The organism is Corynebacterium sp. ACRPH (genome assembly GCF_022347285.1).
GTDB lineage: Bacteria > Actinomycetota > Actinomycetes > Mycobacteriales > Mycobacteriaceae > Corynebacterium.
The window spans coordinates 1-108342 of sequence record NZ_JAKRND010000009.1; the positions used below are offsets into that span (position 1 = coordinate 1).

At 62.2% G+C, this 108342-nt stretch carries 91 protein-coding genes, 1 tRNA gene, 1 other RNA gene, 1 pseudogene and 1 CRISPR repeat array; of the genes and pseudogenes, 53 read left to right on the plus strand and 41 right to left on the minus strand.

Annotation, left to right across the window (positions count from 1 at the left end; genetic code table 11):
- Nucleotides 1-32: 32 nt before the first annotated feature.
- Nucleotides 33-487: a CRISPR direct-repeat array (repeat unit 28 nt; unit sequence GGCTCATCCCCGCTGGCGCGGGGAGCAC).
- Between the two features lie 95 nt (nucleotides 488-582).
- The 9 genes from cas2e to MHX66_RS06135 all read right to left on the minus strand — a co-directional run bounded on the left by cas2e (nucleotide 583) and on the right by MHX66_RS06135 (nucleotide 10112).
- Nucleotides 583-906: a type I-E CRISPR-associated endoribonuclease Cas2e gene (gene cas2e, locus MHX66_RS06095; RefSeq protein WP_239201211.1), complete on the minus strand. Its 324-nt coding sequence runs from the start codon at nucleotides 904-906 to the stop codon at nucleotides 583-585.
- Nucleotides 903-1844, minus strand: coding sequence for a type I-E CRISPR-associated endonuclease Cas1e (gene cas1e / locus MHX66_RS06100; RefSeq protein WP_239201213.1), 942 nt, complete (start codon nucleotides 1842-1844; stop codon nucleotides 903-905). Before cas1e ends, cas2e begins: the two co-directional genes overlap by 4 nt.
- A 10-nt stretch (nucleotides 1845-1854) precedes the next feature.
- The gene (gene cas6e, locus MHX66_RS06105; protein WP_239201215.1) at nucleotides 1855-2529 is read right to left on the minus strand and encodes a type I-E CRISPR-associated protein Cas6/Cse3/CasE; all 675 of its coding nucleotides are present in this window, start codon (nucleotides 2527-2529) and stop codon (nucleotides 1855-1857) included.
- On the minus strand, nucleotides 2526-3233 hold the full coding sequence (gene cas5e, locus MHX66_RS06110; protein ID WP_239201217.1) for a type I-E CRISPR-associated protein Cas5/CasD: 708 nt from the start codon (nucleotides 3231-3233) through the stop codon (nucleotides 2526-2528). The genes cas6e and cas5e overlap by 4 nt, the downstream gene beginning before the upstream one ends.
- Nucleotides 3233-4363, minus strand: a complete 1131-nt coding sequence (gene cas7e, locus MHX66_RS06115) for a type I-E CRISPR-associated protein Cas7/Cse4/CasC (protein ID WP_239201219.1) — start codon at nucleotides 4361-4363, stop codon at nucleotides 3233-3235. The genes cas5e and cas7e overlap by 1 nt, the downstream gene beginning before the upstream one ends.
- A gap of 27 nt (nucleotides 4364-4390) precedes the next feature.
- Nucleotides 4391-5026: a type I-E CRISPR-associated protein Cse2/CasB gene (gene casB / locus MHX66_RS06120; protein WP_239201221.1), complete on the minus strand. Its 636-nt coding sequence runs from the start codon at nucleotides 5024-5026 to the stop codon at nucleotides 4391-4393.
- Nucleotides 5027-5071: 45 nt separating this feature from the next.
- A complete protein-coding gene (gene casA, locus MHX66_RS06125; RefSeq protein WP_239201223.1) occupies nucleotides 5072-6706 on the minus strand; it encodes a type I-E CRISPR-associated protein Cse1/CasA in 1635 nt (544 codons plus the stop codon).
- Between the two features lie 117 nt (nucleotides 6707-6823).
- Nucleotides 6824-9685, minus strand: a complete 2862-nt coding sequence (gene cas3 / locus MHX66_RS06130; RefSeq protein WP_239201225.1) for a CRISPR-associated helicase Cas3' — start codon at nucleotides 9683-9685, stop codon at nucleotides 6824-6826.
- Nucleotides 9686-9953: 268 nt separating this feature from the next.
- Nucleotides 9954-10112, minus strand: a complete 159-nt coding sequence (locus MHX66_RS06135) for a hypothetical protein (protein WP_239201227.1) — start codon at nucleotides 10110-10112, stop codon at nucleotides 9954-9956.
- 301 nt (nucleotides 10113-10413) lie between these two features.
- Between MHX66_RS06135 and MHX66_RS06140 the strand changes: the two genes are divergently transcribed.
- Genes MHX66_RS06140 through MHX66_RS06155 form a run of 4 tightly spaced genes read left to right on the plus strand, consistent with a single transcriptional unit; the run spans nucleotide 10414 to nucleotide 13699 of the window.
- The gene (locus MHX66_RS06140; RefSeq protein ID WP_239201365.1) at nucleotides 10414-11142 is read left to right on the plus strand and encodes an amino acid ABC transporter ATP-binding protein; all 729 of its coding nucleotides are present in this window, start codon (nucleotides 10414-10416) and stop codon (nucleotides 11140-11142) included.
- Nucleotides 11143-11161: 19 nt separating this feature from the next.
- On the plus strand, nucleotides 11162-12058 hold the full coding sequence (locus MHX66_RS06145) for a glutamate ABC transporter substrate-binding protein (protein WP_239201228.1): 897 nt from the start codon (nucleotides 11162-11164) through the stop codon (nucleotides 12056-12058).
- Nucleotides 12059-12074: 16 nt separating this feature from the next.
- Nucleotides 12075-12761, plus strand: a complete 687-nt coding sequence (locus MHX66_RS06150) for an amino acid ABC transporter permease (RefSeq protein ID WP_239201229.1) — start codon at nucleotides 12075-12077, stop codon at nucleotides 12759-12761.
- The gene (locus MHX66_RS06155) at nucleotides 12761-13699 is read left to right on the plus strand and encodes an amino acid ABC transporter permease (protein ID WP_239201231.1); all 939 of its coding nucleotides are present in this window, start codon (nucleotides 12761-12763) and stop codon (nucleotides 13697-13699) included. The genes MHX66_RS06150 and MHX66_RS06155 overlap by 1 nt, the downstream gene beginning before the upstream one ends.
- Nucleotides 13700-13749: 50 nt before the next feature.
- On the opposite strand, the gene MHX66_RS06160 is transcribed toward MHX66_RS06155, so the two are convergent.
- Both MHX66_RS06160 and MHX66_RS06165 read right to left on the minus strand, forming a co-directional pair.
- Nucleotides 13750-14661: a serine hydrolase domain-containing protein gene (locus tag MHX66_RS06160; RefSeq protein WP_239201233.1), complete on the minus strand. Its 912-nt coding sequence runs from the start codon at nucleotides 14659-14661 to the stop codon at nucleotides 13750-13752.
- Complete coding sequence (locus MHX66_RS06165) at nucleotides 14658-14999, minus strand: acyl carrier protein (RefSeq protein ID WP_005296186.1); 342 nt, start codon at nucleotides 14997-14999, stop codon at nucleotides 14658-14660. The genes MHX66_RS06160 and MHX66_RS06165 overlap by 4 nt, the downstream gene beginning before the upstream one ends.
- A gap of 141 nt (nucleotides 15000-15140) precedes the next feature.
- Between MHX66_RS06165 and MHX66_RS06170 the strand changes: the two genes are divergently transcribed.
- The gene (locus MHX66_RS06170) at nucleotides 15141-16127 is read left to right on the plus strand and encodes an alpha/beta fold hydrolase (protein ID WP_239201235.1); all 987 of its coding nucleotides are present in this window, start codon (nucleotides 15141-15143) and stop codon (nucleotides 16125-16127) included.
- An 18-nt stretch (nucleotides 16128-16145) separates the two neighbouring features.
- On the opposite strand, the gene aceE is transcribed toward MHX66_RS06170, so the two are convergent.
- Complete coding sequence (gene aceE / locus MHX66_RS06175; RefSeq protein ID WP_239201237.1) at nucleotides 16146-18902, minus strand: pyruvate dehydrogenase (acetyl-transferring), homodimeric type; 2757 nt, start codon at nucleotides 18900-18902, stop codon at nucleotides 16146-16148.
- A gap of 248 nt (nucleotides 18903-19150) precedes the next feature.
- Between aceE and MHX66_RS06180 the strand changes: the two genes are divergently transcribed.
- From MHX66_RS06180 to MHX66_RS06195, 4 genes are all read left to right on the plus strand, one after another.
- Entirely contained in the window at nucleotides 19151-19645 is a 495-nt protein-coding gene (locus MHX66_RS06180; RefSeq protein WP_239201239.1) for a DUF3052 domain-containing protein, read from the plus strand.
- 202 nt (nucleotides 19646-19847) lie between these two features.
- Nucleotides 19848-19923, plus strand: a tRNA-Val gene (locus MHX66_RS06185).
- A 161-nt stretch (nucleotides 19924-20084) separates the two neighbouring features.
- Nucleotides 20085-21386: an SURF1 family protein gene (locus tag MHX66_RS06190; protein ID WP_239201241.1), complete on the plus strand. Its 1302-nt coding sequence runs from the start codon at nucleotides 20085-20087 to the stop codon at nucleotides 21384-21386.
- Between the two features lie 276 nt (nucleotides 21387-21662).
- Nucleotides 21663-21929, plus strand: a complete 267-nt coding sequence (locus MHX66_RS06195) for a hypothetical protein (protein WP_239201243.1) — start codon at nucleotides 21663-21665, stop codon at nucleotides 21927-21929.
- A gap of 256 nt (nucleotides 21930-22185) precedes the next feature.
- Here the strand turns inward: MHX66_RS06195 and MHX66_RS06200 are convergent, their stop codons facing one another.
- Both MHX66_RS06200 and MHX66_RS06205 read right to left on the minus strand, forming a co-directional pair.
- Nucleotides 22186-22695: a low molecular weight protein-tyrosine-phosphatase gene (locus MHX66_RS06200; RefSeq protein ID WP_239201245.1), complete on the minus strand. Its 510-nt coding sequence runs from the start codon at nucleotides 22693-22695 to the stop codon at nucleotides 22186-22188.
- A 111-nt stretch (nucleotides 22696-22806) separates the two neighbouring features.
- Entirely contained in the window at nucleotides 22807-23523 is a 717-nt protein-coding gene (locus MHX66_RS06205) for an HAD hydrolase-like protein (protein ID WP_239201251.1), read from the minus strand.
- Nucleotides 23524-23634: 111 nt separating this feature from the next.
- Between MHX66_RS06205 and MHX66_RS06210 the strand changes: the two genes are divergently transcribed.
- The 9 genes from MHX66_RS06210 (at nucleotide 23635) to MHX66_RS06250 (ending at nucleotide 30880) form a co-directional block, all read left to right on the plus strand.
- Nucleotides 23635-24822: a Nif3-like dinuclear metal center hexameric protein gene (locus MHX66_RS06210; protein WP_239201252.1), complete on the plus strand. Its 1188-nt coding sequence runs from the start codon at nucleotides 23635-23637 to the stop codon at nucleotides 24820-24822.
- A 13-nt stretch (nucleotides 24823-24835) separates the two neighbouring features.
- On the plus strand, nucleotides 24836-25582 hold the full coding sequence (locus MHX66_RS06215) for a C4-type zinc ribbon domain-containing protein (protein ID WP_239201253.1): 747 nt from the start codon (nucleotides 24836-24838) through the stop codon (nucleotides 25580-25582).
- A gap of 45 nt (nucleotides 25583-25627) precedes the next feature.
- On the plus strand, nucleotides 25628-27076 hold the full coding sequence (locus MHX66_RS06220; protein ID WP_370646281.1) for a bifunctional RNase H/acid phosphatase: 1449 nt from the start codon (nucleotides 25628-25630) through the stop codon (nucleotides 27074-27076).
- 13 nt (nucleotides 27077-27089) lie between these two features.
- Nucleotides 27090-27555: RNase P RNA component class A (gene rnpB, locus MHX66_RS06225), an RNA gene on the plus strand.
- Nucleotides 27556-27642: 87 nt separating this feature from the next.
- Nucleotides 27643-29106: an RNB domain-containing ribonuclease gene (locus MHX66_RS06230; RefSeq protein WP_239201259.1), complete on the plus strand. Its 1464-nt coding sequence runs from the start codon at nucleotides 27643-27645 to the stop codon at nucleotides 29104-29106.
- A 38-nt stretch (nucleotides 29107-29144) separates the two neighbouring features.
- Nucleotides 29145-29333 carry an SPOR domain-containing protein gene (locus MHX66_RS06235; RefSeq protein ID WP_239201260.1) on the plus strand — a complete coding sequence of 63 codons (189 nt, stop codon included), beginning with the start codon at nucleotides 29145-29147 and terminating at the stop codon, nucleotides 29331-29333.
- Nucleotides 29323-29721: a YidH family protein gene (locus MHX66_RS06240; protein WP_070488843.1), complete on the plus strand. Its 399-nt coding sequence runs from the start codon at nucleotides 29323-29325 to the stop codon at nucleotides 29719-29721. The genes MHX66_RS06235 and MHX66_RS06240 overlap by 11 nt, the downstream gene beginning before the upstream one ends.
- Nucleotides 29722-30087, plus strand: a complete 366-nt coding sequence (locus tag MHX66_RS06245) for a DUF202 domain-containing protein (RefSeq protein WP_239201261.1) — start codon at nucleotides 29722-29724, stop codon at nucleotides 30085-30087.
- A gap of 100 nt (nucleotides 30088-30187) precedes the next feature.
- Nucleotides 30188-30880, plus strand: coding sequence for a hypothetical protein (locus MHX66_RS06250; RefSeq protein WP_239201262.1), 693 nt, complete (start codon nucleotides 30188-30190; stop codon nucleotides 30878-30880).
- A gap of 347 nt (nucleotides 30881-31227) precedes the next feature.
- Here MHX66_RS06250 and panB read toward each other — a convergent pair whose 3' ends face one another.
- Entirely contained in the window at nucleotides 31228-32088 is an 861-nt protein-coding gene (gene panB, locus MHX66_RS06255; RefSeq protein WP_239201263.1) for a 3-methyl-2-oxobutanoate hydroxymethyltransferase, read from the minus strand.
- A gap of 133 nt (nucleotides 32089-32221) precedes the next feature.
- Here panB and MHX66_RS06260 point away from each other — a divergent pair, with 133 nt between their 5' ends.
- Together MHX66_RS06260 and MHX66_RS06265 are read left to right on the plus strand one after the other, a co-directional pair.
- Nucleotides 32222-33559 (plus strand): glutamine synthetase family protein, encoded by a 1338-nt coding sequence (locus tag MHX66_RS06260; RefSeq protein WP_034965301.1) that lies wholly within the window; start codon nucleotides 32222-32224, stop codon nucleotides 33557-33559.
- An 87-nt stretch (nucleotides 33560-33646) separates the two neighbouring features.
- Nucleotides 33647-36784: a bifunctional [glutamine synthetase] adenylyltransferase/[glutamine synthetase]-adenylyl-L-tyrosine phosphorylase gene (locus tag MHX66_RS06265; RefSeq protein ID WP_239201264.1), complete on the plus strand. Its 3138-nt coding sequence runs from the start codon at nucleotides 33647-33649 to the stop codon at nucleotides 36782-36784.
- On the opposite strand, the gene MHX66_RS06270 is transcribed toward MHX66_RS06265, so the two are convergent.
- The gene (locus MHX66_RS06270; RefSeq protein ID WP_239201265.1) at nucleotides 36781-37569 is read right to left on the minus strand and encodes a sortase; all 789 of its coding nucleotides are present in this window, start codon (nucleotides 37567-37569) and stop codon (nucleotides 36781-36783) included. The two genes, MHX66_RS06265 and MHX66_RS06270, sit on opposite strands and share 4 nt — an antisense overlap.
- Nucleotides 37570-37612: 43 nt before the next feature.
- On the opposite strand from MHX66_RS06270, the gene MHX66_RS06275 reads away from it, so the two are divergent.
- Entirely contained in the window at nucleotides 37613-38932 is a 1320-nt protein-coding gene (locus MHX66_RS06275; RefSeq protein ID WP_239201266.1) for an MFS transporter, read from the plus strand.
- Nucleotides 38933-38942: 10 nt separating this feature from the next.
- Here the strand turns inward: MHX66_RS06275 and MHX66_RS06280 are convergent, their stop codons facing one another.
- The 5 genes from MHX66_RS06280 to MHX66_RS06300 form a co-directional block, all read right to left on the minus strand.
- Complete coding sequence (locus tag MHX66_RS06280) at nucleotides 38943-40286, minus strand: hypothetical protein (RefSeq protein ID WP_239201267.1); 1344 nt, start codon at nucleotides 40284-40286, stop codon at nucleotides 38943-38945.
- A gap of 15 nt (nucleotides 40287-40301) precedes the next feature.
- A complete protein-coding gene (locus MHX66_RS06285; RefSeq protein ID WP_239201268.1) occupies nucleotides 40302-40868 on the minus strand; it encodes an SRPBCC family protein in 567 nt (188 codons plus the stop codon).
- An 88-nt stretch (nucleotides 40869-40956) separates the two neighbouring features.
- The gene (locus MHX66_RS06290) at nucleotides 40957-41232 is read right to left on the minus strand and encodes a hypothetical protein (protein WP_081345078.1); all 276 of its coding nucleotides are present in this window, start codon (nucleotides 41230-41232) and stop codon (nucleotides 40957-40959) included.
- Nucleotides 41233-41251: 19 nt separating this feature from the next.
- The gene (gene bioB / locus MHX66_RS06295; RefSeq protein WP_239201269.1) at nucleotides 41252-42316 is read right to left on the minus strand and encodes a biotin synthase BioB; all 1065 of its coding nucleotides are present in this window, start codon (nucleotides 42314-42316) and stop codon (nucleotides 41252-41254) included.
- Between the two features lie 631 nt (nucleotides 42317-42947).
- Complete coding sequence (locus MHX66_RS06300; protein WP_011273306.1) at nucleotides 42948-43424, minus strand: cupin domain-containing protein; 477 nt, start codon at nucleotides 43422-43424, stop codon at nucleotides 42948-42950.
- 116 nt (nucleotides 43425-43540) lie between these two features.
- Here MHX66_RS06300 and MHX66_RS06305 point away from each other — a divergent pair, with 116 nt between their 5' ends.
- The 3 genes from MHX66_RS06305 to MHX66_RS06315 all read left to right on the plus strand — a co-directional run bounded on the left by MHX66_RS06305 (nucleotide 43541) and on the right by MHX66_RS06315 (nucleotide 46466).
- A complete protein-coding gene (locus MHX66_RS06305; protein ID WP_239201271.1) occupies nucleotides 43541-44428 on the plus strand; it encodes a fructosamine kinase family protein in 888 nt (295 codons plus the stop codon).
- 141 nt (nucleotides 44429-44569) lie between these two features.
- Complete coding sequence (locus MHX66_RS06310) at nucleotides 44570-45814, plus strand: hypothetical protein (RefSeq protein ID WP_239201273.1); 1245 nt, start codon at nucleotides 44570-44572, stop codon at nucleotides 45812-45814.
- 40 nt (nucleotides 45815-45854) lie between these two features.
- Nucleotides 45855-46466, plus strand: a complete 612-nt coding sequence (locus tag MHX66_RS06315; protein WP_239201275.1) for a DUF421 domain-containing protein — start codon at nucleotides 45855-45857, stop codon at nucleotides 46464-46466.
- 22 nt (nucleotides 46467-46488) lie between these two features.
- On the opposite strand, the gene MHX66_RS06320 is transcribed toward MHX66_RS06315, so the two are convergent.
- The 3 genes from MHX66_RS06320 to MHX66_RS06330 form a co-directional block, all read right to left on the minus strand.
- Nucleotides 46489-48621: a YhgE/Pip domain-containing protein gene (locus MHX66_RS06320; RefSeq protein WP_239201277.1), complete on the minus strand. Its 2133-nt coding sequence runs from the start codon at nucleotides 48619-48621 to the stop codon at nucleotides 46489-46491.
- Nucleotides 48621-49490 carry an ATP-binding cassette domain-containing protein gene (locus tag MHX66_RS06325; RefSeq protein WP_239201278.1) on the minus strand — a complete coding sequence of 290 codons (870 nt, stop codon included), beginning with the start codon at nucleotides 49488-49490 and terminating at the stop codon, nucleotides 48621-48623. Before MHX66_RS06325 ends, MHX66_RS06320 begins: the two co-directional genes overlap by 1 nt.
- Nucleotides 49491-49633: 143 nt before the next feature.
- On the minus strand, nucleotides 49634-51241 hold the full coding sequence (locus MHX66_RS06330) for an MFS transporter (RefSeq protein WP_239201280.1): 1608 nt from the start codon (nucleotides 51239-51241) through the stop codon (nucleotides 49634-49636).
- A gap of 176 nt (nucleotides 51242-51417) precedes the next feature.
- Between MHX66_RS06330 and MHX66_RS06335 the strand changes: the two genes are divergently transcribed.
- Nucleotides 51418-53331, plus strand: coding sequence for a hypothetical protein (locus MHX66_RS06335; RefSeq protein WP_239201282.1), 1914 nt, complete (start codon nucleotides 51418-51420; stop codon nucleotides 53329-53331).
- 48 nt (nucleotides 53332-53379) lie between these two features.
- On the opposite strand, the gene MHX66_RS06340 is transcribed toward MHX66_RS06335, so the two are convergent.
- Nucleotides 53380-53751 (minus strand): carboxymuconolactone decarboxylase family protein, encoded by a 372-nt coding sequence (locus tag MHX66_RS06340; protein WP_239201286.1) that lies wholly within the window; start codon nucleotides 53749-53751, stop codon nucleotides 53380-53382.
- A 279-nt stretch (nucleotides 53752-54030) separates the two neighbouring features.
- Here MHX66_RS06340 and MHX66_RS06345 point away from each other — a divergent pair, with 279 nt between their 5' ends.
- The 5 genes and pseudogenes from MHX66_RS06345 (at nucleotide 54031) to MHX66_RS06365 (ending at nucleotide 61319) form a co-directional block, all read left to right on the plus strand.
- Nucleotides 54031-55503 (plus strand): DUF3375 domain-containing protein, encoded by a 1473-nt coding sequence (locus MHX66_RS06345; RefSeq protein WP_237744776.1) that lies wholly within the window; start codon nucleotides 54031-54033, stop codon nucleotides 55501-55503.
- The gene (locus MHX66_RS06350) at nucleotides 55504-56091 is read left to right on the plus strand and encodes a DUF4194 domain-containing protein (protein WP_034978096.1); all 588 of its coding nucleotides are present in this window, start codon (nucleotides 55504-55506) and stop codon (nucleotides 56089-56091) included.
- Nucleotides 56088-59438, plus strand: coding sequence for an ATP-binding protein (locus tag MHX66_RS06355; protein WP_239201288.1), 3351 nt, complete (start codon nucleotides 56088-56090; stop codon nucleotides 59436-59438). The genes MHX66_RS06350 and MHX66_RS06355 overlap by 4 nt, the downstream gene beginning before the upstream one ends.
- Entirely contained in the window at nucleotides 59425-60540 is a 1116-nt protein-coding gene (locus tag MHX66_RS06360) for a DUF3322 domain-containing protein (protein ID WP_239201290.1), read from the plus strand. Before MHX66_RS06355 ends, MHX66_RS06360 begins: the two co-directional genes overlap by 14 nt.
- 123 nt (nucleotides 60541-60663) lie before the next feature.
- Nucleotides 60664-61319: pseudogene (locus MHX66_RS06365) on the plus strand (VIT1/CCC1 transporter family protein).
- Between the two features lie 961 nt (nucleotides 61320-62280).
- On the opposite strand, the gene glnA reads toward MHX66_RS06365, so the two are convergent.
- Nucleotides 62281-63717 (minus strand): type I glutamate--ammonia ligase, encoded by a 1437-nt coding sequence (gene glnA / locus MHX66_RS06370; RefSeq protein WP_239201293.1) that lies wholly within the window; start codon nucleotides 63715-63717, stop codon nucleotides 62281-62283.
- Between the two features lie 153 nt (nucleotides 63718-63870).
- Here glnA and MHX66_RS06375 point away from each other — a divergent pair, with 153 nt between their 5' ends.
- Nucleotides 63871-64347 carry an RDD family protein gene (locus MHX66_RS06375; protein ID WP_239201294.1) on the plus strand — a complete coding sequence of 159 codons (477 nt, stop codon included), beginning with the start codon at nucleotides 63871-63873 and terminating at the stop codon, nucleotides 64345-64347.
- Nucleotides 64348-64350: 3 nt separating this feature from the next.
- Here the strand turns inward: MHX66_RS06375 and MHX66_RS06380 are convergent, their stop codons facing one another.
- The 4 genes from MHX66_RS06380 to sucB form a co-directional block, all read right to left on the minus strand.
- Nucleotides 64351-65130 (minus strand): DUF4191 domain-containing protein, encoded by a 780-nt coding sequence (locus tag MHX66_RS06380; RefSeq protein WP_239201298.1) that lies wholly within the window; start codon nucleotides 65128-65130, stop codon nucleotides 64351-64353.
- A 108-nt stretch (nucleotides 65131-65238) separates the two neighbouring features.
- Nucleotides 65239-66288, minus strand: a complete 1050-nt coding sequence (gene lipA, locus MHX66_RS06385; protein WP_011273327.1) for a lipoyl synthase — start codon at nucleotides 66286-66288, stop codon at nucleotides 65239-65241.
- Nucleotides 66289-66396: 108 nt separating this feature from the next.
- A complete protein-coding gene (gene lipB / locus MHX66_RS06390) occupies nucleotides 66397-67095 on the minus strand; it encodes a lipoyl(octanoyl) transferase LipB (RefSeq protein ID WP_239201300.1) in 699 nt (232 codons plus the stop codon).
- A 707-nt stretch (nucleotides 67096-67802) separates the two neighbouring features.
- Nucleotides 67803-70037, minus strand: a complete 2235-nt coding sequence (gene sucB, locus MHX66_RS06395) for a 2-oxoglutarate dehydrogenase, E2 component, dihydrolipoamide succinyltransferase (protein ID WP_239201302.1) — start codon at nucleotides 70035-70037, stop codon at nucleotides 67803-67805.
- A gap of 185 nt (nucleotides 70038-70222) precedes the next feature.
- Here sucB and MHX66_RS06400 point away from each other — a divergent pair, with 185 nt between their 5' ends.
- On the plus strand, nucleotides 70223-70618 hold the full coding sequence (locus MHX66_RS06400) for an oxidoreductase (RefSeq protein WP_239201304.1): 396 nt from the start codon (nucleotides 70223-70225) through the stop codon (nucleotides 70616-70618).
- A 59-nt stretch (nucleotides 70619-70677) separates the two neighbouring features.
- On the opposite strand, the gene MHX66_RS06405 is transcribed toward MHX66_RS06400, so the two are convergent.
- Nucleotides 70678-72381, minus strand: a complete 1704-nt coding sequence (locus tag MHX66_RS06405; protein ID WP_239201308.1) for a leucyl aminopeptidase — start codon at nucleotides 72379-72381, stop codon at nucleotides 70678-70680.
- Nucleotides 72382-72557: 176 nt separating this feature from the next.
- Here MHX66_RS06405 and MHX66_RS06410 point away from each other — a divergent pair, with 176 nt between their 5' ends.
- Nucleotides 72558-73757, plus strand: coding sequence for a branched-chain amino acid aminotransferase (locus MHX66_RS06410; protein WP_239201309.1), 1200 nt, complete (start codon nucleotides 72558-72560; stop codon nucleotides 73755-73757).
- Here the strand turns inward: MHX66_RS06410 and MHX66_RS06415 are convergent.
- Nucleotides 73724-74743 (minus strand): nicotinate-nucleotide--dimethylbenzimidazole phosphoribosyltransferase, encoded by a 1020-nt coding sequence (locus MHX66_RS06415; protein ID WP_239201310.1) that lies wholly within the window; start codon nucleotides 74741-74743, stop codon nucleotides 73724-73726. The two genes, MHX66_RS06410 and MHX66_RS06415, sit on opposite strands and share 34 nt — an antisense overlap.
- A 27-nt stretch (nucleotides 74744-74770) precedes the next feature.
- A complete protein-coding gene (locus MHX66_RS06420; RefSeq protein WP_239201312.1) occupies nucleotides 74771-75499 on the minus strand; it encodes a DUF3043 domain-containing protein in 729 nt (242 codons plus the stop codon).
- 185 nt (nucleotides 75500-75684) lie between these two features.
- Here MHX66_RS06420 and MHX66_RS06425 point away from each other — a divergent pair, with 185 nt between their 5' ends.
- Complete coding sequence (locus MHX66_RS06425) at nucleotides 75685-76029, plus strand: iron-sulfur cluster assembly accessory protein (RefSeq protein WP_239201315.1); 345 nt, start codon at nucleotides 75685-75687, stop codon at nucleotides 76027-76029.
- Between the two features lie 121 nt (nucleotides 76030-76150).
- Here MHX66_RS06425 and asnB read toward each other — a convergent pair whose 3' ends face one another.
- Nucleotides 76151-78088: an asparagine synthase (glutamine-hydrolyzing) gene (gene asnB, locus MHX66_RS06430; protein WP_239201316.1), complete on the minus strand. Its 1938-nt coding sequence runs from the start codon at nucleotides 78086-78088 to the stop codon at nucleotides 76151-76153.
- Between the two features lie 207 nt (nucleotides 78089-78295).
- Here asnB and MHX66_RS06435 point away from each other — a divergent pair, with 207 nt between their 5' ends.
- The 3 genes from MHX66_RS06435 (at nucleotide 78296) to MHX66_RS06445 (ending at nucleotide 81923) form a co-directional block, all read left to right on the plus strand.
- The gene (locus tag MHX66_RS06435) at nucleotides 78296-80056 is read left to right on the plus strand and encodes a pyruvate dehydrogenase (protein ID WP_239201318.1); all 1761 of its coding nucleotides are present in this window, start codon (nucleotides 78296-78298) and stop codon (nucleotides 80054-80056) included.
- A 283-nt stretch (nucleotides 80057-80339) separates the two neighbouring features.
- Entirely contained in the window at nucleotides 80340-81449 is a 1110-nt protein-coding gene (locus MHX66_RS06440; RefSeq protein ID WP_239201319.1) for a cytochrome c oxidase subunit II, read from the plus strand.
- A 42-nt stretch (nucleotides 81450-81491) separates the two neighbouring features.
- Entirely contained in the window at nucleotides 81492-81923 is a 432-nt protein-coding gene (locus MHX66_RS06445; RefSeq protein ID WP_239201323.1) for a cytochrome c oxidase subunit 4, read from the plus strand.
- Between the two features lie 98 nt (nucleotides 81924-82021).
- Here the strand turns inward: MHX66_RS06445 and trpD are convergent, their stop codons facing one another.
- Entirely contained in the window at nucleotides 82022-83125 is a 1104-nt protein-coding gene (gene trpD, locus MHX66_RS06450; protein ID WP_239201329.1) for an anthranilate phosphoribosyltransferase, read from the minus strand.
- 409 nt (nucleotides 83126-83534) lie between these two features.
- Here trpD and MHX66_RS06455 point away from each other — a divergent pair, with 409 nt between their 5' ends.
- The 4 genes from MHX66_RS06455 (at nucleotide 83535) to MHX66_RS06470 (ending at nucleotide 87964) form a co-directional block, all read left to right on the plus strand.
- Complete coding sequence (locus MHX66_RS06455; protein ID WP_239201330.1) at nucleotides 83535-84146, plus strand: heme-copper oxidase subunit III; 612 nt, start codon at nucleotides 83535-83537, stop codon at nucleotides 84144-84146.
- An 85-nt stretch (nucleotides 84147-84231) separates the two neighbouring features.
- Nucleotides 84232-85131: a c-type cytochrome gene (locus tag MHX66_RS06460; RefSeq protein WP_239201332.1), complete on the plus strand. Its 900-nt coding sequence runs from the start codon at nucleotides 84232-84234 to the stop codon at nucleotides 85129-85131.
- Entirely contained in the window at nucleotides 85128-86333 is a 1206-nt protein-coding gene (locus MHX66_RS06465; RefSeq protein ID WP_239201334.1) for a ubiquinol-cytochrome c reductase iron-sulfur subunit, read from the plus strand. The genes MHX66_RS06460 and MHX66_RS06465 overlap by 4 nt, the downstream gene beginning before the upstream one ends.
- Nucleotides 86330-87964: a cytochrome bc complex cytochrome b subunit gene (locus MHX66_RS06470; protein WP_239201335.1), complete on the plus strand. Its 1635-nt coding sequence runs from the start codon at nucleotides 86330-86332 to the stop codon at nucleotides 87962-87964. The genes MHX66_RS06465 and MHX66_RS06470 overlap by 4 nt, the downstream gene beginning before the upstream one ends.
- Nucleotides 87965-88084: 120 nt before the next feature.
- Here the strand turns inward: MHX66_RS06470 and MHX66_RS06475 are convergent, their stop codons facing one another.
- Complete coding sequence (locus MHX66_RS06475) at nucleotides 88085-88759, minus strand: 3'-5' exonuclease (RefSeq protein WP_239201336.1); 675 nt, start codon at nucleotides 88757-88759, stop codon at nucleotides 88085-88087.
- A 468-nt stretch (nucleotides 88760-89227) separates the two neighbouring features.
- Between MHX66_RS06475 and MHX66_RS06480 the strand changes: the two genes are divergently transcribed.
- From MHX66_RS06480 to MHX66_RS06515, 8 genes are all read left to right on the plus strand, one after another.
- Entirely contained in the window at nucleotides 89228-89836 is a 609-nt protein-coding gene (locus MHX66_RS06480) for a C40 family peptidase (RefSeq protein ID WP_239201337.1), read from the plus strand.
- 224 nt (nucleotides 89837-90060) lie between these two features.
- Complete coding sequence (locus tag MHX66_RS06485) at nucleotides 90061-91263, plus strand: NlpC/P60 family protein (RefSeq protein WP_239201338.1); 1203 nt, start codon at nucleotides 90061-90063, stop codon at nucleotides 91261-91263.
- A gap of 41 nt (nucleotides 91264-91304) precedes the next feature.
- On the plus strand, nucleotides 91305-92507 hold the full coding sequence (locus tag MHX66_RS06490) for a glycosyltransferase family 4 protein (RefSeq protein WP_239201340.1): 1203 nt from the start codon (nucleotides 91305-91307) through the stop codon (nucleotides 92505-92507).
- A gap of 128 nt (nucleotides 92508-92635) precedes the next feature.
- Complete coding sequence (locus tag MHX66_RS06495) at nucleotides 92636-93604, plus strand: ROK family protein (RefSeq protein ID WP_239201342.1); 969 nt, start codon at nucleotides 92636-92638, stop codon at nucleotides 93602-93604.
- Between the two features lie 32 nt (nucleotides 93605-93636).
- Nucleotides 93637-94365: a 1-acyl-sn-glycerol-3-phosphate acyltransferase gene (locus tag MHX66_RS06500; protein ID WP_239201345.1), complete on the plus strand. Its 729-nt coding sequence runs from the start codon at nucleotides 93637-93639 to the stop codon at nucleotides 94363-94365.
- A gap of 118 nt (nucleotides 94366-94483) precedes the next feature.
- A complete protein-coding gene (locus MHX66_RS06505) occupies nucleotides 94484-95578 on the plus strand; it encodes an acyltransferase family protein (RefSeq protein ID WP_239201347.1) in 1095 nt (364 codons plus the stop codon).
- 31 nt (nucleotides 95579-95609) lie between these two features.
- The gene (locus MHX66_RS06510; protein ID WP_239201349.1) at nucleotides 95610-96122 is read left to right on the plus strand and encodes a polyadenylate-specific 3'-exoribonuclease AS; all 513 of its coding nucleotides are present in this window, start codon (nucleotides 95610-95612) and stop codon (nucleotides 96120-96122) included.
- Nucleotides 96123-96227: 105 nt separating this feature from the next.
- Nucleotides 96228-97616: a class II 3-deoxy-7-phosphoheptulonate synthase gene (locus MHX66_RS06515; protein ID WP_035005483.1), complete on the plus strand. Its 1389-nt coding sequence runs from the start codon at nucleotides 96228-96230 to the stop codon at nucleotides 97614-97616.
- A gap of 89 nt (nucleotides 97617-97705) precedes the next feature.
- On the opposite strand, the gene MHX66_RS06520 is transcribed toward MHX66_RS06515, so the two are convergent.
- Nucleotides 97706-100048, minus strand: a complete 2343-nt coding sequence (locus MHX66_RS06520; RefSeq protein ID WP_239201351.1) for a PASTA domain-containing protein — start codon at nucleotides 100046-100048, stop codon at nucleotides 97706-97708.
- A 294-nt stretch (nucleotides 100049-100342) separates the two neighbouring features.
- Here MHX66_RS06520 and MHX66_RS06525 point away from each other — a divergent pair, with 294 nt between their 5' ends.
- Nucleotides 100343-100693 carry an Rv2175c family DNA-binding protein gene (locus MHX66_RS06525; protein WP_239201369.1) on the plus strand — a complete coding sequence of 117 codons (351 nt, stop codon included), beginning with the start codon at nucleotides 100343-100345 and terminating at the stop codon, nucleotides 100691-100693.
- On the opposite strand, the gene MHX66_RS06530 is transcribed toward MHX66_RS06525, so the two are convergent.
- The 3 genes from MHX66_RS06530 to MHX66_RS06540 are packed head-to-tail and all read right to left on the minus strand — an operon-like array spanning nucleotide 100593 to nucleotide 105157.
- Entirely contained in the window at nucleotides 100593-102263 is a 1671-nt protein-coding gene (locus MHX66_RS06530) for an alpha-(1->6)-mannopyranosyltransferase A (protein ID WP_239201353.1), read from the minus strand. The genes MHX66_RS06525 and MHX66_RS06530 overlap by 101 nt on opposite strands.
- Nucleotides 102260-104026, minus strand: coding sequence for a phytoene desaturase family protein (gene crtI / locus MHX66_RS06535; protein WP_239201354.1), 1767 nt, complete (start codon nucleotides 104024-104026; stop codon nucleotides 102260-102262). Before crtI ends, MHX66_RS06530 begins: the two co-directional genes overlap by 4 nt.
- Nucleotides 104027-105157 (minus strand): polyprenyl synthetase family protein, encoded by a 1131-nt coding sequence (locus tag MHX66_RS06540; protein WP_239201355.1) that lies wholly within the window; start codon nucleotides 105155-105157, stop codon nucleotides 104027-104029.
- Nucleotides 105158-105343: 186 nt separating this feature from the next.
- Here MHX66_RS06540 and metF point away from each other — a divergent pair, with 186 nt between their 5' ends.
- Complete coding sequence (gene metF, locus MHX66_RS06545; protein ID WP_239201356.1) at nucleotides 105344-106312, plus strand: methylenetetrahydrofolate reductase [NAD(P)H]; 969 nt, start codon at nucleotides 105344-105346, stop codon at nucleotides 106310-106312.
- A gap of 32 nt (nucleotides 106313-106344) precedes the next feature.
- On the opposite strand, the gene MHX66_RS06550 is transcribed toward metF, so the two are convergent.
- On the minus strand, nucleotides 106345-106977 hold the full coding sequence (locus MHX66_RS06550) for an N-acetyltransferase (protein ID WP_239201359.1): 633 nt from the start codon (nucleotides 106975-106977) through the stop codon (nucleotides 106345-106347).
- A 189-nt stretch (nucleotides 106978-107166) separates the two neighbouring features.
- On the opposite strand from MHX66_RS06550, the gene MHX66_RS06555 reads away from it, so the two are divergent.
- Entirely contained in the window at nucleotides 107167-107601 is a 435-nt protein-coding gene (locus MHX66_RS06555) for an SAV_6107 family HEPN domain-containing protein (protein ID WP_239201362.1), read from the plus strand.
- A gap of 140 nt (nucleotides 107602-107741) precedes the next feature.
- Nucleotides 107742-108152: a DUF3040 domain-containing protein gene (locus tag MHX66_RS06560; protein WP_239201363.1), complete on the plus strand. Its 411-nt coding sequence runs from the start codon at nucleotides 107742-107744 to the stop codon at nucleotides 108150-108152.
- Nucleotides 108153-108342: the final 190 nt, after the last annotated feature.

Consider the following 108342-nt stretch of genomic DNA (forward strand, 5'->3'; position numbering starts at 1 on the left):
CGTCTTTAGAGTCCACGTAGCTCTTATCGGCCGGCTCATCCCCGCTGGCGCGGGGAGTACCGCTTCTTCCGGTTTCCCGTCTTCGTCGCCAAGGGCTCATCCCCGCTGGCGCGGGGAGCACCTCCGCGAGTTCTTTAGCCTGTCGTTGCAGTTCGGCTCATCCCCGCTGGCGCGGGGAGCACGCATTAAGCCTGGCCAAGAACTAGAGACCGTACGGCTCATCCCCGCTGGCGCGGGGAGCACAGACCCTTCCAGGCCTCCTTCGCCTTCTTGCGGGGCTCATCCCCGCTGGCGCGGGGAGCACCGGTGGTTCAACTCGCTAACGCCTGGGTGACGAGGCTCATCCCCGCTGGCGCGGGGAGCACCGGGACGCAAACGCGGGTAACTCCGGCGTCGCCGGCTCATCCCCGCTGGCGCGGGGAGCACGACGGGTTGCGCCCGTATGCCGCGACCCAGAACGGCTCATCCCCGCTGGCGCGGGGAGCACACTCTCTGAGCTGTGGTTCTTTGAGCCGTTAGGCCAATTCTACTTCAACTTGTTTTCCCCACCGCCTACCGGACTAGCGAACGATCGCCAACGCTTTACCTCCTCCTCGCCTTACTCCATCCGCGCCGCCTCGTCGAAGGTGCACGGTTGTTGGGGCGCGTAATCAGACTCACCCCATCGAAGTCTGTTGGAACCCAGTTATGTCGGTGGGTCTTGAAGTCGAAGCCTTGCTCGTTCGCAGCCTGAAAAACCATGATTGCGCGTCCATCCTTCACCAGGTCGCATGTTCGCTCCCAAACCTGGTCGCGCACTCTGGCACTGGGGCGCCCTACAAATACGCCGGGGGAAATCTCCAACAGCCACCTTGTGAGGTCACCACGAAGACCCGCCGGGCAGGCAGAAACTACCAGAACCATCATCCGATAGGTCCCTCATCTGCCCAGTTGTGCCCTGACGAAACAACTTCCAGGTCAGACCACAGCACCAATTCGGCGTCAATGTTCTGAGCTTCGGAGCTCATCTCCATAAGGAACATGACATCCCGAACCATGGTTGGAATGAGGTTTTTCTTCACCACGTAGTCCCGGATCACACGCCGAATATTCACGTCGGCGGTTAGCTCATTTTCTGCCACCGCGTCGAAAGCTGCCGGAATCGACACTTCGGCCTTGTACAGATCTGCAATGTCGTAAACGAAAGCGCGTTCCGTGCCTTGGTGAATTACGCCTAAAGAGGGAATGAACCCCAACGACGCGATGACCGCATGAGCCACCCCGTATAGGGCTGCATTCGCCGCCGTCAGGGTTCGGTTAATCGGGTCGCCACTGGAAAAATTCTGCGGATCATACATCCGCTTCTTCCATGGCACCCCCGTGCGCTCGGCCTCCGCTAGGTAGACCTTCTTCATCCGGGATCCCTCGCGACCACGTAGCTGCGCCATCGTCGCACGTGAAATATCTTCGCCAGGGAAGCGCATGGCGTACATCTGTCTCGCACAGAAAAGCCTGCGGCGCTGGTTGCTTACTATTGACGCCTGCGCCTCCGCCGCTGCCGAAGAATTCGATAGCGAACGACCGGATGCGTAGTAGCGCACACCCTTTTCTCCAACCCATACGACAGAAACCCCGGAGTCTCCCAGAAGAGCCATCGCCGCATAAGTCACCTTAGTTCCGGGGCCAAGCAGTAAGGCCGCAATACCTGCCGCAGGTACATGGGTGATGCCGCGTTCATCCGCGAAGGTGACGGCGTTATTGTCGCGATTGACTACGCATCGCTCGGCATACAGAAAGGAAATCCGATCCTGCACGCGCGGAAGGATCGGGCGATCCATGGGCGACTTTGAGGGGTGCGGCGCCATAGCTCAAGCCTTACCCTGTCTTGCTCGGGGTGGGCTTTGCCAGAGTCAATAGGCCACAGCCATAGGCTTTGCCCCGGCCAATGCCCTCGACAAGTGATTTTCTGAAGGCTTCAACGTCGTCGATCTGCAGAGTGCCACGGTATCGCACTGTGCCGATCACAACCTGGCGGCCTTTCGGATTCTTCGCCAGCTTCGAAAAGCGCAGTGTCTTCCGCTCCACGATCAGGGTCTCCAGTGGGGTGAATCCACAGCTTTTAGCCTTGGTGTTAAACCATTCCAACTGTGCAGCCTCGCCCACCAGCGCGGTGAGTTTGCCTCGAGTTCCCCGTGGGGAGCCGGGAGCCTTCTTGGCTGCCACAGGGTTCAGCACAACTTCGTAATGCCACTGTTGGCCATCCGCGAGAGCTTCTAACAGGCGGTTGTAACTTGCTTTCTGTGGATCGTGTTCGGAACCGGTTTGCTCTGTGATCTTGGTCGGATCGCAGCTATCCGGTCCGACGATGTACACAGAATGCTCGTCGGCTCCCCGAACTTTGCCGTCTTGGCGCCAGAGGATTCGTTCTTTATCGCCTACTTCCTTAGGGAAGCAGCTCAGAACTGCCGCATGCATAGCCTGCGGATTTCCCAGTAACTTTCGTGCTTGCCGGCTGCTGGGGTTGAGGTGAAGTCGAGTGAAGGTCGTCATGCCTGCATCACCGCCTCCATAAATGGGTCGTTGGTCGAACCGAGGTCATTTTCGACGGGCACCCCAGTCTTGTCTTGGACGACGTCTCGCCAGCCGTATTCCCGGTGCTCTTGAGAAAAGGAGATCGGCACGTCCCGTTTGGCTATGCCGGTTTCACCCGGGGTGGCGTCACGAAAAATAGGCAGCGAGAGCTTCGGTGCCCGAGTTTTCCTGTGCGCGCGGGTAGCCTGCCAGTCGGTTGCACGAAGTGCGTCGACGGCTGAGCCGCGGAACGTACCGAGGTAGAGATTCGGGGGAGCGGGGCACGAACGGCGCCCAAGGAACAACGGGAAACGTGGTCGTTGGACGGCGCTGGCGAGTTCGTCGATGAAGGAATCATTGTCCGATTCGACTGCCGCGACGAACACAGCATCCTCAAGGTAGTACCGCGTGACCAGGCTCGCGTTGTCCTTTGGTCTTTTCTGCCACGGCTGGGCGGTCTGGTAATCCCGCAGTAGGGAACCAGGCTGATCTATGCGAACGGCGAACGTTAGAGCTGCAAGGTCTTGCAGGTCGTCAGTGCGCTGGCGCCCTTGTGCAGCGGCTAGAAGCCCCAGCACGCCGGACTTTGTGGGCACTTGTTCGGTTGCGCGTTGCTTGAATCGGCTACTGACACCCCACGATTGCATGGGGCCAGAGAGCCTGAGTAGGAGGGTGGAAGGCATTAGCGCTCCTGAATAGCAGCTTCTGCGACAGCTTCGACGAGCTCGGGCAGGGTGGTCTTCTTGGCCAGATCCATCTCGATGAAAGTGTCCGCTAGATCGCCCAAGGACATCACGAAGGCGGCTTGCGGGACGAACCCGTAGGTGTTTTGGATCTGCTCGGCTTCGCGAGCCAGACGATCAGCAGCGGACTTGCGGCGGCCCTGGTTGTTCTCGGAGACTACCGGTTCCTCGAAGGCGTTGACTAGGGAGATGGAGCGGTCATTCCGGACGGTGACGTACACGAGCTCCGGCACACTGTTGTGTGCGAAGGTGTTCTGCTTACCAGTCGGCAGTGAGGTGATGAAGCTGCTGGTGAAGGACTTGATGGCTTCAGCGGTGGCATCCTGGTTGCCGAGGTTTTCGGCAAGCGAATCAACGTCAATCGTGGCAAATCGGTAGAGCGTCGAAGACATTATCTGAACAGTGCCCATCATGGCTGCACCGACTTCTTCGTCGGCTTCCACCATGTCGTCGACCGCGGTATAGAAATCGAACTCCGGCTCGGATTCATGCACGCCAATAGCGTGTGCGACCTGGACGGATGCATCTACGTTGAAATCCGGAGCATCGGCGACCATACGGCCGAACATACTGATGTCGACCCCGTGCTCCTGGTCGAACAGTACGCTGGCTTCTTTCTTAGTGAACTTCTTGTCTTCGCGATGCTCAATTGCGTATTCGGCGAGGTTGGTCACTTGGCGCCCACTGAGGAAGAGGAGGTAGCCCAGTTCAGACTTCTGCTCGGCTTCGTCGGAATCTGCATTTGCCGGCTTCCGCTTTGTCAGCTTGAATCCGGCCGTGGTGAAGATCTTCTCCGCGAGGGCAGTTGCTTCGGCTTCTTCGATGGCGCTATCCAGTTCCTGAATGCGGTCAGCAACCAGTTCGATTACACGGCGGGTACGGTAGCCGACGAAACCGGTTGGGAACTTCTCCCCGAAATCTTTGCGAATGGCTCGCTTCCAGGCCTGGGAGGAGACACGCTGGCGAGGAGCTCCGCCAAAAATGGCCGTCTTGGGTGCACCAGTGTCGTCGCGATTGATCAGGCTCGGCGGGAGAGTCTGCAGGGCGTGGAAGTCGATGGTGATAGACATGGAAGAATCCTTTCGAGATAGGGAAGTTTAGTTTTCTTGGGCGGAAAGGGAGTTGTTGATGTCGCGCGGGTACCGGGCAAAAGCGAAATCGCGACCCCAGTGCAACAAAACGCCGTTACGGGTGCGAGGGTTCGATAGTTTGCGTAGGTCTGCGGCGAACCAGCCATAGTTGAAGCGGAGGTCTTTGGAACGCAACAGCGAGATGAGGGAGCGGGTTTGAACAAGCCGGGACTGGGCAGTGCGTGCCAAAACCAGAGCATCGAAACGTCCCTTAATTGATTTCGATTCGCTAGTGTGAGCCAAACGGCCGCAGGCAGCAGCGAAGGAGCGGGAACTATCGTGAACTTCGTGCGTTGCGCCCTGCATGTGGAGAGCGAAGAAAGTCAGCGCATGGAATGCGGCCTCCTCGGAAGGGGACGGTGCATCGCCGCGTCCGATCTCTTTCTCGGACAAGGGAACTACTAAGGAAGACAAAACACTCTCGAAAATGAGAGGGCTTTTTAGTACGGGCTGGCCGGCCGATTTGCGGAGTTCCGCAAGAGTTCCTCGCGCCTGAGCCTGATTAGGGTAGCCAGTGCGGCCAAGATAGTCGGCTTGTAGTTGGCTACACGTTGCGGCGATCGCTGAGCTCAGCCGTGGCTGATCATCAGTTAGTTGATCCATCGTTGTTTCCTATTCTTGGTGGGCAGTGTTGTTGAATGGTGGCCTTTATCGCGGGACTGTGCGTGGAAGAATCTCGCGGAGCTTCTTCCGCAGCCAGCTCATGACTGTTCCGGCAGATACGAAGCGTTCGTCACCATTGTTTTCGATGATTCTGCCTATAAGTGCCTTGGGGCCGGCCCCTACGAGAAGCACGTCCGCGTGTTGGAGTACAGCGTTGTGAACAGTCAGTTCCCATTCTTTGAGCCGAGGCTCCAGATCTGCATCATGGAGAGTCTTCATCCATTCGCTAAATTTCGGCTCCAGCTCGGCCAGTAGGTTATCGGTTGCGGCAGGTTGGAACTCGTATTCTCCACCTGCCGCTTGGAAGAGTTGACCTGCGAAGCTGCCCAGCATAGTGCCAGCTTGGCTCGTTGCAGCTGCCAAGTTGAGCACAGCCTGGCGCTGGTCGACGGCTGACTGGGGCAACAACTCGAGAGGCAGTTCGATCCGAGTGCTAATGCTGATGTCTACCACGGAGCTATTTGAGCCGTATTGCATGGAGGCCATGGAGACATTCAATGTCTTCGGTAGTTCAACTCCGTTTTCTTCCAGATATGCAAGCTGGTCGATAGTCTTGGGGCGCTCAGGAGCCCGGTTCTTTTTGTCGTAAATCGGGTCAGTCTTGAGCGCGATCAAGGGTTCCAGGCTCCGCCACATCGTCCGCTGAGCTTCGAGAGGCTTTGGGTAATAGACGTCTAGGTCCCGAGTGGACTTGTTCTTGCTGAATCGATAGGGCGTCATCGGATCGTCCTTGACATTCGCATTCGCTTTGGGAATACGATCGCCGTTCGAAACCAGAACCTGGGTGATCACACCATCTTCTGGGAAGAGACGGACTCGCCTGGATTGCCAAGTCAGAATCTCAGCAGGTCCCTTGGGATAGATGCCGTCCTTGTTAGCGGGGTCAATTCGTTGAGCGGAGGTATCTGGCTCGCGTTCCCAAACCGGGTGATCATCCTCAGCCTGTAGCGCCTTGTCCGTGGTGTTTAATACCAAGGTTTCCTGGAGGTTGGACCCGAGGATGATCGTTGCGGTAATGGCTCCGGTCCAGCCCGTGCCGATCGGATAGCCCCTTCCGCCTTTGACCCTGGGGTCGCCAACAGCACCGGATTTGATTCCGGAGTAGTCGTAAGCCTGGATGTAGACCAGCCAGCGGGCGGCCTCGGCGTAGGCAAGCGAGAGTGCACCATTTCCGGCGCGAAGCGTGAAGTAATCATCTTCAAATTCCGGAACGATCCGGCGCACATCGGCAGTTGCATTTTTACTTGTATGCAGGTCAGCTACCTGCATGAATGGCTTTTTGGAATCCAGTAGGTCGAAGCGATCAGCGTGGCGATCCAGGTAGTCGAGAACAGTGTCGTCAGCCTGGTTTTCTGCGGCAGATTCCAGTCTTTCGGGTATCCAATCGACCATATCTAGTTCTTCGCCAGGATCCAGATCGAGATTTTCCCGGTGAGCGCACCAGTAGATGGCCAGAAGTAGGCGGTAGATGGCGGCATCCTGCAGAGGACTATCACCGCGGATGGAAGCAACCGAATGGGAACCGTCGAAGATTTCGCGCAGGCTGAGCTCTGAAGTGGAGCCGTCGGTCAGCATCGTGAGAATCCACGGCCGATCGAGGAGACTAAAGCTCTCCGTCACGATAACCCTTCCTTTCGTGTGTAGGTTCTATGGTTCATGTGCAAGGGTGGTCGGGTTGTATCACTTTCCTAAGGCGGTAGAAACGAACTAATCGCTTCCTCTAAAGCTATCTGCGGGCTAAACACTTCTGGTCCCATTCTGGAAAACCGGGAAACCAGCTGTTTGTAAACCCAAAAGATCCGAGTATCTGATCTTTACGCCCAAGAGTGTGGTCTCGAGCTTTTCGTCCAGCCGAAGTGCGACCTGCCCCTTGAGCAAATAATGCTCCATCCAACCCTCAGGAGTTTGGTCTTCGAGCTCGTCTACCGTTCGGTCCCAGACAGCGTCGAATCGCGTAAACATAGCAGGCAGGCGCACTGTAGACGCAGCGAGGCGGAAGGCCGTGTCAAAGTCCGGAACAGTCGTGTTCTCCAGAATCCTGGTTGAATGATCGTCACTTCTATCCTCGAGGGGTATGTAACCGTAGTCATCGTTGATGATGGGAATGACTTCGATACTGCTCTCGGCATCTCGAACTGAAGCAGTAGCCTTAACCTCTTCCTGTGAGCGATCGCGGACTAGCTGCTCGTAAAGGGTATCGAGCCTATTTCCAGTCTTCCCGGGGCTTGGGATCCTAAAGACTCTTGACTTCGATTTATCCGCGGAACTGCTGGCAAGGAACCTTGTCCGAGAACTTTCCCAGCGTTCTGCCCATGCCGTAGGAAAGTCGTGTTCCGCGTCGAAGTCGTAAGCCTTCTGAACCAAATCTGGTACGTCAGAGGGTCGTCGGAAGCCTTCGTTTGCCACCGTAGAAGTGATCAGCTGGTAAGTCGTAAGTAGAAGCGCATCGTCGTAGATATACGCCGTACCCGGATCCCATTCAGGCATCGGCGAGGTGTTTGCGATTCCTCGAATGTAGATGCGGGCAATGCGGAGCTTCTCCGGCCGGTCGCTGTCTGGCCGTTCGTGGCGATGCAATCGCCCCGCCCGCTGAATTATCAGGTCCATTGGTGCGATGTCGGTGATTAGAACGTCGGCGTCAATATCAAGGCTCTGCTCTAAAGTCTGCGTGCCACATACGATGCGTAGGGTAGGGCGCCCTTGTTCTCTATGTGACGCCGGCCCCAGCTCGCTAAGGAGTTCCTCTTCGTGGCGAGTGCGGTCGAGCCCGGTGAATGCGGAGTGATGAAGGCGAACGTCACCGGGAAACGCCTCTTCCAAGGCCGCGAATGCTTCCTGAGCTCGCTTGATGGTGTTGCAAATAATGAGAGCGACGCCGCCGTCGGAGCAAAGTCCAGAAACCAGATCCGTCAACTGCTCGACGGAATCGTCGATGATCTCCATCTTCGCGTGCATGTCGTCAGGCCGAGGAGGGACAGCTTTTTCGCTGGTCCCCTCAGAGTCCACCAAGGTGAGAAGAGGATAACCTTGGCCAGCCAGGGCTAGGTCCTTCTTTGTGATTTGGCCACCATAAGCGGTAACAAGTTCATTCTTGCGGTTAGTTGGCAGAGTCGCCGATAACAAGATGACCGGTACGCCATATGCCGCTAGCCAGCGCAGAGTTTCAGCAAGGTATTCGTTGGTGTAGGTCGAGTAGGCGTGAACCTCGTCGAAAATTACGACTTTGCCTGCGAGTGCCAGGTGGCGAAGCATGGAGTGCCGAATCTGTAACGCCATCATCAGCACTTGATCGATGGTTCCGACCACGAAGTTGGATAGCAGTCCGTTCTTGCGCCCGGATAGCCAGTCGGTGGCAGTAACCGTTCCATGGTCGGTGCAATCCTCGCCGATATCACGGTAGCGGAGCTTGCGATAGTCCTTGTTGAGGCGGTTTTTACCGTGAGCTAGATAAAGAGAAGATACGGCAGAGCTTTCGGTGATATTTCCAACCCAACGAGAGAATCTTTTGAAAAGGCCGTTGGCAGTTGCCATGGTGGGGGCTGCAAGTACAGCGCCGCTGGCATGATTCTGTTGTGCAAGCAGTTGGGCAGCATAGAGAGCTGCTTCGGTTTTCCCTTCACCCGTAGGGGCTTCAATGATCAGTAGTGAGGGACCGGGGGTGTTCCCATTGAGTAGTTCTGCGGTTGCCAGTTGTACAGGGCGCGGGGTGGCACTTTCTGGCCAGGTAAAGCTTGATCTGTAGTTTGGGGCGATTTGGGAGGGATCGCCATCAAGTTTCTTGAACTCGGTGTGGAGATCAAACTCGGCCAGAGACATCCCCTTATTAATGCGGTCGGATTGAGAGCCCTCAAAGCGAAGCGGGAAGAAGTTAGTGTTTGACGCTAGCCAATCGCACATCACCATAAACCCCGTCATGATTTGAATGGCCGCTGTCGGGGTTCTTCTTTTGATGGCCTCGAGGGCAGGTTGGACGTGACTCGTAGCGGCGAGAGCATCCAGAATTTCATCGACGGCGATTTGCCACTCGGTAGGGTAGCTATCAACGAATGACGCGACAGCTTTTCGTCCGCTGGCGTCAAGCCAGCCATGGTGAGCTTCGACGGTTTGGGCGAGAGACAATGCTGCTGGTGGTTTGAGACCTCTGCCCTTGAGCCATCTCGCCAGAAGTTCGCGCGAATAGAGCGGGTGGGCAAGGCTGGCGATCTCTTCGTCCGCGCTCAGGTCAGGTATTGGGACGCCAGCTCTTTCCAGCGGGTAAAGCAGTGGGGTGTTGGTCTCTGGGGAGCGGAGTTTTCGGATGAATGGTGCTGACAGTTTTCCGCAATCATGTGCGGAAATGAGGAAAACTGTGAGTGAGCGAATCTGTTCGGGGGAGAGCTTCGTGCTGCGACTGAGGAAGTCCTTGATTTGTGGGGAGAGCCAGGAATCCCAAAGATAGGTTGCCACCGCGCCGGAATCTACCAGGTGTTGGACGAGCGACATCGGGCCGGTCTCATCGCCCGATTTGGCTAGGAATGCACTGGCCGTGGGGGAGAAGCTGTCGACCACGTCATTCCAGGAATTTAAATCGAACAGTGGTGTGTTGTGGGGGTCTGTCATGTCCGTTGGCTTTCGTAGTGTTGTGTTCTACAGACAAAATTAGCAGAGTAGCGTAAACCTTGCAATACCAAGTTCAAAAAACTTTAAAGCGTGCCGCGAGCTGGGTGGAGTCTTCAGTTTTGTAGGGTGGGGAGCTGGTGATGCCCATGTCTCCCAGCGACAGCTGGGATGAGCCGTTGGCTTTGCACGGTTCGGTGCATGGGGTCGCATGCTCCCCGCGCCAGCGGGGCATTCTTAGATCCAGGCTCCCAACCCCGGCTTAACGCCCTTAAAGCCCCAACCCCTCAATCCCGTGCACCGTCACCGTCTCGGAGAGTGCAACGCGGCCCGGGGCGGTCTTGTACACCGGGCTGGATTCATCCGCCCGGCCGTAGGTCAGCGCAGTTACCAGCTTGTACTCCTCATCCACGCCCAGGAACTCGCGCACCTGCCGGGATCTCGTCCGGCAGGAACGCGCGAGGGGAGTGGCGGTTGCGTATAAACTCAGAAAAATTCATGCTCGCCACCGTACGCTCTTTTCCGCCTTCAACACCGGTCACCGATGTCTGCTCCCGGCGATCGCGTGGATGGTCAACCATCCCCTTTAACGAGCTCAACCTTAGGGCGTCAATAAGCCGTCAATAAGACAACAACAAGCAGTCACAGTGAATCATCTTGCTTTCATTTCATAAAAGTGACCTCCGTTACTTATTATTTGGAACATGTCTGAACCCACTGTTTCCAAACCAATGATTGAACTCAAGGGAGTGAACAAGCACTTCGGCGAGTACCACGCTCTTCGGGATATCAACCTCGAAGTACCGGCGGGCCAGGTTGTTGTGATCCTCGGGCCTTCCGGATCCGGCAAGTCCACGCTGTGCCGCACCATCAACCGCCTAGAGACCATCGACGATGGCGAAATCCGCATCGACGGTGAACTGCTGCCAGAAGAAGGCAAGGAACTCGCCAAGCTCCGCGCAGAGGTGGGCATGGTGTTCCAGCAGTTCAACCTGTTCAGCCACATGACCATTCGCGATAACGTCACGCTGGCACCCACCAAGGTCCGCAAGGTCAGCAAGGAAGAGGCACGCAAGACCGCCGAGAAGCTGCTGGACCGCGTAGGCATCGCCGCCCAAGCCGACAAGTACCCAGCTCAGCTATCCGGCGGCCAGCAGCAGCGCGTAGCCATCGCCCGCGCACTGGCTATGGACCCGAAGGTGATGCTCTTCGACGAGCCGACCTCTGCCCTCGACCCAGAGATGATCAACGAGGTCCTGGACGTCATGACTGACCTCGCCAAGGGCGGCATGACCATGGTGGTTGTCACCCACGAGATGAGCTTTGCTCGCCGCGTCGCGGATCGAATCCTGTTCATGGCCGACGGCGCCATTGTTGAGGACGCCGACCCGGAGACCTTCTTCACGAACCCGCAATCCGATCGCGCCAAGGACTTCCTGGCGAAGATCGTGAACCACTAGTTCGGGAAGCGAGTTACACATGTCTACCTTCAAAAGCGCACTCAAGCGCCTCACCGCTGCAGTGGTTGCCACCGCAAGCGTGGTGGCGCTGACCGCGTGCGGCTCTGGCGGTGCCCGCGACCTGCTGGCGGATATCGAATCCGGCCACGTCGTCATGGGCACCAAATACGACCAACCGAACCTGGGTGAGCGCACCCCGGACAAGCAGTTCGCCGGCCTGGATACCGACGTTTCCCGCTACGTGGTGGAATACATCGCAAAGAAGCACGGCTGGGCCACGCCAGAAATCGAGTGGCGCGAAACCCCCTCCGCGCAGCGCGAGACCCTCATCAACAACGGTGAGGTCAACATGATCGCCGCCACGTACTCCATCAACAAAGGCCGCCTGAAGGCCGTGGACTTCGCGGGCCCGTACGTGGTCACCCACCAGGCGCTGCTGGTCCGCAAGGATTCCGGCATCGAGGGTCTGAACGATATCGCACCGGGCACCCGCCTATGCTCCGTATCCGGCTCCACCCCGGCACAGAAGGTGAAGGACGCGTTGCCAGAAGTGCAGCTGCAGGAGTTCGACACCTACGCCGCGTGCGCGGAAGGCCTGAAGCAGGGCGTGGTGGATGCAACCACTACGGATGCGACCATTCTGGCTGGCTTCGCGCAGCGCTACAAGGAGCGATTCGGCGAGGAGTACAGCGTTATCCAGCTAAAGAACGATGACGGCAGCTTCTGGACCAACGAAAACTACGGCATCGGCCTGCCCAAGGGTGACGACAAAGCCAAGGCGGAGGTCAACGAAGCGCTGAACGAAATGCACGATTCCGGCGAGTTCCAGAAGATCGTCGCCAAGAACCTGGGCGACAACGTGGATCTCGGCGAGAAGCCAAAGATCGGCGACCTGTCGTTCGTCGACAAGAAGTAGGAAGGAGGAACGCACTATGAACCCCGAACTATGGTCCGAGATGAAGCCCGAACTGCTTCCAGCATTCTGGGTGACCATCAAGTTGACGTTCTTCTCCGCGGTCGGGTCGCTGATCTTCGGCATTATCCTGACCGCCATGCGCGTGAGCCCCGTGGGCATCCTGCGTAACCTGTCCGCGTGGTACATCAGCATTGTTCGTAACACCCCGCTGACGTTGATCATTCTGCTGGCCTCCATGGGCCTGTACTACAACCTGGGCCTGCTGCTGGCGGTGGAGAACGATTCCTTCATCGAAAAGCAGAACTTCCGCCTGGCAGTCCTAGCCTTCGTGTCCTACACCTCCTGCTTCGTGGCAGAATCCCTGCGCTCCGGTATCAATACGGTGCCCTTCGGCCAGGCCGAGGCCGCCCGCTCCTTGGGGCTTAGCTTCGGCCAGAACTTCCGGCACGTGATCTTCCCGCAGGCCCTGCGCGGTGCGATCGTGCCGCTGGGCAACACCCTGATCGCGTTGACGAAGAACACCACCATCGCCTCGGTGATCGGTGTAGCTGAAGCGTCCCTGCTGATGAAGACCCTGACGGAGGACTACGCCAGCGACATTCTGGTGATCTTCGGCGTAATCGCAATCGGATTTATCATTTTGACTCTGCCTACCGGATTGTTCTTCGGCTGGGCAGGTAAGCGATGGGCGGTGAAGCGCTAATGACTACACGTGCAACAGTTCTTTATGACGCCCCAGGCCCCAAGGGACGCAGGCTCAACTCGATCCTCACGGCGATCACCGTCGTAGTGGTCGCTGTGATCCTCGTCCTGGTGGCAATGAAGCTCAACGACAAGGGGCAGTTTGAGCCCGAGAAGTGGTCCTTCTTCCTGGAGAGCACCACGTGGACGACCTACATCATCCCGGGCCTGGTCTCTACGATCGGCGCGGCTGTAGTCTCCATCGTCTTGGCGATGGCCATCGGTGCGCTGCTGGGCGTGGGCCGACTGTCGCTCTCCGCACCCGTGCGCTGGATCTGCGGCATCATCGTGGAGTTCTTCCGCTCCATCCCAGTGCTGGTACTGATGCTGTTCGCCTACGCGGTGTTCTCCCTTCTGCAGCTGGTGCCTTCCAACTGGCTGGGCTTTTCCGCAGTGGTCTTCGGCCTGACGATGTACAACGGCTCCGTGATCGCAGAGACCCTGCGCTCCGGCATTCAGTCTCTGCCGCGCGGCCAGCGTGAGGCAGCGATTGCACTGGGTCTGAGCCACCGCCAGTCCATCAACCTAATCCTGCTGCCGCAGGCCGTGGCGGCCATGCTGCCGGCCATCATCTCTCAAATGATCATTGCCCTGAAGGATTCCGCGCTTGGTTACATGATCGGCTTCGTGGAAGTCGTCCGCTCCGGTCGCCAGCTGGGCGAGTACTACGGCGCGATGATCCCAGCCCTGCTGCTGATCGCAGTAATCATGATTGTGATCAACATGATCCTGGCGAAGCTGGCCGAGCGCATCGAGATCCAGCTGCGTTCCGGCCGTGCCCGCCGCAATATTGTGGCCAAGGTTCCGCACCAGAGGGAGCAGGGTATAGATACCAAGGACAACGCCTACGTTGATTGGCGCGCAGAGGGCCACGAGGACCTCCGCACCACCTACGAGTAGCAGCGCTGCGCCAGGCTAGCCCCGCGCTGCCGGGGCGGGGCTGGGGCCAGCTAGCCCAGTGCCTCCCATAGGCGCTGGTTGAAGCCATCCCAGCGCTGCTTCGCCCAGTCGCCGAAGTTCTCATCCGTGAGGACGACGGCGGCTTTTTTCTTGCTCCCACTCCGGTCGATCCACAGGAAAGTGCCCGACTGGCCAAAGTGCCCCGCCACCGTGTCAGGCATGCCCTCGCCCAACCAGTGCGGCGACTTCTCACCGTGCAGCTCAAAGCCCAGACCCCACGGGCAAGGTTTCTGCATCCCGTAGCCCGGCACCACCCCGGAAAGCTCCGGCCATTGAGGCTCCAGCGCCTCGTTGAGGGTGGAAGGGGCAATGACTGTGGGCGTCAAAAACTCAGAACACAACACCGCAAGAGCATCGACCGAGGCAGAAAAACCATGCCCCGCGCTGCCCTCGACCTTCACCTCGATGCCCAGCGGCGCGCACACGCCCTCGGCGACGTAATCCGCGAAGGGCATGTCGGCCTCCGCGGCGATGAAATCCGCCAGCACCTCGTAGCCCGCCGAGGAGTAAATACGCCGGGCGCCGCGCGGCTTCTCCGGGGTGCGGCCGCGGAAACCAATGCCGCTGGTGTGAGCCAGCAGCTCGCGGACGGTCGGCAGGTCGTCGAACTCGGGCAGCAACTCGGCGGGGACTTGCTGGTCCAGCTCGAAGGCGCCCTCCTCGACTGCCAGCAGCGTGGCATATGCCGTAATCAGCTTGCTCACGCTGGCCAGGGGGAACTGCGCGGACGTGTCGCCGAAGGTTGCGGTTTGGGCGCTCGCCCCGCCGTTGCTGCCGTCGTCGTTGCCGGCATCCCACAGCGCCGCCGCGGCCATGTTATCGACGGGCCAGTCCTGCAGCTCGGCGAGTACGTCCTCTACAGCCCTGCCCGTGCCCGTTGCGCCAGCCTGCGCGCCGCTCACTTGTCCACCAGGCCAACCAGCTCGTCGATGGTCTTCACCCGGTTGATGTCCTCGTCCGGCACCTCCACGCCGAACTCTTCCTCCAGGCGCACGGCGATGTCCATCAGGGACAGGGAGTCGATGTTTAGGTCGTCACCCAGTCGCTTGGAGCCCTCTAGCTCCTCGCGTTCGATGCCCGTCGCGTCCTCCACGACATCCAGCACGATGCTGCGCTTGTCCTTCTCGTCTGCGCCCGCCGAGCCGTCCTTGCCAGCCTTGCTCGTACCGCTCTTGTCAGCGCCGTCCTTCTTCAGCTTCTTCGACAGCGCCGCAGCCAGCTGGTTGTTTTGTTCAGCCATGATCGTTCCTTCTCCTGCCACTCCATATTCGCCTGCACGCGGGGCGCTAAGCTAGATGCCTTGCGGCTAAAGCTCCAGCGCACTCCCGCATCGCGCGGCCGTTTGTACACTCATCCTAACAATCTTGCGAAGGTCATTCCTATGCGTCCCGTCACCGCCGTCCGCAACCTCGCCAGCATCGTGTTGCGCGACCCTCCCGCCGTACCGGGCTTGCCGCGCGCACGCTGGATCCATCGCCTGACCATGGACGACGGCGCTAAGGTCGCCGTCCACGAGGTGCGTTCTTACTCTTTCTCTTATGAGGACGCCCCCTCGTCCGCCCCTACAACCCTGATCCTCGTGCACGGCTTCAACCTGACGGCAGCCTCCTGGTTCTTCCAATTGGCCGCACTGCGTGAGCAGCCGAACCTGCGCATCCTGCTGCCAGATTTGCGCGGTCACGGCGCCAGCGAGGATGCCCCAGGGCTGGACATTGAACGCACTGCCATCGATCTGGCGGCGACCATCCGCGAGCTCGCGCCGACGGGCAGGCTGATCCTGGCGGGCCACTCGATGGGCGCTATGACCGTCCTGGGCGGCCTGCGCCACCTGGACAAGGCCGACCTGCAGCGGGTGGGCGGTGTCGCGCTGATCAACGGCGCGATCGATACCTTCGCCTCCGCAGGCGTATCCCAGATCCTGCATTCCCACCTGGTGCGTGCGACCCGCTGGCTGGGCGTCAAGAGCCCCAGTCACCTGGAATGGGCAAGGTCGCTGGTGGAGTGGGCCATCAAGCCCGTCATCGCGGCCTTCATCTACCACGGCTCGCTGGACGAGGGGGAATCCGATAACTTCGACGTCCTGACTTTCCACGCCAACGAGATCGCCGGGACGTCCATGCGCACGCTACTGGGCTACCTGGACGACCTGACGGAGCACGACGAGCTTGCCGCCGCCGAGCTATTGGCGGACACTCCCGGCGAGATCCTGGTCGGAGCGATGGATGACGTCACCCCGCCCAGCCAGAGCGAACGCATCCACGAGCTCTGGCCGCGTGCCGCTTTCCACGAGTACCCGGAATCCGGGCACATGCTGCCCGTCGAGCGCCCGGAGGACGTCACCCGAGCGCTGCTGAACCTGCTGAGCTAGTTAGAGGCTAGCCAGCCGCTAGTTGGTTGCAGTCGGATCGTCGATCTTGAAGCGCTCGGCGGCCTCCGCCGCCACGGAACGCTCGATCTTGCCCTCGCGCGCCAGTCCCAGCAGCACGCCCACCACGATGGACTCCGCGTCCACGTTGAAGTACCGGCGCGCTGCCTGGCGAGTATCCGCAAAGCCGAAGCCATCGGCACCCAACACCACGTACTCGCCCGGTACCCACTTGCGTACCTGCTCGGCCACGGTGGTGGCGTAGTCGCTCACCGCCACGAACGGACCCTCCGCTGCCTCCAGCTGCTGGGTAATAAACGCCGTGCGGGGCTCCGCAGCCGGGTCGCGCAGCTGCTCCAGCTCCACGGCCTGGCCATCGCGGGCCAGCTCGTTCCAGCTGGTCACCGAGAACACGTTCGCATCTACGTCGAACTCCTTCAGCAGCTCCTTCGCCTTCAAAGCTGCCGTCATGGCCACGCCAGAGGCCAGAATATTGGCCTGCAACTCTGCTGAGCCCGAGGCGGCGTCATAAAGGTAAATACCCTTGTGCAGCCCCTCCACGTCGAGGTTCTCCGGTTCCGCCGGCTGGTGGATCGGCTCGTTGTATGCGGTGAGGTAGTAGATCACGTCCTCGCCGCGGCCATCGTTGCTGTTCTCGCCGTACATGCGCTCGATGCCACGGTGCACGATGTGGGCGATCTCGTAGGCAAACGCCGGGTCGTAGGTCACCACTGCAGGGTTTGTGGACGCCAACACGGGGGAGTTGCCGTCCATATGCTGCAAGCCCTCGCCTGTCAGCGTGGTACGGCCCGCGGTGGCTCCGATCAGGAATCCGCGAGACATCTGGTCTGCGGCCGCCCAGATCTCGTCGCCGACGCGCTGGAAGCCGAACATCGAGTAGAAGATGTACAGCGGGATCATGACCTCGCCATGGGTGGCGTAGCTGGTGCCGGCGGCGATGAAGGAAGCCATAGAGCCGGCCTCCGAGATGCCCTCGTGCAGAATGTGGCCGTCGGTGGCCTCGCGGTAGGAGAGCATCAGGTCGTGGTCCACCGGCGTGTAGTTCTGGCCGTGCGGGTTGTAGATCTTCAGCGTCGGGAACCAGGAATCCATGCCGAAAGTACGCGCCTCATCCGGCACGATCGGCACGATGCGCTTCTTCAGCTCGTCGTCGCGCATGAGGTCCTTGAACACGCGGACCAGCGCCATCGTGGTGGCGACCTCCTGCTTGCCGGAGCCCTTGCGGGCCAGCTTCGCGATGGAGAGGTCGGGCATCTTCAGCGGCGTGAACTTCTCGCGGCGCTCCGGCAGGAAGCCGCCGAGCTCCTTGCGGCGGTTCAGCATGTACTGGATTTCTTCTGCATCCTCGCCGGGGTGGAAGTACGGCGGCAGGTGCGGGTCCTTCTCCAGTTCCTCGTCGGAGAATGGGATGTCCTGCTTGTCGCGGAGAAGCTTCAGATCCTCCAGGGCGAGCTTCTTCATCTGGTGGGTCGCGTTGCGGCCCTCGAAGTTGTGGCCCAGGCCGTAGCCCTTAATGGTGTGGGCGAGGATGACGGTCGGCTGGTCCTTGGTCTCCAGGGCGCGCTTGTAGGCGGCGTAGATCTTGCGATAGTCGTGGCCGCCGCGGCGCAGGTGCCAGATCTCGTCGTCGGTCATGTCCTCGACCAGCTTGGCGGTGCGCGGATCCTTGTTGAAGAAGTACTCGCGGACGTAGGCGCCGTCGTTGGCCTTGAATGTCTGGAAGTCGCCGTCCGGAGTGGTGTTCATCGCGTGGACCAGGGCGCCCTCTTCGTCGCGGGCGAACAGCTCGTCCCACTCGCGGCCCCAGACGACCTTGATTACGTTCCAGCCGGCGCCGCGGAAGAAGCTCTCCAGCTCCTGGATGATCTTCGTGTTACCGCGCACCGGGCCGTCCAGGCGCTGCAGGTTGCAGTTGATGACGAAGGTCAGGTTATCCAGGTTGTTCAGCGCAGCGGTTTGGATCAGGCCGCGGGATTCCGGCTCGTCCATCTCGCCATCGCCGAGGAACGCCCAGACGTGCTGCTGGGAAGTGTCCTTGATGCCACGGTCGTGCAGGTAGCGATTGAAGCGCGCCTGGTAGATGGCATCCATGGGGCCCAAGCCCATGGAGACGGTCGGGAACTCCCAGAACTCCGGCATGCCGTGCGGGTGCGGGTAGGAAGGCAGGCCGTGGTCCGGCTTGGAGGCCTCCTGGCGGAAGGCATCCAGGTCTTCTTCGGAAAGGCGGCCTTCCAGGAAAGCGCGGGCGTACATGCCGGGGGAGGCATGGCCCTGGAAGAAGATCTGGTCGCCGCCGCCCGGGTGGTCCTTGCCGCGGAAGAAGTGGTTCAGGCCGACCTCGTAGAGCGGGGCCGCGGAGGCGTAGGTGGAGATGTGGCCACCCACCCCGATTCCCGGGCGCTGGGCGCGGTGGACCATGATGGCCGCGTTCCAGCGGATCCAGCGGCGGTAGCGCTTCTCGATCTCCTCGTCACCCGGGAAGTCGGGTTCCTGGGTGGTGGGGATGGTGTTGACGTAATCGGTGGACAGCAGGGGAGGCAGGGGGACGCGCTTGGCGGTGGCGCGCTCCAGCAGGCGCAGCATCAGGTAGCGGCCGCGATCCGGGCCGGCGGATTCCAGCAGCCCGTCGAGGGAATCCATCCATTCCTGGGTTTCCTCCGGGTCGGAATCGGCCAAGTAGGAGGCCACTCCGTCTCGGATCAAAGCAAAATTGCTGGCATCGTATGCGCTGTTGTTCTCTTCTGCCGAAGTGGACATTGGTTCGTCCTCCTAAGATCCGCGGGTTGTGGGGGCGCCTGTGGTCTAGGCCCCTTGTGGTTTCCACAGTACGTCAAAGTCGCGATATAAAACCTCCGTTGGAAGCCCGACTGTGTTAGGTTCAAAAATGAAGACTTTTAACCACACCAGCTGCGATAACTGCAGGGGCGTGTAGCGGTTGTGATACGGCCACTACGTGCTGGCGGTTAGGCGACGGGCTGGTTTTCTTAGAAAGGTACGAAATAACAGTGGCAATGGCCCCCGGTACGGCTTCGAGCTCTGCAGGCTCCGCTGGCGGTGCACAAGGCAATGGCGCGAAGGGCGCACAGCGCGCGCAGTCTCAGAATGGACACGATTGGGCGGACCTGCTCAGTATCGAATCCGACAGCCTGATCCAGGAGATCGGATGGGACGAAGATTGCGATAACAGCATCAGCGAAGCCCTGGAAGACGCTATCGGCGATGCCCTGTTGGATATCGACACTGACGAAGTGGTTGACGTCGTACTTCTGTGGTGGCGCGACGAGGACGGCGACTTGGTCGACGGCCTCGTCGATGCGACCCGCAGCCTGGGGGAGGACGGCCGCATCTGGCTGCTGACCCCCGCGAAGCTGGACGCCGGCCGCGTGGAGCCGGGCGTGATCGCCGAGTCCGCTCAGCTGGCGGGCCTGGTGCAGACCAAGTCGGAGCGCCTGGGCGACTGGCAGGGCGCCTGCCTGGTTTCCTCCGGCACCAAGCGCTAGGCGGCGCTGGCGCGGCGCGCCGGGCTGCTCGCCCCGCGTTGCCGCTTGCTCCGTAGCTGCCGCACCGCAGTTTCCCCGCGCTGCCGCTTGCCGCACGCCTAGCACTACTCGCGCCGGGCGGCTCGTCCTGAACCGCGTACCACCTGCGGTTTCGTTGTTTTGCGGGTCGACGTGCTAGAGTCATTAACGCTTCAAACAGCACGCGCCTTTAGCTCAGCTGGAAGAGCAGCTGGTTTACACCCAGCAGGTCGGCGGTTCGAACCCGTCAGGGCGCACCAAAATTCTTTTTACAGCTCCGTGGCCACTTCGGTCGCGGGGCTGTTTTCGTTTTCCACTGAGACGCACGCCGCCCCGCTCCGCCCGTCTCGCTCCGCCGCACCCGCTCCGCCGAGCTTCGCCTATTTGGCCGCCCCCGCTGGTCGTGGCAATAATGGAGCACATGGCATCCTCGAAGCGCAGCGGCTGGCGAAACTTCCTCACACCCGGATGGGTCATCACCGCCATCCTGGTCCTCGCCTTCACCTACGCCGCATTCAGCTTCCTTGCCCCCTGGCAGCTGGGGAAGAACAAGGATAAAAACGCCTTCAACCAGCGCCTCGAACAATCCCTGCAAACCGACCCCGCCCCGATCACCGATGTGATCCCGGGCGACGGGGAATCAGTGGGCGTCGAAAAAGAATGGACCAGAGTCTCACTACAGGGCCAATTCCTGCCGGACAAGGAGGTGCTGCTGCGCAACCGTCCGGTGGAATCGGCTCACTCTTATCAAGCATTGACGCCCTTTCGGCTCGACGGCGGGCAGACCGTGTTGGTGCATCGCGGGTGGGTCGCCGTGGAGGGGGATGGGGCTGCGCCTCGGCTGAAACCTGCACCACGCGGTGAGGTGAAGGTGACCGGGTTTATCCGCATGAGCGAGGCTGTGCCGGATGCGAAGCCTACGGAATCTCAGGGATACACGCAGGTCACAGGCATGTCGACGAAGCAGATTTCCGAGGCGACGGGCGAGGACCTGGCGGCGGATTATGTGCAGCTGGATTCGGAGAGCGTCGACCGCCTGAACGGCATGGCCGGTGGAGGTGCTGAGGGCGGAGGTGCAGGCGGCAGTGGCGCCGAGGACGGTGGTGATGCTGGCGCTGGCGAAGGTGCTGGCAGTGACGGTGCTGGCGCCAGCGGTGACACCGGCAACGGAGATGATGGCGATGCACCGGATCTGCAGGCGCTGCCTCTGCCGCACTTGGATGGCGGCACGAACTTGTCCTACGGAATTCAGTGGATTGCGTTCGGCATCTTGGCGCCGGTGGGCCTGGGCTGGTTTGTGTATGCGGAGATGCGCGAGCGCCGGCGTGAGCGCGAGGAAAGCGCCGAGGTCGCCCGCCTAAACGCCCAGATCACCGACGGTGCCGGTGATGGAGATGCTGGTGCTGGGGCTGCTGATGGGACTGCTGGCGGTGGTGGTGAAGGTGCTGGTGCCGGTGGTGACGCTGGCGGATCATCTTCTGCTAGCAGCGCAGACACTGCTCACGGCGAAGAGGCTGCCGGGTCCGCTGCTGCCAATCCGAAGCCAGCTGACATCGAGAAGCCGAAGCCTACTGGCGCTGAAAAGTCTCTGAACAGGGGGAATGGTACTCCCGCCGAGAAGAAGAAGCCTCGGAAGCGTTCCGACCTCACCGACCGCTATGGAGGCACCCGCTCCCGCTTCGAGGAGCGCCGCGCGGAAAAGCGCGGCAGGGAGCGCTTCTAGTTCCCTCAAGCTGCTACGCTGGCCCAAACTGCCACCCCGGCCCAAACTGCCACGCTGGCACAACTGAAAAATTGTCCCCTGGCCTTTGGAATGTCGTTAGATCAGGAATGTGCGAGGGCTGCCGTCCGTAAATGTCGTTAGATCGGGAATACGCGAACGCCGATTGCGCGCCAAGGTTTTTCAAAACTCTCTGACCTGCGGGTTTGTGTAGATGAAAATAGTTGGCATCAACGCATTCCCGTTCTAGCGACATTTGGCGATTTAACGCCGCTGAATATGCCCGCCCCGGCGACATTTGTCCATCTGGGGCGCCTGAATATGCTCGCCCCGGCGGAGTTTGGTCATCTGGAGTGGTTGAAAATGCCCGATCTGGAGGCATTCGGTCATCTGGAGTGGTTGAAAATGCCCGATCTGGTGGCATTTGGTGGGGCGGGAAGGGTTAAGTGTCGGAAAAGTTGCAAAACAGAAAATCGGCCAGCTTGCAGCCTGCGACAAAAACGCTCTGACCTGCATGTTTATATTACTGAAAATTGTCTTCAATAACGTTGTGCAACTTTTCCGACATTTGTGTCTGGAGGTGGGATGTTGAGGCCTGCGACCCCTGGCGTTTTGCAACTTTTCCGACACTTAGGTGCCAGCGAAGGGTGTTTGAGGCCAGCGGACCGGGCGTTCTGCAGATCTTCCGAGCTGTAAGTAGTGGAATGGCTCACTATCGCCGTAGCTGCCCCGCGGGATTACCTCCCCAGCTATTCCCGCAGAGCTAACGGCGCCGCAGCCGATAATGTAGCTGCCCGCGGGACTATTGCCCCAGCTGCTCCCGCACGTACTCCACAATGCCCGGTACAGCGGCCTCAATCTGCTGCCCGACCTCGGTAAAGTCCGAGCGGTGGCCGTAGTATGGGTCGGCGACTTCGGCACCGGCGGGGGAGTTGGCGTCAAAGCTACGGAACAAGCGAATGCGCTCCGGGGCGACACCCGCGTTGCGCAACCCGCGCACGTGCCCGTCGTCCATGGCTAGGAAAAGGTCGGCGCCCAAATGCGCAGGTCCGAGCTGTGCCGCGCGGTGCGCCGTGCCGTCGTAACCCAATGACGCCAACTCGTCCACCGCCCGACCATCAGCGCCGTCGCCGATGTGCCAGCCGCCGAGTCCGCAGGAGTTCAGGGTCACGGGTGCGTCGGAGGATTCGGCAGCATCAGCGGCCGGGGAGTGGCCGGTGGCGATGCCGGCTTCCTCGAGGCCGGCGCGCAGAATCACCTCGCCCATCGGGGAACGGCAGATGTTGCCCGTGCATACGACAGTGATGTGCATTGTGTTCCTTTCAATTCGTTGAGGGCGTGCTGCTTGGACTGCGCTGAGTTGGCAGCGCTGTCTGTGCACTCCGGAGACTTGGTAGCCCGGCAGCCCGGCAGCGCCGCCCGACTAGCCCTCGTTGGCCCAGCGCTGCACCAGCGCGTCCAGCTCCTCGAGAGTGTTCACGCTGTAAGCGGCCTTGGCGTGCTCTTCCGCGGAACCGTAGCCCCAGCCGACCAGCACCGTGGGGATGCCGGACTGCGCGGCACCCTCCACGTCGTGGATGCGGTCGCCGATCAGCAGCATCTTCGTCGGGTCGAGAGCCTGCAGGCCTTCCTTGGCGTTCATGTGAGCCAGGAATTCCCGCACCTCGGGAGCTTCCTTCAGCTGCTCAAGCGCGTATTCAATCACGGCGGCCTTGGACCGGCGGGTGCCGTCCTCCTGGGCCGCGCCGAGTACCGCGAAGTACTTCAGCATGTCGTGTTCGCGCAGGATCCGCTCCGCCGACACCTCGGACTTCGACGTTGCGGTGGACAGAATAATGCCCTCGCCGGACCACTTCTCCAGCAGCTCGCGCATGCCAGGGAACGGGGTGGCTTCCTTCCAGCGCCCGTTTTCCTGGTCCGAGAGGTACGTGTCGAAGACCTTCTGCAGCAGCTCGCCTTCCAGGCCGATGTCCCTCAGGGTCTCCACCATCGGCGGGCCAGGGATTTCGCGCACGCGTTCCTCGGGAGGCACCGGCACCCCGTGTGCCTCCAGGGCGTTTACAAAGCTGGCGCGGATGCCGGGGTAGCTATCCATCAGCGTTCCGTCTACGTCTACAAGCAGAATTGGTAAATCTCGCACTCCTCCAGTGTGTCAGATCTGGCTAGGCTGGGTGGAGCATGCAGCCAGCCGAGCGAGCAGCCGGGCTGGCAGCACCTTGCAGCAGCACATAGCAGTACCCCAGGAGAATCCGTGCCCGAGCCATCCATCAACCCCGCCGCGAACGCCGCGAACCAGGCAGCCAACCCCGCCGCGAACCAAACCACCGTCGCCGACGTCGTCGCCGCCCTGGAGGCCGCCTACCCGCCCCACCTCGCGGAATCCTGGGACGCGGTCGGCCTGATCTGCGGCGACCCCGCCGAGCCCGCCGACAAGGTTGCCTTCGCCCTGGACTGCACAGACGACGTAGTGGATGCCGCCATCGCCCAGGGCGCGCAGATGCTCGTGGTTCACCACCCGTTGCTGCTCCGCGGCGTCACCGCCGTGCCCGCCAACTCCCCGAAGGGCCGCATCGTCCACAAGCTGATCCGCAACGGCATCGCCCTCTTCGCCGCGCACACCAACGCCGATTCCGCCCGCCCCGGCGTGAACGATCGCCTGGCCGAGCTCCTCGGCATCACCCCGGGCGCACCCTTGCGGCCGATCCCTTCCGGCACCGACAAGTGGGGCTTCACCGTCCCTCTTAATGACGCCCCCACGGTGAAATCCGCCATCTTCTCCGCAGGCGGTGGCGCGCAGGGTGACTATGAGCAGGCCTGCTTCGAGTTCTCCGTGACCGGCCAGTTCCTGCCCACGGAAGGCGCGAATCCGCACCTCGGCGCTGTCGGGGAGGTAGAGACGGTCGAAGAGGTCCGCATCGAGTTCGTAGCCCCCGCCGCGAAGCGGGAAGCTATCCGCTCAGCCCTTATCAAGGCCCACCCTTACGAGGAGCCGGCCTACGACTGCGTGGAAACCTCCCTGCCCACGCCCGCCGACCAGCAGCTGGGCATCGGGCGCGTCGGCGAGCTGGATACTCCAATGACCCTGCGGGAGTTCACCGCCCGCGTGGCCGAGCGGCTGCCCGCCACCGAATGGGGCGTGCGCGCAGCCGGAGACCCCGATGCCATGATCCGCACCGTCGCCGTCGCCAGCGGCGCCGGCGATAGCTTCCTCGGCCAGGTCGCAAAAATGAACGTGGACTGCTTCGTCACCTCCGACCTGCGCCACCACCCGGTGGATGAGCACCTGCGCATGGGTGGATGCCCGGTCATCGATACCGCCCACTGGGCCAGCGAGTTTCCGTGGTGCTTCCAGGCGGAAGGCGTCATTAAGAAGGCAACGAAGGCACAGACCACAGTGATCGACGTACGCACCGACCCGTGGACCGTGCACGAAAAATAGGAGGACAACTGCGATGCGCTGGACGACCGACGACCGAAAGAACCTGGCAGACCTAGCGCGCGACCAGGAGGAGCTGGGCATCGCGCAGGCGCGGCTGGATTCCCTGCCGGAGCAGGCAAAACTGGAGGAACTGCTGGCTCAGAAGCGCGAGGAGCGCCGCCAGCAGGTGCTGAACAACGCGCAGGTCAGGAGCGACCAGGCGACCCTGATGCGCCTGCGCCAGGACGTGGCGAAGCTCAAGGAGCGCGAGCGGGCGAACGTGGCGGGGCTGAACTCGCAGACCGACCCCGAGCGACGGCGCGACCTGAAGCACGACCTGCGCAGCACCCGCGACCGGCTGAAGGACCTGGAGGGGCGGCTGGAGCGCTCCGTGAAGGTGCAGTCCATGTTCAGCGAGGCTAACTCCGCCGCCGACGAGGCCGACGACCAGACACATGCGCAGATCGACGAGGACATCGCGGCGGCGCAGACCGACCTGGACCGTGCGACCAACGCCCTGGAGGCCGACATTTCCACCATCAAGGCCCGGCTGACCCAGCGCCGGACGGCACTGGAAGACACGAACGCGGAGCTGCTGCAGGCCTACGACCAGCAGCTCGCCGAGCACGGGGTGGGGGCTGCGCCGCTGAAGGGGCGGACGTGCCAGGCGTGCTTCATCGAGCTGGATCCGCTGTCCCTGAAGGAGATCGACGAGCTGGCCGCAGACGGCAGCGGGGAAGTGCCGCGATGCCCTGAATGTAATGTCCTGCTGCTGCGATAGAGTGACCTGAAGACGACAGAACGAGGGCCAAGACGAGGGTGATGAATGATGCGCTTAGACGTGGAATGCGACGGAGGATCCCGCGGTAATCCGGGCATCGCCGGTTGCGGAGGTTCGGTCCTGGAGGGTGACCAGGAAGTAGCCGCACACTGGGAGTTCATCGCCAAGGCCACGAATAATGTGGCGGAGTACCAGGGGCTCATCAACGCTCTGGAGTTGGCCATCGAAGTGGCGAAAATGCGTGGGGTTGCCGCCGCGGATCTGGAGATCCAGGTGCGCATGGATTCCAAGCTCGTCGTCGAGCAGATGAGCGGCCGTTGGAAGATCAAGCACCCCGACATGAAGCCCCTGGCCGCGCGGGTCAAGGAGCTCGAGGCGACTCTCGCCGCCGTCTCCTACAACTGGGTGCCGCGCGCCCAGAATAAGCGCGCCGACGAGCTGGCCAATCGCGCTATGGATGATGGGATTGGGGGTCGCTGGTTTGATGACGCCCTCTCGTTCCAACCCGCCGCCGGTTCAACCGAGGCCGGCGGGGATGCCGCGTCGGGGTCTGCGGGTGCTGCGGGGGCGGGCGCAGGGGCCGCGGGCGCTTCGGGCGCTGCGGGCAATGAGAGCACGGGCGCGGAGGCTGCGCCGGGATGTGCTGGTGCCGACGCGGAGGCCGTGACCGATGCCGCGAGCGCACCGGAATGGCACCCCGGCGGGAACCCGACCCGCCTGTGGGTGCTGCGGCACGGGCAGACGGAGATGAGCGTGCAGAAGCAGTTCTCCGGGCTTTCCGACCCGGAGCTGACTTCCCACGGGCGTGAGCAGGCTCGCCGGGCCGCAGCCTACGTGGCCGGGCAGCTGGCTGGGGGCGTGGGTGGCAGCGCCGGTGCGGGAAGCAGCGCTGGCCCGGTGGCGATCTACAGCTCTCCGTTGAAGCGCACCCGCCAGACCGCGGAGGCTGTCGCCGAGGCACTGGCCGAGGCACCCGCGGAGGCCGCAGCGGTCGGCGGTTCCAGCAGCGCCGGTGACCCTGGCGTCGCCAAGCCCCGCGTCCACGTGACCGAGGCTCTGATCGAGATGAACTTCGGAGACTGGGAAGGCCGCACCTTCGCCGAGGTCATGGACGAATTCCCCCTCGAGCACGACGCTTGCTTCTGGGACAGCGCCGCCGCCCCCAGCGGAGGGGAAAGCCCTGACGACGTGCTCGCGCGCGTGCGCCCCTTCCTCCGCGACGTGGCCCGCAACCACCCAGGCGAGGACGTCGTGCTGGTCAGCCACGTCACGCCCATTAAATCCATCCTGCGCCACGCCTTCTGCGCAAGCGGTGCACTGTACCGCACGCTGCACCTGGACCTGGCAGGCTTGAGCGTCATCGAAATCTTCCCGGATGGTTCAGAGGGCACCGGGGGAGAAGTGGGCGTCAATAATAAGGGCAGCAACAAAGACAGCGCCGTGGTGCGAAGGGTCAACGATACGCACTTCCTCGATGGAGAAACCGTGCGCTAGAGTTAAGCCTTGTCGAGACGGCCGGGCGATCGCGGCGCGCGGAACCACCCTGCACACGGGGCAGGCCGGGCGCGGAGGAAAGTCCGGACTCCACAGGGCAACGGTGGTTGCTAACAGCAACCCGGGGCGACCCGCGGGAACAGTGCCACAGAAAACAAACCGCCCGCCACGCGCGGGTAAGGGTGAAAAGGTGCGGTAAGAGCGCACCAGCGCCCCAGGCGACTGGGGTGGCTAGGTAAACCCCACCGGGAGCAAGGTCAAGGTGCCCGCACGCGCGCCATCCCAGATGGTGCACAAGCGTGCGGCGTAGCTCTAGGGCTGCCCGCCCAACAATGAGCAGGTAGGCCGCTTGAAGCCGCCAGCAATGGTGGGCTCAGATGGATGGTCGCCTCGTCCCACGCCTTCTTCGCGTGCCTTCGCGGTGCTGCGGAGTGGAGCGGGGGATAGGACAGAATCCGGCTCATAGGTCGTCTCGGCGCAAAAATTTTTTCGGGGGTTTCCGGCGTGGCCGGGAAACTCGGCTGGGTGCGTGGCCGGGGCGGGGCGGTTGTGCCACTCTTGGAGTCATGAAACTTTTCGCCGCCGAGCTGAACTTCCGCGCCATCGCCGAGGAGTTCCAACTGCCGGAACGCTTCCCGGAGGACGTCCACGCCGAGGCGCTGCAATCCAGCGACCGGCACGCCGACCAGCGCCGCGATCTGCGGGATATTCCGTTCGTGACCATCGACCCGGCGGGTTCGATGGACCTGGACCAGGCGGTGAACATTCAGGACGCGCCGGGCGGTGAAGGCGGCGCCGCCCGGTGGCGCGTGCTGTACGCCATCGCGGACGTCGGCGCCTTTGTTGATCCGGTCGGGCCTCTGATGGCGGAATCCTTGCAGCGCGGCCAGACAATGTACCTGCCGGACGAGCCGACCCGCCTGCACCCAGCGGAGCTTTCGGAGGGCAGCGCCTCGCTGCTGCCGGACCAGACCCGTCCCGCCGTGGTGTGGGATATTCTGCTGCGTGCCGACGGTGAGGTCGCGGATTTCACCGTGTACCGCGCGCTAATCCGCTCCGTGAAGCGCTTCGACTACACCGAGGTGGAGGCGGACATGCACGGCGGCGCGCTGCACCCCGCCATCGCCCAGCTGCCGGAGGTTGGCCGGGCGCGCCAGCGCTCTGACCTGCGGCGTAAGGCTATCAACCTGCGTTTGCCCTCGATCTCTGTGGAGCGCACTCAGACCGAGGACGGCACCGAGCGCTACCTGCTGGGCATCGACGAGCGCCAGGAGATGAACGACTTCAACTCCGAGCTGTCCCTACTGGCGGGCATGTGCGCTGGCGAGATGATGGTGCGCGCGGGCGTGGGCATCCTGCGCACCCTGCCGCCCGCCGGGGACAAGGAGATCGCCGCCTTCGACCACTCCGCGCACGCCTTGGGGTTCGATCGCTCCGGCCGCCCGATCGGGGAATTGCTCGCTGATATTGACGCCTCCACGCCGCGCGGCATGGCACTCATGCGCGACGCGCAGAGTCTTCTGCGCGGGGCGGGGTACCAGCAGTTCGGCCTGGCCGGCGGGGCGGGCGGTGCCGGCGGTGCAGACGGCGCGGAGCCTGAGCCCAGCATCCACGCCGGCATCGGCGGCCACTACGCGCACGTCACCGCACCCCTGCGCCGACTGGTGGATCGCTTCGCTACGGAAATCTGCCTGGCGATCGCCAGCTCCCAGCCCATCCCGGAGTGGGTGACCGCCAACGTCGACCAGGTTCTCGGCACCATGAAATCCAGTAGCCAGACGGCCAGCGCCGTCGACCGCGCCTGCATGAAACTCACCGAGGCGGTCGTCCTGCAACCGTGGGTGGGCCAGAATTTCAACGCGACGGTGCTCAATAGCGACGGCGGAGACAAGGCGAAGATCCTAGTCGAGGAGCCGCCCATCTTGACGACTTGTGTGGGCGGCCCAGACGAGGCGTCAACAGTTAAAGTAACCCTGATTGAAGCCGAACCCGCAGCGCGAGAGGTACGTTTCGCCTGGCCGGCCGATTAGGCAGGGGGGTGTCCGGTGCGTGTGGTACACATGAGCCTATGAGCGAAAATGATGCGCAGAAGTGGTACTACGACACGAAGAGCGGCCAGGTGAGCCAGGGCAAGGACAGCGCGTGGGATAGCCGCATGGGGCCATACGACTCGCGCGAGGAGGCCGAGGCTGCCATCGAGACCGCGCAGCAGCGCACCAAGGAGGCCGAGGAGTACGACGCGGAAGATGACGACTAAGGACTCGGAGCGCTCGTGGCTGGCGCGCACCCTGCTGCCCGAGGGGAAGGAGCCGGACCCGCGCTTCACCCTGGCGAACGAGCGCACCTTCCTGGCGTGGATCCGCACCAGCCTGGCGTTTCTTGCCGGCGGGGTGGCGCTGGAGGCGTTCCGTTCGCCCAACGTGCCCGAGCATCTGTGGAGTGCCGCGGCTGTTCTGGTGCTGATCGTCGGCATGCTGATCGGCTTGGGGGCGGCGGTGCGGTGGCTGCGCGTGGAGCGTGCCATGCGGACCGGGAAGGCTCTGCCGGTGCCCGCGATCGTGCCCTTTCTGGCGGGCGTGGCCGTGGTGGCTTGCGCGGTGGTGCTGGGGTTTGTGATCTTCGGCGATTTTGGGATGGAGCTGTAAATGACGCGCCGGGAGGTGCGTGGGGCTGCGCGGGAGGTGCCCGAGCGCCCGCACTCTGACCTGGGACTTCAACCGGAGCGCACCAGCCTGTCGTGGCAGCGCACCTTGCTGGCGTTGTTGGTCGTCAGCGCGATGCTGTTCCGGTGGATCGGCCGCTACGGCGTGATCGTCCTGCCCGCCGCGGGAGTGTTGGTGCTGCTCGCGGCGCTCATTCTGCTGACGCAAAGGCGCCGCTACCTGCGCTTTAGCGCCGGTCTGCGCGCCGAACGCCTCACCGCGAACGTCGGCTCGGTCGTCGCGGTGACTGCGGCTGTCCTGATCTGCGGCGTGGTCGCCGCCACCTTCGTTATTCTGGACGCCATCTAACCCCAACCGCCCAGCATTGTTGTACTGTCCTAAGTGTTGATCAAACGCGCAGTTCAAGGCAGGTCACTATGTGCAGGCGTAATAAAGGGGCTAAAAGCGTGTGGACGTAAATGTTTTCTATCGGACTTTTGACGTCTCTGATGTTGCCCCAGGGGCTAATGTTTTAGATGTCATCTTTCACGGGTTGATCCTCTTTACTGTTCTGTCCAGCATTATGGCCTGGGTGGCAATCATTATTTTGATTTCCAGATCGGTTTGGAGAAAAAAGAACCCCGGCAGACAAACCCGTATGTGGGTAGTTTTCTTTGCTCTGTCCTTTTCGATATACGTGATTTCTGTTCCGTTGTCCTTCAAATTAGTGCTGTTCCCGGGTGAAATATCTTCCAGGATCTACACCCTGGATAAATACGGTAACGGAAGGGCGGTTCCAATGGTGACGGAAGATTCCCCAATAAACACCGTGAGAGTGGATTACGACAAGAAGACTTTTTTGGAGAAGTATCATCAAGAGGTTCTAGACGCTTTGTCCAGTGACCCAGAGTTAATGCAGTATGACCTTGTGGGATGTAGGGATCAGGGGGATGACAAGTATGAGAAGTCAATTTTCTGCGGCGGCTATCTGGATTCCGGTGTTCGTGCCGTTAAGGGAGGGAAAGAGTTTAGTTTAAATCCCCATTTTCATTTTGGGGAGAGGCCAGAATATATTCGAGAAAGTAGAGGGATGGATTTAGAAAACTCGCCTGGCGGCGGCATGCCGGTTCGGCTTACGGTTTACATTTCTGGGCGAAGCTAGTGGTGGCTGGCGGCGGCTCGCGTGGGCGTGGCTGGCGGTGGCTGGCGCGCTAAATGTCGTTAAAGTTGCAAAACGTTACTGGCAACGATTGTAGACACTGCAAAGACGCAGGTCAGAGCAATTTCGCTAGCTGGACAAATTTTTTCGGGAAGACGAATTACCACTTTAACGACATTTAGCCGCTGAGGTGGGGGTGCCAGCCGGCTCGAAGGGTGCCAGAGTGGTCTGTGGGGTTGGTGTGGCGCGGCGGAATTGGGGAGCGGGTCGGTGCCAGGCTGCCGAGGTGGGGGCGGCCGTTGGAGCGAGGGAGCCAGCCAGCCCAGACCAGTCCAGCCTAGCCAGCAGGCCTAGAAGCAGTGCTCCTGCGCCGGGAACTTACCCTCAGCAACCTCTCGCTTGTAGGCAGCAGCGGCGGCCGTCAGGTCCGAACCCACCGAAGCCCACTGCTTAGCGAAGCGCGGACGGTGCCCACCCGCCGGGAATGCAGCCATGTCGTGCCACACCAGAACCTGCCCATCGCAGTCCGGACCTGCACCAATGCCAATCGTCGGGATGTCCAGCTCCTTAGTCACGGAAGCAGCCACGTCCGCGGGCACCATCTCCAGCACCACCATGTCGGCACCGGCTTCCTGCACGGCACGGGCGTCGGCCAGCAGCTGCTCGGCGCCAGCCCCGCGGCCCTGCACCTTGAAGCCGCCCAGCTGGTTGACGGACTGCGGAGTAAAGCCGATGTGCGCGCACACGGAGATGCCGGCGTCAGTAATAGCGCGAATGCGATCCGCAATCCGCACCCCGCCTTCGATCTTCACCGCATGCGCGCCCGTGCGATGCAGCATCTCGGTGGCGGCCTTCACGGCCTGCTCATCCGAAGCCTCATAGGTGCCGAAGGGCAGGTCAGCGACCACGGCGGCGTTGCCGGCTCCGCGGACAACGGCGGCTGTCAGGTAGACCATCTCGTCCATGCTGATGCGCTGGGTGGCGTCGTACCCAAACACCACATTCGCGGCGGAATCGCCGACCAGCATGATTTCCACGCCCGCCTCGGCGAACGCGACGGCGGTGGAGTAATCGTAGGCGGTCAGCATCGCGAACGGCTCGCCCGTGCCCTTGCGCGCCTTCAGATCGGCGATGCGCACTTTCTTGGTGGGGACCAGGTAGCCGTTGGGGGTGGAGCCGGATGTTCCAGATGTTGCAGTCATGCTGTTCATTCTAGGTGACGCCCTCAACCCCAACCGCTAAACCGCCGACTAGTGCAAACGGGGGCGCGGGCGGGCGCGAACGGGGGCGTAGCCTAGCGCAAACGGGGGCGCAGCCGGGCAGGGAACTTCTACAATGGGGGATATGAATCGCCAACAGGAATATGTTCTGCGTACGCTGGAAGAACGCGACATCCGCTTCGTTCGCCTTTGGTTCACGGATATCCAGGGGTACCTCAAGTCCGTGGCGGTGGTGCCAGCGGAGCTAGAGGGGGCTTTCCAGGAGGGCATCGGTTTCGACGGCTCGGCGATTGAGGGGTTTTCCCGCATCGCGGAGTCGGACACGATCGCGCAGCCGGACCCATCGACGTTCCAGATCTTCCCGTTTAAGTCAGATGATGGAGCTTTGTCGGCGCGCATGTTCTGCGACATTGCGATGCCGGATGGCACCCCTTCGTGGGCGGATCCGCGCCAGGTTCTGCGCCGCCAGATGAAGGCCGCTGCGGACCAGGGCTTCAGCTGCTATGTGCACCCGGAGATCGAATTTTTTCTGGTGAAGGAGCTAGAGACGGAGGGGTATCCGCCGGTGCCGACGGATAACGGCGGCTACTTCGACCAGGCGGTGACTGACGATGCTCCGGCTTTCCGCGCCCACGCGATTAGCGCGCTGGAGCACATGGGGATTTCTGTGGAATTCTCGCACCACGAGAACGCGCCGGGGCAGCAGGAGATCGACCTGCGCTACGCCGATGCCCTGACGATGGCGGATAACGTGATGACCTTCCGCTACCTGATTAAGCAGGTCGCCCGCCGCAATGGCGTGGCCGCGACGTTTATGCCAAAGCCCTTCCACGAGCACGCGGGTTCCGCGATGCACACCCACATGTCCCTGTTCGAGGGGGAGAGCAATGCTTTCCACGACCCGGATGATGAACTGCGCCTGTCGGGTACTGCGAAGTCCTTCATCGCGGGCATCTTGGAGCACGCCCCGGAGATCACGGCTGTGACGAACCAGTGGGTGAATTCCTACAAGCGCATTACCTCCGGCGATGAGGCTCCGCGTGCGGCGGCGTGGGGTGCGTCGAACCGCTCGGCGATGGTGCGCCTGCCGATGTACACGCAGAACAAGGCGGCCTCCCGCCGCGTGGAGGTCCGCTCCCCGGATAGCGCCTGCAACCCCTACCTGGCTTATTCGGTTCTACTGGCCGCAGGTTTGAAGGGCATCGAGGAAGGCTACGAGCTGCCCAACCCGGCGGAGGAGGATGTCTCCCGCATGACCCGCCGCGAGCGCATCGCCGCAGGTTACAAGGATCTGCCCTCGGATCTGAACAGTGCGCTGCGGGAGATGGAGCGTTCCGAGCTGGTTGCCGATGCCCTCGGCGAGCACGTCTTTGAGTTCTTCCTGCGCAACAAGTGGCGCGAGTGGTACGAGTACCAGTCGCAGATCACGCCGTGGGAGCTGCGGAACAACCTGTCCTTCTAGTCGCCTAGTCTGCGGCTTCCTCTCCCGCACTTCCACCCCTCCCACCACCTTCAGTACTTCCTTGAGTTCCAGGAGCACCTTCACCCCATGACCCGCCCCCGCAGTTCGCGTTCCTCCGTGCCGACCGCCCGTACCCTGGGCCTGACCCACCCCAAGGCGCAGGACGACCTTGAGCGGCTCGGATGGGTGGATGTCCAGCACGCGGAGCAGATGTGGATTCTCGCCTCGACGGGTGATCCGGATCTGGCGCTGAACAACCTGATTCGCCTGGTGGAGGCGCTCGACCGCGCAGACGCTGCGAACGCTGCGGACAGTTCCAACGGCGCGGCCGGGGGCGCCGCCGGAAGCGGTAGTGGCACTGGCAGCTCCGGCAGTGCAGGCACCAGCGCCGAGCTGCTGACGCGCGTCAACGAATCCCGCCAGTTCGCCGTCCGCCTGCTGAGCCTGTTCGGTGCGTCGTCTATGCTGGGCGACCACATCGTCGCCAACCCGGCGGAGTGGAAACAGCTCGAAAACGGCATGCCGTCGGCCGAGGAAATGATGGAGCTCATGCTCGGCAGCGTCTCGGCAACTTCCGTTGAAGGATCGGGCGAGCGGGTGTTTCGGGCGGGCGTCACAGGCCCAGAGGCCGACGACGCAATGCGCCGAACGTACCGCACCATCCTCGCGCGCATCGCCGCCGTCGACGTCGCGGGCACCTTCGTGCAGCGCGGCGAGGAATCGGCCGAGCCCGTCGAGTTCGAGCTGGTCTCCCGCCGACTCTCCGACGCGGCGGACGCCGCGCTGACCGCCGCCCTGGCCGTCGCGTGCGCGCAGGTGTACGAGCCGGAAGAGCAGCCCGCCCGCCTCGCGGTGCTGGCCATGGGCAAGTGCGGCGCGCAAGAGCTGAACTACATCTCCGACGTGGACGTCATCTTCGTCGCCGAACCCGCCGACCCGAAGGCCACCCGCTGGGCGGGCGAGTTCATCAACATCGGCAGCCGCGTGTTCTTCGAGGTAGACGCCGCCCTGCGTCCCGAAGGCAAGAGCGGTGCCCTGGTGCGCACCCTGGAATCGCACGTGAAGTACTACAACCGCTGGGCCGAAACGTGGGAGTTCCAGGCGCAGCTGAAGGCGCGCCCCATGACCGGCGACCTGGAGCTAGGCCAGGAGTACGTCGACGAGCTGGCATCGAAGGTATGGTCGGCCGCCGAACGCGAGGACTTCGTGCACGACGTGCAAGCCATGCGCCGCCGGGTGATCGAAAACATCCCGGACGACATCCGCGCCCGCGAGCTGAAACTGGGCCCCGGCGGACTGCGCGACATCGAGTTCGCCGTCCAGCTGCTGCAGATGGTGCACGGCCGCACGGACGAATCGCTGCGCACTCGCTCCACCGTCGCCTCGCTGCGCGCCCTGGCCAAGGGCGGCTACATCGGACGTGCGGACTGCCAGAACCTGCAGGAAAACTACGCCTTCATGCGCCTTTTGGAGCACCGCCTGCAGCTGCAGCGCCTGAAGCGCACGCACACCCTGCCGCCGAAGGAGGACAAGGCTGCCCGCGTGTGGCTGGGCCGCACCTCCGGCTGCCGCCCAGAGGGCACGAGGAGCATGGACGAGCAGCTGGCGGCAGACGTTAAGCGCGTGAGCCTGGAGATCAGCCAGCTGCACTCGAAGCTGTTCTACCGCCCGCTGCTAACCTCGGTGGCGGCTATGCAGGCCGACACGATCCGCCTGTCGCCGGAGGCCGCGAAGCGCCAGCTGGCCGCCCTGGGCTACGCCTACCCGGACCGTGCCTTCGAGCACCTAAGCGCCCTGGCCGCGGGCAGCAGCCGCAAGGCCAAGCTGCAGGCCATCATTCTGCCCACGCTGCTGGAATGGCTGGGGGATACGGTCGACCCGGACGCTGGCCTGTTGAACTACCGCAAGCTCTCGGAGGCCGCGCACGACTACAGCTGGTTCCTGCGCCTGCTGCGCGACGAGAACATCGTGGGCAAGCGCCTCATGCACATCCTGGGCACCTCGCCTTATGTTGCCGAGCTGTTCCTGAATTCCGTGGACTCGGTGAAGATCCTGTCCGACGGCGCCACCGGCCCGAAGTTCCTGGAGCGCGAGCCGCAGGTTGTCACCCACTCCCTGGTCGCGGCTGCAGGCCGCCACCGCCACCCGGACAAGGCCATCGCCGTCGCCCGTTCGCTGCGCCGCGCGGAGCTGGCCCGCATCGCCGCCGCTGACCTGCTGGGCTTCATGGACGTGGAGCAGGTCTGCGTTTCCCTGTCCTGGGTGTGGGACGCGGTGCTCGAGGCCGCCCTGCGCGCCGAGATTCGTTTCTGGGAGGACGAGAATGTGGCCAACGCGCCGGCGCGCATCACCGTTATCGGCATGGGACGGTTGGGCGGTGCGGAGCTCGGGTATGGTTCTGACGCCGACGTGATGTTCGTCGCCCAGCCTGTCGAAGGCGCGGACGAATCAGAGGCACTGAAGTGGGCCACGAGCATTTGCGACACGGTGCGAACGCGCCTGGGAAGGCCCAGCCAGGATCCGCCCCTGGATGTGGACATTGACTTGCGCCCGGAGGGGCGCAACGGCCCGGTCGTGCGCACGCTGGATTCCTACCGCCGCTACTACAAGGAGTGGGGCGAGACGTGGGAGATGCAGGCCCTGCTGCGCGCCACGTGGATCGCGGGCGACAAGGACCTGGGCATCGAGTTTCTGCGCATGATCGACGATTTCCGCTACCCGCCGGGAGGCGTGGACGACAAGGTCGTCCAGGAGGTTCGCCGCATGAAGGCGCGCGTGGATGCCGAACGCCTGCCGCGCGGCGCGGACCGTAAGACTCACACCAAGCTGGGCCGTGGCGCCCTGACGGACGTGGAGTGGACCGTGCAGCTGCTCACCATGCAGCACGGGGACGATGCGGATAATCTGCGCAACACCTCCACCCTGGAGACCCTGCGTGAGCTCGCCAGCGGCGAGTACATCGCCGAATCCGATGCGGAGATTCTGCGCGATGCCTGGATCACCGCCACCATTGCACGCAACGCGATTGTGCTGGTCAAGGGCAAGAGGAAGGATCAGCTGCCCAGCCACGGCGACCAGCTGCGCCACGTCGCGGCCGCCGCCCACTGGCCGCCGGAGCAGGCCCAGGAGTTTCTGGACGACTACCTGAAGAAGACCCGCAAGGCCCACCGAGTGGTGGACCGGGTGTTCTGGGGCGAGGACGTCGGTATCGACTACGGCGGCTAGACCAGCTCGCCCTCGACGATGACGTTGTAGCCGAGGTCGTTGCTGCCGGAGACCGAGCAGGCGATCAGCACGATCCGCCCCGGACGCTTGTCGTCCATAATGTCCGGATCCACGATGGCCTCGTTCTTATCCACCAGCCAGCTGCGGGTAACCTTCCAGGTCCTCTGGTGGTTCGCGCCGTCGCGCATCTTGATCTTTGCCCCGTTGAGCACGTCGGAAGAGTAGCGCTTCACCGGCTTGCCATCCGTGCCGTTTACGTTCTTCGGCGGAGCGTTCAGGTCCACATCCGCCGTCACCGCCTCGCTCAAAGGGTTGAACACCAGCGGGGCCGCACCCCACGCATGCCCCAGGACGTACATCGTGCCCTTTTCCGCATCCTTCGGCGAAACACCCCAGCCGTTGACCCAGCGCACCATGGTGTTCTGCGGCCCCGCTGGGTTCAGCGGCAGGGCGTAGGGCATCGAGTCGAACGTTGCATCCTGCACCGGCGCGGGGCCGTCCATGTTGAAAGACCCGGTTCCCCCGACAGGCCCCGGAACTACCGAGGGGTCATCCTCGTCCTCCCGCTTGCCGTCCTTCTTCGGCTTCTTCTCGCTGGGCCTCGCGGAGCTTGAGGTGGCGGAGTTGGACGAGCCCTCGCTGGAGTTGGTGGTGTTGGAGGCCGAGGGGGCGTCCCCACCCAAAGAGTCCAGAGCAACCCAAATAAGCGAAGCGATTATGAGCAGCAGGACCACGACGAAGACCAAAACACGGAGAGGATTAGAGAAGGGGCGGCGAGAGCTCATGGTGAATAAGTTTATCCATAACCCACGGAGTAGCGTGAGATGAGTGACAGCTACGGATAAAGACAAACTCAGCGCACGGGCGCTCATCGTGTGGGGAGCCGGGGTGCTGTGCTACACCCTGGCGGTAACGGGACGCACGTCCTTCGGCGTGGCTAGCGTGGATGCCATCGATCGCTTCCACATCAACGCCGCGCAGTTGGCGGTATTCACCGCACTACAGCTGGCGGTGTACGCCTTCGCGCAGATCCCGGTGGGTCTGCTGGTGGACCGCTTCGGGCCGCGCAAGCTGATGGTGGCCGGCGCCTTCGTCATGGCGGTGGGGCAGGTCACGCTGGCCTTCACCACGAGCTACCCGGTGGCGATCTTCGCCCGCATGCTGATCGGCGCGGGTGATGCGACGGCCTTCCTGTCCGTGATGCGCCTGATCCCCGCGTGGATTCCGCTGCGCCACGCGCCGCTGCTCGGCCAGCTGACGGGTGCGGTGGGGCAGTTCGGTCAGTTCCTGTCTGCTGTGCCTTTCCTGAGCCTGCTGCACGCGACCAGCTGGCAGACCGGCTTCGTGAGCCTCGGCGCGGTGGGCGCGCTGCTGGCGCTGGCCGCGGGAGTGCTGGTGAAGGACTCGCCAGAGCCGGAGGCAGAGGCAGAAGCGGAGGCGGCGCGCGGAAAGGCCAGCGCTGATGCGGGCACCAAGGCCAGCGCCGAGCCCGCCAAGCCCGCCGAGCGCCTGGGCGTGAAGAAGGTCCTGGCCAACGTGCTGACCAACCGTGTCTGCTGGCACGGCTTCTTCGTCCACTGGACGGGCCTAGGCGCGCTGGTGGTGTTCACCCTGCTGTGGGGCCTGCCGATCATGACACTCGGTCTGGGGCTGCCCGCCGACCAGGCCGGCCTGGCACTCTCGCTGGGCACGCTGGCCTCCGTGGCGGTCGGCCCGATCGTGGGTCTGCTGTCCGCCCGCTTCTACAATCGCCGCATGCAGATTGTGATGGTCTTCTCCATCACCGGCTGGCTGGGCTGGCTGTGGTTCTTCACCTCCGCGCCGACGGGCGCGCTGTGGGCGGCGTGTCTAATGAACATCGTCATGGGCTTCACAGGCCCGGTTGCGAACTTGGGCTTCGACTCCGTGCGCGAGAAGGTGGACCGCCGCTTTGTCGCGACCGGCACAGGCCTGGCGAATATGGGCGGCTGGATCGCGGGAATGATCGGAGCTCAGGCCGTCGGTGTGCTGCTGAACCTGCGCGCCCCGGACGGCAACTACGACTGGGCGGACTTCGGCATGGCCTGGATCGCGGTGGCTACCGTATGGGCCTGCGGTTTCTGCGGAATGTGGCTCACGCGTGATCGCAACGTGCGCCGTTACTCTTAAGCCCTTTTCCTCAGGCTTTTTCCTTAAGACGTTCTTTCTTCGTGACGCCCTCAGCCTCCCGCTTCTTTGCGGCTCGCGACTTTAACCCGGCGTGGATGGTGAGCTTGAGCGCCAGGTAAGTGATGTAGACCATCAGGATGTTCCGGGCGGTGAGTACGAGGGCTGCGAACCAGTGGGGACCTTCGAACAGCAGGTTATAGGTGAAGGGGAACACTGCCGTGGTCAGGGCGGCAGTGAGCACGCTGAGCCATGCGAGCTTGCGCAGCGTGTCGGCCTCTCTACTCGTTCCGGCTTGCGCATTGGCCTCGTCGCGTGTGCTGTCCCGCCCGGAGGCGCCGGGGTTGTCCGGCTGCTTTGCCAACAGGACTGCCAACACCGGGCCGAACCATACGACGTACTGCGGGGAGAACACCTTGTTGGAGACGATCAGCAGCAGCACCATAGTCAGGAAGAACAGGGCGGTACTGAGGGGAGACCAGGCGTCACCAAGAAAATGCCACAGAGCCCAGGCAAGGCCGAACAACATGGTGCACGCCATCAACACGCTGCTGGCCGTGACCAGCTGATCCACGCCCGGGCCGAAGATCTCGAAACTCTTCGACGGGGCCTTATCGATGTGCCAATGGCCGGGGAAGAACGCAGCCGCGACAATCAGGGGAGTGGCGAGGATCGACTCGATCTGCAGGCCGCGGACATCCTGGTACGTCAGCGGGGAGACCAGGCGATCCCAGCCGGAAGTCAGCGCCGTAATCGCGCCGACGACCACGAGGGTGCCGCCGAACGTGGCCAGGCGAACCCAGGTGGCGGAACGATTCCACTTATCCACCAGCCCGGCGGCCAGCGCGGCGGGCCACAGTTTCGACATCGCTGCAAATCCCAGCAGCGCGGAGGCGACCTTCGGGTGGGTGAATAGAGCAGCCGCGGTCGCAGCAACCAGTAGGCCGGGGATGAGATCCAGGCGGGAGTACACGATAGGCCCAGCGGCGGCGGTGAAGGCAGTCCAGAATAGCGCGGCGCGGTGGCTGCGGTTTAGCAGATAGAAGAAGAAAACCGTGCTACAGGCGATGAGGAACCCAGAGAACAGGGTGAGGAAAACATGGGCGTGATCCCCGCATACTTGAATGATCGCGCGGACGGGCCACAGGCCGGCATCCGGATACTCGGATAGCGGCAGCGCGCCATGGCTGGGATGCGTGGGCTTGCCCAAGGAATTACGGAAGTAATACATCGGGTCGCCCTTGGCGAAGGGCCAGAAGATCAGGATTCCAACGATAACCGCATTCGCCGCTACCCAGGCTGCGATGATTCTAGAACGGGGCCAAGTGGCGGTAGTTACGTTGGTCTGATCACTCACGAGAGTGAACTGTACCTAAAAGTTTTCAGCTTCCCTAGCAAGCGCACGGATGGTCTGCTGGATTCCTTCCTGCAGGCTAGCCTCGAACTTTTCCTCCCCGCCGAGGACGGCTGCGACTAGCACTCGGGAAACCAGGGAAGTGTTGCCACCGGGAGCCAGGCGCTTCTCCGTGAGGACGGTCTGGGAGCCGTCGGCGGTGGGGCAGAGCTCGAAGCGCCAGCGCGTGCCGTTCAGGGGGATCTTGAATTCGAAGACCTGATCCGGCTCGACCTCTGTGACGACCGCCCAGGTGGGCCACCAGAGGATGCCCTGGCGGTTGAAGTTGATCGTGACGGTGCCCGGGGTCGGAGCTGCGCCGGCTGCGCCCGCGGAACCGCTCGCGCCCGCGCCGGCTGCGCTCGCGCCTGCGCTGGCGCCAACGTTGCCCGCGCCAGCTGCGCTGCTCTTGCGACGTGGCAGCAGGATCATCTTCTTACACTGCGGGCTGCGCTGACCCATCGCCGAGAGGTCGGTAACCCGCTGCCAGACCTTGCTGGCGGGTGCGTTGACGGTGGTGCTGGCGGAGATCTCCGGTGCTGCCATGTTTGTGGTGCCTTTCGTCAGGGGAACGTCTCGGTGGCGGAAGTTTCGTCGCCGTAACTAGCGGTGGTTCCACACTACGTGCTGCAAGCTACGCATCCACCACAATCGAAGAATCCACATCGCCATGCCGGGAGCACTCCGCCGTCCAGCCCATCGGATTCACCTGCACCTTCATGCGGCGCCCGCACAGCGGGCAGAAACGCGGTGGCTCCAAACCCGCTAGTGCCCCGCGGCTCGCCTGCGCAAGCGCTCCGCGGCCGACGCGCAAGGTCTCGTCTGAAGAGTCGAGTGGTTGGCCCGTGTGGGCGTCATATAAAGGGGTACCGCCCAAGACAAACAGGGCGGTGAGTTCGCTTAGAGGCATCGAGGACGTCACGGTGTGCCTACAGGGTCGCGTTCAGAGCCTTGATCGGCAGCTGGAGCTTGCCGAGCATGTCCACGTCGCGTTCGGCCGGGCGACCCAGCGTGGTCAGGTAGTTGCCCACAATGACGGCGTTGATGCCTCCCAACAGGCCCTTCTCCGCGCCCAGGTCGCCCAAAGTCAGCTCGCGGCCGCCTGCGAAACGCAGCAGCTGGCGGGGGAGAGCCAGACGGAACGCGCCGATGGTGCGCAGAGCATCGTTGACCGGCATGGGTTCGAGGTCCGCGAAAGGAGTACCGGGGCGGGGGTCGAAGAAGTTCAGCGGAACCTCCGTGGGGTCGAGGTTCTGCAGGTCGATGGCGAACTCCGCACGCTGCTCAACCGTCTCGCCCATGCCGACGATGCCGCCGCAGCAGACCTCCATGCCCGCGTCGCGGACCATCTCCAGGGTGGAGGTGCGCTCCTCCCAGGTGTGGGTGGTGACGACCTCCGGGAAGTAGCTTTTGCAAGTCTCCAGGTTGTGGTTGTAGCGGTGCACGCCGAGCTCCTTCAGGCGATCGACCTGCTCCTGGGTGAGGATGCCGATGGACGCGGCGATGTTGATGTCGACCTCCGCCTGGATGGCGGCGATGGCCTTGGCCATCTGGTTCATCAGATCCTCGTCGGGGCCCTTCACGGCGGCGACGATGCAGAACTCCGTGGCGCCGGTCTTCGCGGTCTGCTTTGCGGCCTCGATCAGCTGGGCGATGTCTAGCTGGATGGAGCGGACCGGGGATTCGAAAAGGCCCGACTGGGCGCAGAAGTGGCAGTCCTCGGGGCAGCCGCCGGTCTGCAGGGAGATAATGCCCTCCATCTCCACGGCATCTCCGCACCACTTCAGGCGGACCTGGTGGGCCAGGTCCAGCAGCTCGTCCAGGTGCTCGTCGCCGAGCTGCAGAACCTGGAGGGTTTCCTCGTAGTTCAGGGGCTCGCCGTTTTCCAGGACCTTCGTGCGGGCGAGGGTTAGGATTTCTGGGGTTTCGGCGGTTGCTGGGGTCTCTGGGGTTTCGGGGGCGTGGGTGGCCGGATTCGATTCGGCGGTAGTCATCGTCGGTCTCCTCAAAGCTGTCGTGAAACTTCTCGTGCGAGTTATGGGGGCGTATCAGTCTTGAGCGTCAGTCTTGAACGCCGTTTAGTTTGACATGCTAACGTACCGAGGTCGCGATGTGTGACATACCGGGGGCTAAGGAGTTTCGAGGGGGTGTTGGGCGCGTGGTGGGGGCGCGTGAAACGCCGGGGTTGGACGCCTGGCGTGAGGGGAATGTCCCAAATCTTCCACTCTGTTTTTATAACTAATCTATTAGTGCAGGTCAGGGGCTTTTGGAAACTGGGCTGCAAATGTACTTTTTGGTGAAAGTGGAAGATTTGGGACATTGGCGCTGTAGCTCGCTCGCGACTGTGAAGCTTGTGGGGCATAAGGGGTGCATGTGGTGTGAGTGGTGTGGGCGGTTCCGGTGCTGTGAAGGTTATGCAGTGCAGGTCGCACGGTGGGCGACGCCAGGTGCAGGTCGCACGGTGAAAGCCGCGGCAGAGGCAGCGCGGTGCAGGGCAAAAGAAAAGTGGCACCCCGTGGGGAGGTGCCACTTTCGCCACGTCAGATGAGTCGCTGAACCATTCCGGCGACTAGCGCAGCTAGCCAGCTAACCCAGCACAGCTAGCCAGCCGACCCATCCCCAGCTCTAGGCGTGCTCGTCGGCCTGCTGCTTCGGAGGCTGAACAGTCCACTCCGGCGGAACGTCCTTGCCGGACTCCTCGTCCTGCTCTGCCTGCTCGGCGGTCTCCTGGACGATGCCCTTAGCGTGGTGGCTCGGCGCGTAGACCGCGTACACCTGCATCGGCTCGTCACCGGTGTTGATGATGTCGTGCCACACACCAGCCGGAACCTGCACAGCCCAGCCGTCGGAAACTTCCTGCTGGATGGTCATGTTGTCCTTGTCCGGTCCCATGATGCACTTGCCCACACCTGCGTCCAGGCGCAGGAACTGGTCGGTATCGTGGTGCACCTCCAGGCCGATGGAATCGCCGGGGGCGATGGACATGAGGGTCACCTGCAGGTACTTGCCCGTCCATGCGGTCGTGCGGTAGTTCGTGTTCTCTCGGGTGGCAGTTTCAATGTCAAAGACATTGGCCTCTGGTCCGTTGTCTACGATCTTCATGATGCTCCTTCCGGTACGACGTCCTTTACCTCCCAGTGTAGGCCGATTTTCCTGGGGTTTCAGGCGCGTAACGGCTTGCCATCGCCGCAATGCCGTAACGCTGTAACACTGGAGGCATGGCTGTTTCTGACATCTTTTGGAAATCTAACCCCGGCCGCCCCGGTTCCTGGGAGGCCGCAGGCTTGCGCTGGCTCGCCGAAGCTCCGGGCGGCGCGTCGGTTGTTTCTGTTTACGAGCACGATCGCCGCGGGTTGGGGATCGATCGGGTAGAGCCGATGACGCCCACACGCGCCATGGCTGAAGATTTCGGCCGAAAGCTAGCGGCCACGCATGCCGCGGGGGCGCCCCACTTCGGGTTCTCGCCGACGGGGGAACCCGGATTCCAAGGCCCCAACGATAACCTCTTGGAGCTTCCCCTAAAGCCCTACGAAAACTGGGGAGAGTTCTACGCGGACGTGTGCTTGAGCCCGCTGGTTGCACGGGTATTCGGTGGAACTTCGGCAGTTGGATCGTTGGCAGCTGGAACCTCGTCAGCCGGTACGGCGGCATCCGGCGCCTCGCAGTCTGCTCCGGGGGCGGGCGCTGGGAGCGCCGGCGCAGACGTTCCCGCCGAGGTCACCCGGCTGCTGGAGGTTCTGCGCGCCGGGCAGCTGGACGACGGCATACCTCCGGCCCGTATCCACGGCGACTTGTGGGCGGGGAATGTGCTGTGGGGGAAGGTGGCGTCAAGAAATAAAGAAGGGGCAATCCTCATCGACCCGAGCGCGCATGGCGGCCATCCGCGCGCGGACCTGGCGGCGCTGCGACTCTTCGGCGCGCCGCACCTGAGCAGTATCGAGGGCGCGTATTTCGAGGCCAGCCCACACGTGGATGGCTGGGGGACAGGTGCGCAGAGCGTAGACCTGCATCAACAGCACCTGCTGTGGCTGCATGCGGCGGTCTTCGGCGGCGGCTACATCGGGGAGGCCGTTGCGGGCGCGGGGCGCGTGGTGCGCGAGCTGTGACGCGCAGGCGGGACGCGTGGTGCACGAGCTGTGAGGCGTTGCTAGCGGAAGTGCTGCAGGGAAGCCGACGGAGTACAGTCATAGTTCGGACAAAACCGCATAATTTGCTTTTCTAATTTTTCGTGAAGGAGTTTCCACAGCGTGAAGAGAACATTCTCTATCGCCATGGCTTTCGTCGGGCTGACCGTCGGCGCGGGCTTTGCAACTGGCCAAGAAGTCATCCAATACTTCATTTCCTTTGGACTCAACGGCATCTGGGGCGCGGTGCTGGCGGGTATCGTCATGACCCTCGCCGGTAGCGTGATCCTGCAGGTCGGCAGCTACTTCCTAGCCGATGAGCACCGCATGGTGTTCCGCAACGTTGCGCACCCAATCGTCTCGCGCTTCTTGGATGTCTCCGTGACGATCACCCTGTTCGCCGTCGGTTTCGTGATGCTCGCCGGCGCGGGCTCCAACCTGGAGCAACAGTTCGGGCTTCCCTCCTGGGCTGGCGCGCTGCTGATGACGGGCGTGGTGCTGGCCGCCGGAATGCTGGACGTGGAGAAAGTCAGCCAGGTCATCGGTGCGCTGACCCCGCTGATCATCGTCGCTGTGGTCTTCGCTTTCGTATACACGATGATCAACATGCCCTCCGACACCTCGCACTTGAATGAGATCGCGATGGCGGAGGAGTCTCCAGTTTCCCCGTGGATCGTCTCCGCCCTGAACTACAACGGCCTGGCGCTGCTGCTGGGTGTTTCCATGTCCCTGGTGATCGGCGGTAACTACTCGTCTCCGAAGGAAGCCGGCCTCGGCGGCCTGATGGGTGGCGTGCTGTACACCGCGATGCTGATCATCGCCGCGATCACCCTGTACCTAAACATCGAGACCGTTCAGGGCAGCGATGTGCCGATGCTCGCAATGATGGACGACATCAGTCCGGTGCTGGGCGTGATCATGGCGATCATCATCTTCTTCATGATCTTCAACACCGCGATCGGCATGTTCTACGCGCTGGGTAAGCGCCTGACCGCCAGCACCGACAAGTCCTTCCGCCCGGTGTTTATCGTGGTGACGCTCATTGGTTACGGCATCAGCTTCGTGGGCTTCGATACCCTCATGACCTACGTCTACCCGGTGATCGGCTACATCGGCCTGGTGATGATCGTCGTGATGATCGCCTGGTGGGTGCGCTCCCGCGCCCGCATCTTCGCAGAGTCCAAGCGCCGTGATCGCATCCACGAGCTCGCCCACGCCCGCGAGCACGACGAGGAGGAGTACACCGATGAGGATCGCCAGGAGCTGCGCAAGCTGGTCGGTGAGTCCAACATCGAGGACAAGGAGCTGCACGAGACCATCACCGACGAGGTGAAGAGCGAGATCCCGGACGCGGAGCTCGAGAAATAGCATACGCCAGCCCTTTTACCTGGGCGTATAATGAGTATTCATGTTTGGCGGGATGCATGAATCACTCACGACGGTGGCGTTAAGCGGCGCGGATTTCACCCCGCCGCAGGGGTGGGGGCCGGTGCTGAAGGAACAGCTCGGCATTGATCTGTGGCGCATCCCGGTGGTCATGGTCGCCGCCGTCGGTATTTACCTGACGTTCCTGGTGGCGGTGCGGCTGTTCGGGCAGCGCATCCTCAGCCCGCTGGGCGGCTTCGATGCCGTCGTTATTTTCATGTTCGGCGCAGTCGCGGGCCGTACTGTTCTAGGCCACCCGCCGTCACTGGCCGCGGGCGTGATCGGCCTGCTCACCCTCATGGGCATGGAGGCTCTATTCGGCGCCGTGCAGGACGTCGTGGGTCTGCGCCGCACCATCAACCCACCCCCGACGGTGCTGATCGCCCATGGCGAGGTGCTGGAGGAGACTCTGCAGCGCAACCACATCACAGAAACCGCTATTGCCACGGCCGCACGCAAGGCGGGTGTACGCGACTTTAGCGAGGTCGCGTGCATGATTCTGGAATCCAACGGGTCGATCTCTACCCTGCGGGCGGGGGAGAAGATCGACCCGGATTTGTTGCTGGGTGTCGAGGGCGCCGAGAAGGTTTTGTGACGCCCCCTCGTCCCACCGAACCTTAAGCGTTCAGCACCGGGTGCAGTCGCTTCATGGTCCACGTTTGCTGGCTACGGGCCGATAGCGTGGTGACCAGGAAGCAGCCGAGGCCGACGAGGAACAGCACTCCCACTGCGATCGGTAGGCGTTCGTCGTAGAAGCCGTAGATCAGCTGCCTGAAGCCGTTGACTGTGTACGTCATTGGGTCGAACGGGTGCAGGAATTGGAAGAACTTGTTTTGTGTCTCGACGGGGTAGAGGCCTCCCGAGGCGACGATCATCAACATCAGCACCGCTAGGGCTGTCACGCGGCCTGGTCCAGGCCCCATGAACGCGATGAACATTTGGTTCATCAGCATCCACACCAGCGCCACGAGGGCGGCGAAGAGGAATAGTCCCGGCAGGTTATCGACATCCATGCCCACGCCCCAGACGGTCACGCCGACCACGACGGCTGCCTGGCCGATGGCGAGTAGGCCGGTCGGCAGGAAGCCGGAGAGTGCCGCACGCCAGGAGTGCACACCAGAGTTGACGGTGCGGGCCTGCAGCGGCTTGATCATCACGTAGACCATGATGCCGCCGATGAACAGCGCCATGCTGAAGAAGAACGGTGCCATGCCGGCGCCGAAGGTGTGGTTGCCGGAATCATTGTCGCTCTTCAGATCCACCGGTCCGCCGATGGTGGAGGCGGTGGCCAGGCGCTGGCCTTCGTTCCAATTCGGAACCTGCTTGGCGCCGTCGGAGAGCTTGGTGTGGAGTTCGGAGGCGCCGTCATCCAGCTTGGCGGTGCCGTCCTTGGCCTTGCCGGTGCCTTCGACGAGCTTATCCGCACCGTCCTTGAGCTTGGTGTTGCCGTCGTCCAGCTTGATCACGCCGTCCTTCAGCTTGCCCGCGCCGTCGGAGGCTTCGCCCATCTTCTCGTCGAGTGTCTGCGCGCCGTCGTTGAGCTTGTTCACGCCGTCCTGCAGTTGCTTGAACTGTCCTGGCAGGCCCTTCAGCTCGGTCACGCCGTTGCGCAATGGCGCGTTCGGGTCGTTGAGCTGGTAGGACAGCTGTGCGCTGCCGTCGGCCAGGCGCTTCAGGTCCGAGGCGTTCTGCGACTTCGGGCCGAGGCCCTGCGTTTCCAGGGAGAGGGCCACCTTGTCCAGCTCGTCGGCCGCGGTGATGGCGGCGGGCACTCCGGTGCCGCGCAGGTCGCGGGAGAGTCCACGCAGGTTAGCCGCGTGGTCGCCCTGGGCCTTGGTCACGCCGCCGAGTTTGGTGTTGAGCTGCTGTACTCCGTCGTTGACCTGGCTTGCTCCGTCGCCGAGTTTATTGACGCCATCTTCCAGCTCGTTGAGCTTTCCGGCCTTGCCGTTGAGCTTGTCGGCGGCAGCGTTCACCTTCGTGGCGAGCTCGTCAGTGCCGTCGGCTAGTTTGCCCGAGCCGTCGTGGAGTTGGACGAGTCCGTCGTCTAGATCGGTTGCGCCCTTGCGCAGCTTGCCGGAGCCATCCTTGGCGGTGGCCAGGCCGTCGGCGAGCTTGTTCGCGCCGTCGTCCAATTGGATAGACCCGTCCTTCAGTTCGGCGGTGCCGTCGGCCAGCTTGCCGGCGCCGATGGCGGCCTTTTGCATGCCGGAGCCGGCGTCCACGATGCCGACGAGGACCTTGTCCACGGCCTCGGCACTGATCTTGTCGCCCACCACGCTGATGACCTCACGCATGACGTTCTGGCCGATCATGGTGGACAGGTAGCCGTTTGCGTCGTTGTAGGTGCTGATGAGGTTGGCCTTTTCCGGGTTATCGGAGGTGGGCGAGGCCACCGCCTCGGAGAAGTTCTCCGGCAGCTCGAGGGAGAAGTAGTACTGGCCGGATTCCACGCCCTTGCGGGCATCTTCGGCGTCCGTTTCGATCCAGCTGATCTGGTCGTTTTCCTTTAGGCCTTCGATCACCGTGTCGCCGGCGCGCAGTTCCTTGCCGTCAACGTTGGTTCCCTTGTCACTGTTGACCAGTGCGACAGGCAGGCTGTTCAGGTTCCCGAAGGGGTTCCAGAATGCCCACAGGTAGAGGGCGGAGTACAGCAGCGGCATAAGCACAAGGATGACAAGTGCGGCTCGGGTGAGCCGGTTGCGCTTGAAGCTGCGGATTTCGCTGTTGAGTTTGAAACCGGCAAGCATTAACGGTTCTCCTTCTGCTCTGTGGTGTTGGTGTGGTCTTCGGGGATGTCCAGGTCGTCTAGTTCTGGATCATCGAGCTCTGGGTCGTCCAGCTCAGGGTCATGCTGGTCTGAGTAGTGTTGGTCTGGGTCGTACTGGCCTGATTCGACCTCCGCCGGGTCAGGGTATTCGCGCAGTCCGGTATGAATCGGGTGCGCGTGGCCAGCGTTGGCGTCAATTTCAATAACCTTGTGGGGCTCCACAGGACCGACAATCGGGTTCGACGAGCTCACGATCACAGGAATGTCCTGCGAAAGGCGCTCGAGCACCTGCAACAGAATCGCCCGGTCGTCGTTTTCGTGCACCTGCTCGATGTCGTCCATGATCAGCAGCTCGACGGGCTTGTTGTCGGCGGGCGACAAGGCCAGGCTGATGCGCAGCATGATTTTATCCAGGTTGTCCAGCTGGGAGATATAGGCATCCAGCGGGGGCAGGTCGCGGTCGCCGTAGACGTGGTTGCAGAAGCGCTCCAGGTCCTCTTGAGTGGCCTTGCGCATCGGCATGAACCACGGCTTCGACCAGGACATGGACTCGGTGAGCACGTCCTGGACCGTGACGGAACGCTCCAGCAGGTCGATCTGCTCCACGCCCGCGATGGCTACGCGGGAGCGGATCGGCTTTGGCTTGGACTCGCCGAGTACGTTCAGCGAGCCGCCGGTGGGCTTCATTCGGCCAGAAAGAACCAGAGCCAGGGCCGTGCGGCCGGAGCCACCCTTGCCAAGCAGGTTGGTTAGACCCTGGTTGGGGATAGCGAAAGAAAGAGGGCCGAACACTCGGCCCTCGTCACCTTTTAGCTCGAGATCCTGGGCTTCTACTGCTAGGGAAGACATGGCTTTACCTGATTTCTGTGGGTAGGGAAGCTCGGTCTATTTCAACAGACACCCTGGACATCTTTGTAGATTTTGACGATTTCGTCAATTTCCTTCGCGGCGCGGTGCAGTGGCGTTGTGAAATAGCGCTACAGCCCCCGAATCTACAGGGAATCTTGCAGGGGAGCTGCAGCGCGGCGGGCGCGCAGGCGATTGTCGTAGAGCGCGAGGACGAGGGCGACGGCGATGAGCGAGCCGATTGTGCCGAAGCCGATGGCGGTGCCGAGGGTCCAGTTGATGGCGCGCGAGCTGGCGAAGACGATCGCGGTGATCAGCGCGAGCCCCATCGCGGTGCCGATGCGCTGGGCGGTTTGCAAAACCGCGCCGGAGCTACCCGCGTAGTTCAGTGGAACGTCCGCGAGCGTGAGGGTTTGGTTCGGGCCGATGACCGCGCCCTGGCCGGTGCCGACGAGGAAGAGGGTGGGCACCATCCACCACTCCGAAATGCCTGCGACGTGGTGCAGCACAAGGGCGAGGATGGTCAGCACGATGCCGGTCAGCGCCACGGAGATGCCATCGATGACAACGCGGCGACCTCGGTCGGCGACCCGCTTGCCGGCCCAGTTGGCGGCGAAGGAGCTGCTGATCGCAGCAGGAATGCCAACGCTACCGGCCACGAGCGCGCTGTAGCCCAGGCCGTTTTGGAAGTACAGAGCCACGAGCACCCAGATGCTGGTCATGCCCATGAAGTACACTCCCGCCAGCATGGTGCCCAAGCGGAAGCTGGGGAAGCGGAAGATCTGCATGTCCACCATCGGGTCGAAGGGCTTCGACTTTTTCACATGGCGTTCCCAGGCCAGCCACCCGGCCAGAAGGGCGACGGCGACGGGCAGGAGCAGGAAGGTGCGCGCGCTGCCGGAGGATTCCACAAATGGGAAGAGGAAGGCCAGGACGGCCAAGCCAAGCAGGAGGGAGCCGAAGGGGTCGAGGCTGCGCACTGCACGGATGACGCCCACGTTACGGCCGGTGGCGGGATCCTTAACTCGGCCCATCAGTGGGCGCGGGAACCACAGGAGCGCGAGGACGAAGGCAAGAAGGCCGAAGGGAACGTTGACCAGGAATGTCCAGCGCCAGCCGTGCTCCGGTCCGCCGACGCGGATGAGGAAACCACCCAGGACGGGCCCGATGGCCACGGCCACACCCACGACGGTGCCGAACCAACCGAAGGCCCGGCCGCGCTCCTTGCCGCGGAAGAACTGCTGAATCATGCCCACGGCCTGCGGGTTGAGCAGGCCGGCGCCCACGCCCTGGATGAAGCGGGTGACGTTCAGGGCTTCCGCGGTGGGGGCGAAGCCCGCGGTGATGGCGGCCAGGGTGTAGACGCTCAGGCCGATGAGATACATCCCGCCCCGGCCAAGCAGGTCGCCGGCGCGGCCGGCGGCGACGAGGACCACGCCGAACGTCAGCGTGTAGCCGGAGAGCACCCACTGGATGTCCGATTCGGTGGCGCCCAGCCCCTGCTGGATTGAGGGCAGGGCGACGTTGATGATGGACACGCTGATCAGCGACATGAAGATCGTCGTGAGGATGACGCCAAGAACTTTCCAGCGGCGCGGATCCTCACCCGGGGGATAGGTGCCGGGGGACTGGATCGTGGCCTCCGTCGCGCCGGGGCGGGGGTTTGCGGTGTCCTGACCCGGAGTGCCTGGCTGCACGTCCCCGCGAGGGTTGCCCGGCTGTGAGTTTGCGGCGTGCGGGTCCTTTTCAGCCACTGTGGTGCGTGCCCTCCTTCGGATGGCCTGTGTGTAGTTCTGCCTTTATAGAAGCATAGCGCTACTAAGGGTGACCTTATTTCAGGGGTGGTGATGGTTTCAAAGTGGATAGGCTTCTGAAGTGCTGTTGTAGCCTGGGGCACAGGTGGTTCGAAGATCACGGAGGCTTTTGTGATATGGGGATAAACGACGAGTTCACCGAGGCGAACAATGCTCGGAATTCCAACTGGTATCAAATCCAGGGAGCGGAGTTCCATCTTCCGGAGGGTTATGTCTGCGGCTCTCAGCCGGAGTGGCGCCTTGCGCATTTCGCGGTGGTTCTTCCAGTGCCCGAATTATCGGAGGCTTTCGATTGGCCCGAGGCTTGGGTGCCCGGTCGTTTTCGCGGGATTAAGAAGATTGAGTTCGCAGAACGGGATGAAAAAGGGGACTTCGTTCGCCAGTTCTGGGGTAATAAAGTTGATTTTAAATATGTACCCCGCGTTTTCCATAAGAGTGCTGGGTCGTACTTCCGTGAGCCCCTAGCCAGCTCTATGGGGGCGGGTGCGGTTGATGCTGTACCGACGTCTGGTGGGGATCCCGCGGAGTGGATCTCAGATGCATCTACTAATCCTGCCAAGGTCGTCGCGCATCGCCTCGTTTTTGAGCCTGACCTAACGACGGAAGGCAAGCAGCAGGCACCAGAAATGGAGACGTATCCGCTGCGTTTCGCTTTGGACGACACTGGGCACCCCTTTGCGACCTTGAAGTTTGTGTGTGCCGAGTACTTGCAATACTCCGGGCCATGCCTTTATGACCTTGAAAGTGGCGAACCTAGTAACTTCGAACAGAATTTTCTCGTCATCCATGCCGTCGCGGAAAATTGCTCCGGAAAAGCGCTGGAGGAAGCTACTGCGTCGTTGACTAAACCACGAGAGAAAATGACCCTGATTGCGGAGGAAGGCAACGGAGAAGCAAGACAAAGAGAGCTACTTGAAGAACTCACTGGCTCACCACTGACTAACAACAAGGCTAGTGTTTGCCTATTGGAAGCTGCCGTGAAGGTTGTGGAAAAACAGCTATTCGTTGGCTCGGAAACTCACGCTCCGTGGGATCTCACCAAGGGCGGATACTTCAAAATACCCGGTAGAGGAACAAAAGCGAACCACGGGCGCCAGTCTCCTAAACCTTATTGCGTCACGATGGCTATCCCGGGCCGTACAGACATTGCCCTGCCAACCCCCATCGCGGATGCATCTGAGGAGACGGGGGAGAACTGGATGCTCCACGACCAATGGGCATGGTACTTTGCTTCCCGTTTCGACCGGTACACAACAGAAATACCTTATTTCCGCGATGGCTCTATAAACAGAAGCCTCGTGTCCCGCTATCGTGATTGGACTATTCACTCCTGCGAGGAGGGGTTGGCAGTGGTGCGCCGGGCACCGCTAGAAAACTCGCAAAATAATTTCTTTATGCTGGCTGGGACTCGCTTTGTAGACCTGGCTATTTTAGCGCTTAGAGCAGATAATTATCTGGGGTGTATTAGTGAACAACTTCGCCAATTATCTTTCGGTCCGGAAGCGCTCAATGTCTTGGAAAGCTCCGGCTCTGAGGGCAATGCTGGAACCCTCGAGAAGATAAGGGGCGCGGACCAAAAGCTGCAGGGCAGTCTACGGAAGTTCGCAAAGATACAAGCGGAACTAGTCTATGTGCGCGATCACCTCTGGTACGAGCGAGTCCCCGGACGCGACGTAGCGACCACCATTCTGCAGCATATGTTGGAAAAGACAGGTGCACGGGGAGACTTTGATGACATCGTCGGCGAACTTGAGATACGTGAGAACGTCTACACAACCCAGTACAACTTCGCACGTATCAGACTTGATGGCATCGAGGCAGACGCTCATAAGCGTAAACAAGAGCGGCGCGACGAACGCAATGAATTAATCGCGTTAGCAGCCGCAGTTCTGGCAGTCCCAAGCCTTTTTGCGCTTCTGCCCGCTGTTGGGCAGTGGTGGGTTTTCATTGTTTGCCTCGTGGCCATTGTTGTCATATCCGCGGTGACGTACTTCTCGCGCCGTCAACGGAGAAAGAAACAGTCGGGTTGATCTCGATTGCCAAGCGCTAATAAGCGGCCAGGCCTCCCCCCGGCAGCATTAACCCTCGAGGGCGGCCTTCATGCAGCGCATCGCGGCCAAAGTCTTCGGCACGCCGACGTAAGGCATGAGGTGCACGAAGCATTCGGCCACCTCCTCTGGGCTCATGCCTGCGACGTCCACAGCGGTCTTGATGTGGCCGGTGAGTTGCGGCTCTACGCCACCCATCGCAGCCAGGGCAGCCATGTTCAGCACCTGACGGTCGCGGAGAGTAATGCCATCGCGCTGGTAGATTCCGCCGAAGACGGCCTCGACAACCCAGTCGGACGCGCCGGGTGCGAACTCGTCGAGCTGCTTCTTCCACGCAGCGGCGGATTCTGGGGTTTGGGTCTCGCGGACGAATTCTTCGCCCTTGTCGCGGTTCAGTTCCATGGGGGCATGCCTTTCTCCTTGGATCCACGCTCCGGTTAGGTCCGGCTGGTGATGTAGCCAGACACGTGCACCAGGAGCGGGGTGGGTTGCCCCGAGGTTAGCCCAAGTTCTCGCACCAGGACGCGGGGCAGCCGTGGGCTAACCGGTGCACTTGCCCAAAGCCTTTGTCGTACAGCAGTGCCAATCTGAGGGCGTGCGCATGAGCATCGAACCCTTAGTTGGCGCCGAGATGTTCGATATTTTTGAATCTTTGTCTGCAACGCTTGTTAGATTGAGCACATGAATCGGACAACTGTGGTGGCAGATGCGTTGGCGATGATCCGCCTTGCGGACTCGGTACCTGCTTGGGCGATGCTTCGTGCCCATAACGCCCCAGCTGTTCTTTCTGTCTTAAGTGCTGTCTTCCAAGCAGGTAATCGCCAGATCGCCGGATCCGAGCTCACCCTAGCAGTGGAGTCCTTGCTGATCGATATTCGGGAACAGACCAATATGGAGCTGCCCAAGTCAGCCGTGGCTTATATCAATGACTGGGTGAAACTCGGATACCTCACAAGGCGCAGCCCTCAGGGCTCGAGGGAAGAGTTTTACGAGCTCACCACGGACGCGCACGTTGCTATCGACTATGTCCAGCAGTTGATCAGTCCTCAGCGGGTGGTGACCAAATCCCGCCTCGGAACTCTATTCAATAATCTCCAGGATCTGGCGGCTGAAACAGATCCCGACGAAGCGAGAGCGATTAGTCGCCTGGAAGCTCAGCGAGATCAGATCCAAGACCGTATCGACAACATCCGCATGAACGGTGTCGGCGTGATTTCCGACGAAGAGGCAGTGGAGAGGGCACGGGAAATCCTGGCTCTGGCGAGGGATTTGCCCACCGATTTCTCCCGCGTTCGGGAGGAGGTTGAGAATGTCGATCACGAACTCCGAGAATCGCTCGTCGAAGGGCAGCTAAACGCTGGTGAGGTACTGGACAATGTCTTCCGTGGTGTAGATCTGATCGCAGAATCAGAAGCGGGACGGGCATTCAACTCCTTCTATGAGCTTTTCCTTGACCCGGAGCAATCAAAGCAACTCGATGCCGTGATGGATTCGGTGCAATCGCGGGACTTCATGGAGCAGCTCGGCCCGGAAGAGCGGAACGAGATCGCGCAATTGGTAGACATGCTCGATTCCTCCTCGGGACAGGTACATACCTCGCTCACGGGCCTATCGCGGTCCCTAAGGCGCTTCGTGCAGTCCCGAGAAGCAGAATCGCAGCAGGCCCTCACACGGGCAATCAATCAGGCGCAGCAGCAAGCGCTCGAGCTCGCAAAACGAGGGATCGCGCCTTACGAGAAGATCGGCTACGAGCTCGAGCTGACGACGCGGCAACCGACGTCGCTTTCCAGTTGGGAATTACATAACCCGAAGGAATACCGCATCGAGCGGTCGATGGAAGTCAACGAGTCAGGCGAGATCGACTTCGAACAGATGCGTCGGCGTATCCGGGAATCAGAAATTGACTGGCAGGAACTGCGCGACGCAATCAACGATGTGCTCGGCAGAAAAGGGCAAGCATCGATTCGGGAAGTCTTGGAAGAGCACCCTGCCACTCAGGGTCTAGCGAGTGTGGTGGGGCTCATCAAACTTGCGCATGATCACGGCGAAAGATCCGACGGTACGGAAGTCCTGCAGTGGGAGAGACCAAGCGGGAAAAGGTATCAAGGGCGGTATGAGCGTTTCGAATTTCGGAGGAAGGTTGGGCGCATCTAAATGGAAAACAAACTGTATGAAGGCGACACCGGAACCTTGACAGGTTTGCAGCGTCGTGCCCTGGCGGAACTTATCCGCGGCCCATACGTGTCGAGCGTGAAATCGCCAGATGTGTTTGCTGCGATATCCAACTCACGTGAGATTCTTGCCCAACAGCTGGATAATCTCTTCCTCACTCTCATTCTCGACGAGCATGCAGGGGTTGCCTACACAAAGGCGTGGGAAGCGGATGTCCCTGAAAAGCGTGCGCTGCTACGCAAACAGTCGTTGACTTTTATGGACACGGTGGTGATTCTCCACCTGCGCCGTGAGCTGGTGACGACGAGCCCCAACGAGCGAACCATCGTGGATGAGGGTGAGGTTTTTGAGGCGACCCTGCCGTATCAAGGCCACGCTGGCACGGACAAGTCCACGCAGCGTAAGCGCTTTACTGCAGCGTGGAACAAGCTGAAGAGCTACTCGATTATTGCCAGCACCCCGACCGAGGGGCGTTTCGAGGTGTCCCCGGTGCTGCGCATCATCTTTTCCAGCGAAGAAATCGCCGCTGTCACCGAGTCTTTCCGAGCTCTCCTGGAGGAAGAACAATGACGACGACTCTGCCTGGCCAATTCCGACTTTCCCAAATCCAGGTTTATAACTGGGGAACATTCGACAACCTTCACTGTGTCGAGGTGCCGCGGGAGGGCTTCCTCATCACAGGCCCTTCAGGTTCCGGTAAGTCGACGCTGATTGATGCGATCTCGACGATTCTTGTTCCGCCCGGCAAGATTCGTTTCAACGCTGCGGCTGATAACCAAGCACACTCGGGCCGTAACTTGGTTACCTACTGCCGCGGTGCCTGGCGCCGCGAGCACTCGATCGAGGCGGACGAACTTACGCAGTCCTACCTTCGAACAGGTGCGACGTGGACGGGCGTCGCCCTACGCTATAGCGATGGGACAGGAGAGACCGTAACCGCTTGCCGGTTGATGTTTTTGCCCGCTAACGCCTATTCGCGCCAGGAAATCACGGATCTTTACATTTTGCTCCCTCGTGCCGCCGATCTGACAGAGTTTGAGGATCTGGCACAGAAGAACTTGCCGGTTAGTGAGGCGAAGAAGACATACAGCGATGCCCTGCACGTCAGTCGAAATCATCCGAAGTTCAGTTTGGCGCTGCGCCGAGCGGTGGGGATCGCCGATGCCGGTGCTTTGGACCTGCTGAACCGAACGCAATCGGCTAAAACGCTCGGCGATCTTAATCACTTGATGCGTACCTTCATGCTGCCCGAACCAGAGACCTTCGAGATCGCGGAGCAAGCAGCGGAGAATTTCACAGACCTCCGAACGGCGTATGAGTCGGTGGTGAAAACTCGTGAACAGATTGAGCAACTGGCACCGGTGCGCGTGGCAGCAGAGAAGCGTGCAGGGGTCGAAAACAGGCTGACCACGGTAAAGGAGGACCGAGACGGCGTCGAAACCTTCGTCGACGAGTGGCGGCAGCGTTTCGCCGAACAGGAGCGGGATCAGTGGACTTCCGAGATTAAGACAGTCAGCGCGAAGATTGAAGAAGCCACCGGGGTTCGAGATGCACACCGGGCGCAAGCAGATCAACTGCGCACGTTGATTCATGGAGCGCAGGATTCTGCCTTGGTTTCTGCACAGGCTCGGCGTGACCGTTTGCAGGACCGGCTGGAGCGAGTGACCAAAGAGGAAGAGGCATTCAATTCCCGGCTCAAATCCATTGGGGCTGCAAAGCCCGGCAGTGTCGAGGAATTCACCAACCTTGTGCTGCAGTTGCGTGAAGAGCGGAAGAGGTTGAGTGCTGCATATGAAACAGAAGACGTAAAGCTGGGTCAGGCGCACGTGCGCGTTTACGAGCTGGGCGAGAACAAGGACAAGCTGGTCGCGGAGCTTGAGGCTTTGCGAAAATACGAATCGGCCATGGATAACCGGTTGCTCCGTGCGCGAGCCTTGATTGCAGAGAAGTCTGGAGTGCGGGAGTCTGACCTTCCGTTCATTGCAGACCTCGTGAGTATGAAGCCTGGTGAAGACCATTGGCAAGGAACCGCAGAGCGAGTGATGGGCGGGTTTGCCCGGCGGATCCTTGTCCCAGACGAGCACTATGCCCAGGTTTCTTCAGCTATCGATGACACCTATCTCGGTGCGAAAGTGAGCTACACCAGGTTCACTCGGGATCTGGAAGAACAGCGCCCGTCCCGTTTCGTACCGAACTCACTGGGGCTGAAAATCAACGTAAAGTCCGGGCGGTATCACGACTGGATCCAGACCCAACTTTCTACGAAGTTCGATTACTTATGCTGCGGCTCTGTGGAAGAGTTTCGTGCTGCCCGGCGGGCGGTGACTGCAAAGGGTCAGGTGAAACATAACCGCAACGATCACATTAAGGATGATCGCCGCCGAATCGATGACCGTTCGAACTGGGTGCTGTGGGGCAATCTCGCTGACAAGATCGATGCCCTTCAAACAGCGGTGCGCGACATCGTGGCGAAACTTGAAGACGCTGAACGGCGACGCAAGGCCATCGCGGCCGGCCAGGAGAAAAGGCGTGCCCAAATAGCCACGATCGAGCGGCTATTGGAGACGGAACGTTTTCAGGATATCGATGTGTCATCGGTGACCCAGGAGCTTGCAGAAGCCCAGCGAGTCGTTGATGAACTCACTGATGGAAACGCGGAGCTGGCTGAACTGAAAGCGAAGTTGAAGGGCGTTGAAGCTACTCTCGACAAAGTCGAGGAGCACGTCATGGCGCAGCGGAACCAGCTTAGTGTCTCCAAAGTTCGCCTGGAGCAGGCAGAAGAAACGCTTGAGAAGATTCGGAATCGCCGAGGTGGGAAGACCGTCTCTGAGGACGTTGCGACCCGTCTGACAGAACGTTGCACGGCTATCGACCGCACCATTCGGCCCGATAACATCGATGTGCTCAACAATCGCCTCATTCGTGGTATCGAAGATCAGCTTGCAGACCTCAATGCGCACTTCACCAAATATTGTGGTGATCTGGTCAACGCAATGAACCTTTACTTGGTGCGCTGGCCTGATCGGGCGGGTGACCTCAAGGCGGATATGGAGTGGGAGCAGGACTTTCTTCGGGAACTGGACAGGCTTGAAGCAGACGACTTGCCCCGTTTTGAACAGCGTTTCCGGGACATGCTGCAAGACGAAACCCACAAGCATCTGGGTCGGCTGCGCCGTTTAATCCGTGACGCGACAGCGAAGACTCGCAGCTCGATCCAGATGATTAATGATTCACTTGCGGAAGTCGAGTTCTATCCGGGTGCTTACCTGACGATCGAGGTGAGGGAGGCACAGCCCGCGATCGCCCGCAATTTCGTTGAACTTCTGGATTCCGCACTGGCAGGGATTATCAATGAAGCTGATCAGGAGGAGAGCGAGCACCGATTCCATAAGCTGCAGGCGGTGATCGACGCAGTGACGGTTTCGGACGGTACGACAACTCGTGATCGCCAGTTGCGTCTGGATACGAGGCAACACGTGAAGTTCCTGGGAGTGGAATACAGCGAGGATGGAACGCGCGGTGCGGTCTATGACTCGTCGGAAGGACTCTCGGGCGGCCAAGCCCAAAAGCTGTCCTCCTTCTGCCTGGCTGCAGCCTTGCGTTACCGGCTGACTGGGATGGGCTTGCCAGCCGCACAAGAAAAGAAATCCATTGTCCGGGTGGGGGAGGATATTTATCCGCGATTCGGCACGATCGTTCTGGATGAAGCTTTTGATCGTGCGGATACGGAGTTCACTCGGGCTGCGATGGAGGCCTTTCGCCGCTTTGGTTTCCACATGATTCTGGCCACGCCCGAGAAGCTGCTGCAGACCGTGCAGGACTACATCGGGGGTGTGCTGATGGTGGAATGCCCAGACCGGAAGCGATCGCGAACGAGTTCTCTGACGATCGAGGAGGTCCAGGATGAAGACTCCTGATCAGGTGCGCCAACGCGCTGCGGTCTTTTATTCACGTAACCACCGCAGCTGGTTGGCCGGGGAATTCAAGATGCTGACCATCAACCTGGATCCGCCGACTGGAAGGTCGGCAGAGCGTGATGACGGCGCTGCCGTGAGAGCCTGGGTGGCACAGTGGAACCGCAGTTCAATTACCGTCGAGTGGGAGGATAAAAAGCTCAGCTATTTGGGGACTTATTCGCTGCCTCGGCGAGTTGTTCTCGCGGACGCGGATACTGCGGCTCGCGTGGCCGGCAAACTCGATCATTGGCAACGCCTCCGCACGGTCTTGGACCGTTTCTGCACGGAATTGGGGGAGAGCGTTCGACCTGAGCTCATCAGGCACCTTTCTGCGTGGGACGACTGGAATGATACGACTGTGGAGCAGTTCATTGCTGTTGTCCGGTGGGTTCACGAGCACGAGGTCAGCGACTTTTATATTCGCGAATTGCCAATCTTTGGTGTCGATAGCAAATGGTTCGAGGCACACAGGGCGGTCGTTGAAGCGGTGGTCGGGCCACTGAACTTCAAGCCGAAGCCCCAGTTGGTGGAGATCCGCAGCCTTGACCCGACACTGGGAATTGGCGGTTTGCGGCACTTGGCATGTCCGGCGGCAGAACTCCGTGAGATCCCGGGGGCGCGAGTTCTTATCGTTGAAAATCACCAGAGTTTCCTTGCCTTGCCAGACTTGCCCGCGACGGTCGCGATCTTCGGTGGTGGATTGAACGCTGCCAGGATCGTCCAGCAGATGCCATCGCTAGAGGCGAAGGAAGTTCTTTATTGGGGAGATCTAGATTCGCATGGTTTCTATATCCTGGAAACCGTCAGGCGATACGTGCCTCATACGCGATCTGTCCTCATGGACCTGGATACGGTTCGTGACCACGTTGATCTTGCGGTGGAAGAACCGCAACCTAGCCGGTTCGAGCCTGAGCTGTTGAGCTACGGGGAGCGCTTGGCATTGGACTATCTCCGGGGGCGTTCTGCGGGCGGGTGCTTGCGCGTTGAGCAGGAAAGAATCTTGTTTGACTATGCGCAGCAGCGGCTGCGTCGGGCAGTGAGTTCCAGTGGGACTGGTGCATAGCAGCGGCAGTAGACCCGGAGCTTGTGAATCAGTCGGCTAATATTCCGCTCATGAGGAAAACCACCCTTTTCCACTGTTCCCGGCGCTCACCAGGAGCTTCACGACGCCGGTGATGCAGCGAAAATGAACTTCCTGCGCGCCGGAGTTTTGGGAGCCAACGACGGCATTGTTTCCGTGGCTGCCCTGCTAATCGGTGTGATCGCCACTGGCGCGGGCGACAAGGCCATTCTGATGGCGGGCCTGGCTGCCACCATCGCAGGTGCGGTGTCCATGGCTTTGGGGGAGTTCGTCTCTGTATCCGCCCAGCGGGATTCCGAGCAGTTCTTGGTGGCCAAGGAGAGGCAAGAGTTGCGGGAGGCTCCGGAAGAGGAGCTGGAGGAACTCGCGGGGATTCTTTCCGGCTACGGCATTAACCGGGATACAGCTCTCGAGGCTGCACGGGAAATCCATAAGGAGGATGCCCTGCGCGCCCACTTGCAGCTGGAATTGGGTATTGACCAAAACGAGCTGACCAGTGCGTGGGCGGCAGCGTTCTTCTCTGCGCTATCTTTCTTGGCCGGTGCAGCCCTGCCGATGGCTTCGGTGTTCCTGGCGCCGACGGGCACGCAGGCATGGGGGTCACCGCAGTGACGATTTTCTCGCTGGCGCTGACGGGGCTGATTTCGGCGAAGATCGCCGGCACGAGCGTAGGTCGTTCGATGGTCCGCCTGGTCATCGGTGGCGGCCTGGGCCTGGCGCTCACGTACGGTGCTGGCGCGCTGTTCGGTGGAGTGGCTTAAGAGCCGCAACTTCGACGAGGCATCGGCCCCAGTGCGGGGGCGTGCCGGACACTGAGTGAGGTCAGTCACGGGGCATAACCGGAGGAAATTTGGCGCCGCGTCGATTCCGAGAGGCCACTGGAGGGTGGCGCTGTGCCGAGCTAGTTCTGTCCCGCCCGCTGAGCCTTCAGCCGCAGATTCGCACAGACCTGGGGAGCGTTGTACTCGCCCGAGTTACAGCGAGCCAGCAGTTGCGTCTCACCACTGGTTAAGTTCGGCGCCCCATTAGGAGCAGTACCGTAGCCACAGCGGTAGGCGGGGCAGTCGGGGCTTGCTCCCTGATTACCCATCGGTGGTTGCTTTTGCGCTGGAGAAGTGGCTCTGGGTTGATTAGCTGGAGCCTGCTGCTCTGGCTGCGTGTTCTCTTCGGCAGCAGGGCTACTCTGCTGTGTGGGTTCCGGCGTGCTGGTGATCGTGGTGGTCGGGGGCGGTGTGTCCTCGGGAGCACTGGTGACCGTGGTGGTCTCTGGTTCTGAGCTCTCGGACTCGCCAGAAGGAGCGCTGGTGACAGTAGTGGCGGACGGTTCAGCGGGTGTGTCTTCACCGCCGCAAGCGGTGAGGCCGAAAGCGCTGATGAGGCTGAGGGCGAAAACTGGAGCGAGGAGTGTGCGACGACGAGTGGTGATCACGTGGTGCCTTTCGTTGAGTGACAAGCACAGTCTAAAGTCACACCCACCACTTCTCATCTTGATTTTCAGTTCGACGCAATCGGTCCCTCGCCGAGTCTTTCAAGACAACCGGTTCTGTTAAGCAGGGGAGAGGGCGAGTGAATAACATCCCTCGAGCGACATCCACGAGGTGGCGACATAGAAAAACAAAAACGGTGACAACCTGCCAGTTAGTAGGTCATCACCGCTTACCTTGCACCACCGGCCAAAGAACAGACGGCGGCGTCAAAAAGCTAGAGCAGCTAAAGCAGCCCTTAGCAGTCGAAGTACATCTCGAATTCCTGCGGCGTCGGGCGCAGGCGAACAGGTGCGATCTCGTTGTCGTACTTGTAGGCGATGTAGGTGTCGATCAGGTCGTCGGTGAACACGCCGCCCTCGGTCAGGAACTCGTTGTCCTCCTCCAGAGCCTTCAGGGAAGCCTCCAGGCTGGTCGGAGCCTGCGGAATATCCTTAGCCTCCTCCGGCGGCAGCTCGTACAGGTCCTTATCGACCGGAGCGTGCGGCTCAATGCGGTTCTTCACGCCGTCCAGGCCAGCCAGCATCATCGCGGCGAAGCCGAAGTACGGGTTACCACTCGGGTCCGGAGCGCGGAACTCAATGCGCTTCGCCTTCGCGTTGGAGCCCGTGATCGGGATGCGGACCGCAGCGGAACGGTTACGCTGCGAGTACACCAGGTTAATCGGAGCTTCGAAGCCTGGAACCAGACGGTGGTAGGAGTTCAGCGTCGGGTTCGTGAAGGCCAGCACAGCGCCAGCGTGCTTCAGGATGCCGCCGATGTAGTAGCGGGCGATGTCGGACAGGCCGGCGTAACCGGACTCGTCGTAGAACAGCGGCTCGCCGTCCTTCCACAGGGACTGGTGAGCGTGCATACCCGAACCATTGTCGCCAGCCAGCGGCTTCGGCATGAAGGTCGCGGACTTGCCGGCCTGCCAAGCGGTGTTCTTGATGATGTACTTGAAGGACTGCAGGTCATCCGCAGCGTGCAGCAGGGTGTTGAACTCGTAGTTGATCTCCTGCTGGCCGCCGGTGCCGACCTCGTGGTGCGCACGCTCCAGGTTGAAGCCAGCGTTCGTCAGGTTGCGGCACATATCGTCGCGCAGATCCTGGTAGTGGTCGTACGGAGCGACAGGGAAGTAGCCGCCCTTCATGCGGGTCTTGTAGCCCAGGTTGGTGGAACCATCCGGGTTGACCTCTGCGCCACGGTTCCACCAGCCCTCGACGGAATCCAGCTCGTAGAACGCACGGTTGGTCTCTGCCTCGTAGCGGACGGAGTCGAAGAGGTAGAACTCTGCCTCCGCGCCGAAGAAGCAGGTATCTGCGATACCGGTGGAGGCCAGGTACTGTTCGGCCTTGCGGGCAACGTTACGCGGGTCGCGGGAGAACGGCTCGCGGGTAAACGGGTCGTGAACGAAGAACTTCACGTTCAGGGTCTTGGCCTTGCGGAACGGATCGATCTTGGCGGTCGCCAGGTCCGGCAGCAGGTTCATGTCCGACTCTTCGATGGTGGTGAAGCCACGCACGGACGAACCGTCGAAGGCCAGACCCTCCTCTACGACGTCCTCGTCGAATTCCGAAGCAGGGATGGTGAAGTGCTGCTCGATACCGGGAACATCGGTGAAGCGAACGTCCACGAACTCGACGTCGTTATCTTTGATGTACTTTACGACTTCTTCTGCAGTCTTGATTGACACTGTATTTCTTCCGTTCCTTGCAGTTGGAATCTCAAACTGTTGCGACAATATATAAAAGCAACACAATTGATCCTACGCATACTGGGCGCCGATTCAGGTAAAAATTTGCAAAATTGTGCCACAAACTAACAGCCAGCTAGGCTCTAGACCATCATGAGTGAATCGCGTAGCTGGCTTGAAGGCCCCCTTGTACCAGGCGAAAACGAAGACCTCGCCGAACTCAGCCCGTACCCCGGCGCCCGCTTGGGATTGCCCAAAGAAGGCCCGGGCTCACTGTCCCCCTTGTTCCCCCGGCTGGGTGCATTACTAATCGACTGGTTGGCCTGTTACGGCCTGGCCTGGTTCGTTACTTCCACTACGGACGTGCTGGGTGATTCCGCCACTGCCGCGATGATCTTCTTCATTATCTGGCGCATCCTGACCGTCTGGCTGTTCGCCCAGTCGCCGGGGCACGCCATCGTGGGCATCGGCGTGGCGCGCATCGACAAGCCCGACGAGCGCGTGGGTCTGTGGCGCTCGGTCGTCCGCACGCTGCTGACGGTCTTCCTCTTCCCCCCAATTATTCAAGACACTGACGGCCGCGGAATGCACGATCGCGCCACTGGCACGGCCGTTATCCGCAGCCGCTAAGCGTTACTTCTTTCCGCGCTGTGCCGCGCGGCGGGCGCGGCGGTTCATGCCGGACATCTTCGCGCCCTTCGGCATCGGACCCTTCGGCATGTTGTTGTTCGGGTTGCTTAGCCGCGAGATCGACTCGACCTTGGAGTTAAGGGCGTCCACCTCATTCTTCTTGATGTTGCGCGGCAGGCGCATCAGGTGGTTCTGCAGCTTCTTTACCGGCACCTGGCCCTCGCCGTCGCCGACGATCACGTCGTAGATCGGGGTCTTGCCCACGATGCGAGCGAGCTTCTTGCGCTCCTGCGCCATCATCGGCTTGAGGCGGTGCGGTGCGCCCTCGCCGACCAGCACAATGCCGGGGGTGCCTACCACGCGGTGCACTGCGTCCATGTGGGTGTTGGACGCCACGCCGTTCTCCGTAATCCACTTCATGCCCACGCCGTCACGCAAGTTGGACAAAGCCCATGCGGCGGCTCCGGCCTCGCCCTCAATCTGGTCATACACGCCGGACTGCAAGCGGCGGGAGAACACCCACATCGCCGCCATCGCGCCGATGATGATGCCCACGATCAGGTTCAGCCACCACCAGCCGAAAACCAGGCTGAGCAGCAGCAACAGCACAACGGGAATCAGGAAAGCCAGGACCATGAAGGGGATAAGCTTCTTATCCCGGTCCTTCTGCAGCTTGAAGGCTTGCCACAGCTGGGAGCGCGTCTGCTTGCGCTGCTCCTTTTTCGCTGCCTTTGCGGCCTTCTTTTCTTCCTTGACCCTTACGTCCTTTTTATCCTTCGCCATGGATTCAACAATAAGGCATGAATAAAGGCGGGGCGAAAGTGCCCCGCCGTGATGCTGCTGGCCGCGCGCAGCCTCAGCGCCAGCGCATCGCGCAGTTAAGCGCCAGCATTAGCGGCGCGACGCGGTGACCGGCGTGTCCTCCGAAGCACCATAACGCTCCAGCAGGGTAGAGGCCTCCTGCGACGTGGTGGAATCCAGAGTTTCCTCCAGGTGCTTCAGGTTCTCCGGGATAGCCTCGCCACGAGCCTGCTTCGCCTGCGCGTACAGGCGGCCGGCGCGGTAAGAGGAACGCACCAACGGGCCGGACATAACAGCCTTGATGCCCAGCTCGTAGGCTGCGTCGGAGTGCTCCATGAACTCCTCCGGCTTCACCCAACGCTCAATCGGGTGGTGCATGGAGGACGGGCGCAGGTACTGGGTAATCGTCAGAATGTCGGTGCCGGCGTCTGCCAGGTCCTTAATGGCCGCGCGGACCTCTTCCTTCTTCTCACCCATGCCCAGGATCAGGTTGGACTTCGTCACCAGGCCGTAATCGTGAGCTGCCTGAATGACCTCCAGGGAACGGTCGTACTTAAAGGCCGGGCGGATGCGCTTGAAGATGCGCGGAACCGTCTCCAGGTTGTGGGCAAACACCTCCGGCTGAGAATCAAAGACGACCTTCAGCAGCTCCGGGCGGTTGGAAAAATCGGGCGTCAGATTCTCCACACCAGTGTTCGGGTTCAGCTCGTGAATCTTCTTCACAACCTCGGCATACAGCCACGCGCCCTCATCATCCAGGTCGTCGCGCGTCACGCCGGTGATGGTGGCGTAGCGCAGACCCATCTCGCGGACATTCTCCGCCACGCGGCGCGGCTCGTCCATATCCAGCGGGGACGGGCGGCCGGACTTAATCTGGCAGAAGTCGCAACGGCGGGAACACGTATCGCCGCCGATGAGGAACGTCGCCTCGCGATCCTCCCAGCACTCGTTAATGTTCGGGCACCCAGCCTCCTGGCACACGGTGTGCAGGCCAGCGCCCTTCACGCGATTCTTAATATCCCGATACTCCGGGCCGACCTTCGCGGTCGTGCGAATCCACCGAGGCTTCGACTCGATGGGGGTTTCGGCATTCTTCGCCTCGATGCGGAGCATCCGGCGTCCATCTGCGGTCACACTCATGCCGACTAGCCTACGCTGGGTGCCGCATAGGAATCCACCTCGGTATTTTCGCTGGTGCCAGGCTGCTGGGTTGCTGGCGCAGGAGCGGAACTTTGCCTAGGGATGCACCTAGGAATGCACCGGCAAGTCACCGTTCAAAGCGTCAACGAGGTTGCGGGCGAGGGACGAGTAGGCGTCAGAAACACTAACATCGCGCCCCAGCTCCTCGGTGAGCGTCGTGACACCCGCATCCGCCAGCCCACAAGGCACAATGTGGTCGTAATACTCCATGGTGTTGTCGCAGTTCAGGGACACTCCGTGCATGGTCACGCCGCGCGTCACGCGGATGCCGATCGCGGCTATCTTACGTGCGGGCTTAAGCTCGTTATTAATGACGCCCGCAGGCAGCCACACGCCCGAACGCCCCTCTACGCGGCCGGTGCCGTGAAGGCCAAGATCTTCACAAGTCTGGATCAGTGCCTGCTCCAGGCGGCGGACATAATCGACCACGTCCACTGGGTCGGCCAGCTTGATGATGGGGTATGCGACCAGCTGGCCAGGCCCATGCCAGGTGATGCGGCCTCCACGGTCGACGTCGACGACTGGCAGGCCGTTGGTGGGGCGGTCGGAATCCTGGGTGCGCTTGCCGGCAGTGTACGTCGGCGGATGCTGGAGTAGGAGGATGGTGTCCGGGATTTTCTCTTCGGCGCGCTGGGCGGCGAGGTCTGCCTGGAGGTGCCAGGTGTCCTCGTAGTCCACGGTGCCGAGGTCGCGGATGTCGATGTCCTGGATTTTTGACTTGCGGATGCTGCCTTGCTGGAATCCCATGGTTGCGATGATACTCCAGTGGTTTGTTGGTGTTGCTGGGTGCTGTCCCGTGGGCGCCAGGTGCTGCTGGGCGCTGCCGCTGGCGCCAGGTTCCGCTGGGTGCGGTCCCGCTAGCGTCAGGTGCTGCTGGATGCTGTCCCGCTGGCGCCAGGTTCTGCCAGGTGCTGCCGGATGCCGTCCCGCTGGCGCCAGGCGCTGCCGCCAGTGAGGCTGAAGTTTTTGATGGTGCTGGATGTGTCAGGTGGTGACGTTGATACTGGCACCTCCGGTGTTTGGCGCCTCCTGAAAGCTGCTAAATGTCGCTAAATGTCGGAAAAGTTGCAATTCTTCAAATCGGTATTGGTTTCCACTTTCCTAAAAGCTCCTTGACCTGCGCATTTGTATATTTGAAAACCGCTAGCATTAACAAATTGCAACTTTTCCGACATTTAAGGGTCCTGGAGGCCTCTCGAGTGGGGTTTTGGTGTGGGAGGGAGAGTCCAGAGGCGGATATGGAGCTAGGTCTGCTGAATGAGACGCCCCCGAGTCACTGCTCGGGGCAAGTCGGCACCCAACAACACAAAATGCCGACCCCGCGGGAAGCGGGGCCGGCGTTTCGCCTGGTCAGTTGGCGCCTGGTACTAGCTGGCTGCAGCCAGACAGCGCAGCCTATTCCAGCGCCAGTCAGCCAGCGTGCCGTAGCAGCCTAGCTGCAGCTAGTGCCTAACTTAGAGCTCCAGGTCCTCGGTGAAGTCCGAGTTCTCCAGACGGTCACGCAGGGTGGACATGAAGCGGCCTGCGTCGGCGCCGTCGATGACCTGGTGATCGTAGGTCATCGGCAGGAAGACCATCTGGCGGATGGCGATAGCCTCGCCTTCATCCTCGCTCAGCACCACTGGGCGCTTCACGATGGCGCCGGTGCCGATCATGGCAGCCTGCGGCGGAACCAGAATCGGGGTGTCGGTCAGGGCGCCCTCGGAACCGATGTTGGTGATGGTGAAGGTGCCGCCGGACAGGTCGTTCGGCTTCAGCTTCTTGTTGCGCGCGCGGTCAGCGATGTCGACGATGGCCTGAGCCAGCTCCGGCAGGGACATGTCCTGCGCGTCGTGGATGACCGGGCTCAGCAGGCCGGCTTCCGTGTCGACAGCGATGCCCAGGTTGACCTGCTCGTGGTAGGTCATCTCCTTGGTCTTCGCGTTGTAGGAAGCGTTGACGTTCGGGTGGGAGATCAGAGCCTCGACCGCTGCCTTTGCGAAGAACGGCAGGTAGGTCAGGTTCACACCGTGCTTGTCGGCGAAGGCCTTCTTGTTGGCCTTGCGCAGTTCGGCAATGCGAGTCATGTCGACCTCGTGGACCTGCGTCAGCTGAGCTGCAGCGTGCAGGGAATCCAGGGTGGTCTTCGCGGTGATCTCGCGGATGCGGTTCACCTTCTTGACGGTGCCGCGCAGCTCCTGCTTGGCCGGGTCCACCTTGTAGGAGGAAGCGCGCGGGCCAGCCGGGGAAGCGGACTTCGCGGAGGAGCCGGAAGCGGAGGTGTCTTCTGCTGCGGCCAGGATGTCCTGCTTACGGATACGGCCGCCGACGCCGGTTCCCTCGACGCTCGACAGATCGACGCCATGCTTCTCAGCCAGCTTGCGTACCAGCGGAGTGACGTAGGGGAGGTTGCCCTCGGCAGGCTTCGACTGCTTTGCAGCCGGCTTGGAGGACTTGGAGTCAGACTTGGACTCGGACTCTGCCTCAGTCTTGACCTCGGCCTTCTCCTCGGCCTGCTTGGACTCAGCCTTCTTCTCCTCTGCCTTCGGCTCGGCCTTGTCCTCGGACTTCTCAGCCTTGTCCTCGGAGGCGGACTCGTCGGACTTGGAGGAACCGGAGTCGGAGGAATCAGAGGAGCCGGACTTGGCGGCGTTCTCGTCGCCGATGCGGGCGATGACCTCGCCGACGTCGACCGTGTCGTCCTCGTTGGCCAGGATCTCCACCAGGGTGCCGGCGACTGGGGAAGGAATCTCTGTATCGACCTTGTCGGTGGAGACCTCCAGCAGAGGCTCGTCGACCTCAACCTTGTCGCCGACGCTCTTCAGCCACTGGGTGATGGTGCCCTCGGTGACGGATTCGCCCAGCTCCGGCATGGTGACGTCCTCGGCCTCGCCGGAACCAGAGCCGGAACCGGACTCAGAGCCAGAGTTGTCAGAGGACTTGGACTCAGAGTCGTCGGAGGAGTCAGACTCGCTGGAGTCGGACTCGGACTCGCTGGAATCGGAGGAATCAGCGGACTCATCGGACTCGGAAGAATCGGAGCCGGAGTCAGAGGAACCGGAAGCAGCGGCGTTCTCGTCGCCGATGCGGGCGATGACCTCGCCGACGTCAACCGTGTCGTCCTCGTTGGCCAGGATTTCTACCAGGGTGCCGGCGACCGGGGAAGGGATCTCGGTGTCGACCTTGTCGGTGGAGACCTCCAGCAGTGGCTCGTCGACCTCAACCTTGTCGCCGACTCTCTTCAGCCACTGAGTGATGGTGCCCTCGGTGACGGATTCGCCCAGCTCCGGCATGGTGACGTCCTCGGCCTCGCCGGAACCAGAATCAGAACCAGACTCAGAGCCAGAGTTGTCAGAGGACTCGGACTCAGAGTCGTCGGAGTCGGACTCGGACTTCTCAGCGGACTCCTCGGCAGCGTCGCTGGAATCGTCGTCGCTGGAGCTGTCGGCGCCAGAACCAGAAGGCTCTTCGCCCTCCTCACCGATCTCGGCGATGACGGCGCCGACGTCCACAGTGTCGTCTTCCTCTGCGATGATCTTCAGCAGCACACCACTTGCGGGGGACGGGATCTCCGTATCAACCTTGTCGGTCGATACCTCCAGCAACGGTTCGTCGACGGAGACCTTGTCTCCGACCTTCTTCAGCCACTGAGTAACGGTGCCCTCGGTTACGGACTCGCCCAGTTCGGGCATTTCGACGGAGTACGCCATGGTGTTTGAAGCTCCTCAAGCTAAACGGAAATCAGCTGTGGTTATTTGGTTGAAATACTACATAAGTCTACGCGCCTTGCCTCCGCTCCGCCGAGCGCCCCTCGCCCTTATCTTTTGTGACGCCCCCTCACCGTCCCCGCGCACCTTTGGGGAACCGCCGGGTATGTGAACTAGAATCGGCTAACGTGTTTAATCTTTTCGGCCGGAACAAAAATACCTCCACCCGACCGCCGCGTGCGCCGGGGGAGACTATCCGCCCCAAGGACCTGACCTACCTGCAGCAGTGGGCCGGAACCCGCAAGGGTGTGGAGGGTTTTGTGGAGCCGGAAACCATCGTCAACGAGATGTCCGTGGTGCTGGTCGACAGCGAGGGGGAGTGGACGCGCCGCCGCATCGGCGGGCCGAAGGGCATCGACAAGGTGGCCCAGTCCGTCGGCATTCCGCTGTATTTCGCGGAGGAGACCGGCTACCCGCAGCGCATGCGGGATCGCATCGAGCGGGATCGGCTGATCAAGAAGCGCCTGGAGCAGCGCGAGCGGCGCGCGCAGTTTGAGCAGCGCCGCGCCGAGCAGGGGGAGTAGCGCAGCCCCGACGCGCCCGCGCAGGTGCGCGAGCCGCGGGCAAGCGCAGCCCGGCCTGCCTAGCCCTTCAGCGCAACATCCTCCAGCGCGGCGATGATGGTGCGCACCGGCGAGCCGGTTGCCCGCTTCGGGGTGTAGCCGTATGCCGCGCCGTCGTTGTAGGCCGGGCCCGCGACGTCAATGTGCACCCACTGCACGCCCTCGGCCACGAAGCTCTTCAGGTAGTGGCCCGCCACGGACATGCCACCCCAGCGGTTGCCGGAGATGTTCTTGATGTCCGCCACGTCCGACTTCAGCGCTTCGCCCAGCTCCGCGGGCAGCGGCATCGGCCAGCCGGCATCGCCCACGCGCTGGGAGATCATCGCCACGCGGTCGCGGAAATCCATGGAGCCCATGATGCCCGGCGTGCGGTCGCCCAGAGCCACCATCTGCGCACCGGTCAGGGTGGCGGTTTCGATCAGGTAGTCCGGGTTGTCCTCGCAGGCGCGGACGATGGCATCGGCCAGCACCAGGCGGCCCTCCGCGTCGGTGTTTAGCACCTCGGTGGTGGTGCCGCCGTAGTGGCGTAGCACGTCGCCGGGGCGGGTGGCCTCTCCGCCGGGCATGTTCTCCGCCAGCGGGACGGTGGCCGTCACGCGCACCGGAATGTTCAGCTCAGCTGCGGCGATCACCGCCGCGACGACGGCCGCGGAGCCACCCATGTCGGAGATCATGTTCCACATCTTCGCCGGCGGCTTCAGGGAAATGCCGCCGGTGTCGAAGGTGATGCCCTTGCCGACCAGCGCCACGTGCGGGGAATCCTCGGCGATCTTGTCCGGGTTGTAGTCCAGGCGCACCAGACGCGGCCCGCGCGCCGAGCCTTGCCCCACGCCCAGGATGCCGCCGAAGCCCTGCTCTTCCAGGGCGGCCTCGTCCAGCACCTCCACGGTCACGTCCGTGTGCTTCGCCGCCTCCGCGATGATGCCCGCGTAGCTTTCCGGGTACAGCACGTTCGACGGGGTGTTCACCAGGTCGCGCGCCAGTGCGACCGCCCGCACGGTGGCCTGCGCGTGCTCCAGGGTGTCTGTTGGATCCTCGCCGGTCAGCACCTCAATCGACTCGATCGTCGGCGTGTGCTCGGCCGTCTTCAGCCCGCGGTACTCGTAGGCGCCTAGCGCGTGGCCGACCAGCGCGGCCTCCGCGCCCAGCAGACCCAGGGCGCTCACCACTCGGGCGCCGTGCGGCTCGCCCTCGTTTGGGCCCTCTTGTTGTTCGGGCTTCTTGATGCTTCGGGACGCCACGCCTGCGGCCACGCGGACGTCCTCCGCCGACACCTCATCGGCCGGCCCCATACCGATTGCCAGGATCTTCTCCGGGCCGGTGGATCCAGCGCCGGCCTCGACAAGCCCCTCGGCAGTCTCCGGCTCCACGGTGGATTCCTGCACCTGGGCGGACAGGTTGCCGGTGGAGACGACCTCGCTGCGGCGCTCGGCCGAGAGGTTGGGGACCACCGTCACCTCACCAGCGGTGCCCTTCGCGCCAACGGAAATAAGTAGCTTCCACATTTCCAATTGCTGTTCGGCCGTGAGGGCGTCAATAGGAGCGCCAGTGAGCTCCAGTCCAGCCTCACCTTCGAAGACTGGGATGACCAGCGTGTCGATGACCGACGGGGTAACAGTGCCGCTGTCCTCGAGCGTGGAATCGGTGTGTACCAGCGACATCTGCGGAACGAAACCGCGGGACGGCAGGCCGGCGATGGGGGAGGAAGAATTGGTGGCGGTCATAGGGGGTTCGACTGCTCCTTGATGTCCTTATGAATCTTGCAAGTCTTTCTAAAGTGTTAATTCGCTGGTTTCACTCTACCCAGAATCGTCTGCCGGCAGATCGACGGGAGTAACCACCCCCAAGAAATTGTTAGCCTCCTCACACTTTTTTGTAGCGGCAGAGTAGTCTGGGACTCATGACTACTCCAGAGGCAAACTCCCAGACCCAGAAGGCCCAGCAGAGCTCCCAGGTGGAGTTCAGCGTCACCCGCACCCAGAACCCGGTGACCGACGAGAAGATCGCCGAGATCCTCGCTGCCCCGGGCTTCGGCAAGTACTTCACCGACCACATGGTCGCCATCGACTGGAACGCCGAGGATGGCTGGCACAACGCCCGCGTGGAGCCCTACCAGCAGATCCAGATGGACCCGGCATGCAGCGTGTTCCACTACGGCCAGGCCATCTTCGAAGGCCTGAAGGCCTACCGCGGCGAAGGCGGCAAGATCGTCACCTTCCGCCCGGAGCAGAACGCCCGCCGCTTCCAGAACTCCGCCGCCCGCATGGCCATGCCGGAGCTGCCGGAGGAGCTGTTCCTGGAATCCCTGCGCCAGATCGTGGACATCGACCAGCGCTGGGTTCCGCAGGGCGGAGGCGAAGAATCCCTGTACCTGCGTCCCTTCATGATCTCCCGTGAGGTTGGCCTGGGTGTGCACCCGGCTAGCAGCTACACCTACTTCGTGATCGCCTCCCCGGCGGGCGCTTACTTCTCCGGCGGCATCAACCCGGTGAGCGTCTGGCTGTCCACTGACTACACCCGCGCCGCACCCGGCGGTACCGGTGCTGCGAAGTTCGCCGGTAACTACGCGGCCTCTCTGGCGGCACAGGCTTCCGCAGAGAAGGAAGGCTGCGACCAGGTGGTATGGCTGGACGCGACCGAGCACAAGTACATCGAAGAGATGGGCGGCATGAACCTGGCGTTCGTCTTCGGAAGCGAGGATGGCGGCGAAGGCGAGGCCGTCGGCGCTGGCGCCGAAAATGTCACGCTGGTCACCCCGGAACTCTCCGGCTCGCTACTGCCGGGCGTTACCCGCCTCTCCCTGCTGGAATTGGCGCGCGACCTGGGCTACAAGGTAGAGGAGCGCCGCATCTCCACCGACGAGTGGAAGGAAGCCGCGAAGTCCGGCGCCATGACCGAGGCCTTCGCCTGCGGCACCGCAGCCGTCGTCACCCCGGTCGGCACCGTGAAGGACGAGTCCGGCGAATTCCAGGTCAACGGCGGCCAGACCGGTCCGGTGACCATGCGCCTGCGCGAGCAGCTGACGGGCATCCAGAACGGCCGCGTCGCCGACAAGCACGGCTGGCTCTACACGCTGGTGGAGCAGGCAGCCACCGCGTAACGCACCATCGGCAAGGCCAGGACGGCGCCCAGCCCCTGGCCGGTGCCGAGCTGCAGATCCAGCAGCGGCTCCAAGCCGAGCGCATTGAGCGCCGGGAGGGCAGCGGGCTCCGTGCCCGCCGAAGCCGCCAGCCACCACGCGGCGGCCCCCGGCGCCAGCATTTGCGCGCACAGTGCCGCCGCAGCCGCCCCTACGCCGTCGAAAATCACAGGCGTGCGGCGCACCGCCGCCTGCGCCAGAATCCCCGCCATCACCGCCAGGTCGGCCGAGCCGATCTGCTGCAGCGCCCGCGAGGCCACCGCCTTATCATCGCGCACGCGGAACATCGCATCGCGGATCACCGCCACCTTCGTCTTCCACGCCTCGTCATCGATGCCGGAACCCCGGCCGATGATCTTCACCGGCTCCACGTTGCACACGCTGCCAATCACCGCAGCGGCCACCGTGGTAAGCCCCCGCCCCAGATCACCCAGCAGCAGCACCTGCGTGCCCTTGTCCGCCTCCTGGTCGGCGAAACGCATGCCGCGCCGCAGGTGCCTTACATAATCCTCGGGGCTCAAAGCGTCCGCGGTGTCGATGGAACCGGAGGGGGTACCCAACGTGGCGTCAATAATAGAAAGAGAAACCCGTGCGGACCTGCAGGCATCCACAATCGGAGCGGTCGCATCGGCCAGGTTCTGGCGCACCTGGGCATTGAAGTCGTACGGCAGGGCGGAGATCTCCGGGTGCGCCTCGGCCACCCCGTGCTCGCCGGTAACCACAACCAGGCGCGCCGCGTTCAGAACCTCGGCGGGGGCGGAACCCTGGCAGGCGGCGATCCAGGTGGCGACCCCCTCCAGCCTTCCCAGCGAACCAGCCGGAATGCCGGCCTTCGTCGGCGCGGAGGTGCGCAGCTGATCGGCTCGACTGCGAGTGGCCTCGTCCGGCGGGACGATAGGCGGGAAGTTCGGGGCGGAGGTGGTAGAAGCCGAGGTCGTAGAAGCCATGGGTTTCAGTCTAAACGTTGTCGGCTTTTAAACGCTGTCGCCGATCTGCTTCTGCGGGGCAGGGGTGCGCAGGCGGCGAATCATCGTGGCGCGGGTGAACGCATACAGACCCAGGCTGAACTTGCCGTGCGGGTTGTCAGGGAAGCGCTCGTTGACCTCGCGGTTAATGCGGCGGCCGAGCCAAATGCCCTCACCGATCATGATGAGGAACACGACCATCATCACCAGCGAAGCCAGGTTGGCGATGTTCGGGTTGGACATGCCGAAGATCATGATGACGATGACCAGCAGCGCCAGCGGCAGGAAGAAGTTCATCATGTAGCGGCGGGAATCGATCCAGTCGCGGACGAAGCGCTTTTCCGGCCCCTTGTCGCGGTCCATGAGGTAATCCTCGTCGCCGGCCATCATGCGCTGGTTGGCGCGGCGTCGCTCGCGGTTCGCCTCGTCCTTCTGGCGCTGCTTCATGGCCTTGTATTCCTCCTTGGACATGGAGGCCTTGAGCTCCTTGCGCTGCTTGCGCGCCTCGCCTGGAGTGGCGGGGGCGGTGTAGGCGCTGCGGCGCACGCCGTGCTTGCGCTCCTGTTCGTTGCGCTTCGGGGTGGCCTTGCCCTTCTTCGGCGTAAAGGCCTTGGAGTTCTTTTCCTTAGTGACGCCACCGTCTGCGTCGCTGTCTACCTCAGCCGACGCATCGGCATCCTGTGGCGAGACCTGATCCTCGGCTGAGTCGGCGACCTTTTCCTGCTTCTTCCATGGCATTTTCACATGTAACAGGCTAGAGCAGGAGAGCAGGGGAACAAAACCAAAAACACTAGCGCGGGAACGCGGAGAAATATCGCTGTCGCGGGAATAACCCAAGAGGGTAGTGGCGTTGTGGAACAATGAGGCGTAGCTTGTGAGCAAAGCCAATTCAAAAATTCGGTCATTTATTGAGGAGGACCAACATGACTGCTCCAGAGAAGGTCACCGGTGTGGAGCTGACCGAGGCTGCCCAGCAGAAGGCCAGCGCCCTGCTGGCACAGGAGGGCCGCGACGATCTTTCCCTGCGTATCGCAGTGCAGCCTGGCGGTTGCGCTGGCCTGCGCTACCAGCTGTTTTTCGATGATCGTTCCCTGGACGGCGATCTGGTCGACGAGTACGACGGTGTGAACCTGGTTGTGGATCGCATGTCCTCCCCGTACCTGATGGGTGCGAAGATCGACTTCGCGGACACCATCGAGTCTCAGGGCTTCACCATCGACAACCCGAACGCTACCGGTTCCTGTGCCTGTGGTGATTCCTTCAGCTAAGCGGCTCTAGCTGCTCTAATTAATGACGCCCCCTAGGGATGAATTCCCTCGGGGGCGTTTTCGGGTCTCTAGCGTCTAGAGCGGGGCGGCGGGCTCTAGAGGTTGGCTCTAGGGGCGAGCTCTAGAGGTTGACCGGGTACTGGCGCTGGTCGATCTGTGGATCGATGCGATCCTCGACGAAGATGCCGTGCCAGACCATGAAGGCGATGACGGTCCACAGTCGGCGGGAGTGGTCCGGCCCGGAGCCGGTGTTCATCGCCACGCGGTGCTCGTCCAGCATCTTCAGGACCTCTGCCTTGTTGAAGATGTGGTCGGTCTGCGAGGCCTCGATGTTCTCCTTGGCCCAGCCGTAGAGCTCGTCGCCGGCCAGCCAGTGGCGCATCGGCACCGGGAAGCCCAGCTTCTTGCGGTGCAGAACGTGCGGCGGCACGATGCGCTCCAGCGCCTTGCGCAGCGCGTACTTGGTGGTGCCATGGGAGATTTTGAGCTCGTGGGGCAGGGTTTCCGCCACGTCGAAGACGACCTTATCCAGGAACGGCACGCGCAGCTCCAGGGAGTTTGCCATGTTGATCTTGTCGGCCTTCACCAGAATGTCGCCACGCATCCAGGTGAACAGGTCCAGGTGCTGCATGCGGGCGACCGGGTCCATGTCCTTTGACTTCGCGTAGATCGGCGCCGTGACCTCGCGGTGATCCCACTCGGGGCGGATCTCGCGCAGTACGCGCTCTAGCTGCTGGTAGTTAAAAGAGCGCGCGTTGCCGTAGTAGCGGTCCTCCATCGACATGGTGCCGCGCTGCAGCAGGGACTTGCCGCGCATGCCCTCGGGCAGTGCGTTGCCCACGCTGGACAGCACGCGCTTCAGCGGGGAGGGGATCTTGTCGAAAGGTGCCAGGCTCAGCGGCTCCTTGTAGATGGTGTAGCCGCCGAAGAGCTCGTCGGCGCCCTCGCCGGAGAGCACCACCTTGACGTGCTTGCGGGCCTCCTGCGCCACGAAATACAGCGGCACCAGCGACGGGTCGGCTACTGGATCGTCCAGGTACCAGATGATCTTCGGGATAGCCTCGGCGTACTCCTCGGGGCTGACAACCTTCACGATGTGCTCGGCGCCGATGGCGGCGGCAGATTCCGCGGCAACGTCGACCTCGGAGTAGCCCTCCCGCTCGAAACCGGTGGTAAAAGTCAGTAGATCCGGGTTATGACGCTTGGCCAGCGCGGCGATGGCGGTGGAGTCGATGCCGCCGGACAGGAAGGAGCCGACCGTGACGTCCGCGCGCATGTGCTTGGCCACGGAATCCTCCAGGGCCTCGGCGATACGCTGGAATACGGCCTCCTCGTCGCCAGCTGCGACCTTCTTCACGGGGAAGCGAGGTTCGAACCAGCGGGTTTCCTCGATCTTCCCGCCAGGGGTGACGAATCCGTAGCTGCCAGATTCCAGGCGGCGGATGTTCTTGTGCAGGCTCTCTGGTTCCGGGACGTACTGCAGATCGGTGTAGTGCGCAATAGCGCGGATATCCAGATCCAGGTTCAGGTTAAGGGCCTCTGCCATCGACAGGATGCACTTCTTCTCCGAGGCGAAGACGGTGCCCGCCTCGGTGGTAGCGACATACATCGGCTTGATGCCGAACTGATCGCGAGCCAGGAACAGCTTCTTTTCCTTGGAATCCCACACAGCGAAGGCGAACATGCCGCGCAGGTGGTTCACCACGTCGGCGCCCCAGTGGTGGAAGCCCACCACGATGGTCTCGCCGTCGCCCTCAGTATTAAAGGTATAGCCAGCTTCCTTGAGCTCCTCGCGCAGCTCGACGTAGTTGTAGATCTCACCGTTAAACGTCAGCGCGTAGCGGTTTTCCTCGCCCTCCGGGCCCCACTGCAGGGGCTGGTGCGAGTGCTCCAAGTCGATGATGGATAGTCGGTTGAAGCCGAAGACGACATCTTGGTCGTGCCACGTGCCGCTATCGTCCGGGCCACGGTGGTGCATGCAAGGGAGTGCGCCCTCTACAGCCTCAACGAAATTTTCCGCGGCGCCGTTCGCCGCAATGATTCCAAGCAATCCACACATGCGTTCTGACTTTACGCGGATGGGGTGGAGGTGAGCTAGTTGCCACGGCGGAGAGCAGACCGTTTTAAGACTGAGTTATTAAGTACATGGGGTTATTGAGCACACGGGCTATCTAGCACCTGAGTGATGTGCATTACATAATTTCACTTCTGTGAGACTGTTCAGCGATCCATGCACTGTTCTATAGCTCCGCGTAGCCTAGGAGGCATGGCAAAAAATTTCGCATCACAGCTGGTAAAGACTCTAGAAAAACAGGGCGTTAAGCGAATCTTCGGGCTGGTGGGCGATAGCCTCAACCCGATCGTCGATGAGGTTCGTCAGTCCTCCATCGAATGGATCCACGTGCGCAACGAGGAAGCCGCGGCTTTCGCCGCCGGCGCGGAATCCCTCGTCACTGGCGATTTAGCCGTGTGTGCCGCCTCCTGCGGTCCCGGCAATACCCACCTGATCCAGGGCCTTTATGATTCCCACCGCAATGGTGCGAAGGTGCTGGCCATTGCCTCCCACATCCCGAGCGTGCAGATCGGCAGCCAGTTCTTCCAGGAAACTCACCCCGAGCAGATCTTCCAGGAGTGCTCCGGCTACTGCGAGATGGTGAACTCCGCAGCGCAGGGGCCAAAGGTGCTGCACCACGCCATCCAGTCCACGCTGGCCGGAAAGGGTGTCAGCGTGCTGGTCATCCCTGGCGACGTATCCTCCCAGGAAATCGAGGAGGAAGGCTTCATCGACTCGGTGTACGCCAAGGGGCGCCCCGTGCTGTACCCGGATGCCGAGGAAGCAGCCCGCCTGGCCAAGGCCATCAACGATGCCGAAACCGTCACTTTGTTCTGCGGTGAGGGCGTCAAAAACTCTCGAGAGCAAGTGCTCGAGCTGGCAGAGAAGATTAAGTCCCCGGTCGGCCACGCCTTCGGTGGCAAGATGCACATCCAGTACGACAACCCATTCGACGTCGGCATGTCCGGCCTGCTGGGCTACGGTGCGGCGCGCGACGCGATGTACGACGCTGACCTGCTGATCCTGTTGGGAACCGACTTCCCGTACACCGACTTCCTGCCGACCGGCAACGTGGCGCAGGTCGACATCGACGGCTCCCACATCGGCCGCCGCACCACCATCGACTACCCCGTGGTCGGCGACGTCGGGGCGGTGATCGACACGATCCTGCCGCACATCGAGGAAAAGACCGACCGCAGGTTCCTGGACAAGCAGCTGCGCAACCACGCGCGGGCGCTGAACCACGTGGTGGACGCCTACACCAAGAAGGCGGGCAAGTCGAAGCCTATCCACCCGGAGTACCTGGCGGACACGATCGACCGCCTGGCGGCTGAAGATGCCATCTTCACTATCGATACCGGCATGTGCAACGTCTGGGGTGCCCGCTACATCACGCCGAACGGCAAGCGTGAAGAAATCGGCTCGTTCCGCCACGGCACCATGGCCAACGCGCTGCCGCAGGCGCTGGGTGCGCAGGCCGCGGACCGCGACCGCCAGGTGATCTCCTTCTCCGGCGACGGCGGCCTGGGGATGCTCATGGGCGAGCTGCTGACCGCCAAGCTGCACGACCTCCCGGTCAACATCGTGGTCTTTAATAACTCCTCGCTGGGCATGGTGAAGCTGGAGATGATGGTCGCTGGACTGCCCGAGCACGAAACCGACCACGAGCACGTGAACTTCGCCAAGATCGCGGAAGCCATCGGAATTAAGGCGATCCGCATCGAGGATCCGGCGGACGTGGAGAGCGGTATTAAGGAAGCTCTGGCTTACGACGGCCCGGTGCTGGTTGATGTGGTTACCGACCCGAACGCGCTGAGCCTACCGCCGAACATCACTTGGGAGATGATGATGGGCTTCTCCCGCTCCGCAACGCGCACCGTATTCGAGGGTGGCGTGGGGCGCATGGTCGACCTGGCCCGCGCAAACCTGCGCAACATCGGCGGTGCCGGAGTGATTGAGATGAACAAGTTCTAGGGCGCTCTAGAGTGCCAGGGGAGAGCACCCCAAGAACCTCTACAAAGGCGGGAGCCACGCACTGCGCGGGCTCCCGCCTAACCCGTGTGGGGGCAATGTGGGTAGCCGCCAACCCCGAAAAGGGAAAATCCCGTTCCGCGATGGTGGCAATGTCCTGTTAATGGTCTAAGGTTCTTTAAGTGAAGTGGTTGTAGATCTATCTATCGCGCGCGAACTGCAGGCGCGCGACGGACCGCAAGGCCTACAACGCAAAGTGACGTGTGAATGAGGAAGGCAAACTCGCGTGGAACAGCGAAATAAGCACGGTTTGACTCGCCGTATTGGCCTCGCCGGTGTACTGGGCCTAGCTGGCCTGGTTCTTTCCGGCTGTACTGTCGCCCCGCCGGAGAACGGTTTCTTTAACTTCTTGCGCATGGGCTGGCCGAAGGGCATCACCCCGGAGTCCAAGGAAATGGGCAACCTGTGGGTGTGGGTCTGGGTCGTCGCCTGGATCATCGGCATCATCATGTGGGTGCTGCTGTTTGTGAACATGGGTAGGTCTAGCGCCAAGAAGGCCGAGAAGCGCGGCGAGGACGAGTTCCCGCGCCAGACCGGCTACAACGTTCCGCTGGAGCTGGTTCTGACCACCCTGCCGGTTCTGATCGTCTGTGGCCTATTCTTCTTCAACGTTCAGGCGCAGGACCGCGCAACGGCTCTGGATAAGGATCCGAAGGTCGTCGTCGACGTGACCGGCTACCAGTGGAACTGGAAGTTCGGCTACCGGGAGATCGCCTCCGAGCTGAACGGCGGCCAGGAGTACAAGGGTGTCGACGAGAAGGCACAGGCCCGCGCAGAGGAGTCCAAGAAGCCTGCGAAGAACCTGGACGAGCACGGCGACCAGATCCCGGGCCCGATCCACGGCAACTCCAAGGATGACCTCAGCTACCTGCACTACAACAAGATCGAGACCGTGGGCACCACCCAGGAGATTCCGGTTCTGGTCGTTCCGTCCGGCACCCCGATCGAGTTCGATCTGGCTTCCGCCGACGTTGTCCACTCCTTCTGGATCCCGGAGTTCCTGTTCAAGCGCGACGTGTTCCCGCACCCGAGCGAGAACCGCTCCGAGCGTCGCTTCCAGGTTGAGTCCATCGACGAGGAAGGCGCATACGTCGGCCGCTGTGCTGAAATGTGCGGTACCTACCACGCGATGATGAACTTCGAGCTGCGCGTTGTCTCCCCGGAGAAGTTCGAGCAGTACATCCAGTTCCGTAAGGACAACCCGGAGGCTCCGAACTCCGAGGCGCTGAAGGCCATCGGTGAGGAAGGCTACGCAACCTCCACCCACCCGTTCGAGTCCGACCGCACCGGCACCCGTACTCCGAACGAGAACTACAAGGACCGCAACGCCGCTTAAACAGCGGAGCGCTAAGGGAAATTAAGGAAGAGAGATAAGCAAATGAACTCTGGTGCAAAGCTTTTCTACGCTATCGGTACCTTCTTCGTTGTAGTCACGGTGTTCTACTTCATCGTCACCTCCTCCGTGGAGGACTCGGGCAACGTCATGGGTGTTGAGTGGGCTGGTGGCACCGGCCTGGTCATGGCCACCCTGCTGGCCTTCATGCTCGGTGGTTACCTCCACCTGACCGCCTCCAAGACCGACATCGGTCCGGACGACTGGGAAGAGGCAGAGATCGAGGACGGCGAGGGAGTGCTGGGCTTCTTTTCCGCAAGCTCCATCTGGCCGTTCTGGATGACCGTCTCCATCGTCGTGATGGGCGCCGGTCTGGCATGGTGGCACCTGTGGCTGGTCGCCTTCGGTGCCGTCATGCTGATCTGGGCCACCACGATGCTGAACCTGCAGTACGGCCTGCCGCCGGAGAAGCACTAAACTTCACACTTCACTAAAAACTCCCCCTCCGCCAGTCTTTAGGACCGGGCTCGGAGGGGGAGTTCTCTTATTTAGTGACGCCCTCAGGCGCCACTAGATCAGAATTCCTTGCCGATGATCTTTTCCATCTGCTTGAGGGCGGCGCCGGATTCCAGAGCCTCGCGGGCGATCTGCACCTGCTCGCGCAGAGTCTCCTGGAAGCCCTTCTCCTCCCAGCCCCGCACGGCCGTCAGGGCGCCAGCGGCGTTAATCAAGACAGCATCCTTGATAGCGCCGGAGATCTCACCCTTCATCAGGCGCACGGCCACGTCCGCGTTGTACTGTGCGTCGCCGCCGACCAGGCTGCCGTCCTCGTAGAAGTCGAGGCCGACGTTGCGAGGGTTGATGACTTCCTCGTCGGTGCGGCCGTTGGCGTCCACAGTAACGACCTCGGTAGGAGTGCACACAGAGATCTCGTCCATGCCATCCATGCCCCGCACCACGAGAACGCGGCTGCCTTGGCGGGCGAACGCGCCGCCCATGATGGGCATGAACTCCTTGAAAGCGCAGCCGATCAGGCCGAACTTCGGGTACGCGGGGTTGGTCATGGGGCCCAGCAAGTTGAAGATGGTGGGGGCGCCCAGCTGGCTGCGCACGGGGCCGGCGAAACGCATCGCCGGGTGGTAGGTCTTTGCAAACATGAAGGCGAAGCCCGTCTCGTGCGCATCCTGGCGGATGGCCTCGGGGGAGCGCTCGATGTCCAAGCCCAGGGCCTCCAACATGTCTGCACCGCCGCACTTGGAGCTGGCGGCGCGGTTGCCGTGTTTAACCACCGGCACGCCCGCGGCGCTGACCACGAAGGAAGCCATGGTGGAAATGTTGACAGTGTGGTGGCCGTCGCCGCCCGTGCCCACGATGTCTACACAGTTGGGGACGTCCGAGAAGTCCACAGGGGTGGCGAAGCTAGTCATCGTCTCGGCTGCAGCGGCCAGCTCGGCCGCGGTGATGCCGCGCACGCGGATGCCGAAGGCAAAGGCGGCGATCTGCGCGTCGGTAGCGTTGCCCTCCATGATCTCGTTCATCGCCCAGCGAACCTGGGCCTCGCTGAGCTCCTGGCCCTTGCCGAGTCGCCCGAGCAGGCCGGGCCAGGTGAAGTAGCTCGGCGGTAGTTGCTCGGGGCTAAGGCCGCTGGTTTCTACGGAACGTGGGGTAGTGGGGGACATAGCTGCTTCGACGCACCTTTCTGTCAGGAACCTGTGCCGCGCATCGGCACACTGAGTAAATACATACTGTACTAACCAGTCTATTAGGCGCGTGGGGGGCGCGGAGGCCTTTGGGTAGGCGCGGCCCGAGGGGCCGGTTCTGCGGGAAAGGCTGTCGGGGGAGCGTCGGGGGGGATGGAGGGCGGCTAGCCCCATAGCGGGGTGGTCGGTGTGTCAGCCCTTGACGAAAGTGGCATTTGACCTGTCGTTATGTGACTCGTCGGATCCGGGGATGGAAAAGTTCCCACTAGCCCCTTACGGGGTTGGCTTTCAGGTTTATCCAAGGTTTCACCTGCGATTTTACAGATTGCTTCCAGAAAACCGCCGAAGTGAATCGACTATCGGGCTTGAAACGGCCATACTGTTATGCGTGACGAGCGCAGTTGAAAACCCAGGTATGGCAGCACCACAACGTGTTGCGACACTGAACCGACCCAACATGGTCAGTGTCGGCACGATTGTGTTCCTGTCTCAGGAATTGATGTTTTTCGCTGGCCTGTTCGCGATGTACTTCGTGTCCAAGGCCAACTCTGGCGGCGATTGGCCGTCCGAGCCCACCGAGCTGAATGTGCCGTTCGCGGCAACGATTACGGTCATCCTGATCAGTTCTTCGTTCACTGCTCAGTGGGGCGTCTTCGCAGCGGAGAGGGGTGACGTCTTCGCGCTACGCAAGTGGTACGCATTGTCCGCGCTGCTGGGAACTATCTTCCTTATCGGCCAGGGCTACGAGTATGTCCACTTGGTGCAGCACGGAACCACCATCCCCGGATCCGTCTACGGATCGGTCTTCTTCATCACGACAGGCTTCCACGGCGCGCACGTGCTCGCCGGTGTTATCGCCTTCCTCGTGGTGCTGCTGAGGACCGCGAAGTCGAAGTTCACCCCGGCGCAGGCCACCGCCGCCGTCGTTGTGTCCTACTACTGGCACTTCGTCGACGTTGTGTGGATCGGCCTGTGGATCACCATTTACTTCATTCAGTAGGCCGGCCAGGTCGGTTCTTCTCCCTAAGAAGAGAGTCGGCCTACAGCCCATCGCAATTCCATTGACTAACAAATAAGGGAACAAGATGGATATCAACTCCACCAACGCAACCACGGAGCAAGGCTCCAGTGGTTCGAAGGGCAGTGCCGCTAAGGCACGCCGCCGCCGGAAGGTCCGCAAGGCCTTCGCCGGCGCGTTGGCTTTGCTGTTCGCGCTCACGGGCGCGGGCTTCCTCGCCAACGCATTGACCCCCGATGCACAGAACGCCGTTGCCGAGCAGAGCACGGAAGAGCTGGCACAGCAGGGTAAGGAAATCTACGAGGTTGCTTGTATCACCTGCCACGGTGCAAACCTGCAGGGCGTGAAGGATCGCGGTCCTTCCCTGATCGGCGTCGGCGAAGGCTCCGTGTACTTCCAGGTGCACTCCGGCCGTATGCCGATGCTGCGCAACGAGGCGCAGGCCAAGCGTAAGCCCCCGCGCTACTCCGAGCAGCAGGCACTAGCGCTGGCCGCATACGTTAACGCTAACGGTGGCGGCCCGGGCATCGTCCGCGATGCTAACGGCGAGATCGCCATGGAGTCCCTGCGTGGCGCCAACAACAAGGATGGCAAGATCGACCCGGCCGACGTTGCCCGTGGTTCCGATCTGTTCCGCCTGAACTGTGCATCTTGCCACAACTTCACCGGTAAGGGTGGCGCACTTTCCAGTGGTAAGTACGCTCCGCCGCTGGCACCGGCCAACGAGCAGGAGCTCTACCAGGCCATGCTGACGGGTCCGCAGAACATGCCTAAGTTCTCCGATCGCCAGCTGACCGCTGACGAGAAGAAGGACATCATTGCCTACATCAAGTCGGCTGAGGAAACCCCTAACCCGGGTGGCTTCGGCCTGGGCGGTATCGGCCCGGTGACTGAGGGCATGGTCATGTGGTTTATCGGCATCGTGGTTCTCGTTGCCTTCGCTATGTGGATTGGATCGCGGTCATGAGTGAGAACAACAGGAAGTACAGCAACGAAGAGCTGTCGAAGATGAATAACGACGAGCTCGCCCGCCTGGGTACCGAGCTCGACGGCGTGACGGTTGCATACCGCAAGGAACGCTTCCCGATCGCCAACGATCCCGCTGAGAAGCGTGCGAGCAGCAAGGTCACCATTTTGCTGGCTCTGTCGATCCTGTTCGGCATCGCTTTCATCGGTGTCTACCTGTTCTGGCCCTGGGAGCACAAGGGTCTGGAAGAGGACGGCCTGTGGCTCTACTCGGTCTACACCCCGCTGCTGGGCATCACGTCCGGTCTGAGCATCACCCTGCTCGGTGCGGCCATCGTTGCCTACACCAAGAACTTTGTTCCGGAAGAGATTTCGGTTCAGACCCGTCACGACGGCCCGTCTGAGGAAGTCGACCGCCGTACCCTGGTCGCTCTACTGAACGACTCCTGGAAGACCTCCACCCTGGGCCGCCGCCCGGTTATCGCCGGTCTGGCCGGTACCGGTGCGGTTCTGGCTGGCCTGGTTATCGCTTTGCCGCTGGGCGGCATCGTTAAGAACCCCTGGAAGGCCAAGGCCATGGGTATTCAGGGCGACGGTACCCTCTGGACCACCGGCTGGACGCTGGTGGAGCAGGGCGAGAAGGTTTACCTGGGCCGCGACACCGGCGCAATCGCCGAGGAGCACGACGGTCACTACAGCACCAAGGGCGTGTCTCGCCTGATCCGCATGCGCCCGGAGGATCTGGACGCAGCCTCCATGGAGACCGTGTTTCCGCTGACTGAGGACATGGTCAACGATGGTGACAAGTTCGACAAGAACCGTGACGTCTACGAGGAGCACATGCACTCCATCCACGGCTCGCGCAACGCCGTAATGTTGATCCGCCTGCGCCCGGAGGACGCTGACAAGGCGATTCTGCGTGAGGGCCAGGAGGACTTCCACTACGGCGATTACTTCGCTTACTCGAAGATTTGTACTCACATCGGTTGCCCTACGTCCCTGTATGAGCAGCAAACTAACCGCATCCTCTGCCCGTGCCACCAATCTCAGTTCGATGCACTGCAGCACGGTAAGCCGATCTTTGGACCGGCAGCTCGCGCCCTGCCTGAGCTGTCGATCTCGGTCGACGAAGAGGGATACATGTACGCCGACCGTAACTTCATCGAGCCTGTCGGCCCGGCATTCTGGGAGCGTCGTTCATGACCACTAAACAACAGAGCCGCGCTGCTAAAGCGGCCAACAACATCGACGAGCGGTACACTGCCTCCGGCCTGATCCGCCCGCAAATTAACAAGGTATTCCCGACTCACTGGTCCTTCATGCTCGGTGAGATCGCGCTGTACTCCTTCATCATCCTGATCCTGTCCGGTGTCTACCTGACGCTGTTCTTCGATCCGTCCATGTCGAAGGTGATCTACGACGGCGCCTACGCACCGCTCAACGGTGTGGAGATGTCCGCCGCCTACCACACCGCACTGGACATCTCGTTCGAGGTTCGCGGTGGCCTGTTCATCCGCCAGGTCCACCACTGGGCTGCACTGCTGTTCGCAGTGTCCATCATGGTTCACATGATGCGCATCTTCTTCACCGGTGCATTCCGCAAGCCACGTGAGGCTAACTGGATCATCGGTTGTGTCCTGCTGCTGCTGTCCGTGGCAGAGGGCTTCATGGGTTACTCCCTGCCGGACGACCTGCTCTCCGGTGTTGGTCTGCGCATTATGTCCGCCATCATCGTTGGTCTGCCGATCATCGGTACCTGGCTGCACTGGATCATGTTCGCTGGCGACTTCCCGGGTGAGATCATCATTCCTCGCCTGTACATCGCCCACGTGCTGCTGATCCCGGGCATCCTGCTGGCCCTGATCGCCGCCCACTTGGCACTGGTTTGGTACCAGAAGCACACCCAGTTCCCTGGACCGGGTCGTACTGAGAACAACGTTGTCGGCGTACGTATTCTGCCGGTGTTCGGTCTGAAGGCTGCTTCCTTCGGCCTGATCACCTTCGGTGTCGTCGCTCTGATGGCTGGTCTCTTCCAGATCAACGCAATCTGGAACCTCGGCCCGTACAACCCGTCGCAGGTTTCCGCCGGTTCCCAGCCGGATATCTACATGCTGTGGACTGACGGTGCTGCACGTGTCATGCCTGCATGGGAGCTCTACCTCGGTAACTACACCATTCCGGCTGTGTTCTGGGTAGCTCTGCTGCTGGGCAGCCTGGTTGTGCTGCTGTTCGCTTACCCGTGGATCGAGCAGAAGATGACTGGCGATGACGCCCACCACAACCTGCTGCAGCGTCCGCGCGACGTGCCGGTTCGTACCGCACTGGGTGTCATGGCACTGGTCTTCTACGTGCTGCTGACCATCTCCGGTGGTAACGACCTGGTTGCACTGCACTTCACGATCTCGCTGAACCTGATGACCTGGGTAGGCCGTATCGGCCTGGTGCTGCTGCCGCCGATCGCGTACTTCATCACCTACCACCTGTGCATCTCCCTGCAGCGTAACGACCGCGAGGTTCTGGAGCACGGCATCGAGACTGGCACCATTCGCCAGCTGCCTTCCGGTGGCTTCATCGAGGTTCACCAGCCGCTGGGCCCGGTCGACGAGCACGGCCACCCGATCCCGCTGGAGTACCAGGGTGCATATGTTCCGAAGACCATGAACGAGCTCGGCGCAGCCGGCCAGCCTGGCCGCGGCAGCTTCTTCACCCCGGATTCCCCGGAGATCGCGGAGAAGGCCGAGCGCATCGAGAAGGCCAACCACGCGGAGCAGAAGGAAATGTTCGAGCGACTGAACGAGGAGAACCGTCGTCGCCACGAGGAGCTCGACAAGTAGTCTCCATTCGAGCTAACTCAACTGCTCTCACATAAGGCTCGAGGAAATCCCGTCCACCATTCGGTGGGCGGGATTTTTGCTGTCAAGAGTTAGGAAGCTGCCGGCAGCGCCCGGAGGGCTTTAGTGCGCCGACAGCGCCCGCAGGACGTCGTAGGTGGCTAGGGCGTCGCTCATTGCGCGGTGTAGCGGACGGTGGGGGACTTTAAGGTATGACGCCACGTTTCCCAGCCGATAGCGCCCCACCGACTCTCTGGGGATGAGCGAGCGGGAAGCCTCCGCAGTGCACACCAGGCGCGGGGTGTATGGAGGGATAACGGGGTCCGGGGCTGGGGCGACATCGCCCAGCTGGGCGCGGAGGATCTCGTGTTGGAGGAAAGAGAAGTCGAAGGAGACATTGTGTCCTACTAGGCGCGGAGTCCCCATGCTTGGTGTCGAGGCTGGGGCCGAGGCTGCGGCCGATCCTGACGCATCCCGGAGGAAAGCCAGCAAGCCCGGCAGAATCTCGGCGAAGCTGGGCTTGTCGGCCAGCAGACCGTCGGAGATGCCCGTGAGGTCTGTGATTTCCTGAGGCACGTTGCGATGCGGGTTGAGCAGGGTAGTGAACTGATCCTGGAGGTCGCCGTCGCAGATACGCAAGGCGGCGATCTCAATGATTCGCTCATCCTGCGGCCGTAGCCCCGTGGTTTCAATATCGATGACGATGCAGTTCTCAAGGGTCTGCTGTAGATCTAGGCGCAGCTTGCCGCTGTGCAGACTTGATGATTCATCTGGAGAGTGAGGCTGGGTAGGGGACACGGGGAGTAAGTCTAGCGGGCGGGTAGGACAGCGGTGGCTGAAGTGATGCGCCGTGGGGTCGTAGGGGCGTCAATAACAGGACAGAAACACGCCAGTAACAGTGCATGTGATGAGGATCACATAAAAGACTTCCTTAAGAGACCCTAAACGAGATTTTTCAACAGTCGCTAGTGCCGCGATTTCCAAATTCGCAGGTCAACGAATTATAAAGCTTTGGTAACTTTCACGTTCGCCTTGAGGGTTTAGAAAATCTCAGTTTTATAACAACGGCACGTCGGCGGCTGAAACGCAGGATATTTGACGAAGAGCTGGACACGGCTTGTGTTCATTTCGTAATCTTTTCGAGACCTTAAGGGTGAGCGACAAAGAGTTCACCGCACCGCGGTAGCGCACAGGAGCTACCGGGCGAGGGGAGAAGGAAGAGTTCCGAACCCCAGACAACGGATTGAAAGGTAATTGAGGACTTATATGGGCAAGCACAGCCTGAAGAAGAACAACGCACCCCGCAACGCAGCAATGATCGCCGCTGTCGGTGTGGGCGCCGCTGTACTGAACCCCGCTGCAGCCCAGGCTGCTCCGGTTACCCACACCCCGTCCGGCGTCACCGTTGACGTCCCGGACCACCTGATGCCGACCATCAAGCCCTACTTCAAGCAGGCCAACCTGACCGCCGGTGGCAACAACGCTCCAGCGCCTGCAGCTAAGCCGGCTGCTAAGAAGCCTGCTGCTTCCTCCGTCGGCCAGCGCATCGCTAACATCGCGAAGTCCAAGGTTGGCGCTCCGTACTCCTGGGGCGCATCTGGTCCGAATGCTTTCGACTGCTCCGGCCTGACCTCCTGGGCTCACCGCCAGGTTGGCAAGAACATTCCGCGTACCTCCTCCGCACAGGCTAACACAGGCAAGAAGGTCTCCCTGAACGCTCTGCAGCCGGGCGACGTCATCTCCTACTACGGCGGTGCTTCCCACGTTGCTATCTACATCGGCAACGGCAAGATCGTCCACGCACTGAACTCCTCCAACCCGGTGCGTATCGACAACCTGCACATGATGCCGGTTTACAACGCGGTGCGTTTCTAAAATTTTTTAGTGACGCCCACCCGGCGTTTCGCCAGCTCGACAGATGCGATCGGGGCTGGTGTGACAACTGGTGAGCATGTGATTGAGTGGGGCTGGAACTCGGTTGAGGCCAGTCCCACTTTTGCCCTTTGTTGTGGCAGAATATCTATCGTTATCAAACGTTGATAAACGTTACCTGGCCGTTCGGCGGCCCGGATTCAGTGAGAATTAAAGAAAGTCCAGTCGTGAACGTGTTGTCTTCCTCTTCCCGTGATCGCCGCTTCGGCACCCGCACCGTCGCCAAGACCGCCACCGCGGCTTTGCTAACCCTCGCCGTTGGCGCCTCCCTTCCGCAGGCCGCGGCGGATCCGCAGCAGGATCAGCAGCAGGGCAACCCGCAGCAGCACGAAGAGAAGAAGGACGACAAGAAGGCCGAGCAGAAGCGCGCCGACGAGATCCACCGCCTGCTGGACGCGCCGATCCCTAAGGACGTAGACGGCCTGCTGGCTCACGTGGACAAGATCTCCGGCTTCGCCTCCGAGACCTCCGACGAGGTTGAACAGCTGAAGATCGACATCGACCAGGCGCAAGGGAACTTGGACAAGGCCAACAAGTCCGCCGAAGACGCGCAGAAGAAGGCCGACAAGCTCAATATCGACGTCGAGGCTTCCCGCAAGAACGTCTCCGGCGTGTCCAAGGCCATGTACCGTGGCGCAACCGTGGATCCCGTCTCCGCCTTTGTTGGCTCGCAGGGCCCGCAGGCAGCCGTTGAGCGTTCCTCCTACCTGGCATCCATCGGCGACAAGCGTGCAGAGACCGTTACCGCACTGAGCCAACAGCTCAAGGAAGCCGTCAGCGAGAAGAACAAGGCCAGCCGTTCCAAGGCCACCGCCGACTTCCAGCTGCGCACTCTGAACGACCGAAAGAAGGACCTGGAAGAGCGCAACGATCAGCTGGATGCGCTGAAGGACAAGGTCATGAAGGCCGTGGACGGCTTGAGCCCGGAGGATCGTCGCCGCTGGGTCGACCGCAATGGCCCGATCGACGTGGACGTCGAGCAGTTCCTCGGCGACCTGAAGAAGAAGGCCGGCTCCGACGGTCCGGTGAACGCCACCGGCGTGGTTGCCGCAGCGTTGTCCAAGCTGGGCGCGCCATACTCCTGGGGCGCCACCGGCCCGGATGCCTTTGACTGCTCCGGCCTGATGTTCTGGGCTTACCAGCAGGAGGGCAAGTCCATTCCGCGTACCTCCTCCGCCCAGATCGCCGGCGGCCAGTCGGTCTCCATCAACGACCTGCAGCCGGGCGACATCGTCGGCTACTACCCGGGCGTGACCCACGTCGGCATGTACATTGGCGACGGCAAGATCGTCCACGCCTCCGACTACGGCATCCCCGTCCAGGTCGTTCCGGTGGACTCCATGCCGATCCAGGGCGCGGCGCGCTACTAAGGCACCTGCCTGTAACGGCGCGTGCGGTAGCATCCTTGCGTATGGCCAAGGAAGACCAGCCCCAAGAAAACCGGCAGAGCCACCCGCGCGTCCTCGTCGTAACTAACGACTTCCCGCCGACCCTCGGCGGGATTCAGACCTACGTGCGCGACTACCTCTCCACGCTGAACCCGGAGAACGTCGTTGTCTTCGCCTCCACGCAGAACACGGAGGATGCCCGCGCCTTCGACGCGCAACAGTCCTACCGGGTGGTTCGCTGGCCGCGCAGCGTGATGCTGCCCACCCCAGCCACCGCACGGAAGATGCAGCAGCTGATCCGCGAGCACAACATCCACACCGTCTGGTTCGGCGCCGCCGCACCGCTGGCGCTGATGGCCAAGGCCGCACGTGCAGCGGGAGCTCGCCGCGTGGTCGCCTCCACGCACGGCCACGAGGTCGGCTGGTCCATGTTCCCCGGCTCCCGCCAGGTGCTACGGCGCATCGGCAACACCGTGGACTGCCTGACCTACGTTTCCCACTACGCGCGCAACCGCATGGCCGCCGCGTTTGGCCCCACCGTCGCCTGGGAACCCATGCCCGGCGGGGTGAACACCGACCTTTTCCGCCCGGACCCAGCCATGCGGGAAACCCTGCGCGCCCGCTATGGCCTGGGGGACAAGAAGGTCATCGTCGCCGTTTCCCGCCTGGTCCCGCGCAAGGGCCAGGACACGCTGGTCAGAGCCATGCCCGCCGTCCTGCGCGAGCACCCGGATGCGCACCTGCTGATCGTCGGACCCGGTACGTACCGCGGGAAGTTGGAGAAACTGGCGCGTCGGCTGGGCGTCATAAAGAACACAACTTTTACCGGCGCCGTCGATGTAGAGGAGCTACCGGGGCATTTCGTGGCCGGCGATGTGTTTGCGCTGCCGGTGCGCACGCAGCTGGGCGGGCTGTCGGTGGAAGGCCTCGGCATCGTGTTCCTGGAGGCGCAGGCCGCCGGAGTGGCCACTGTCGCGGGCAATGGCGGCGGCGCGCCTGAGACGGTGATCGATGGGGAGACCGGGCTGGTCGTGGACTCACGGGACCTCGATGACGTTGTGGGGTGTATCTCTTCTTTGCTTGGTGACGCCCCCACGCGCCAGCGGCTATCGAACGCAGCGAGGGAGTACGTGACGGGGAAGTGGACCTGGGAAGTCCTCGGCCACCAGTGCCGTGCGGTGATGGCCGGAACCGGCGGCATTCCGCCGCACCACAGCTTCGCCTGAGACCCGGCTGGCCGGGGGAAGGTAGCGGCAGAATTTCTATGCGCTGCCCGGCTGGCTAGAATGAGGGGGTTAATCGGCACAGAAGAGTACAGACAAGCACAGACGAAGTGGAGAGGGTGGAACGCCTAGTGACTGGGACCCTAACCGTGGGCGTGGACATCGGTGGCACGAACCTGCGCGCCGCCGTAGTGGACGCGGACGGGCAGATCCTGGACATCGAGAAGCTGCCCACACCCTCTAGCGTGTACGCGCTGGAAACCGCGCTGGCGCACGCCATCGGCTGCCTGCAACGCCGCAACGAGGGCATTGTGGCGGTGGGCCTGGCCGTGGCGGGGTTTATTAACTCCCAGCGCGATACGGTGCGCTTCGCCCCGCACCTGCCGTGGCGCAACGCGAAAGTGACCGAACGGCTGAGCGCGAAGCTAGGGCTGCCGGTGGAGCTGGAGCACGACGCAAACTCGGCCGCGCTGGGGGAGTACTACCTGGGGGCCGCGCAGAACGCGGGGACGTGGGTCCTGTTCGCACTGGGCACCGGCATCGGTGGTGCCGTGATGGTGGACGGGGAGATCTACCGCGGAGCTTTCGGCACCGCCCCGGAGTTTGGGCACCTGACCGTCATGCCCGGCGGGCGGGCGTGCCCCTGCGGCAAGCAGGGCTGCCTGGAGCGCTACTGCTCTGGCTCGGCGCTGGCGCTGACGGCGCAGGACCTGATTGCAACCGGCCGCTACCCGGATTCGGCCATCACCCGCGAGTACGTCCAGCACCCGGAGGAGATCTCCGGCCGGGCGATCGTGCGCCTGGCCCGGGAGGGCGATCCGCTGGCCCGCGCCGCCATCGAGGACATGGGGCTGTGGCTGGGGCGCGGCCTGTCCCTTGTGCAGGACGTGCTGGATCCGGAGCTGATCGTGATCGGCGGGGGAGTCAGCTCCGACGCGGACCTGTTCCTGGACCAGGCGGAATCGATGATGAACTACAGCATCGTCGGTGCAGGCCACCGCCCGGTAGCAGAGGTGAAAACCGCACAGCTGGGTGGCGATGCCGGTATGATCGGCGTGGCGCTGCTGGCGCGCAAGCAGCTTGAGCGTGGCGCTGAATAGGGAAGCCACCAAGGGACGGTAAGTTTTAGAACATGCAGAACAAGGCGTATTGGTTTTTCAAGTACATCCTCATTGGCCCGTGGCTGCGCGTGTACAACCGCCCCTTCACCAAGGGGTTGGAGAAGCTGCCGAAGGAGGGGGCGGGCATCCTGGCCTCCAACCACCTGGCGGTGATGGACTCGTTCTACCTGCCACTGGTATCCAAGCGCCAGCTGACCTTCCTGGCTAAGAAGGAATACTTCACCACCCCGGGCCTGGTCGGTGGCATCCAGAAGTTCTTCTTCAGCTCCGTCGGCCAGGTGCCGATCGACCGCGAGGATAAGGAATCCCAAAACGCCGCCATGGGCACCGCCCTGAAGGTACTGGAGCGCGGGGATCTGCTGGGAATGTACCCGGAGGGCACCCGCTCCCCGGACGGGCGCCTATACCGCGGCAAGACCGGCCTGGCCCGCATCGCCCTGGAATCCGGCCAGAAGGTCTACCCGGTGGCCATGATCAACACGAACAAGGCCAACCCGATCGGCACCTGGATCCCGCGCCCCGCCCGCTGTGGGGTGTACGTCGGCGACCCGATCGATCCGGATGATTTCCGCGATGCCGGCGACGACTACGCGCAGGCCAGGGCTCTGACCGACGCGATTATGGAGGCCCTCCACGAACTGTCCGGCCAGGAGTATGTAAAGGACTTCTACGCTGCTGACGTGAAGAAATCCCTCGAGGCTGGCAAGGGTTACCCGCCGGGCTCCGAGCCGCGCAGCTAGCTATTCAATAGCTACTAGGTAGCTTCTTGGTAGCTACTCGGTAGGACTTTCACCAGGCATTTGCGTCCCCTCATTGGTTTGACTTCACGCGTGTGAACCTGATTCTGTTATAAGAATTATGGCAACTAAAGCGAGAGTCGAATGGGCTGATGCAGCCAAGGGTTTGTCCATCATTGGCGTGTGCATCATGCACGTCGTCACCGGTGTTCCCGGTGGCCAGGACACGGGACTCGGCCATTTCTCTAGTTTCCTCGACCCACTGCGGATGCCACTGTTCTTCCTGGTGTCGGGGCTTTTTGCACACCGCATTCTAGAACGTTCCTTCGCTGACCTGTGGTACCGCCGATTGTGGTTCCTGCTGGTGCCCTACCTGGTCTTCAACCCGTTCCACGCGCTGACGCGCATGCGGATCGACGGCAATGTCTCCTGGCTCGGCTTGGGTAAAGCCATGGTGCTGGGCAACGTGGGGCTCTGGTTCCTCTACGCCCTGATGCTCTACAACATCTTCGCCTGGATGCTGCGCAAGCAGCCGCCGTGGCTGGCGACCCTGGTTTCCTGCATCCCGCTGGTCGTCGGAGCCTTCCTCGGCGGCGGCGAGGACATTTTCTTCCGCCACGTGCTGACGTACGCCCCGATGTTCTTCATCGGCCTGCACTACCGCGACTTCTTCTTCCGCCTAGCCCGCGAGGCCTTCCGCCCCTGGGTGGTAATCGGCAGCGCGGTGTTGTTCTTCGGCACCGAGTACGTGATGCGCACTTTATCTAAGACACTTTTTAGTGATTGGACGCCCACTGTTGCGGCTATAACCCTGGGAACGGACCTGGTGCGCTCCTTGGCTGCTGTGCCGTTTGCCATCGTCGTTTCCGTTTGGATCTGCGCGATTCCGCATGTAAACCGCCTGTTCCTGTTCGTCGGCCGCAACACCTTGCAGGTCTACGTCTTCCACCCCTTGGGCCTGTATCTTCTGGGCGGGATTGCCGGGTCCTTGGCCACGGCACACCCGGAAACGCTCTCCTTCCTGGGCACCATGGCAGGTCAGCTGTGGTGGGGCATCGGCGCTTGCGTGGTGGCCTCCGCAGTCGGCTATGCGATCGGGAAGACTCCCTACCTGGGCTGGGTGCTGTTCCCGCCGGCACTGCGGCGTCCACAAGAAGAGCAGCAACAATCTCGCAACAGCGCACCCGCAGGCGGCGAGCGAGCCCCTTCGGCCTAGCGCGACCCAAAGGGATCTAAACTGGATAATCGTGCGCTACTTCTACGACACAGAATTCATCGAAGACGGCTCCACGATCGACCTGATCTCCATCGGCGTGGTGGCTGAGGACGGCCGCGAGTTCTACGCGGTCTCTACCGAATTCAACGAGCACCGGGCAGGGCAGTGGGTGAAGAAGAACGTGCTGCCGCTGCTGCCCCCGCGCTCAGACAAGGCGTGGATGGATCGCGCGACGCTGCGCACCAAACTGCATGAGTTCCTGGTTCCCGAGCGCACCACCCGCGGTCGCGGTAAGCCTAGCGACCGGCCTGAGCTCTGGGCCTGGGTGGGCGCCTACGATCACGTGGCCCTGGCGCAACTGTGGGGCGATATGACGGGCCTGCCCTCCGACCTACCGCGCTTCACCCACGAGCTCAAGCAGCTGTGGGAGATGGCCGGCCGCCCGCGGCTACCCGAGAGCCCGAGCAATGCCCACGACGCGCTGGCGGACGCCCGCTTCAACGTGGTGAAGTACCGCCTGTCCATGGAGGCCCTGCAGTCCTAATCGCCCCGCCGGGGCTTCAGCGCAAGGGCCGCAGCCGTGGCGCCCCGCGCAGCTGAAAGGGATCTAAATGGCAATGAAACAGGCCACATACAGTATGATCTGCCTATGGCTTGGACTATTGATGCACCGTTAGATGAACTCCCCGATCTGCCGCCGCTGCCAGCGGACATGGCGGAGAAATTAGAAGACGCGCTGTCCCGCGACGCGAAGCAGCAGCCCAGCTGGGATCCGGACCACGCGGGCCGCGTGCGCAAGATCCTGGAATCCGTGCCGCCGATCGTGGTGGCCCCGGAAGTTAAGAAGCTGAAGAAGCAGCTGGCAGACGTGGCCTTGGGCAAGGCTTTCCTGCTGCAGGGCGGCGACTGCGCCGAAACCTTCGAGACGAACACCGAGCCGCACCTGCGCGGCAACGTTAAGACCCTGCTGCAGATGGCAGTCGTGCTGACCTACGGCGCCTCCACCCCCGTGGTGAAGATGGGCCGCATCGCCGGCCAGTACGCGAAGCCGCGCTCCGCGGACCGCGACTCCAACGGTTTGCTGAACTACCGCGGTGACCTGGTCAACGGCGTGGAGGCCACCGAGGAAGCCCGCGCCCACGACCCATCCCGCATGGTGCGCGCCTACGCAAACTCCTCCGCGGCGATGAACCTGGTGCGCGCGCTGACTAACTCCGGCACCGCCGACCTGTACAAGCTGCACGAGTGGAACCGCGAGTTCGTGACGAACTCCCCGGCGGGTGCCCGCTACGAGGCCCTGGCCACCGAGATCGATCGCGGCCTGGAGTTCATGTCCGCTTGCGGTGTGACCTCCGAGAGCCTGCGCTCCGCGGACATCTTCGCCTCCCACGAGGCTCTGGTTCTGGATTACGAGCGCGCAATGCTGCGCCTGGCCCACGACGAAGAGGGCAACGACGCGCTGTACAACCTGTCCGCGCACCAGGTGTGGATCGGCGAGCGCACCCGCGGCCTGGACGACGCGCACATCCGCTTCGCGTCCCTGATCGCCAACCCGGTGGGCGTGAAGATCGGCCCGACGACCACCCCGGAGGAGGCTGTCGGCTACGTCCGCCAGCTGGACCCGAACAACACTCCGGGCCGCCTGACGCTGATCACCCGCATGGGCTACGACAAGATCCGCACGGCCCTGCCGCCCATCGTCGAGGCAGTGGAGGCCACCGGCCACAAGGTCATCTGGCAGTGCGACCCGATGCACGGCAACACCTACACCTCCAACAACGGCTACAAGACCCGCGACTTCGATCGCATCATCGACGAGGTTCAGGGCTTCTTCGAGGTGCACCGCAAGATCGGTTCGCACCCGGGCGGCATCCACGTGGAGCTGACCGGCGAAGACGTTACCGAGGTTGTCGGCGGCGGCCAGTCCATCACGGACCTGGACCTGCCGGAGCGTTACGCCACCACCGTGGACCCGCGCCTGAACACCCAGCAGTCGCTGGAGCTGGCGTTCCTGGTCGCGGAGATGCTGCGCAACTAAAGCGCTAAGCGCCCGGGCGCCGGTATCAGCCCTGGGCGCGCCCAAGCCAGCGCCCAGCTGGCGTGCAAGCGCCGGCTGCGCGCGAGCTTTTAGACCGTGGTCAGCGTGACCACGGCACCGCGGTGGCTACGAGCGCTGGGGCCGGGGGATTGACCCAGAACCAAGCCGTTGGGATCCCCCTTGATCTCCACCTCGAAGCCCGCGTCTTCCAGCTTCTCCCGAGCCCTTTCCCCAGTGAGCCCCAAAACCCAGGGCACGCGCTGGGACGTTGACTCGCGGATCTCCACATCTGTGTTCTTCGACGGGTCCACCAGTTCACCCGCACCAGGCGATTGCTCTGCTACGTCGCCGGAATCCTCGGAAGAGTCCTCCACGGGGGCGCCATCGACCGGGTTGAGGCCGGCCTCCCGCAGAGCCTTACGGGCGTCATCAATAGAAAGACCCTGCACGTCCGGCACCTCGATTGCGTTCGAGAGCACCAGAGTCACCTCCGATCCGGACTCGACCTCCGCGCCCTCCTTCGGGTCGGTGCGGATGGCCTGGCCGGCGGGGATGTCCTTGTTGAACTCCTCGGTTTCCTCGGCGACCTGCAAGCCAGCCTTCTCCAGGGTCTTCTTCGCCCGCTCGCTGTCCTGGCCTTTCACGCCCGGCACGGTGACGGGGCGCTTGCCCTTGCTCATGCGCACCTCGACGGTGGAACCGGTGTTTACTTCGGTTCCAGCGGCGGGTTGAACCTCTGCGACGTGGCCTTTTGCGATCTCGTCGGAGTAGACGTCATCGCCCTTCTTCACCTTGAGCGTGCGGTCGGTGAGCTTGTTCGTGTAGTACTGCAGGCTCGAGTTGGTGCCCGGATCCGGGACCGTTGGCTTGCCCAGGGAAAGCAGTACCGCGACTTCGGAACCCCGCACGGCCTTCTGCCCCTTGGCGGGATCGGTGCCCATGACGGTGTTCTTCTCCGACTTATTGTCGTAGCGCTCGTCCAGGGTGGAGCTGAAACCAGCTTCCTCGACAGTGGCCTGAGCTGTGGCTTTATCCATGCCTATTACGGTCGGGATTTCGCCGTAGCGGCCCGTGGTGAACCACCATCCGCCCAGCACCATGCCAATGACCAGGGCGATGAGGAGGACGATCCAGAAGACCGTCGCCACCGGGGACTTGTTGCTGAGCTTCGGCGCCCGCCGTGCTGGCCCCGGGCGGTGCGGTGCGTGACGGTTTTGCGCGTGCGGTGCCGGGTTATGTGGCACAGGGTTATGTGACGCAGGGCCGTGCTGTGCATACGGCGCGTGCGGCTGGTGTTGCATGCGCGTCGGGTTGGTGTGCGGGGCGTTGGCATTGTGGGGGAGCACCCCCTCGCCCGGTTCGCCCGGCCGCTCCGCGTACCCCGGTCGGCCTTCCGGCTGGAATTGCGTGACGGCGGTGTGGTGCGTCCCCGGCCGAGCGCGATCCTCCTGGGGCAGGACGACCGCGCGGGTGGACATAGATTCGTCGTCCCACGGGGTGCGCTCGCCGAAGTCGGTTCCCGCCAATGCGCTGCGTACGGCGGACTCGGTGGGGGCGGGCACCTGGAAATCGGGGACGTCGAGGTCCTCGGCGGCCTGCTCTACGGCTTCTAGGAACTCGGCGCCGTCTACGAAGCGCTGCGTAGGGTCGCGGTGGCAGGCGCGCAGAACCAGCTCGTCGATCTCCGGCGGGATATCGGGCATCAGCGTGCTGGGGGCGGGGACGGGGCGGTTGATGCGCGCCATGGCCGTCTCGATGGGCGTGCCGCCCTTGAAAGGCGTGCGTCCGGTGAGCAGCTCAAAAAGCAGGATGCCGGCGGAGTACACGTCGCTGGCTTGAGTCAGGTTCTCCCCGCGCACCTGCTCCGGGGAGAGGTAGCCGACGGTGCCGATGACCTGCCCGTTGACGGAGGTGGTGGCGTTGGTGGGGTCGCCCATCGCCTTGTTGATGGCACGCACCAGTCCGAAGTCGGCCAGCTTGACCTGGTTCCGGTCGCTGATCAGCACGTTATCCGGCTTGATGTCGCGGTGGATCATGCCCTTGGCATGGGCGATCGACAGCGCGGTGAGCACCGGCCGCATCACTGCGATGGCGGCGTGGGGCGGCATGGGGCCGCGCTCCTTTAGTAGTTCGCGGAGCGATCCGCCTTCGACCAGCTCCATCACCAGGAAGACATAGTCGTCGTCCACGCCCTGGTCGAAGACGTTCACCAGCGACGGGTCGCTGAGCTTCGCCACCGCGCGGGCCTCGCGCTCGAAGCGGGTGCGGAAGGCAGGTTCGCGGGCGAGTGCCGGATCCATCACCTTGACCGCCACTTCGCGGTCCAGGCGCGTATCGATAGCTGCATAGACTGTGGACATGCCACCGCGGGCGATCTGGGCGCCGATGCGGTAGCGCCACTCCAGCAGGTCTCCGGGGTGTAGCTCGCTCACGTCTATTTTCAGCCTCGTTTTCTAGCGGTTATCAGGGTCTATGGGTGGGCTTACAAGAGATGCTCTTGTGTGTAGTTGTGCTCAGTGTTACGCAATTATTCTAGTGGTACTCGTGTCATTATACGTTTAGCCTGGTGCGCGCCCTACTCGTTTCCTATTGACTCTTATTGACGCCCACGCGCTACAGTGGCCACCGTGAGTAAAGAAAACAAGCACGCAGAAGATCACGGCACCTCCGCACGCTCTGGCGCACGCCCTGGCCAGGAGGGGCAGGGGCGCGTACTCGCGGAGCCGGTGAACGGCGTTCCCGCTGGTGAAGAGGTTCTGACCCTACCAGAAGTCGCGGAGCGAATGAACTTGGTTGTTACCAAGGTCATGGACATTCTGGGCAAGAAGCAGCTGCTGGCAGTCGAGATCGACCGCGTGCGGCACGTGCCGGCCCGCTTCTTGGACGAGGACGGGCAGCTGAACCGCTTTGTCCCCGGGGCGATCGCCCTGCTGAGCGACGGCGGCTACTCCGACGCGGAGATCCTGGATTACCTCTTTACTGAGGACGACTCTCTGCCGGGGCGCCCGGTGGATGCCCTGCACGGCCACCTTGCCCGCGAGGTGATGCGTCGGGCGCAGGCGATGGCAATTCTATAGCCCACCGCGCCTGCTGCGCCTGCTTATCCTGCTGCCCCTGCTGCTGACGGCGGGGCGGAAATTCCAGGCAGGCCTGGACCACCCAGGCGAAGATCGCCGCGAAGGCGAGCACCCACCACAGTGCGTACAAGCGATTGTTTCCGCCGCCGTCGAACATGAAGGTAACCCACATGCAGAACACGCTGGTGAGGTAGATGACCATGCGCGATTGGCTGGCCAGCACAACCAGCGCTAGGGGCGCGGTGTAGTACCAAGGCAGCGTCACCGTGTTGAGCACGCAGGTGATCGCATAGGCGACGGCCATGCCGGTAAACGCGGTGCGCTCGTCATGGCGGAACAGCCACCAGCTGGCGACCAGACCGAGGAGCATCAGGGCGCTGCTGACCGGACGGATCGCATCCACCAGCACGTTGAAAGTCAGGTCGTCATTGATACGCGACAGCACGGGCTCCAACGAGGAGGCGAGGAAGGACGGCAGCGCCAGGGGGTTAATGACCTTGGAGTTGCCGGTAACTTCTGTGACCCAGCCCCACGTCTGATTGGTTAGGGCGGTCACGAGCGCCAGTACGCCTACACACGCCAGCACGCTGAGCAGACCCGCCCACACCAGCGTGCCGAAGCGGCGCCACGTATCGGCAAGGCGCAGCCACCGAGCCTTGCCTGCGGAGTAGGGCAGGGGGCCTGCCAGTCGAGCAACCATGATCCAGACGACGAAGGGCAGGGCGATAAACGCCGTGGCCTTCAGCGCTGCCGCCACTCCAATCAGGGCCGATGCAGCCAGGCCGCCTGGAACCGGCTGCAGCTTCACCGCGCACAGGCAGCCGAGAAGTACCAGCGCCATCATCATGTTCTCGGTGTGCATACCGCCCACCAGGTGCAGCACGCTCAGGGGGTTGAACACGCCCAGCCAGACGGCAACGTCAGGCCGGATACCCAGATGTGTAGCGAGCTTCGCCACCGCCCAGGCCATCATCAGCACGGATGCGATGGAGAGCAGCTTAAAGGCGAAGATGCCGGCGGTGATGTTATCGCCGGTGACGGAAGTGATGGCCTGCCCCACGCCCATGTGCAGGGGGCCGTAGGGCGTGGTGGTGTTGCGCCAGTCGGCGCTGACCTCGAACAGCAGAGGGCCGGGGTTGGCCGCCGCGCCGACCTCGTAGGCGTTGAAGCCATCGCGGGCCAGGGTGCCTTGCATCAGGTAGGAGTAAATATCCCGCGACATCAGCGGTCCGGCCAGCACCAAGGGGCCGATCCAGGCGGCGACGGCGGAGCGGCGCAGCGGCTCACCGTGCACGAGGATATGCCGCCCGACGATGATCCAACTGAGCACCATCGCCGCCAAGGCGAACCACATCACAACCGTCACCATGCCTGCGGCATGGCCGAAGGTAAAGGAGCTTAGGCCGATGACCTGCATGATGCCACCGCGCGAGCGCACGGCGCCGACGCTGTGGGAGGTGATCGTCAAAATGATGCTGCCGACGAGCCCCAGCCAGATAGCGCGGCTGTAGCCCACCGACTGCAGCCAGTAGCGAACCCGGTCCGCAAAGCTCTCCGCAGCCGCCGTCACAACACACCACCGCCGGTGATACGGCGGGCAGCCAACGCTCCGGAGAGGATGACGGTAGGCACACCCACTCCCGGCGTGGTCGAGGAACCGGCGAGCACCAGGTTGTCCACACCGAACGCGCGGGCATTTCGAGGCCGGAACGGGCCAGTCTGGGTGAAGGAATGCGCCAACGCGAACGGGGTGCCCGCGCCGAAACCGTGGTCGGCCTGCCACGAGGCCGGGGTATCCACCCGGGCGGTGCGGAAGTGCTCAGCAATACCCGTGTAGCCGCGGGCCTCCAGCATCTCCACAAGTTCCTGGACGTACGGGTCCGTGACGTTCTCCCAGTCGATATCTGCCGAACGGAGGTTCGGAGCCGGGGCGAGGATGCTCAATGGTTCAAAGGCGCTGGCCGGAGGAGACACGGCGTCACCCTCAAGTACACCGCCGAAGGTGCGGTCAGCAACAGATCGCGCCGGGCGAGTAAGCAGCAATGATGGGTCACTCATCAGCCTGCCGCGACCGTGCGGGGCGGTGATCTCGCGGAAGGTTTCGTCCCATGCCTCCCCGAAGCTGATGGTGTGGTGGCGCTGCGACTCCCAGCGGCGGGAAACGTCCGTCGGAATGCTGCCGTGGATCACCACCGCCGAGGGGGACCAACGCAGTGGGGCGACCTTGCGCCACACGCGGCGGGCGAAGGAGCGGGAAACCAGCCCGCTTTCCCGGCCGGAACGGGTGAGCAGCTCGCCTACCACCGGCAGATCCGGGGTGGCCACGACCGCATCGCACTCAATGTACTCGCCGGAACGGGTGCGCACGCCTGTGATGAGGTCCTCCGCGAAGTCTACGTGCTCGACCGCATCCGAAGTGATGATGCGCCCGCCGGCGGCCCGTAGTGCCGCGGCCATGACCTCCGGCACCTCGCTCATGGAAAAGTCCGGGTAGAACACTCCCATGGAGGTATCCATGTGTGAAATGACGGTGTAGACTGCGCGCGCGTTCTTTGGCGCTACACCTGCGTAGAGCGCCTGGAAGGTAAACAACCGCTGGAGTTCTGCGTCGGGGATGTGCCGTGCTGTGGTCTTGCCGAGGCTGCCGAAGGCGCCGAGGGAGCCGAGGTGGCCAAGGTCGGACGCCGCAGCGGGCGTGGACAGCAGATCCAGCGCACCGTCGAAGTCGGCGGCTAGGAAGTTCTCGAAGCTGGCGCTGAAGACATTCTGCGACCATTCCCGGTGGGTCAGATAACCGGCGGCCAGCTCGTCTGTGGCGGCGCGGTCCAGGCCCTTGGAATCCGCGAAGCGGCGGATCTCCGCCACCATCGCATCGCGGTCGGCGAAGACCTCGGCGTGGCGGCCGCTGGCAAACTGCGCGTGATAGGCCGGAGCCAGGCGCTGGGGAGCCCACGGGCGCTCCAGACCCAGCTGCTCGGCGGCGGCCTCGGAGCGTAAGTCGATGCCGACGGAGGCCACGGCGGATTCGACCAGGCCGGGCATCGTCAGCACGGTGGCGCCGGTATCGGCCACGAAGTCCCCGTGTGCGCTGGTCAGCTGCTCGCTACGGCAACGGCCACCCACGGCGTTGGCGGCCTCGATGACGGTGACCTCGCGCCCCGCGGAACGCAACCGCAGGGCGGCGGAAAGCCCGGCCAGTCCGGCGCCGATCACAACTACGCGCTCGCCGTTGCCGGGCAGGCGCTTGCGCATCGTGGGGCGCGTCATGGGTACCAAGGGGCTGGGCAGGCTCAGGTGACGGCGACCGTCGGCAGAGCGGGTGGATAGCTTCATTTAAAACCTCCGGTGCGTTAGTTCTTCCGCCAGCTGGGTCAGCTCCGCGGTGATGTCGGTGCCCAGACCACCAGCTTGCAGGGAGTCGATGGCCCGCTGCGTGCGCGCCTCGATCAGCTTTTCCACCTCGGCCTGCGCGCCCGTGTCGTAGATGATGTCGCGGAGGCGTTCGATGTCCGCCTCCGCGGACTGCGCGCCCTTGCCGAGCCCTTCGCGTAGGGCTGCGACCTGGGATTCGTCGCCCCGCTGCAATGCCTCGTTGATAAGGGTGGTGCGCTTGCCGGTGCGCAGATCATCGCCGGAGGGCTTGCCGGTGACCTCCGGATCGCCGAACACTCCCAACTGATCGTCGCGCAGCTGGAAGGCCTCGCCGATGTCCTGGCCCACAGTGCGGAGCATGGTCTGAGTCTGTTCGTTGGCGCCCGCCAGCGCGGCGCCGATGTGCAGCGGGCGGGCGACGGTGTAGGAGGCCGTCTTGTACTTGATCACGGCAAAGGAATCGGCGACGTCCTCGCTGCCGTTGGCTTCCAGGGCGATGTCCAGGATCTGACCGGCGATCACCTCGGTGCGCATTGCCCGCCAGGCTGGGCGCGCCCGCTGTAGCGCGGTGGTGCTCAGCCCCGAGCCGTTGTACAGGTCGTCCGCCCAGGCGAAGGCGAGGTCGCCGATGAGGATTGCCTGGCTGACCCCGTAGTGCTCGGAGGAACCCAGCCAGCCGCGTTCGCTGTGCTTCGATTCGAAGGTGCGGTGGGCGGTGGGGAAGCCGCGCCGGGTATCGGAGCGGTCAATGATGTCGTCGTGGATGAGGGCGCAGGCCTGGATGAACTCGAAGGCAGACAGTGCGTTCAGAATGGCGCCCTGGTCGATGCCTGCAGCTGGCGATGAACCGCCGCCGCCTTCGAGCGCCGCGCGGATGCCGGCCCAGGCGAAGGTCGGGCGGACGCGCTTGCCTCCATTGACGATGAAGTCGCGCAGCACCGTGATGGCACCGCTGACGAGGGAGCCGATGTGGGAGAACTCCTCTTGGGAGCGGCTCAGGTACTCCTTTAGTTGGGCATCGACGGCGGACGGAACTGCGGACAGTGGGGAATCGAGGCGCCAGGGGTGCGCGGCCAGCTCATCGGTACTCATGGCTCTCTATTCTAAGGGCTCGCGCGACAAGTGCGAGCAACGGTAGTGCTGGGATGACGCCACCGTGGCGGGCGGGTGGCACGGGGCAGCGAACGGACAGGCCGCGGGGGTGATTGCGCGCAGGGAAAATACCAAATGTAGACCAAAGCCTTGAAATGGACAGCTCTGTCTATATGATCTTTGGGTATGGCTAGTATCCGCAGGCAGGTTGCCGTATCCCAGTCCCTTTCGCTCTACACTCCCGGGCGCGTTCCGTTCTCCGTGGAGTTCATGCCGCCGCGCGATGACGCGGCCGAAGAGCGTCTGTGGAACGCAGCCGAGGCATTCCACGACCTCGGTGTGAGCTTCGCCTCGGTAACTTATGGCGCCGGCGGCAGCACTCGCGAGCGCACCCTGCGTGTCGCCGAGCGCCTAGGTACTAAGCCGCTGACAACCCTGGTGCACATGACGCTGGTGCAGCACACCAAGGAAGAGCTGCAAGACATGCTGCGCACCTATGCCTCGCTGGGGCTGACGAACCTGCTGGCGCTGCGCGGCGACCCGCCGGGGGATCCAAACGCCGAATGGGTGCCCACCCCCGGTGGTTTGAACTACGCCAGTGAGCTGATCGAAATGATCCGCGAAATGCCCGAATGCGCCGACTTCGACATCGGCATCGCCAGCTTCCCGGAAGGCCACTACCGCACGGGATCTTTGGAGCAGGACACGGAATACACTCTGGTCAAGCTCCGCGCCGGAGCACAGTACTCGATCACGCAGATGTTCTTCGACGTGGACCACTACCTGCGCTTGCGCGATCGCCTGGCGAAGGCGGATCCGGAGCACGGCCAGAAGCCGATCATCCCGGGGCTGATGCCGATTACCTCTCTGCGGAGTGTGCGCCGCCAGATGGAGCTGGCGGGTGCTGCTCTGCCACCGAAGCTGGAGAAGCGCCTGCTGGATGCGGCAGCCGGGGACGAGGTCGCCAACCGCGACGCCATCCGCGAGGTCGGCATCGAGGTGACCACTGAGATGGCCGAGCGTCTCATTGCCGAGGGAGTTCCGGACCTGCACTTCATGACGATGAATAACGTGCGCGCCACCCAGGAGGTCCTGCATAACCTGGGCATGGCTCCGGCATGGGGGCCGGGGCTGGGTCACGACATGGTGCGCTAGCCACAGGCGCACTCGACGCTAGGAGTGGCCCGTTAGCTGCGCTTGCGTTGCAGAATTCCGAACGGCCGGGGGTCCGCCGGGAACTTAAAATTCCGCAGCACATCGGTAAACCCGGCCTTGCGATAAAGCTGCCAGGCCGCGTTGGCCTCGCCTTCCACCTCGGGCGTGGAGAGCATCACCGTGTTCTGAGGTGTTCGCTCTAGCAGGTCGTTCAGGATTGTGGTGCCGACGCCCTCACCTTGCGCCGGCGGGAGTACATGTATTTCGGATAATTCGGCGTAGGCGTGCAGTATCCGGGTGGCCTCCGCACGGGAGTGTCCGTTAAGCACTAGACCGCGGGCGACTTGGCGATACCACCAGGTGTTGGGGGAGCCACGGAAGGTAAAACCGATGCCCACGCAGCGCTGGCGGGCGTTGCCCGGATCCGGCTGTTCCTCCGCGCGATGTAGGAGTGCCATGCTGCAAGTGAAGTCCGGTTGGGATCCGTTGTAAAACCACAGAGACTTGCGCTGGGGGTGCGTCTCGTTTGGATAGTCCATGGCCGCAAGGTGAATATCGATGAGCTCGTCGAGCCGAGTGATGAAGTGGCGATTGGTGGCGGGAACCACGGACACGCGCATGGGGGAATCGGCGGCGGGGGGTGTGCGGGGCGTGTCCTGGGGCATGGCTTCAATAGTGCCACTGCTGGGGGAGGCGATGGAGGAAGATTGGCGCGAAAGATGACGATTAGAACATATGTTCTATTTTGAGTCTTGTTTTCGGTGATATGTCCGAGGCGCTTCCTAGGGTGAGGCCTAACGGTCAAGACGATAGGCCAACAAAGCGATAGGCCAAGAGAATAAGGGGACGAGACGATGGACGAGAACATTCAGGCCCAACCCAAGCAGCTGGGGGCGCGGGCTCGTTACAGTCGCAGTCGCGGGGTGCGGGGGTTCCTGGACGAGGCGGAGCGCCAATTGGAGCTATCTCGATCGGAACTACGTGAGCCCGAGGCGATCGTCTATGCCTATCGAGCTGCCTTGCGGGCGGCGGGTGCTTTGATTGAGTGGGAGATGGCCACGCGAAAGCGTCGACCTTCCGGGAGTGCGTGGGTGAAGCTGCGGGTTTTGCGCCCCGACTTGGAGGATTGGGCAGAGACTTTTGAAGTACACGCACGGGTAGCAAGCAGGGCGGGGTTGGGGCTTAATCGAGGGCTGCCCGAGAATGCGCGTGGCACGATCTATCGCGATGCTTGCGATCTGGTGGACCTTGCCCGCGGGGTAGTGAACTACCTGCCGGAGGTTGCCTAGATCGAAAGCGGGCATTGTTTGAAAACCGCAGGTTGATGTAGGGTGGATGGGTGAGAAGTGGGCGGAGCTCGCCCGGGCTGGAAACTTTCTTTACGTCTTAAGCGTTAGGAAGAATAGCCGCAAACATTTGGGAGGTCGCGATGGCTCTATCGGAGCAAGAGCAGAGGATGCTCGCGGAGATCGAACGGGCGTTGATCGCCGAGGATCCGCGCTTGGCAAAGCAGGCTTCCAGTAGCGGCGAACAGACGATCAGCTTCAACATCCGCTCGATTGCGCTCATTGTCCTTGGCCTTGCGGTGATGGTTGGCGGCATTGCCGCGGCTCAGCTCTCGCTGTGGTTCGTGGCGCTGAGTGTGCTCGGGTTCCTGATCATGTTTGGCGGCGGCCTTCTGGCATTCCAGTCCAACGATGATCCGGAGACTGCGGCCATCAAGCGCTCCAAGTCTTCCAAGAGCGGCAAGCCCGGTGTGGCGAAGAAGGCTGGCTCGGGCCACTCCGGTGGCATCGGCGACAAGATGGAAGATAGCTTCCGTCGCCGCTTCGAGCGCTAGGTCAAGCCCGCTAGTTAGATCTAACTTCAGGAACCACCGTCCTCCATGCATGGAGGACGGTGGTTTTGTGGGTTAAGTGACAAAAAGTGTGTCTGATTTTTCAGCATATCTGCTGATCAGACTATGTAAACCGGGCTTGAATAAGGTTCCAAACCTTATTCGGGCCCGATTTTCCTTCAATCCACCGGAA

Excerpts from the sequence above, each read along its gene's own strand:
- lipA (WP_011273327.1), bottom strand. The coding sequence starts at position 66,288 with ATGAGTGTGACCGCAGATGGACGCCGGATGCTCCGCATCGAGGCGAAG.
- MHX66_RS06155 (WP_239201231.1), top strand. The coding sequence starts at position 12,761 with ATGACTACACGTGCAACAGTTCTTTATGACGCCCCAGGCCCCAAGGGA.
- MHX66_RS06260 (WP_034965301.1), top strand. The coding sequence starts at position 32,222 with ATGAATCGCCAACAGGAATATGTTCTGCGTACGCTGGAAGAACGCGAC.
- MHX66_RS06350 (WP_034978096.1), top strand. The coding sequence starts at position 55,504 with ATGGAAAACAAACTGTATGAAGGCGACACCGGAACCTTGACAGGTTTG.
- lipB (WP_239201300.1), bottom strand. The coding sequence starts at position 67,095 with ATGGGATTCCAGCAAGGCAGCATCCGCAAGTCAAAAATCCAGGACATC.
- casB (WP_239201221.1), bottom strand. The coding sequence starts at position 5,026 with ATGGATCAACTAACTGATGATCAGCCACGGCTGAGCTCAGCGATCGCC.
- MHX66_RS06315 (WP_239201275.1), top strand. The coding sequence starts at position 45,855 with ATGTTTGGCGGGATGCATGAATCACTCACGACGGTGGCGTTAAGCGGC.
- trpD (WP_239201329.1), bottom strand. The coding sequence starts at position 83,125 with ATGTCCCCCACTACCCCACGTTCCGTAGAAACCAGCGGCCTTAGCCCC.
- cas1e (WP_239201213.1), bottom strand. The coding sequence starts at position 1,844 with ATGGCGCCGCACCCCTCAAAGTCGCCCATGGATCGCCCGATCCTTCCG.
- MHX66_RS06320 (WP_239201277.1), bottom strand. The coding sequence starts at position 48,621 with ATGCTTGCCGGTTTCAAACTCAACAGCGAAATCCGCAGCTTCAAGCGC.
- MHX66_RS06240 (WP_070488843.1), top strand. The coding sequence starts at position 29,323 with ATGACGACTAAGGACTCGGAGCGCTCGTGGCTGGCGCGCACCCTGCTG.
- bioB (WP_239201269.1), bottom strand. The coding sequence starts at position 42,316 with ATGACTACCGCCGAATCGAATCCGGCCACCCACGCCCCCGAAACCCCA.
- MHX66_RS06265 (WP_239201264.1), top strand. The coding sequence starts at position 33,647 with ATGACCCGCCCCCGCAGTTCGCGTTCCTCCGTGCCGACCGCCCGTACC.
- cas2e (WP_239201211.1), bottom strand. The coding sequence starts at position 906 with ATGATGGTTCTGGTAGTTTCTGCCTGCCCGGCGGGTCTTCGTGGTGAC.
- MHX66_RS06540 (WP_239201355.1), bottom strand. The coding sequence starts at position 105,157 with ATGAGTACCGATGAGCTGGCCGCGCACCCCTGGCGCCTCGATTCCCCA.
- cas5e (WP_239201217.1), bottom strand. The coding sequence starts at position 3,233 with ATGCCTTCCACCCTCCTACTCAGGCTCTCTGGCCCCATGCAATCGTGG.
- MHX66_RS06435 (WP_239201318.1), top strand. The coding sequence starts at position 78,296 with ATGGCAAAAAATTTCGCATCACAGCTGGTAAAGACTCTAGAAAAACAG.
- MHX66_RS06165 (WP_005296186.1), bottom strand. The coding sequence starts at position 14,999 with ATGGCTGAACAAAACAACCAGCTGGCTGCGGCGCTGTCGAAGAAGCTG.
- crtI (WP_239201354.1), bottom strand. The coding sequence starts at position 104,026 with ATGAAGCTATCCACCCGCTCTGCCGACGGTCGCCGTCACCTGAGCCTG.
- MHX66_RS06505 (WP_239201347.1), top strand. The coding sequence starts at position 94,484 with ATGGCAACTAAAGCGAGAGTCGAATGGGCTGATGCAGCCAAGGGTTTG.
- MHX66_RS06480 (WP_239201337.1), top strand. The coding sequence starts at position 89,228 with ATGGGCAAGCACAGCCTGAAGAAGAACAACGCACCCCGCAACGCAGCA.
- MHX66_RS06500 (WP_239201345.1), top strand. The coding sequence starts at position 93,637 with ATGCAGAACAAGGCGTATTGGTTTTTCAAGTACATCCTCATTGGCCCG.
- MHX66_RS06560 (WP_239201363.1), top strand. The coding sequence starts at position 107,742 with ATGGCTCTATCGGAGCAAGAGCAGAGGATGCTCGCGGAGATCGAACGG.
- MHX66_RS06405 (WP_239201308.1), bottom strand. The coding sequence starts at position 72,381 with ATGACCGCCACCAATTCTTCCTCCCCCATCGCCGGCCTGCCGTCCCGC.
- MHX66_RS06230 (WP_239201259.1), top strand. The coding sequence starts at position 27,643 with ATGAAACTTTTCGCCGCCGAGCTGAACTTCCGCGCCATCGCCGAGGAG.
- MHX66_RS06555 (WP_239201362.1), top strand. The coding sequence starts at position 107,167 with ATGGACGAGAACATTCAGGCCCAACCCAAGCAGCTGGGGGCGCGGGCT.
- MHX66_RS06345 (WP_237744776.1), top strand. The coding sequence starts at position 54,031 with ATGAATCGGACAACTGTGGTGGCAGATGCGTTGGCGATGATCCGCCTT.
- cas6e (WP_239201215.1), bottom strand. The coding sequence starts at position 2,529 with ATGACGACCTTCACTCGACTTCACCTCAACCCCAGCAGCCGGCAAGCA.
- MHX66_RS06235 (WP_239201260.1), top strand. The coding sequence starts at position 29,145 with ATGAGCGAAAATGATGCGCAGAAGTGGTACTACGACACGAAGAGCGGC.
- MHX66_RS06355 (WP_239201288.1), top strand. The coding sequence starts at position 56,088 with ATGACGACGACTCTGCCTGGCCAATTCCGACTTTCCCAAATCCAGGTT.
- MHX66_RS06375 (WP_239201294.1), top strand. The coding sequence starts at position 63,871 with ATGAGTGAATCGCGTAGCTGGCTTGAAGGCCCCCTTGTACCAGGCGAA.
- MHX66_RS06190 (WP_239201241.1), top strand. The coding sequence starts at position 20,085 with ATGGCATCCTCGAAGCGCAGCGGCTGGCGAAACTTCCTCACACCCGGA.
- MHX66_RS06325 (WP_239201278.1), bottom strand. The coding sequence starts at position 49,490 with ATGTCTTCCCTAGCAGTAGAAGCCCAGGATCTCGAGCTAAAAGGTGAC.
- MHX66_RS06420 (WP_239201312.1), bottom strand. The coding sequence starts at position 75,499 with ATGCCATGGAAGAAGCAGGAAAAGGTCGCCGACTCAGCCGAGGATCAG.
- panB (WP_239201263.1), bottom strand. The coding sequence starts at position 32,088 with ATGAACAGCATGACTGCAACATCTGGAACATCCGGCTCCACCCCCAAC.
- MHX66_RS06150 (WP_239201229.1), top strand. The coding sequence starts at position 12,075 with ATGAACCCCGAACTATGGTCCGAGATGAAGCCCGAACTGCTTCCAGCA.
- MHX66_RS06490 (WP_239201340.1), top strand. The coding sequence starts at position 91,305 with ATGGCCAAGGAAGACCAGCCCCAAGAAAACCGGCAGAGCCACCCGCGC.
- MHX66_RS06140 (WP_239201365.1), top strand. The coding sequence starts at position 10,414 with ATGATTGAACTCAAGGGAGTGAACAAGCACTTCGGCGAGTACCACGCT.
- MHX66_RS06465 (WP_239201334.1), top strand. The coding sequence starts at position 85,128 with ATGAGTGAGAACAACAGGAAGTACAGCAACGAAGAGCTGTCGAAGATG.
- cas7e (WP_239201219.1), bottom strand. The coding sequence starts at position 4,363 with ATGTCTATCACCATCGACTTCCACGCCCTGCAGACTCTCCCGCCGAGC.
- asnB (WP_239201316.1), bottom strand. The coding sequence starts at position 78,088 with ATGTGTGGATTGCTTGGAATCATTGCGGCGAACGGCGCCGCGGAAAAT.
- MHX66_RS06305 (WP_239201271.1), top strand. The coding sequence starts at position 43,541 with ATGGCTGTTTCTGACATCTTTTGGAAATCTAACCCCGGCCGCCCCGGT.
- MHX66_RS06145 (WP_239201228.1), top strand. The coding sequence starts at position 11,162 with ATGTCTACCTTCAAAAGCGCACTCAAGCGCCTCACCGCTGCAGTGGTT.
- MHX66_RS06415 (WP_239201310.1), bottom strand. The coding sequence starts at position 74,743 with ATGGCTTCTACGACCTCGGCTTCTACCACCTCCGCCCCGAACTTCCCG.
- MHX66_RS06515 (WP_035005483.1), top strand. The coding sequence starts at position 96,228 with ATGGCTTGGACTATTGATGCACCGTTAGATGAACTCCCCGATCTGCCG.
- MHX66_RS06285 (WP_239201268.1), bottom strand. The coding sequence starts at position 40,868 with ATGGCAGCACCGGAGATCTCCGCCAGCACCACCGTCAACGCACCCGCC.
- MHX66_RS06335 (WP_239201282.1), top strand. The coding sequence starts at position 51,418 with ATGGGGATAAACGACGAGTTCACCGAGGCGAACAATGCTCGGAATTCC.
- MHX66_RS06195 (WP_239201243.1), top strand. The coding sequence starts at position 21,663 with ATGCCCGCCCCGGCGACATTTGTCCATCTGGGGCGCCTGAATATGCTC.
- MHX66_RS06300 (WP_011273306.1), bottom strand. The coding sequence starts at position 43,424 with ATGAAGATCGTAGACAACGGACCAGAGGCCAATGTCTTTGACATTGAA.
- MHX66_RS06470 (WP_239201335.1), top strand. The coding sequence starts at position 86,330 with ATGACCACTAAACAACAGAGCCGCGCTGCTAAAGCGGCCAACAACATC.
- MHX66_RS06290 (WP_081345078.1), bottom strand. The coding sequence starts at position 41,232 with ATGCCTCTAAGCGAACTCACCGCCCTGTTTGTCTTGGGCGGTACCCCT.
- MHX66_RS06220 (WP_370646281.1), top strand. The coding sequence starts at position 25,628 with ATGATGCGCTTAGACGTGGAATGCGACGGAGGATCCCGCGGTAATCCG.
- cas3 (WP_239201225.1), bottom strand. The coding sequence starts at position 9,685 with ATGACAGACCCCCACAACACACCACTGTTCGATTTAAATTCCTGGAAT.
- MHX66_RS06245 (WP_239201261.1), top strand. The coding sequence starts at position 29,722 with ATGACGCGCCGGGAGGTGCGTGGGGCTGCGCGGGAGGTGCCCGAGCGC.
- MHX66_RS06360 (WP_239201290.1), top strand. The coding sequence starts at position 59,425 with ATGAAGACTCCTGATCAGGTGCGCCAACGCGCTGCGGTCTTTTATTCA.
- MHX66_RS06445 (WP_239201323.1), top strand. The coding sequence starts at position 81,492 with ATGAACTCTGGTGCAAAGCTTTTCTACGCTATCGGTACCTTCTTCGTT.
- MHX66_RS06170 (WP_239201235.1), top strand. The coding sequence starts at position 15,141 with ATGCGTCCCGTCACCGCCGTCCGCAACCTCGCCAGCATCGTGTTGCGC.
- MHX66_RS06460 (WP_239201332.1), top strand. The coding sequence starts at position 84,232 with ATGGATATCAACTCCACCAACGCAACCACGGAGCAAGGCTCCAGTGGT.
- sucB (WP_239201302.1), bottom strand. The coding sequence starts at position 70,037 with ATGGCGTACTCCGTCGAAATGCCCGAACTGGGCGAGTCCGTAACCGAG.
- aceE (WP_239201237.1), bottom strand. The coding sequence starts at position 18,902 with ATGTCCACTTCGGCAGAAGAGAACAACAGCGCATACGATGCCAGCAAT.
- MHX66_RS06215 (WP_239201253.1), top strand. The coding sequence starts at position 24,836 with ATGCGCTGGACGACCGACGACCGAAAGAACCTGGCAGACCTAGCGCGC.
- MHX66_RS06200 (WP_239201245.1), bottom strand. The coding sequence starts at position 22,695 with ATGCACATCACTGTCGTATGCACGGGCAACATCTGCCGTTCCCCGATG.
- metF (WP_239201356.1), top strand. The coding sequence starts at position 105,344 with ATGGCTAGTATCCGCAGGCAGGTTGCCGTATCCCAGTCCCTTTCGCTC.
- MHX66_RS06270 (WP_239201265.1), bottom strand. The coding sequence starts at position 37,569 with ATGAGCTCTCGCCGCCCCTTCTCTAATCCTCTCCGTGTTTTGGTCTTC.
- MHX66_RS06410 (WP_239201309.1), top strand. The coding sequence starts at position 72,558 with ATGACTACTCCAGAGGCAAACTCCCAGACCCAGAAGGCCCAGCAGAGC.
- MHX66_RS06550 (WP_239201359.1), bottom strand. The coding sequence starts at position 106,977 with ATGCCCCAGGACACGCCCCGCACACCCCCCGCCGCCGATTCCCCCATG.
- MHX66_RS06340 (WP_239201286.1), bottom strand. The coding sequence starts at position 53,751 with ATGGAACTGAACCGCGACAAGGGCGAAGAATTCGTCCGCGAGACCCAA.
- MHX66_RS06425 (WP_239201315.1), top strand. The coding sequence starts at position 75,685 with ATGACTGCTCCAGAGAAGGTCACCGGTGTGGAGCTGACCGAGGCTGCC.
- MHX66_RS06380 (WP_239201298.1), bottom strand. The coding sequence starts at position 65,130 with ATGGCGAAGGATAAAAAGGACGTAAGGGTCAAGGAAGAAAAGAAGGCC.